Here is a 115,343-nt window from a genome sequence, read left to right on the forward strand (position 1 = left end):
TAATAAAAAGTTATTTCCGTAAAATTTTTTGAGCTCTAAGGGCTCAAAATTTTCCAGAATAACTTTTCAACTTACACAGTTAGTGAGACACTGCCAGTGATACATTTTAAGGACATTTAAAACTATATTTTCTTATTGTCATCTGTAATAACAGGCAATTAATTTTCGGATTATCTCTTTCTTTTTATTCAGATTTTGAAATCTCCGTTCTCTCCGAAACTCCATTCGCGTTGAAAGCTTCAATCTGGAAATAGTAGGCATCGGCTCTATCGGCTCCAGTGAAGAAATATTCATTCTTTCCGTATACCATGATGCTTCCGTATAATTTATCCGGAGATTTTCCCCAATAGATCACGTATCCGTCAGCATCCTGGTTCTGCTGCCACTTCATCCAGATGCTTCTCCTTTCACCGAATTTTTTAGGTTCTGCTCTTAGCGGTACAAATCCTTCTACTTTCTTTGGTTTTTCACCTGCTCCTTTTCCGAACACTCTGAAACCACTTAAGGCAAATTTTCCGGTAGGCATTTTCAGGTTCTCCATTTTTAGAAATCTTACCTTTGCAGGTTTTTCAAGCTCTACATAATCGTGGGGAACATCTTTGGTATTTTTGCTTTTATCCACCACAACATTCCATTTTTTACCGTCATTTGATCCATAGATCTTATACTGGTGCATTTTGCCCAATGTTTTTCCCATGAATTCAGCATCCTGATCTGCATAATTGATCTGAATTGCGTTAATTGTGGAAACTTCTCCAAGGTCGGTCTGAAACCATTCTCCCAAATTTCCGGTTTTTGCACTCCAATATGTCTTGATATCCTCATCTACCGCCAGGTTGGGCTGATAGCCTCCTAAAGTAGAGGAAACCTGAACGGGTTTATTGTAATTCAGTAACATCCAGCCGGCAAAAAGTCCTTTTGAGAAATCTTTTCCCTGAGCAAATTGCGGAAGGAAGGTTGGATAATCACCGTAAGCGGTATTGGTATACATTACATCATCTTTATCAAACCCTGCAGGCCAGATTCCTAGTCTTCTTTCAAAATTATTTTTAGTGGAAATAAAGATGGTTGAAATATGCCACCAGTTTTTGTAATTGTCTTCAAAAGTAGCCCCATGCCCCGCTCCTCTAGCAAAACCACCAGGTTTATAGGAAAACGGATTGTGCTGCTGGTACTCGAACCCTTCGAGAGGATTTTTACTGACGTAGACCCCATCAGAATAGCCGCTGAATTCAGTGGCAGGAGCTCCGTACTGCATATAGTATTTTCCGTTGTGCTTGGTCATCCATGCTCCTTCTACAAAAGGCTGAAGAAAAACATTGTCATTATATTCTCCAAATCTTTCCCAGCCGTGATCTTCCGGTTTTAATCTGATAATGGGTTTTGTAAAACCTTCTGACTGCAAGGTTTTCACTTTCACTTCGGTTCCCAGTAAAGGCCACTCGTTGCTGGATCCCCAGTACAGGTATAATTTGTTTTTATCTTCATCATAATGGAACGCAGGATCCCATGCACCTACTTTTAAAGTATCGACCGCAATTTTCCAGTCGTCTTTGGTAGGATTGGTACTTTTCCAGATGGGAAAATCCTGTTCCCAGGTAGATCCGTACACGTAAAGTGTATCTTTCATGGCCCAGACTGCCGGAGCATTCAGGTCATGGATGTATTTATTGTCTCTCAGGAATTTTCTTTTGACAAATTTCCAGTCCAGCATATCATCACTGTACCAGTATCCTTCCTGATTGGTGGAGAAAAGGAACAATTTATTTTTAAAATTAACGATTACAGGATCAGCTGTTGCCCGGTGTTTCCCCTGTTTTGAGAAAACTTCAAACGGGGTATAACCATAATCGATGTTAATGGGGTTACAGAACGTTTTCTGCTGGGCACCAACGAATATTCCCAAAAGAACAGCGAATGATAAAAGGTACTGTTGCATCTTCATAATTTTTGCTTAAAAAACAAATTTAGGTAACTTTTTTGTCTTTTGTCTCAATTTGAAGAAATGAAACAGATCAAAAAAATCCGGCCTTGAGACAAGGCCGGAAATATAGGGTAAGCAGAATTTTATCAAACTATTTTTTAGGAAGGAAAATCTCAGCAAGCATACATCTTGCGCTTCCCCCGCCATTCACCTCAATCGTATTCAGATCTGAATAAATGATCTCACAGTATTTTTCAATAACTGCAACCTGCTCTGGTAATAAAGACTGGTACGCAGTCTGGCTCATTACCAGGAACTTTTGCCCGTCTTTATTCTGAACCTGTAGCATATTTCCTGCAAACTGCTGCATCTGCTCTTCTGAAATTTCGATGATTTCTTTTCCTGAGTTTTTAATGGTTTCAATCACCTTCTCTCTTTCCAGTTCATCATCAATACAATCTAAACAGATTACGACAAATTTGTCTGCCACACACATCATAACGTTGGTGTGGTAGATAGGAAGCCTTTCTGTTCCTACGGTCTGATAAGAATGGAAAACGATGGGCGTAAATCCATATTTTCCACAGAATTCTCTGAATAGCTTTTCATCAAGCCTTAAAGAAACTGAACCGTAAGCGATCTTATTATCATGATCAAAGATCATACTTCCCGTTCCTTCCAGAAAATGTCCCTGAGTTTCAGAAAATGACCAGTCATCAATTTCTGAGATTTCAAATCCCTGCTCTTTTATGGTTTCAAGAATATCTTCTCTCCTTTCTACTCTTCTGTTGGATGCGAACATTGGATATAGAGCGACTTTTCCGTCTTTATGGAAACTCACCCAGTTATTGGGGAAAATAGAATCCGGTGTATGGGGATCTAATGTATCTTTAATAGTGATCACATTCACGCCTTTGCTTCTCAGTTTCCCAACAAAACTATTGAATTCCGCCAAAGCTTTAGCCTGGATATCAGAACCTTTCTGTTCAACCTGAAAATAATTATTTTTCGCTGTTTCAGCGTTGTAGCCGAATGCGATCGGCTCTATCATTAATACGGTATCTGTTGTTTGCATTGTTTTAGATTTAAAAATTAAAAGATTGAAAGATTAGGAAACCTACCTACTCTCAAACACTCTAACGCTACTACTTAAAATGATTACTCTCTCACCAACGGCATAGTAGAGCAACGTAAAAGGCCTCCCATTTTAGAGATTTCTCTGTAAGGAATTTCTTCTACAGTCATTCCCCACTCGTTTCTCAGGTGGTTGTTCATTCTTGTGAAGGTTTGGTCTGACACTACCACATCAGGAGAAATGGAGAAAATATTCGGGAACATTTCAAACATCTCTTCATCATTAAGATGGAAACAGTTTTCTTCTCCGAAAATATCGATGATCAGGCGGTAATCGCTTTCATCTACAAATCCATTCTTATAAATAAGACATTTATCTTTTCCTACCGGATTGAATGTACAGTCTAAGTGTAAAATCCCCTCGAACGGAATTTTGTCATTTTTCTTCAACTCCAGATCGATGATTCTTTTCTTTGGAAAATATTCTTTTAGAATTTCAATCGCGTATTCGTTGGTTCTTGCGGTTTTATAGTTTCTGTAATCTTCACTGAAACATGTTCCAATAAAAAGGAAATCGTCCCATACAATGACGTCTCCACCTTCGATGTGTGCGGTTTCCGGAAGATTGATAATTTTTCTCCAGGCTACTTTTTCAAAAACTTTTTTGTAGGCCTCCTGCTCATCAGCCCTGTCTGCAATCACATTTGAGATGATCATTTTATCGTCGATCACAAAAGCTACGTCTCTTGAAAAAACCTGGTTGTAATCTTTGATAATGCTTGGTCGAAGTACCTCTACATCATATTTTTTTAATACTGCTTCAAAAGCATTCATTTCGTTGATGATATCCTCTTCTTTAGGATATATATTGTTTTCGATGGAGTAATAGGACTTGGCGTCATAGCTCTCCTCCAATGTGGGAACACCTCCCATTGAATTAGGCTGGCCTAGAACTACTGATTTCAGCCTGCCCGTTTCGTTTTTAATGTTTAGTCTCATAAAGATTTATGCAATACTACAAATATAAGTAAAGGTCTCTATCTGGAAAACTTTTGATTTGTTTTATGCAGCAAATTTGATTTTAATATTGGTTTAGCTTTAATTAATGTCCTCTTTTTTGTGCAAAAATTTCATATCCTAACCTAAATTCAAATTGTAAATTGTATATAAACCATCTACAACGAACTATTTTTCATCTACATAAGAAACGGAAAATTATAAATATTATAAAATAATTTCCTATATTAGTGATATAATTCCTATGGAATTACATTTTTAAAACTTAACGATTAACACCAAAAAATAAAAGTCATGAACAAAAAAAATCCAGTGCTGAAAAACGCACAAAAATTAGGAAGAAACGAGCAAAAATTAATCACAGGAGGAGGCATCAACAGACCTAGATACTGCTGTGAATGGGATGAGAACGGAAAATGTACGATTTGGACGTGCGGTAACTGTGTTTGTCCATAACCAAATTAATAAACCTGCTTGTGATAAGCAGGTTTTCTTTTTATCTGGCCCTGCTTTCTTCTTCTGTCTTCTGCAATTCCTTAGTCTGGTATTTTGAACTTCCAAAACTGTACGCTACTGAAATAATAAGCCGACTGCTATCCCACCAATGAGTTAAACGGTTATCCATAATCTGTTTATGTCTGAATTCCAGCTGCTGATTGTAAGAGTCAAAAATATTATTGTAGCTGATCTTTGTATTAAGTTTGTTATCAAACCATGATTTCTGCAAAGACAGATCTACTGTATATCTGGGCTTGATAATATACAGACTGTTTCCTGTCTTTGATTCATAGTTGGCAAAGAGATTCACTGTATATCCTTTTGGCAGTGAAAAAACCTGATTGACCCTTATTTCATAACTATACACTTTTAAAGCAAATACCTCATCAAGATACGGTCTGTACTCATCATTATAATATCCGGTGATTTGGCTGGTGATATTCCACCATTTTGTCACTTTTAAAGGAAAACTGGTTTCCACAGACACAAATTTCCGGTATGGAAGATTGGTTCCAAGATATTCGAGAACATTGGTTTTCGGATTGTAAAGTGGATAGCGTACCATTACGTCTTTTTCTTTTCCTGCCATCAAACTGGTGACCCAATTCTTATAACGGTAGGTAAGTTTGATCTGGCTGGTGAAAGAAGGTAACAGATAGGGATTTCCAATCCAGTAATTCAAAGGGCTGAAATAAACGCGAAACGGATTGAGCTGCGAAAATACGGGTCTTGTCATTTTTCTGCTGTATGACAGTGATAATTCATTAGCTTTATTAAACGTATAGTTTGTACTGAAAGACGGCAGCCATTCCAGATAATTTCTTGATACCACAGAATCTCTGGTAACCGCATCAGAAATACTTCCTGTATTCTCCAACCTGAGCCCTCCATTGACCTGAAGTTTTCCAAACTTCTGCCTGTATGATATGTAACCTGCCCAAATTTTTTCTTTATATGAAAACATATTGCTCCGTTCAGGATCAAAAACAAAACGGTCATTGACAGACAGGGTGTCGTATCTGATATTATTATGGGTATCGGAGTGACTGTATTTTACTCCGGTTTCAATATCTGCATTACCGATCTTTTGTGAAACATCGATCTGGGCAGTTTGGATATCAATTTTATTAAGCAGATCAGATTTCCAGTAGGACAATAATTCAGTCGTCGGTTGATCACTATTAATAAAATCATCTATCTGCTTATTTTTAACGGAAAGATAATTGCCTAAAAAACTGATTTTAAAGTCTTTGTTTTGAAATGAATAGTCAGCAGTAACTCCGTAGTTTTCCTGTGAATATGCTGTAGGATTTTTACTTTCAGTATTAAAAATCAATTGTGATTCATCTTGATTTGTCGTATACAGTGATCCTGAACGAATCCGGTCGCTGGTTCTGAAGTTCCCTCTCAGGTTAACCCCAAATCTATTTTTGTCATTCAGTCTAAAATCCGCTCCAGTCTGGATACTGTATACATTTCCTTCATCTTCCTGATAGGTATTGGTACGCATCACGTTGGTATTCGCAAGCTTTTGCAATGCATGATAACGATAGGTGGAAATGCCATTATTATAACCGGCCTGTAAACTGTAGACTATTTTTTCTCTGTTATAAGACAGATTTAAAGAATTTTCTCTGTAGCTGAATTTATTGGTAAATATATTTCCATTGTAATTTCCTTTCCAACCGAGATTTCCGTTTCTTTTCAGCCTGATATCGATGATTCCTTTAAATTCCGCATCATATTTTGAGGAAGGATTTGAGTTCACTTCAATAGATTCTACCATTTCTGGTGGAAGTGACCGTAGGTACGACTGCAACTCCTGACTGCTCATGGCAACAGGTTTCCCGTTAATAAATACTGCTGGTGTAATTCTTCCCCCTATAAAAATAGCGCCTTCATCATCTATAGAAACGCCGGGTGTCTTTCTCAGGACTTCCAAAATATTGGCTGATGTTTTAAAGTCTTTATTTCCTGAAACACTCATGACAATGTTTCCATCACTGAGCTTGATATTTCTCGCTGCCGAACGAATCACTACCTCTGAAATATTTCCGACTGCCGGTTTCACTTCAATCAAAGAAAAATCTCCGGTCTTATCCAATTCTTTGGTCTCGTATCCGTGTTTTTGAATGACGACATAGGAATCATCAGCGCTGTTATTCAATTGGAAAAACCCTAAGGAATCTGTAAGAACTTTTTGAATGATTCGTCGGTCTGATACATCGAACAGAGAAATTTCAGCCTGAAAAACCTGTGCTTTTGTCTCAGAATCCAAAATTTTTCCTTTAATTGTTTCCTGAGCTTTTCCAAAACAGGAAAGAAATAAGAGCAGCAGGAAAAGACATAATCTGATATTCATAAATTTAAATTTTATGAAACCAAAAGTAGAGTGATGGAGGAAAAATAAGGTTTTGAAGTTTAAATTCCGCAGTACACAATTATAATTCTGAACTCTGAAACCTAACGTCAGAAGGCATTTGAGACTGCTTATACAAAAGGGGCGTTGTATTTTTAATTTTTTTGAATGTGGAAAAGAATGTAGACTTGGAATTAAAGCCGACCTCATAACCGATCTCTTCAATTTTAAGGAAAGAACCGTTTTCTATTTTTTCACAAGCCTCACTGATCCTGTATTCATTGATGTAGGTTGAAAAGCTTTTACCGAGATTGTCATTCAATAGTTGGGAAAGCTGATGGGCTGACATCTTCATTTGAGTGGCCAGATCACTTAATTTCAGATTTGGGTTTTTGTATAATTCTTCGGAATTCATCAGTTGTTCAAGTTTTGAAACAAAACTGTCTGCCAGTTCTTCTGAAATCTTTTTATTGGTATATCTTGGAACTTCCTTTACCAACTCCTGATCATTTTTTTTGCTGAATATAATTAAAAAATTAGCATACAATACAAATGAGAATACTAGACTTCCACCTGCGCAATAGATCTGTACCCATCCTGTAGAAATTAACTGGTAGGCCAGAAAAATGATTGCATTGCTGATAAGTACCGGAAGAATAAATTGATTGGGATTTCCGGCTTTCTGCTTTGAAAAAATATAATACTGATACACCGAAAGCAAGACAAATACTGACCAGACCGTATAAATAAAGGTTCCGAAATATTGGTCCCAAGTAACCGGAAAGAATAAATAGACCAATCCAACTATTCCAAGTACCAATGTCAGGAAGCCGAAAGATGTTCTGCATTGTTTTAAATCAAACTTTTCCTGCAGAAATGATGATCTGATATAGTAATACAAAGCAGGTCCGGTAAAGAACAATGCCGACATTCCCAGATGGGGAATAATTCTAGGCAAGTCCGGATAGAAATACATACCAACCGAAATTCCGACTCTGCTACTTAATGTCAATAAAATCAGACCTAGAAAGAAATCCGGAATGTATTTTAGTTTTTTAACAGACAGAAGATAAATTCCCAGCAGCAAGCCATTAAAGGCTCCTACCGCACTGAAGAAAAATAACATCTGCTGTCCGAAAGTCATTATATTTGTTTTTTATTTTTGATAAAGATCCCTTATTTTGCTTTTGCTAAAACCAATTAAAATTTATCAACTTATGAAGGTAAATTTAATAAAATTATCGTGTTAGATTTGATATTATGTAATAAAAGATTTCATCTTTACTTTTTTATACTTTAGACAATTCTTAAATCCATGAAAAAATCTGATCAATCTCTTTACAATATATGCATCGCTTCAATAAAAAGAAAAACAATGAAACCTTACGATTTCAGGTGGACTCAGTTTTATGATTCAGATTCCAATCCTAAGTTATTATTTCAAAACTTCCCAATTGATTTTTCGGAAGAAGAACTGATTATTTGTTCTGTCATTATTGATCCTGACCATTACAGTATTTTAACAACAAGAAAATTAATAACAAACAACAAGGGAAATATGGAATCCGGAAATTTGAACCATGCTAAAAACAAATGGTATGGAGAATTTAAAAGCAAAACAGATCTGTATACCTTAGGAGAGGTTGAGTTATCTACAGGGCAGAGATTATGCTATTTTGTAGAAACTGGCAAAGCTTCAATGATTATGATTAATGGTGTAAAAACTTTAGTATTTATCAGCCAGGAAATTTAATTTCAAAACAATGATCTACAATAAAAAATCCCAAAGCAAGCTTTGGGATTTTTATTATGATAAAAACAGGGATTATCTGTTTGTAATATCGATGTAATCTCTTTGTTGAGCTCCTTGGTAAACCTGTCTTGGTCTTCCGATAGGATCTCCTTTCATTCTCATTTCTTTCCACTGAGAAATCCATCCTGGCAGTCTTCCTAATGCAAACATTACCGTAAACATTTCTGTAGGAATTCCTAATGCTCTGTAAATGATACCTGAATAGAAATCTACGTTTGGATATAGTTTTCTTTCTACGAAGTATTCGTCTTCAAGAGCTACTTTTTCCAACTGCATAGCAATGTCAAGGGCTTTATCCTGAATACCTAATGCATTAAGGATATCATCAGCTGCTTTTTTAATAATTTTCGCTCTTGGGTCAAAGTTTTTGTACACTCTGTGTCCAAAGCCCATCAGACGGAAGTTATCATTTTTATCTTTAGCTTTTGCTACCCATTTGTTAACGTCTCCACCATCTTTTTCGATTAGTTCAAGCATTTCGATTACTGCCTGGTTAGCCCCTCCGTGAAGAGGACCCCAAAGAGCAGAAACCCCTGCAGAAATAGAAGCGAAAAGACCTGTGTGAGCAGAACCAACCATTCTTACGGTAGAAGTAGAACAGTTTTGCTCGTGGTCAGCATGAAGGATTAATAATTTATCAAGAGCATCTACAATTACCGGATTTACTTCAAATTCTTCGTTTGGTAATCTGAATGCCATTTTGTAGAAGTTTTCTACGTAGTTCAGGCTGTTGTCTCCGTGGTTAAGTGGAAGACCCTGAGTTTTTCTGTAAGTCCATGCGCAAAGGTGAGAGAATTTAGCAATCATCAATTCTGCAGCGTGGTCCATTTCTTCTTTAGAGTTGACGTTAACGGCTTTAGGATTAAAAGCTGTCAAAGCGGAAGTTAAAGAAGATAAAACTCCCATAGGGTGTGCAGAACGAGGAAAAGCATCGATGATTTTTTTCATCTCCTCTGCGATGAAGTTATATTTTTTAATATTGTTGTTGAAAGAACTGAACTGATCCTGAGTAGGTAATTCACCGTTTAATAAAAGGTACATCACTTCTGTAAAGTTAGATTTCTCAGCAATCTGCTCGATTGGATAACCTCTGTAGAATAATTCTCCTTTATCTCCGTCTAAGTAAGTGATGTCGCTAAGAGTAGCTCCGGTGTTTTTGTAACCTAAATCCAGAGTGATTAAACCTGTCTGGTCTCTTAATTTTGAAATATCAATCCCTCTGTCTCCGATAGTACTATCCACGATTGGATATTCATATGAATTACCGTCGTAATTCAATATTACTTTGTTGTCTGACATTTATTTATTTTTTTTTAAATATACTACTTTCCATAAAATACGGCAAACAAAAATTATCGCTTGCCGTCATTTATAAATTCAATTATCTTTTAATTTTAAATGCTTCTAATCCTGGGAAAATTGCAGTATCGCCTAATGCTTCTTCAATTCTCAACAGCTGGTTGTATTTCGCCATTCTGTCTGATCTTGAAGCAGATCCTGTTTTGATCTGTCCGCAGTTCATGGCTACTGCCAGGTCTGCGATTGTAGAATCTTCAGTTTCTCCTGATCTGTGAGACATCACTGAAGTGAATTTGTTGTTCTGAGCCATCTGTACCGCATCCATTGTTTCAGAAAGAGAACCGATCTGGTTTACTTTTACAAGGATTGAGTTGGCAATACCTTCTTTTACACCTCTTGATAATCTTTCTACATTGGTTACGAATAAATCGTCTCCCACAAGCTGTACTCTGTCTCCGATCTTATCAGTAAGCATTTTCCATCCTTCCCAGTCATTTTCCTGCATCCCGTCTTCGATAGAGATGATTGGATATTTAGCGGCTAGTTCAGCAAGGTAAGAAACCTGCTCGCTGCTTGAGAACTGAGCTGCATCCGGAGTCTGGAATTTTCTGTAATCGTAAATTCCGTCTTTATAGAATTCTGAAGCTGCACAGTCAAGGGCTAACATGATGTCATCACCTGGCTTATAGCCTGCTTTTTCAATAGCCTGAAGCAAGGTATCCAAAGCATCTTCAGTTCCTTTGAAAGTAGGTGCAAAACCTCCTTCGTCTCCTACCGCTGTAGAAAGACCTCTTGAATGAAGAATAGATTTCAGGTGATGGAAAATCTCAGTTCCTTTTCTTAATGCATCAGAGAAAGATTCTGCTTTTACCGGCATTACCATAAATTCCTGGAACGCGATAGGCGCATCAGAGTGAGATCCCCCGTTGATGACATTCATCATTGGAACAGGAAGTGTGTTGGCATTTACGCCTCCCACATATTTATATAACGGAATTCTTAGTTCAGCAGCAGCAGCTTTTGCAACGGCTAGAGAAACTCCTAAAATTGCATTGGCACCAAGGTTTCCTTTGTTGGCTGTTCCGTCAAGATCGATCATGATCTGGTCAATAAAATTCTGCTCAAAAACCGGCTGCCCGATTAAGTTTTCTGCAATTACTTCTTTTACGTTTTCAACAGCTTTCAGTACTCCTTTCCCCATATAAAGTGAACCACCGTCACGTAATTCCACTGCTTCATGTTCACCTGTAGATGCTCCTGAAGGTACCGCAGCACGTCCCATGGCTCCGCTTTCTGTAAATACATCTACTTCAATGGTAGGATTACCTCTGGAATCCAAAATTTGTCTTGCTTCTATGAAAGAAATTGCACTCATATTGTTTAGTTTTAAACCATCCGCAAAAGCTTCAAGTTGTTTTAATATTAATAATTATACTTCTTACAAATTTAATGAAAAAACTAACCTGATGAAAAAAGTAGGCTTTAATATTTGGTAATAATTCAAAAATTCTCCAAAGTTTTTTTCAATTTGGAGAATATAGAAATATAATTAATTACAACTCTAATTTATAATTTAAATTTGCCTAATCCAACCAATAAATTCAATGCAACGATGAGATTTCCTTTTTTCTCGTATTCACCCTCAAAATTTCTTCCAAACGAGAAGGTTAGTCTTTGGTTTTTGGCAACTTCATATTCAAAATTAAGAACATATTTCCAGGATGATTCAAAATCAGATTTATTTAAAATACTTCTGTAGATGCATTCCCCACTCATAAGAAATCTTTCGTTGGCCAATTTAAGAACAAGTCTGGATCCTATATCTAAAGTACTCAGGTTTCCTTTTTTTAGTTCCGGATTAGCTAATGTTGAATCTGGATTATATAAATATCTGGCCATGAAAATTAGTGTTGAAGGATGCTTTTCCCAATTATATCCACCGGTAAGCCAAGCTCCGACTTTGGTAATTTGTGTATTATTAAATTTATTATTTCTAAAATCTAATACCGTTCCCATGGACATATCGAGAAAATAACCGTAGCGCTCTAATTTAATATCCTTGGCTATTTTTGTTATTCCCTCTATTTTTTCCTCCTCATTATTAGTATCCCTTATTTTAAAAAAATTAACCGTCTGAACATCTATTTCTGCAACTTTCTTCTGTAAATCTTTATATTCCTGAGTATCTTCTTTATTGGCATCTTCCAATAGTCTCATTTTGCCCAAAATTAGTTTTTTATCCTTATCAAGTTTTGCTAATTCCTCGCTTGCATTATTTCTATCAATTCTTTGCTGTTGCAAGAATACATGGACTTTGTGAATTGTATCCAGTGATTTTATAGTCTCCTTACTAAAATCCCCTCTTTTAATGGAAAACTTTATCCCAAAACCCAGTCTGGATTTTTCATAAATGTTCAGTTTTTCATCTTCTTGTATCCCTTTAAAAGCAAGTGAAGTAACAAATGTCTGTTTAAAAGTTGTCAAAAAGTTGCTATTGGTTCTTAAATCCTGGTATTTTCCATTCAATTTAAATGGAACCAGATCAATCGCAAATGAGGTTGGCAGGCTGGAAAAGTTACTGGTTCCTTCCCTTAAAGAAACCATGATACTTTTCAGATCCGTAGGTTTTTCAATATCAGAATTCGCAATATCCAAAAGATTGGAGCCCGGTGATGCCTGTGCTCTTAGCACATCCAAATCAATCCCTTTTTCTTCCTGTCCGGAATAAAAATGAGATAGTAATATGAGTATTAGTACAAAACTCAATTTTAGTGCTTTCATGATGCATTTTAATAAAAAGTTATATGATGTGTATAAAATGAAACTCCTCCTTCATTTTTAACTTCAGAAGTGTGAGTATCATGATAAATAGTTTTCCCTGCTTGTCTGATCTTTACATTCAGAATTGTTTTATTACTCTCTTTACTTATATCATGTATCATAGATTCTATACTTAGAACATTCCCGATCAGTTCATTACATGTCCCTATTAAAATATTATCTGTAGATACATTAATAGATTTGCTTGGTTGGTTGGTTCTTAACACTTTAAAAGTAGAAGTTCCTAACTGCCCTTCACCCCCAAAATAGATTGAAACTGTAACCGAGGATTCATCATTTGGCAGTCTTAAATTTTTAACAGCAACATATCTGTTGTCATTATCCTGTACAGCCGATAGAGCGCTACTTGTCTGTAATTCCATAATTTTCAAATTAAGTAATTGGGCCTGAGTATTGCTAATTTTTGCTGATTGGTCTTTTTTAGTTTTCATGGTCATTAGGTTTTTTGTTTTATACATCAAAGTTCTGGTAAAGAAGACGTCATGTCAATTACACAAAAGGGTGATTATACAAACAAAAAAAACATCACTTTTCAGTGATGCTGTCTCTATATATATTTTTCTTTTTACAGTAAAATCCGGAAAAGAACTTCTGTTCCGGAGCCTTCGGATAGAATATGACATTCGCTGTTTTGTTCCTGCATGCGTCGCTTCATATTTCGAAGGCCGTTTGCTTCAGGATAAATATATTTTTACATCCTCAGCTAAATATAAGATTATGGATATAAACTTCCCATATCTAACCATTCAAATAAATCATCAGTAATAGAATTTGACACATCATTAATTTTTATAAAAAAGGATAATTTATCTTGATTTATTTTATAAAATTCAAAATTTGTACTATCATTTTTTATATCTGAAAATTGAAAAAATATAAATTCAAGTAAATTTGCCGTATTGAATGCACCATTGTTTGATAGATTATACTTAATAATCTCTAAAAGTTCACTTCTTTTATGAATTACCATTTCCGTTGCTTCAACTCCTGTAACCAGTTTTACTTGTTTTCCTACATTTTTAATATAATCTTCTCTACACTTTAAAAATTCAAAAAGTGAGAAACTTTCTAACTTATTTGTATGTATTAAAAAAAACTGATCATTTTTATTAAAGCCACTAATGTGAGAAATGCTTAATACAAGTTCCACCTTACTTTTATAATATACAAAGTGAAATATTGCATATTTCTTTGCGCTTTGTTCTAATTTTTCCAAAAAAGCATTTAGACATACATACTTCCTATCAAAATGAGTGATACTATGTTTTGAAATTAGATTTTGAAAATTTTGGGTAAATACTTTTTCATCTTCCTTAGGAAGTGATTTTTTTAATACCAAATTTATTATTTCATCTTCTGAAAGATAAAATTTACTTGCAATATCAATTGACTCATTAGCATTATTCTCTAAAAGAACTGGTGTTTTTTTCATGATGTATTTTTTTTAACTTGTTTAACCTAAAATAGCAAATTATTTAAAACAATGCAAACTTCTAAAAAACAATTGATAATAAATAATTTTTATCTTCTGCCAGAAAAAATCGAGCGACTTTAAAAATTTTATATCTGTATGTGTAAAGAATTCAAATGGAGCTAATTTTGAAAGCATACAGGAATGAATACTTAACAACAAATTAACACCACCTTCAATAATATTATCTCTAGAATTTTTCTTTTAAAGTAAAATCCTGAAAACAGCTTCTGTTCCGGAGCCTTCGGATAGAAAATGACATTCGCCTTTCTGCTCCTGCATGCGCCGTTTCATATTTCGAAGACCGTTGCCTTCGGTTTTTTCATGATGAATTCCGATTCCATTGTCAGAGACCTTCATTATGAATTCTTTATCCTTTTGAATAAATGAAAGCTTTAGCTGATTAGACTGGCTGTGTTTGTAAGCGTTATTCAGAGATTCTTTTAAGCATAAAAACATATTTCTCCTCAGTTCTGTAGAAATCGGAGTATCTGAAATAATGTCCTCGCTTTCTGACCATAATTTGATCTTTGTTTTTTTCAGGAAGTTATCCGCATATTGAATAGCATAATCTATGAAACTTCCCAAAGTATCATTGCCTGAGTTTAAACTCCAAAGCATTTCCCGCATGGAAAGGTTCATTTCTTCGGAGGTTTTCAGAAGTTCGTCAATATCATTCTGCAGATCGTCATCTTCCGCTTTTTGTTTCAAGAATTCTGCCTGCAATTTCAGTGCTGAAATACCGGCTCCCAAGTCATCATGCATATCGTGGGAGATCCGTTCGCGTTCCTGTTCTATAGATTTTTGTTTTTCGAGTTCTTTTTGGAGGAGCTGGTTTTGGTGTTCGGCTTCTTTGAGCTGTTTCTCTTTGATATATAGAAGCTGTTTACGGTTGTACATTAAAACGATGAAAATAATAAAAACAATGAATAGCATCATTACAATTATTGCAATAATGTATGTAATCTTTATTCTATCCAAATAGTTCATTTCCAATTTTAAAAAGCGAATTATTAATTTTTAAAGTATTTTCAATTGAATTCGAATAATTATATTTTACAAAAAATACCTCTTAAGAACAATGTATAACAAAAAATAGTAATTCCCTGATAAAAATGATTTATACCTTGAAAAAAAATCATATCCTTTTCAGCAAAAAATAATGATGGAACAATACGCATCAAAAATATGCTACTCCATAATAGCAGTCCAGCACAAAACCAGAATTTCTGTTTATTATAGATTGAAATTTCATTGGGGTTTTTGATTTGTTGTATCATCCACTCTAAGCTAAGAAAAACATAAACAAAACTTTGTATTACTGGTAGTAAATTTTCGTCTCCAATAACATTTTTTATAAGCAAGCAAGTAATAACTATAAATAAAAGAACATAGCTATTATAGTTTAATTTAAAAAGTTCTTTAAAATAAAATATAAAGAATAAAATATAAAACCCCTTAGTATACTTATAAATACTGCCGTCAAATATCCCTATGAATATTAGAATTTCTGACACGAAAACTACCCCAAAATATAAATACAGAAATCTTTGTCTTGCTGTTTTATGTATAATTGAAAAAGCAAGACAAAGAAAAATTATAATTAGGTATGAAATATACATATTAACAGCCTGGAGGCTTCAGACAAAAGTCATCAGAGAAAACTGTGGGAAGAGTTCTAAGAGCTTTGGTGCGACTTAAATCCATTAAGCACATGATTAAAGTTAAATGGTGCATCTTGCTTTTTTTCTTACTATTAAAAGTATTGTTTGTTACGACTCCAGGCAAAAAAGCTAGAGTATGTTTTGCTGGATCATATTTGTCGAACTCAGCATATGGGATTAGTATTTCAGTAGTATTTCCATAGGTTTTATCACCCGAATGCTCTGAGTCTACCAATTTTATTTTAGTATCTGTCATTTCATTATAAATACCAACTTTGAAGGTACTATCCATTTTTTTGAAGTCCTTATCGTTAATCTGCTTAATAGCAGAGTCTGTTATAATGTATTTATTATTAGCAGAGTCAGCAAAAAGAACATCTAAATGATTATCTCTTGTTGTAAGGATTAAACGTACAGAATCATTCTTTTTTATCATTTTTTTCATTTCCTCTCCTACACTTCTGGATATGTTAATAGAAAATGGATATTTTTTCCCCAGTTCTAAATGAGGTTTATAGTTATCTGAATATTTTTCATAATACTTATCTGCATCTGTATCCGGTATCGTTGTTAATATGGAATGAAAGCTTAAATAATCATATTTTTTAATATATATACTGTCTCCATTGGAATCAATAGGGGCGATATTCGTTTGCTGTTGTTCAGAAGATTCATTTTTGTACTCTCTGTTCCTATCTTTTTTACAGCCTACAAAAAATAACATTAAAGTTATTAGATAAATAATTCTCAAAAATTTAATTGTTCTCATAATCTCTCAGTTTTTAAAATGGTTAAATTTATTTATTGCTTCTACCTTATTGCTGACATGCAGCTTTCGGTAGATGTTTCCTACGTGTTTTTTTACGGTGTCGATGCTAATAAATTTTTGATCGGCAATTTCTTTGTAGAGAAGCCCCTGGGAAAGAAGTTCAAGAATTTCCTTTTCCCGTTCTGTAAGATCATCGAAATCTTTGTTTTGCGGTAGTTTTCTTTCAAAATGCCCCAACACTCTGCGGGCGATAGAAAGACTCATGGGCGCACCTCCATTGTATACATCTCTTATAGAACAAAGAATCTTATCCATGCTTTCCCCTTTGATGAGATAGCCCATAGCACCGGCTTTTAAGGAATTGAAAATCTTTTCGTCATCTTCGAAACTGGTACACATGATGAACTGAGTCTCCGGCATATCTTTTCTGAGTTTTTCAATGATTTCAATCCCCAGCATATCCTGTAGCTGGATATCCATCATGACCACATCCGGAGAAAAAGAAGTAAGATTCTTAAGTGCATCATTACCATCAAAGAACTGGGCAACGACCTTCATGTCATCCTGATAATTGATGACCTTCTTCAACGCATTGTTGTAGTTCTTTTCGTCTTCTACTATGGCGATGGAAATGCTCATTGTTTTTTTGTTTAAGACAAATTTCGGAAGAAAACAAGACGGAATCAATTACACTTTTGTGTAATTTTGAGACTTGAGTTCAGGGTTATTGGTTTGTTTTTTGTTTCTATTAAATTTAGTTAAATTTCTATTACAATAGAAAAACAATTAACCCGATATATTAAAAAATAAATATCATGAGAAAAAGCCTTTTAATAGCTGTTTCAGCCGTAGCATTATTATTAACAAGCTGCAAAAAAAATGAGAGCGGAAACAAAAGTGTCATCAAGATGGACAGTTCAGAAACTGTGATCACAGACCACAACGGAAAAATTGATTCTTTAACCCAAAGTTCTTCAACCATTGAAGTAGATGGTAAGAAGACGGAAAAGACAGATTTTGTTTACAAAGCCACAGACGGTACTTTGGTAAAAGTAGTATTCAAAAATGATCCTAAGGAAAATACAGTGGCCATCACCAGCAATAAAAAGACGTTCACCTTACCTAAAACGGAAACAAAAAACGGTGAAACCATCTATAAAAAAGATGATATGACGGCGAGGGTTAAAGGAGATAGTCTTCACCTTGAACAGGGTAACAATGTCATTGAACTAAAGAGAACCAAAATCTAATTAGGATTTCTATTGCAGATCTAGTTTCGCAATCTGCAGTCATTGGCTTGCTATTTAGAATAACCAGAATAAACAAAAAACACTCACCATTAAACAACAAAAAAACCATCCAGAATCTGGATGGTTTTCTATTTATATCTGAGAATATATTATTCTGCAGTTTTTTCCTCTGTAGAATCTGTTGCTTCAGCCTTAGGCTCTTCAACTTTTTCTTCTACTTTAGGAGCATCAGCAACTACAGCTTCTTTTTTAGCAGTTGTAGCTCTTCTACTTCTTCTAGTAGTCTTTTTCTCTTCAGCATTAGGATTGTAAAGTTCGTTGAAATCAACAAGCTCGATAAGAGCCATATCAGCAGCATCACCTTGTCTGAAACCAGTTTTGATGATTCTTGTATATCCGCCGTTTCTTTCTGCGATTTTAGGAGCTACTGATCTGAAAAGTTCAGTAACTGCTTCTTTACTTTGAAGATATGAAAAAACAATTCTTCTATTGTGTGTAGTATCTTCTTTTGCCTTTGTTAATAGAGGTTCAACATATACTCTTAAAGCTTTTGCTTTAGCTACAGTAGTGTTGATTCTCTTATGCTCAATTAGAGAACAAGCCATATTAGAAAGTAAAGCACTTCTATGAGAAGCTGTTCTTCCTAAGTGATTGAATTTTTTACCGTGTCTCATTATTAATTATTTATCAGCGTCTAACTTATATTTTGCAACGTCGAAACCGAAGTTAAGACCTTTTGAATGCACTAATTCTTCTAGTTCTGTCAAAGATTTTTTACCAAAATTTCTGAATTTCATCAAATCAGACTTACTGTAAGAAACAAGTTCACCAAGAGTTTCTACTTCAGCTGCTTTCAGACAGTTAAGGGCTCTTACAGAAAGATCCATATCTGCTAATTTAGACTTAAGTAATTGTCTTGTATGAAGCGTCTCTTCATCGTATTGGATAGATGCTTTTACAGCTTCAGTTTCAAGGGTGATTCTCTCATCAGAGAACAACATGAAGTGATAAATTAATATCTTAGAAGCTTCAGTTAAAGCATTTTGAGGACTGATAGATCCATCAGTTTCTATATCTAATACAAGTTTTTCGTAGTCTGTTTTTTGCTCTACACGATAATTTTCAATGCTGTATTGTACTTTCTTGATTGGCGTAAAAATAGAGTCAATAGCAATAGTACCTACAGGTGCATTGTTTGACTTATTCTGATCTGAAGGAACATACCCTCTACCTTTTTCAATATTGAAAGTAATTTCGAAAGTTACATCACTGTTTAGGTTGCAAATCAAAAGATCCGGGTTTAGCACCTCAAATCCGTTGACAGACTTTCCTAAATCACCAGCAGTAATAACCGTTTGACCGGAAACTTTAGCAATTACCTGCTCGTTAGCCTGGCCTTCTGCTGAAGCTTTTAATCTTACCTGCTTAAGGTTAAGAATGATTTCGGTAACGTCTTCGATTACTCCTGGAATAGTTGAAAATTCGTGCTCTACACCTTCTATTTTGATAGATGAAATAGCATATCCTTCCAGAGAAGAAAGCAACACTCTTCTCAAAGCATTACCGATTGTAAGCCCGAAACCTGGTTCTAATGGTCTGAATTCGAATTGACCTTTAAATTCATCAGAGTTAAGTAAAATTACTTTATCGGGTTTTATGAATTGTAAAATTGCCATATTATTGGGTTGAGCAAAAATTTGATTAAAAAATTATTTAGAGTAAAGTTCGACGATAAGCTGTTCCTTGATGTCCTCCGGAATCTGGATTCTTTCAGGAGCAGAAACGAAAGTACCTTCTTTCTTCTCATCGTTGAATTGTAACCACTCATAATTAGCTTTAGAAGCTAATGAATCAGTAACAACCTCAAGAGACTTAGATTTCTCTCTTACAGCGATCACATCACCTGCTTTTACGATATAAGAAGGAATGTTAAGGATCTCACCATTCACTGTAATGTGTCTGTGAGAAGTTAACTGTCTAGCAGCAGATCTAGTTTTAGCAAAACCCAATCTGTATACTACGTTATCCAATCTTGATTCGCAAAGCTGTAATAGAACTTCACCTGTTACACCTTTACTTCTGTGTGCTTTTTCGAATAAATTTGCAAACTGTCTTTCTAAAATACCGTAAGTATATTTAGCTTTTTGCTTTTCAGCTAACTGAACTGCATATTCAGATTTTTTAGCACCTCTTCTTTTGTTAGGACCATGTTGTCCTGGCGGTTGGTTTTTTCTTCTTTCGAAGTTTTTGTCGTCTCCGTAGATTGCAGCACCAAACTTTCTAGCAATCTTAGTTTTAGGTCCAATATATCTTGCCATAATGGGTAAATTCTAAAAATTAAACTCTTCTTCTTTTCGGTGGTCTACATCCATTGTGTGGCATAGGAGTAACGTCAATAATTTCGCTAACTTCAATACCTGAATTGTGGATTGTTCTGATAGCAGATTCTCTACCTGCACCAGGACCTTTCACATACACCTTTACTCTTCTTAATCCAGCTTCGTGAGCAACATTAGAGCAATTTTCAGCTGCCATTTGAGCAGCAAATGGAGTATTCTTTTTAGAACCTCTGAAACCCATTTTACCGGCAGATGCCCAAGAGATAACTTCTCCGCTTTTATTTGTTAAAGAAATGATGATGTTATTGAAAGAAGCTTGAATATGTGCCTCACCAATAGCTTCAACTTTTACTTTTCTTTTTTTAACTACTTTACTTTGTTTTGCCATAATTCCTAACGATTATTTACTTGCCTTTTTCTTGTTAGCAACTGTTTTTCTCTTTCCTTTTCGGGTTCTAGAGTTGTTTTTCGTTCTCTGGCCTCTTAAAGGTAATCCTAGTCTGTGACGTATTCCTCGTTGGCATCCTATGTCCATCAATCTCTTGATGTTCAATTGCACTTCAGATCTTAATTCTCCTTCAACTTTTACGTTTTCAGAGATATATGTTCTGATTGCAGCCAATTCATCGTCATTCCATTCGTTGACTTTCTTGTCTTCGCTGATACCGGCAGCTTTAAGGATTTCAGAAGAAGTACTTCTTCCAACTCCGTAGATGTAAGTTAAACCGATAACACCTCTTTTGTTTTTTGGTAAATCAATACCTGCAATTCTCGCCATAATTTAATGTTAGCCTTGTCTTTGTTTAAATTTTGGGTTCTTCTTGTTGATTACGAACAGCACACCTTTTCTGCGTACAATTTTGCAATCAGCGCTTCTTTTTTTAATTGATGCTCTAACTTTCATTTTGATAGTATTTATTTTTCAACAAGAGCCAAACGGAACATACATTCCATTTGGCGTTTGTTTTAATATCTAAATGTGATCCTCCCTTTTGTTAAATCATAGGGAGACATTTCTAGTTTTACCTTGTCTCCAGGTAAAAGTTTAATATAATGCATTCTCATTTTACCGGAAATATGAGCAATAAGTATATGCCCATTCTCCAGCTCTACACGGAACTGGGCGTTCGAAAGTGCTTCCGTAATAACGCCGTCTTGTTCAATATGTTTTTGTTTCGCCATAAATTAATATCCAGTCGTTCTTGATAATTTAGACTGCATTAAGCCATCATAGTGATGATTCAGCAGATAAGTATTAATCTGTTGAACGGTATCTAAAATAACTCCAACCATAATCAATAGTGATGTTCCCCCGAAAAATAGGGCGAACGCATCTGTCTGAACAAAGCTTCCATGCACTATTGCTGGAAGGACTGCAAAGATAGACAAAAATATTGCACCTGGCAAGGTTATTTTTGATAAAATATCATCTAAATAATCAGCTGTCTCTTTACCGGGTCTTACTTTCGGTACTAAACCTCCATTTCTCTTCAAATCATCAGCCATTTGGTTTACCGGAATTGTAATTGCAGTATAGAAAAATGAGAATATAATAATTAATAGCGCGAACAATACGTTGTACTGCCAGCTAAAAACATTCTTGAAACCTGCAAGAAAAGTATTGGACTCATCGAATTTCGTCAATAATCCTGGTACGAACATCAATGCCTGAGCAAAGATAATCGGCATTACACCAGCAGCATTCACTTTCAATGGGATCCATTGTCTTGCTCCCTGCATAAGATTTCTGTTTACACCTCCTCTTGCTTGAGCTCTGCTTACATACTGAATCGGTATTTTTCTCACAGCGACGGATAATACCACCGCTAAAAGAACTACCAGCATCCAGAATATTACTTCAATAAGGATCATGATTGATCCCATTCCTCCTTTTCCGTTCTGCACGGCCATTTCCTGTACGAATGCTTCAGGTAATCTTGACAGGATCCCCACCATAATAAGGATGGAAATACCGTTTCCGATACCTTTGTCGGTGATTTTCTCACCTAACCACATTGCGAACACTGAACCAGCAACCAAGATAACAATACTTGGTAACCAGAACATGATGGAATTCGGCTCTACATAATATGCAGACTGGAACTGAGCATACGGTAGGAATAATTGAGTAATAGAAGTTAAATAAGAAGGGGCCTGTACAAGACAAACTCCAATCGTTAACCATCTAGTAATTTGATTCAATGTATTTCTACCTGACTCTCCATCCTTCTGAAGTTTCTGAAGATAAGGAATAGCCATTCCCATCAACTGAACAATAATAGAAGCAGAAATATAAGGCATGATTCCCAACGCCATTACGGAAGCGTGGCTGAAAGCTCCCCCCGTAAACGACGAAAGCAAGCCAAGGAGACCTGCTCCTTGCTTGTTACCGCCTTGATTTTTATAATGCTCTAAGAGATCTCCCACTTCTGCAAGGTTAATTGCCGGAAGTGAGATATAAGATGCGAATCTATACACAAGGATAATACCTAACGTAAAGAGAATTTTATCTCTTAACTCCTTTAGGCTCCATATATTTTTAAGTGTTTGTATAAATTCTTTCATTAGTAAGTATTATAAGGTAATTGCTTTTCCACCTGCTTTAGCAATAAGCTCTTCAGCAGATTTAGTGAACTTGTCAGCAGAGATTGAAACCGCTGATTTCAATTCTCCTCTACCCATAATTTTCACTAATTCGTTTTTAGAAACGATCCCGTTTTCTACTAAAACTTCTTTCGTGATCTCTCCAGTGATGGATTTGTTCTCGATTAAAGTTTGAATAGTATCAAGATTAACTCCTCTAAACTCTTTTCTGTTTACGTTTTTGAAACCGAATTTAGGTAATCTTCTTTGTAAAGGCATTTGTCCACCTTCGAAACCGATTTTCTGAGAATAACCAGCTCTAGCTTTCTGACCTTTGTGTCCTTTCGTAGAAGTACCTCCTTTTCCTGTACCCTGACCTCTACCAATTCTTTTAGAGTTGTGAGTTGCACCTGCAGCAGGTCTTATGTTGTTTAAATTCATCTTAATTTTTGTTTTAAAATTATTTTTGAACTTCAAGTAAATGACTAACTGCAGCTATCATTCCTAAAATAGAAGGCGTAGCTTCATGTTCTACAACTTGGTGAAGTTTCTTAAATCCTAATGCTTCAAGCGTTCTCTTTTGGGTTTTTGTTCTTCCAATAGCGCTTCTTACTTGCTTTACTTTGATTGTTGCCATTGTTCTAATATTAACCGTTAAACACTTTACTTAGAGAAACTCCTCTCATTCTAGCGATCTCTTCAGGTCTTCTGATATCCAATAACGCTTTGAAAGTAGCTTTCACTACGTTGTGAGGGTTAGAAGATCCTTTAGATTTTGAAAGGATATCGTGAATACCAGCAGACTCTAATACCGCTCTTACCGCACCACCGGCGATAAGTCCTGTACCGTGAGAAGCAGGTCTCATAAAGATATCTGCACCACCGTATCTAGCAGTAGTCTGGTGAGGGATGGTGTGGTTCATTACAGGAACTTTCACAAGGTTTTTCTTAGCATCTTCAACTGCTTTAGCAATTGCAGAAGCAACTTCCTTAGATTTTCCTAAACCGTGACCGATGATTCCATCTTCATTACCTACTACAACAATAGCAGAAAATCCGAAAGCTCTACCTCCTTTGGTTACTTTTGTTACTCTGTTAACAGCTACGAGACGATCTTTTAATTCTAATCCTCCCGGTTTTACTCTTTCTATATTATCTAGTCCTAACATATTTCCGAAATTTTAATGATTAGAATTTAAGTCCTCCTTCTCTCGCCCCATCAGCTAGAGCTTTCACTCTTCCGTGGTATACGAATCCGTTTCTGTCAAATACAATCTTTTCAATTCCTGCAGCGATAGCTTTGGCAGCGATAGCCTTACCAACAGCAGCAGAAACTTCAGTCTTAGTACCATTAGCATCTACTCCTTTCTCTCTGGAAGAAGCAGCGACTAAAGTTGTACCATTTTTATCATCGATTAACTGAGCGTAAATTTCCTTATTACTTTTATATACAGATAATCTTGGCAATTCAGAAGATCCAGAGATTTTTCCTCTTACTCTTCTTTTGATTCTTATTCTTTTTTCTAATTTACTTAATGCCATAATACTTATAATTTATTAAGCAGATTTACCAGCTTTACGTCTAACAATTTCTCCAAGGAATCTTACACCTTTTCCTTTGTAAGGCTCAGGCTTTCTGAAAGAACGGATCTTTGCAGCTACCATTCCTAGAAGTTGATTGTCATGAGACGCTAAAGTAATAATTGGGTTTTTACCTTTTTCAGTCAATGTATCTACTTTTACTTCGTTTGGAAGTTCTAATACGATACCGTGAGAGAATCCTAAAGCCAACTCAAGTTTTTGACCTGTGTGTGAAGCTCTGTATCCTACTCCTACTAGTTCTAGTTTCTTTTCGAAACCTTTTTCAACACCAACAATCATATTGTTGATCAACGCTCTGTATAAACCGTGAAGCGCCTTGTGTTGCTTAGAATCAGATGGTCTGTTTACATTAAGCTCGCCATCTTTTTGTTCTAAAGTAATTCCTGCTGTAAGCTCCTGAGAAAGTTCTCCTTTAGGACCTTTTACCGTTACAACACCGTTATTTTCAGTGACTGTAATTCCAGCTGGAATTGTTATAATTGCTTTACCAATTCTTGACATTTTCCTCTGATTAAAAATTAATAAACATAGCAGATTACTTCACCGCCTACTTTTTCTTCTCTAGCCTTCTTGTCAGTCATTACTCCTTTAGAAGTAGAGATAACAGCTATACCCAAACCGTTCAGTACTCTTGGAAGTTCCGCAGAACCTTTGTACTGTCTTAAACCTGGTCTAGAAGCTCTTTGAATAGACTTGATAGCCGGTTTGTTAGTTTGCTTGTCATACTTTAAAGCGATTTTGATCGTCCCTTGAACAGCGTTATCTTCAAACTTAAAGTTTAAGATATACCCTTGATCAAATAAGATCTTAGTAATCTCCTTTTTGATTTTCGATGCAGGAATTTCCACCACTTTGTGGCCTGCGCTTTGTGCGTTCCTTACTCTTGTTAGGAAATCTGAAATTGGATCTGTTACCATTTTTCTTTTTTAAATTATTGGTTAAAGACAATCAGTATTGAAGGGACTTGAAGATCAAAATATCAGACTTCAGAAAAACTTGGGTCTGATATTTTTATTCTTTAGTATCCAGACAACTTAATTGTCCCGATTAATTAGTAATTATTACCAACTAGCTTTTTTCACTCCCGGGATAAGACCGTTGTTGGCCATTTCACGGAACGTTACTCTAGAAAGACCGAAAGTTCTCATGTACCCTCTTGGTCTACCTGTTAGTTTACATCTGTTGTGTAATCTTACAGGAGAAGCATTTTTAGGTAATTTCTGAAGTCCTTCATAATCACCAGCTTCTTTTAAAGCTTTTCTCTTGTCAGCGTATTTAGCAACTAGTGCTTCTCTTTTGCGCTCACGCGCTTTCATTGATTCTTTAGCCATTTCTTAGTTCTTTTTAAATGGTAAACCGAAGTGAGTTAATAATGCTTTCGCTTCTTTATCTGTTTTCGCAGTTGTTACGAAAGTGATGTCCATCCCTTGGATTTTTTTCACTTTGTCAATTACGATCTCAGGAAAGATAATCTGCTCAGTAATACCTAAGTTGTAGTTACCTCTACCATCGAACCCGTCTGCCTTGATACCAGAGAAATCTCTGATACGTGGTAAAGCAGAAGCAGTAAGTCTGTCTAAGAATTCATACATTTTATGAGCTCTCAATGTTACTTTAGCACCTACAGGCATACCTTTTCTCAATTTGAAAGCAGCTTCGTCTTTCTTAGAGATCGTACCAACCGCTTTCTGACCAGTAATCATTGTTAATTCTTCTACAGCATAATCAATGATTTTCTTGTCTGCAGTGGCATCACCTAATCCTTGAGATAGGATGATTTTTTCCAATTTAGGTACCTGCATTACAGATTTGTAGCCAAATTCTTCCATCATTGCAGGAACAATTTTCTCTCTGTATATATTTTTGGGTCTTGCTATAAATTCCATGTGTTAATTCAAATTATAAAGTTTCACCCGTTTTTTTATCGATTCTTACTTTCTTATCTCCTTCGATTTTGTAACCGATTTTGATAGCTTTTCCGTCTTTACCAACTAAAGCTATGTTTGAGATATGAATAGAAGCTTCCTTTTCAGTGATTCCACCTTGAGGGTTAGAAGCTGAAGGCTTAACGTGTTTTTTAACGATGTTAAGACCTGCAACGATAACTCTAGGATCTTTTCCTTCTTTTTTGATCACTTCAATAACTTCACCTGTCTTACCTTTGATATCTTTCTTACCAGTAGTAATGATGACGTTATCTCCTCTTTTTATTTTTAACTTTGACATTTTCTTTTAAAAATTTTAAAAATTAAAGTACTTCAGGAGCTAATGAAATGATTTTCATATATTCTTTGTCTCTCAACTCACGAGCAACAGGTCCGAAAACACGTGTTCCTCTCATTTCTCCTGCTGCGTTTAGTAATACACAAGCATTGTCTTCGAATTTGATGTATGAACCATCTTTTCTTCTTACTGCTTTTTTAGTTCTTACTACTACAGCTTTAGATACCTGACCTTTTTTAGCATTTCCTGATGGTGTAGAATCCTTGATAGTAACAACGATTTTATCACCAACTGAAGCATATCTTCTTCTGGTTCCTCCCAGAACTCTGATAACTAGTACTTCTTTTGCACCTGTGTTATCAGCAACTTTTAATCTTGATTCTGTTTGTAACATTATTACTTAGCTTTTTCAATGATTCTTACTAATCTCCATCTCTTGCTCTTGCTCAAAGGTCTAGTTTCTTGGATAAGAACTGTATCTCCTTCTGTGCATTCGTTGTTCTCGTCGTGTGCAGTATATTTTTTCGTTTTTAGAACGAATTTACCGTACATCGGGTGTTTCACTCTCGTAGTCTCACTTACAACAATGGTCTTTTCCATTTTATTGCTGGAAACTATTCCGATTCTTTCTTTTCTTAAGTTTCTTTCCATAATGTATGAAAATCTTATTGTTGTTTAGTGGTTAACTCAGTGTTTAGTCTAGCGATCGATCTTCTCAAATCTCTGATTTGAATCGGGTTTTCAATTGGACTGATCTTGTGAGCCAATTTCAGTTTTGAATATTGAGTTGTCAATTCAGCAAGTTTTGCTTGAATATCACCCGCGCTTAAATTTTTAATATCAGCTTGTTTCATTGTATCAAAGATTATAGAGGTTTAACAAAATCGTTAGCCACTACGAATTTAGTAACTACCGGTAATTTTTGAGCAGCAAGTCTTAAAGCTTCCTTAGCAATCTCGTAAGATACACCTCCGATTTCGAACATGATCTTACCTGGTTTCACTACAGCTACCCAATATTCCACAGCACCTTTACCTTTACCCATACGTACTTCAGCTGGTTTCTTAGTAATTGGCTTATCCGGGAATATTTTGATCCATAGCTGGCCTTCTCTCTTCATATATCTTGTCGCAGCGATACGAGCAGCTTCAATTTGTCTTGCAGTGATCCAAGCACCTTCTATAGCTTTGATTCCAAATGTTCCGTATGCAAGTTGATTACCTCTTTGAGCAATCCCCTTCATCTTCATCTTGTGAACTCTACGGAATTTGGTTCTTTTTGGTTGTAACATAATTTCTAAATTTTAGATTTTAGATTTTAGATTTTAGATTTTTTATATTTTAAAAAAGTAACGGTAATTTAAAATTCAAAATTTCTAACCTAAAATTTTTAATTATTATTGTTATTATTGTTATTATTCTTTCTAGGTCTTCTGTTATCTCGGTCTCCACCTCTGTTTCCACCTCCTGAAGGACCTCCTTTCTTCTGTTGTCCCACTAGTGGAGAAAGTTCTCTTTTACCGTAAACTTCTCCTTTCATGATCCAAACTTTCACACCTAGTCTACCGTAAGTAGTGTGAGCTTCAGCCCAGTGATAATCGATATCAGCTCTGAAAGTAGACAAAGGAATTCTTCCGTCTTTGAAAGATTCGCTTCTTGCCATTTCAGCACCGTTCAATCTACCAGAGATCTGAACTTTGATACCTTCAGCACCCATTCTCATTGTACTGGCAATTGCCATTTTAACAGCTCTTCTGTAAGAGATTCTGTTTTCAATTTGCTTAGAGATGCTGTCAGCCACTAATACTGCGTCAAGTTCAGGTCTTTTGATTTCGAAAATATTGATTTGAATATCCTTACCTGTAAGTTTCTTCAATTCTTCTTTTAATTTATCAACTTCCTGACCTCCTTTACCGATGATAAGTCCCGGTCTAGCCGTAGTAATAGTTACTGTAACTAATTTTAAAGTTCTTTCAATATAAATTTTTGAGATACCACCTTTAGATAATCTAGCTTCAAGATATCTTCTGATTTTGTAGTCTTCTGCGATTCTGTCTCCATAATCTTTACCACCAAACCAGTTAGAATCCCATCCTCTGATTATACCTAATCTGTTACCAATTGGATTTGTCTTCTGTCCCATACCTTGATTAATTTTCTTTATTACCTAAGATTAATGTAATGTGGTTTGATCTCTTTCTGATTCTATACCCTCTACCTTGTGGAGCTGGTCTTAGTCTCTTCAATTGTCTTGCACTGTCTACAAAAATTTCTTTAACGATAAGATTAGCTTCTTCGATATCAGCACCTTCGTTTTTAGCTTGCCAGTTGGCCATTGCTGAAAGTAAGACTTTTTCTAACTTGTTAGAAGCGTCTTTTTTAGAATATTTTAGGATGTATAAAGCTTTGTCTACTTCTACGCCTCTGATGATATCAGCTACTAATCTCATCTTTCTTGGAGAAGAAGGGCAATCGTTATGTAATGCTTTTACTACATCTTGATTTGTTAATTTACGTGCTAATGCACTTTCTCTTTTTCTTGATCCCATGATTATCTACTTCCTTTGTTTTTATTACCACCATGACCTCTGAAAGATCTTGTTGGAGAAAATTCGCCTAACTTGTGACCAACCATGTTTTCTGTAACATATACAGGGATAAAAGATTTCCCGTTGTGTACAGCAATAGTTTGTCCTACGAAGTCTGGAGAGATCATAGACGCTCTAGACCAAGTTTTGATAACTGTCTTCTTACCAGACTCTATGTTTGTCTGAACCTTCTTATCTAAAGTATGATGAATGAATGGTCCTTTTTTAAGTGATCTTGCCATAATTATTTACGTTTAGATATGATATGACGGTTAGACGCTTTGTTTTTCTTTCTGGTTTTGTACCCTTTAGCAGGCATACCATTTCTAGATCTTGGGTGACCTCCAGAAGAACGACCTTCACCACCTCCCATTGGGTGATCTACAGGGTTCATTACTACTGGTCTAGTTCTAGGTCTTCTACCTAACCATCTGCTTCTACCAGCCTTACCTGAAACAGTTAACTGATGATCAGAGTTAGAAACAGATCCAATCATTGCATAACATTCAGTAAGGATCATTCTAGATTCTCCTGAAGGCAATTTGATGATGGCATATTTTCCGTCTCTTGAAGTTAATTGAGCTGAAGAACCAGCACTTCTTGCTAAAATTGCCCCTTGTCCAGGTTTCATTTCAACACAAGAAATAACAGTACCCAATGGAATGTTTTTCAATTTCATTGCGTTACCGATGTTCGGTTCTACGCTTTCACCTGAAACTACCTTTTGATCTACTTTGATACCGTTTGGAGCGATGATATATCTCTTCTCTCCGTCTGCGTACTCTAATAAAGCGATAAATGCAGTTCTGTTTGGATCATATTCTACAGTTTTTACCGTTGCTTCAACATCATGCTTGTTTCTTTTGAAGTCGATAATTCTGTATTTCTTTTTGTGTCCACCTCCGGTGTAACGCATGGTCATTTTACCAGTTTGGTTACGTCCACCTGACTTACTAATACCAACGGTTAGAGATTTCTCTGGTTTGTTGGTAGTAATTTCCTCAAAATTGTTTACAATTCTGAATCTCTGTCCTGGGGTGATAGGTTTTAATTTTCTAACAGACATTACTATTATTTATAATTATAATTAATTTACAGCAAAAATATCGATTACTTCCCCTTCAGAAAGAGTGATAACCGCTTTTTTCAATTTGTTTGTCTTTCCTACTTGAAGACCTTTCTTAGTATGCTTTGAAGAAACTTTAGGCGCATAAATCATGGTTCTAACGTCTGCTACTTTCACACCGTAAGCTTGTTCTATCGCTTTTTTAATCTGGATTTTATTCGCCCTAGGATCAACTAAGAAAGAATAAGCACCTCTTAAATCTGTAAGATAGTTTGCTTTCTCTGAAATAACTGGTTTAATAATAAGTGACATGATTTATTTCTTTAAATTTTCCTGGAATTTTTCAACTGCACCTTCTAAGAATACGATTTCACCTGCATTCATTAAGTCATATGAACTAATTTCGTTAAAGTTCATTACTTTAGTTTTAGGTAAGTTTCTTGAAGATAAATACACATTCTTGTTAGCTTCAGGAAGAACGAATAAAGATTTTTTATCGTTCAATGCCAATGCATCTAGGATCGTGATAAAATCTTTAGTTTTAGGAGCGTTTAAGCTCATATCTTCCATTACTCTGATGCTGTTATCTCTCATTTTCTGAGATAAAACAGATTTTTTAGCCAATCTCTTAAGAGCTTTGTTCAATTTGAATCTGTAGTCTCTTGGTTTTGGTCCGAATACTCTACCTCCACCTCTGAAAGTTGGAGATTTGATATCACCATATCTAGCAGAACCAGATCCTTTTTGCTTCTTAAGTTTCTTGGTAGAAGCAGTAATTTCGCTTCTTTCCTTTGATTTATGAGTCCCTTGTCTTTGTGCTGCAAGGTACTGTTTAACTTCTAGGTAAACCGCGTGCTGATTTGGCTCAATTCCGAATACTGATTCGTCTAGAGTTACTTTTCTTCCGGTCTCCTTTCCTGATGTATTTAATACTACTAGTTCCATTTTCTGATAATTACATAAGAATTTTTAGCTCCCGGAACAGCACCTTTTACTACTAAAAGATTTTGTTCTTGATCCACTTTTAATACTTGAAGGTTTTGTACAGTTACCTGCTTACCTCCCATTCTACCCGCCATTCTCATTCCTTTGAATACTCTTGAAGGATCCGATCCAGCACCGATAGAACCTGGAGCTCTAAGTCTGTTGTGCTGACCATGAGTAGCTTGCATTACACCTCCAAAGCCATGTCTTTTAACAACACCCTGGAAACCTTTACCTTTTGAAGTACCTGTTACGTCAACAAATTCACCTTCAGCGAATAAATCAACTTTTACTTCTTCTCCTACTTTTACCTCGTCTACGAATTCTCTGTAGAATTCTACCAACTTAGCTTTTGGAGCAGAACCAGCCTTTTTGAAATGGCCAGCTAACGCTTTACCTACGTTCTTTTCACTCTTGTCATCGAAACCTAACTGAACTGACTTATAGCCGTCCTTTTCAATGGTTCTGACCTGTAAAACCGAGCATGGACCCGCCTGAATAACTGTACAAGGAATATTTTTTCCTTCTTCGTTAAACAAAGACGTCATACCGATTTTTTTACCAATAATACCTGACATTGTTTATGTTATAATAAAATTTATCTTTCTAATTCTACATTTTTAGGAGGTCTGAAGTAATTTCTACTTTTGATATAGGCATACTACGCCCCTAAAATGGAGTGTGCAAATTTATGAATATTTTTAGAACTGACAAATATTTCGAGTAAAATATTTTGATTTTTAATCATTTAGATGTTTTTGAAAAAATCAGGATGAAATTTTCAGTGAAATAATTTTGTTTTTAAAAAAGAAATTAACACGAAGTTTATTTTACAATCACCGAAACCCCTATTTCCTCTAATCCGGCTTTATCTTCATCACAAATACCACTATCCGTAATCAGATAATCTATTTTATCCAGCGGAGCTATTTTTCCGAATCCTTTTTTGTTGAGTTTAGAAGAATCTCCCAGAATGACTACTTTTTCGGAACATTCGATCATCAATTGATTCAAATGAGCTTCCGCAGCATTGGAAGTACTGATCCCAAATTCCAAATCGATTCCATCGACTCCAAGAAAGAGCTTATTGCAGGAAAACTGCCTCAGAATAGTTTCAGAAATAGACCCTACTATAGAAGTAGAGCTCTTTCTCACCTCCCCACCGAGCTGAATGATATTAATATTGGGATTGTTGCAAAGTTCCAATGCAACCCTTAAGGAAGAGGTAAGAACCGTAAGCGGACCAAAGTTCACCAGCATCCTCGCAAGATAATGCATGGTTGTTCCGGAAGCCAGAATGATACAGTCATTTTCCTGAATCAGTTGCAGAGCACCTTTTGCAATATTCTGTTTCGCTTCCACATTGATGTTTTCTTTCTCATCTACATTCCTTTCATAAGCATACCTTACATGCTTGCTTGCTCCTCCATGGTTTCGAAAAAGCAATCCTAAGCTTTCGAGATAGTTCAGATCCTTTCGAACCGTAACCGACGAAACGTTCAACTTCTCACACAGATCCTGTACGAGAACATGCCCCTTTTCATCGAGTTCCTTTAATATATCATCATGCCTTGGTATTAACTTTTCCATTCTTATTCTTTCATCAAAATTACCATTTTTTTCCGAGACCGATAAAATTTCATTTATTTTCTTTTTAGTTTCATTTTAAATTTATACATTTGAAAACGAAACATAAACGAAACATTTATGAAACGAAACGAAGAAATTAGTAAATTGACCAGTGTAGAGGAATGGGACTTTATTGTCATCGGAGGAGGAGCCAGCGGTCTGGGCTCAGCATTAGATGCAGCCAGCAGAGGATTTAAAACTTTGCTCCTTGAGTCCCACGATTTTGCCAAAGCAACATCCAGCCGAAGTACCAAACTGGTACACGGTGGCGTAAGATATCTTGCGCAGGGAGATGTAGGACTTGTAAAAGAAGCCCTGAAAGAAAGAGGACTCCTGGCCCAAAATGCGGCACACGTAGTTAAAAACCAGTCATTTATTATTCCTAATTACACCTGGTGGGGAGGAATCTATTATAAAATAGGATTGTCTATCTACGATTTCCTTGCAGGAAAGCTAAGTCTTGGAAAAACAAAATACATCAGTAAGTCTAAAACTATTGAAAAGCTTCCGACGATTGAGCAACATAACCTTGCAAGTGGCGTGGTGTATCAGGACGGACAGTTTGATGATGCAAGATTAGCGATTAACTTATCCCAGACTCTGATCGAAAAAGGAGGAAGTGCAGTTAATTATATGAAGGTAACCGGGCTTTTGAAAAATAATTCCGGGAAAATAAATGGAGTCAAAGCAGAAGACCAGTTTTCACACCAACAATATGAACTTCGTGCAAAAGCAGTCATCAATGCAACAGGGGTATTCACGAATGACATTCTGAATATGAATAATCCCAAGCACGGTAAATTTGTTGTTCCGAGCCAGGGGATCCATTTGGTATTGGACAAATCGTTCCTGAAAAGTGACGATGCCATCATGATTCCTAAAACATCGGACGGAAGAGTTCTTTTTGTTGTCCCATGGCATGACAGAGCATTGGTAGGAACTACAGATACGCTGCTGGAAAACCCAAGCTTTGAACCTCACGCTCTGGAATCTGAAATCAATTTCGTGTTAAATACAGCCAGACAATATTTAGCAAAGAAACCAACGAGAGAAGATGTAAAATCGATGTTCGCAGGATTACGACCGCTTGCAGCCCCAAAAGAAGGAGGTAAAAGTACAAAAGAAGTTTCCCGAAGTCATAAAGTCATTACTTCAGATACAGGACTGGTTTCCATCATTGGTGGAAAATGGACTACTTATCGTAAAATGGCAGAGGACACCATTGACAAAGCTGTAGAGATTCTTCATTTAAACGGAGGACCTTCTCAAACAGAAAACCTTTCCATCCATGGTAATATGAGAGCGGAACTTGTTGACCGCAGCAGTCATCTCTATGTATACGGATCAGATATTCCTGCCATAAAATCTTTACAGAACAGTAATCCTCAATATGCTCAGAAAATCCATCCGGATCATGGTTTTACCATTGCAGAAGCAGTCTGGGCCTTGAGACATGAAATGGCTGAAACTATAGAAGACATTCTTGCCCGAAGAGTCCGTCTCTTATTTTTAGATGCAAGAGCCGCGATCGACAGTGCTCATACCATTGCGCAGCTTATTGCCAAAGAAAAAGGATATTCTCAGGAATGGGCGAACCAACAGGAAAAAGAATTTATTGAATTAGCACAAGGATATTTATTAACCCCTTACTCTCCCAAAACTATTACTCATAATTAAAACTTTGCAGTATGAAGGAAAAATTGATTCTCGCTCTGGACCAGGGTACAACTTCCTCTAGAGCCATCTTATTCAATCACAGCGGAGCTATTGAATATATCTCCCAGAAAAATTTTGAACAGATCTATCCTACTCCGGGCTGGGTAGAGCATGATCCGAACGAAATATGGTCATCCCAAATATCCGTCGCAGCAGAAATCATTGCCAAAGCCGGAATTTCCGGATTGGAAGTAGCCGCCATTGGCATCACCAACCAGCGTGAAACAACTATTGTTTGGGATAAAGAAACAGGTGAACCTATTTATAATGCTATTGTATGGCAAGACAGAAGGACCTCAAAATACTGTGACGAATTAAAAGAACAGGGCCACGCCGAAATCATCAAAGAGAAAACCGGGCTTGTACTGGATGCCTATTTTTCGGCAACCAAATTAAAATGGATTCTGGATCATGTAGATGGAGCAAGAGAAAAAGCCGCAGAAGGTAAATTATGTTTCGGAACGGTAGATACATGGCTCGTATGGAAACTTACCCGTGGAAAAATGTTCATTACCGATGTTTCCAATGCCAGCAGAACCATGCTTCTGAACATTCATACTTTAGAATGGGATCAGGATCTATTAGATTTGTTTGACATTCCAAGATCTGTTCTTCCTGAAGTGAAACAGAGCAGTGAAATCTATGGAGAGACAGCAACGACTTTATTTTCAACCAAAATTCCTATTGCAGGAATTGCAGGAGATCAGCAGGCTGCTTTATTCGGACAGATGTGCATCACTCCGGGAATGGTCAAGAACACCTACGGAACAGGATGTTTCCTGTTGATGAATACCGGAAAAGAAGCGGTTTCTTCCAAAAATAACCTGTTAACAACGGTAGCATGGAAGATCAACGGAGAGGTGAACTACGCACTGGAAGGAAGTGTATTTGTAGGCGGTGCCGCGATTCAGTGGCTGAGAGATGGTCTGAAATTGATTCGTTCGGCGGAGGAAGTGAATGATCTGGCGGCAAGTGTTGAAGATAACGGAGGTGTTTATTTTGTTCCAGCCCTTACGGGATTGGGAGCGCCCTACTGGGATCAGTATGCAAGAGGAACTATTGTCGGGGTAACCCGCGGAACGACCAACGGACATATCGCCAGAGCTACTTTGGAAGGAATCGCATTCCAGGTTTACGATATTGTGAAATCCATGGAAGCAGATTCCGGAAGACCAAGTCTGGAACTCAGGGTAGACGGAGGAGCTTCTGCAAGTGATCTTCTGATGCAAATCCAGTCTGATCTTTTCGGATTCAAAATTACAAGACCAAAAACGCTTGAGACTACCGCATTAGGAGCTGCTTATCTTGCCGGTTTAGCCGTAGGATACTGGAAAGACCTCAATGAGATTCAATCTCAATGGGTAGTAGATGAAGATTTCAATCCGAAAGTGGATAAAGAAAAAGCAGACAACATGATCCATTTCTGGAACAAAGCCGTGAAGCGTTCTCAAAGCTGGATCGAAGATTAATTCCTCACTAAAAAAAACTACTCATGACCCCATTTACCGCAGAACTTATAGGAACAATGCTTCTTATATTATTAGGCAACGGCGTTGTAGCGAATGTTGTCTTAAAAAATACCAAAGGAAATAATTCAGGATGGATCGTCATTACCACCGCCTGGGCACTGGCCGTTTTCGTAGGGGTTACCGTTGCCGGCCCGGCAAGTGGTGCTCATCTGAATCCGGCCGTAACGATAGGGCTGGCTGTTGCCGGAAAATTCTCTTGGGATCTGGTTCCTTCGTATATTGCCGCACAACTGATCGGCGGAATGCTTGGCGCGTTCCTTGTCTGGCTTTTTAACAAAGACCATTTTGCGATTACGGAAGATGAAGGGGCAAAACTAGCCTGTTTCAGTACCGGGCCAGCCATCAGAAATACTTTTTCCAATCTCATCAGTGAGATCATCGGAACTTTTGTCCTGGTCTTTGTCATCTTTCACTTTTCTGATCCCAGCATTTCTCTGAATACTGATCCAACAGCTAAAGTAGGACTTGGATCTGTCGGAGCACTTCCCGTTACTTTACTGGTTTGGGCCATCGGCTTATCTTTAGGGGGTACCACAGGTTATGCCATCAATCCGGCCAGAGATTTAGCACCCAGAATCATGCACGCTATACTTCCTGTGAAAGGGAGCAGTGACTGGGGATATGCCTGGATTCCGGTTGCGGGTCCTGTTCTGGGAGCTGTCATTGCAGCGGTTCTATATGGATTAATACAATAAAAATTACGCGATGAAAATTTTAATAACTGCATGCCTGATCATTTTAGGCACAGGGAAACTATTCTCTCAGGAGAACGAGGAACCTAAGGAGAACAACAGATTGGATTTTACCGCCAATATTCAGAATAATCACTTGTGGAGAGGTTTGATCATTACAGATAAACCTGTAGTGATGGGGAATCTTTCTTATGCTTTAGATGCTGAAAAGAAATGGAAGATTGGGATCTGGGGAGCTTCGGCATTAGCTGATGATAAGGATGGTACTCATTATAAGGAGATCAATTATTACATTCAATACTCCCATCATCGTTTTTATATTGGGCTTTGGGATCTGTATAACTCAAGAAACATTAATACTGCCATCGCTGCAGACGATATTTTCAGTTATTCACAGAGAAGAACAGCCCATATCATCGATCTTAGAACCAACTATACTTTCGGACCTTCTTTCCCAATTAATGTAGAAGCGGATATTATGTTGTATGGAGGAGCGAATGCCGGAGAAGTTGTTTTGGATTCTGACGGCAGCTACAAAAAGAATAAGTATTCTACCTACATTCAGGCTAGCTATCCCGTCATTGTGGGTAAAAAGGTCAATCTGGACGCTTTCGTGGGTGCCGGATTTGCTCTGAACGACCGATATTTCCTTTACGGAAACGGTAAAAACAGCTTTGATATTGTCAACGTTGGGGTAAAAGCAGGTAAGACGGTCAAAATCACGGAACATTACAGTCTTCCGGTTTCTATGATGGCCATGTGGAATCCTTCGAATAAGTACGCAAGAATTCAACTGGCAGCTACCGTTTTCTAATTTTCATTTAACTCAATTATATAAAGACCATTCCAAAACAGGGTGGCCTTTATATTTTCTATGATAATTAAAATTGAACCACAAAAGTTATTTGTTCTTTTAAACACATAAGAACACTTTAGTTGAAAAAATTTTAACCTTTTGAAAATCGTAAAATCACATCAGCAGAAAATCAAAGATTTTTATAAGACTTAAGTGTACTTCTTTCCATCAGACTTGATACTTCAAATGAACTTAAGTGTTTTTAAAACTTTTGTGACTCTTATCGTTAAAAAAAATAGATTACGGTAATTATCTGAAACAGCCAATCACCGGGTTTTTACGGTTTAATTTTTGCTTAAATATTTTTACTTTTGAAGAAAAATATATGAAAAAGATTTTCAGCTTAGTGATCTTATGCATCAGCATTTTGTCTTTTGCACAAACAAAAACTCCTTTTGTGGGACAAAGAAGTTTTGACATTATTGAAGGATATAGTGGATCGGGAACACCACATTATTATCTGGATGTAAAGAAAAACGGTGATGTCTACTTTGGATTTGTTCAGATCAACCAGGCGGACAGAACTGAAACTACTGAGAAAGTGAATGCCGGAAAATACAACCCCAAGGTAATGAAGGTAGATTTTAAGAAATATGGCGAAAACTTTTTTGTAAAATTTGACAAGGATAATATTTACCTTACAGATAAAGAAGGAAATATCCAGAAATCTGAGGACTGCTGCTCTTCCATGGAAAGTGCTACCAACGACACGTGTACCTGCGAAAGTAAACTGTACAAGGAATGAAAATACTCAAGTTTCTTTTCATCCTCCTTTTTGTAATTTCATGTGGCAGGAAAGAGAGTCATCCTTATACTTTTTATTACTGGAAGACCAACCTTAAACTTGATCGGCAAGAGAAAAAAGTGCTGGATCAGGCTACCGTTCCTTATATATACACAAGATTTTTTGATATCGATAAATCGGCCGGAAAATTTCAGCCGGTTGCTGTTACCACCAAGGATACCAGTTTTCAAACGAATAAACAGATCGTACCAACAGTGTTTATTACCAATCAGTCTATGTACCGTATTTCGGCAGAAGAGATCCGGTTTCTTGCCAAAAACATTCATGATCTGGTTCAGAAAAAAGCGAAGGAATATGGTTTGAAAATGAACAATGAAATCCAGATCGACTGTGACTGGACGGCGGGAACAAGGAATGATTATTTTAAATTTTTAAAAGAACTGAAAAGAGTCTCCGGAAAAGAAATTACCTGCACCCTTCGTCTCCATCAGGTCAAAGATAAAAGCCAAACCGGAATTCCCCCTGTACAAAAGGTTTATCTGATGTGCTACTCTACTTCTTCCCCACTGGAAAACTCCGACAGGAATTCTATCCTTGATGTGGCGATTTTAAAAAGCTACCTCTCCAAACTGGAAGATTATCCCATTAAAAAAATTGAAGTGGCTTTACCGATCTATTCCTGGGGAATTGTCACCAATCACCTTGAAAGGCATAAACTGATTAATGCTTTATCCCGAAAAGATCTGGAAAATCCTGCGTTCAAAAAGATCTCAGATCATGAGGTTGAAATCAGCAAAGACGGTTTCTATTTCGGAAGTTTTTTAAGCAAGGGCTTTCGGATCAAGGTGGAAGAAATATCGGACGACCAATTAACAGAAGTCATTCATTTTCTGGACAAAAAAATCCCGAATTTTAATGTAATTTATTATCAATTAGATAGTAAATTTGTAAGTAACCGAACTTTTTAAAGTTTTACCATCCAATGATTCAACGGATGGTGAAGATTTAAAGTCATCATGAAATTAAATTATAAAAATAAAAAACACTATCAACAATATGAAAAAGTATATTCTTTCACTGGCGGTCCTTTCGCTTTTTTATACTAAATCTGACGCCTGTGCATGGTCAGACCCGGATTATGAATATTTCAATCTGTTTACACAGAGTATCATCAAGGATAAATCTTACCTTCCTTTCCTGCTCACCTATTCGAACAGGTTCTATGGTGATTATAAGAACATGACAATTCCTGATGACAATATTGAGACCTGGAAAAAATTTTTCAATAACCAACTGAACTACGCAGAAACAGAAAATCTGGTGTACAAGATCAGCATGAATGATCTTAATGCTTTGAAAAACGGAACTCCAAACAATCCTTTATTGCAGAAACTGGGGACCGGATTCTACCAAAAGTACAAGGAAGGTATCGATTATTTAATTGAAGCCAAATATCTTGAGCCGTACATGAGCATCAACTATATTGAAAGTCCTGACTCATTTTACAGCAGCCCTTCAAGGTCTCAAAATGCCACGTCTATTGACTACGCAAAAACAGTCAACGCGCTCACTTCTTTATATAATGCTACCAGAAATCCTGAGATCAAACAGCGTTACGGATATCAACTCGTACGTTTCAATCATTATACAAGAAATTATGATGCTGCTCTGGAAGCGTTCAAAACGTATATAGAACCGATCAAGCAAAAAGGGACCGTCTATTTTATGGCTCTTGATCAGCTTGCAGGCGCGCAGAGAGGAAAAGAAATGAACAGCGATGCCAACTGGAATTTTTTTCAGGTTTTCATGAACAGCAGAGACCGCAAAGAATCAGCTTTTGTATCGATGAAACTTTCTGACACGGCTTCTTTCAGTAATATCATGAAAAGAGCAGGAACGAGTGATGAAAAGAATATGGCGTATTTCCTGTTAGGGTATGAGGGGTTCACAGATCCTATTCCGATCATGGAGAAGATGTATGACATCAATCCGGATTCTGAGATCCTGAAAGTCATGGCCGTAAGGAGCATCAATGAGCTTGAAAGAAGCTATCTTCCTATCTACTATTATACTTCGGATGCTACGGACAGCCCGAATGTCATGAGAGGAAATGCCGATGACCACAATAAAACCTCTGCTGACACAAAATCTGAACCCGTAGAGGTAAAGAAAGAAGAAAAACTTTCATTCTGGCAGAAGATTGTAAGATTCTTTAAAAACCTTTTCGGAGGTTCGAAATCCGAAAGTGCGAATGGAGATAAAAATGATCAGAGCGATGATGATCTGTTGAACAATCCGGACAGGATTCCTTTCTATACGAAATCCAGCTACGGCTATGATGAAAAAACGAATGACTATCTGGACAGTCTTGAAAAATTCACAGAAAAAACCAAAAAAGTATCCAAGGATGAATACTGGCAGATCGCAGATGCTTATCTCAAGTTCTTGAAAAAAGATTACAAGGGAAGTTCGGAGGTTCTTGAAGACATCAAAACAACCAATCCTGAATACCTGGAAGAAATAAAAAGAATGAAAGTTCTGAATGACATCGTTTCTCATCCTAAGATTGATGCAGAATTCGAAGATCACCTGATGAAAGACTATGCTGAATATTTCGTAAAAAAAGAAGTGAAAAAGGACAGTACAGCTGTTTCCGATTATGATTACTATGGTGAAACTCCATCTACAGCAGATTTCCTTAAAGATGTTCTTGCCAACCGATATTTCTTACAGGGAGAAGACGGAAAATCTTTCCTGATGAACAATAAACTTTCAGATCTTCAGTATAATCCGAATTCAAGTCTGGTGAAAAGTGTTGAAGATTTTTATAAGAAACCAAATAAGACTCAGTTTGAACAGCAGATCATCGCCAAGAATATGGACAATGTAGGAAATATTGATGCTTTCTTCAGTACGATTTACGGAGACAGAGCCATGAGACAGGCAGACTTTGAAAAGGCTAAATCCTATTATGAAAAAGCTAAGGGCTTTGCAGGAATTCCAAGAATGAATTATGACTGGACAGACAAAGGTGAAAAAATCACACCAAAACAATATACAGCTGATGAGTATAACGGATTCAGAGGAATTTCTGATCTTGTTTTCGGACACAATGTATGGGAGAGTTTCGGTAGTGCTGAAACTGAAAGCATGACCGCTGAAGATTATTCAGCATTCCCTTTCATTAAGAACAATATGAATAAACTGGAACTGGCAGATGCCTTGATCCAGCTTAAAAAGATCAGTAACGGAACAGATGAAAAGGCAGCAAAAGCGAACCAGCTGATCGGAAACTTATTGTACAATACTTCAAGTTTAGGATATTACCGTCAATTGTTTGTGATGGATATCGACAACAGCAACGGCGGAAAATATGATTTCTGGAATACAGACCGAAAGAATCCATACAAGTATTATTACAAGAACTTCCTGTATACGACTTATATTGAACCGGATAATTTTGACCTCGCAATCAATTATTATCAAAAAAGCCTGAAGCTTTCGAAAGATAAGGAACAAAGAGCAAGGGTTCTCTTCCAGATGGCCAGCGCTGAACAAGGAAAATACTACCAGTATGAGGCGAAAAATGCATCGACTGTTAACTATTCAGATCCGAAATATTCCGAAAAGGAACAGGCTCATCAGACTGAACTGGATAATATGAGGAATGAGAAATACAGAACCTATTTTGCCCAGCTGAAATCTCAGTATGCAGATACGGAAACAGCGAAAGGACTGGCAGGAAGCTGCAGCTATTTCGGATATTTTCTGAAAAGATAATTTTAAACTTAGATAAAATAAAAAAGGAATCATTTCGATTCCTTTTTTTGTGTCTGTTTTTGCAGCCATTCTTCGTGTTTTCTTTTGAAAAAATCATGTTTATAATGTTGATTTCTTTTAGCAGCATCTATCGAGTGCGAGGTATGAATATCCTCATCTTCTTCTGCGAAATCGGAGAGTTTTTCATAATAGCAGTGAAGCTGATCCAGTTCTTTTTCGGTAAGATCTTCAATATCCACAATTCTGTTGCTCGCTTTTTCATTAGCGGCCAGAAGCTCATTGAGTTTGATTTGAATAGCCTTTGAATCTTTGTTCTGGGCTTTCTGTATTAAGAATACCATTAAAAAAGTGATAATGGTAGTTCCGGTGTTGATGACAAGCTGCCAGGTTTCAGAATACTTAAAGACAGGACCTGACGCTGCCCATATTACGACTACCAGTACAGCTCCGATAAATGCGTAAGAACTTCCCGTAAATTTAGTGGCCCAGTCGGAAAATTTTTCAAAAAGATTATTGTTTTTATGGCTCATGATGTCAATTCTTTTAATGATTAAATGTATTGAATTAACTTAATTCGGAAGTAAAAAAATCAGTGATATTTGCAGTACTTGAACACGGAAGTCTGGTGATTGAAATACTAATTCCCGGTGAAGCTTCGGTTATCATTTGAAGGAACTTATCCATGTCAAGGTTTAAAACCTTGACATGGATAACAGTAGCTTCTAAAGTTCCTCTTTAAAAGCAGATTTTCTACTTTATTTTTCTAAACCTGTGCCACCAAATCAGAAAGCCTGTCACGGGTAAGGAGCATCCGATTAGTGAAACAATGAAATACAGGATAATGCTTGGTAAGCCCATGATCTCTCCTGTATGGAGTGGTTTTGCAAGAGCTGTGAACTGTTTATTCAATGGTTTGTCGGAGAAAAGTTCTCTGGTCTTAAAAACCCCGGTTTTATCGAAGGTCACTTCATCCGGGAGCATCATACCCAAAAAATTTTGGGTATTGGTCTTCATGACTACATACCTCGGATTTTCTTTATTGGGAAGTTCTATACTGGTAACAGCATGGTACGGAAGCTGCTTATTGGAAAGTTCAAGAATCTTGTCTATAGATATTGCCACTGTATTTTTAAGATTCTTTTTTTCGTCCTGCTTCTGAAGCATATCTTCAAGGAGGCCTCCAAAAGGATCGTCGCCATTGTTCTCTTCAGAGATACGATCAATTGATGAGCCGCCTAAACTTACGATGAGACCGTTTTTCACCCACGGATAGGTCACGTACAAACCGGTAACAGCAATAAAGAAAAGTATAAAAAAGGTATAAAAGCCGAGTGTATTGTGCAGATCATAATTCACGCGCTGGAACTTTGCTTTGAACTTTACCGTCAATCCCTGCTTTAGAAATTTCAGTTTTTTAGGGAGCCATAAAACAAATCCTGAAATAATTAACAGACAGAAGACCAGTACAGATGCACCTACAATATGCCGTCCAGCATTTCCCATCATCAGATTTCTATGAATATCGAGAACGATTTCAAAAAACTGATTGGCTCCTGTATCAGCCTGACCGAGGATCTTACCAGTATACTGATTATAATACGAACTTTTATCCAACTGGTTTTCACGGTAGGAAACAACATAGCTTCTGTTTTTAGATTCAGGAATAAGCAAGGCAGTAAGTTCTTTTCCATTTTTCAACAATCCAGCCTGGATCTGGTCCGGAGTTTTGGCCATCTGTGAGCCGGAAGAGATATACACCTTATCTTTATTATAAAGGTCTATGATCTGGTTTTTGAAAGCATAGAGACATCCGGTAAGGCACATCACCAATACAATGATACTGGACAAAAGTCCGAGCCAGAGGTGGATGATCCACATGAGATATTTAATGAGGGATTCATTTTTTCTACGCTTCCGGTAAAGGCTTTTAAATAATGATTTCATTAAGGCTTAATAGCAAAAACATTAAGACAGGAATAACTGCCTTAATGTTTTCTAATTAAAATTGATATGAATGTTTCTTAATTTGGTACGGAAGTTTGAACCCTGATTATTTTCTTTCTTTGAACTTGATATCTTTTACGATCTCTTCAAATTTCGAATAGTGTTCAGGCGTAAGTGCGGTCTTGATCGCTGCTTTTCTCTGAGCATCAAATTTCTCCCAGTATTCTTTGGCAAGATCATTATTTCCGTGGTATACATCGTGGGCATCGTTAAAAGCTTTTTCAAATGCATCGTTGGCTGCATTCACAACTTTGAACTCATCTTCCGAAAGCTGACCTTCCGTTTTGATTCTTTCCAGCAAGGCATTATCGTATCTGGGTCTTTTTCTTGAATTTTCATCCACGAAGGTATTGAACTTCTCCATCTGTGGTCCGTCCAGAACTTTTGCCATTTCAACAGACTGCTGTGCTCTCAGTTCTTCACTTTTAATCCCAAGTGCCACACGGTCCATATTACCACCTTGTGCTTTGGCAGCCTGGAAGTTCTGCTCCTGAAGATCCTGATATTTTTTAGTGATTTCATCAAAGCTTTTCGTCTGATCAGGAGTAAGCTGAACTTCAGTTTTGAACTGATCATAATCAATGCCTTTCTTTTTATCTCCTGAACACGCCATGGATACTGCGCCAATAACAAGGGCCAAGAATACTGTTTTTATGCTTTTCATAATAAATAATTTTGTTGATTAAAATTTATAGTTTACCTGCACGGCAAAGTTTCGGGGTTGAATCTGATCGATATAACCACCTCGGAAATAAGAATTATATCCTACAGCATCAAAAATATTATTGAAGAAACCTCTCAGTCCCAATCCATTCTTGAAAGTATATCCAATCTGTGCATCTACTGTGGTATAATCAGGCATATTGAAAGGCTTCTCTCCAGGTTGAGTTCCGTTTACATGCCCATTCTCTGCATTGGTATATACCTGCTTAAAATCGTCAACCGGTCTGTTTCCTACATAATAAATTCCTGCCCCTATGTCAAATCCCTGTAGCGTTCCTGTATTAAATTTATAATTTAACCAAGCATTGGCAGAATGTTTAGGTGTATTGATAGGAGCTGATCCATTGACAAATGAAGGACTGTCCTGATATTGTGCATCTACGTAAGCCCATCCTGTCATTATCTGTAGGTTGGGAAGAATTTTTCCGATAAGTTCTACTTCCATTCCCTTTCTTCTCAGCTCACCCGCCATGGCATAGATCCCGGTACTGTTTCCATCCTTTAAAAGTTCATATGATAAGTTATCGGTATTGATGTCAAAGAATGTAACATTAAATCTTAATCTTTCATTAAGCCAGTCTGACTTGATCCCTGCTTCCCATTGTTTTGTAGTGGAAGCACCTACCGTACCGCCTCCAAGTAATGCATTATTGGAGCTTCTCAACGATGTAGTACTTGTGTAAGAACCAAAAACATTCATATTCTCAATAGGAGAAATCATAATCCCTAATGAAGGATTCCATGCGTAGTCTTTTTCCTTTTCAGAACCAATCAATTGGCTGTAACGAATTCCCAGGTGGGCTTTAATATATTTGTTGAAAGTGATCACATCCTGCGCCATTAATCCCATAGTTGGTGCTACTGCCTTCACTATTGGATTCTTGTCTATCAGGCTAAAGGTATTGGGATCAATATTTGAAGGAAGAACATTATTGATATCATTCAGGACATTGATCTGATCTACGGTTTTAGCTTTATAAGAAGTGGTTGTAACGTTAGATTCTTTCCAGTCGAAACCTACCTGAAATGTATGTTTCATAAATCCGGTCATCACATCTGTTCCGATAAAGTCAAACTGAAGAACTTTATTCAAATCTTCTCTGTCTGATCTGGTCAATGTTCTGTTACGGAATTCATTTGGATTCTTATTATTAACCGGGGCAAGTGCTGCTCCCGTAATTTCAGACTGGTAAGAAGAACTCATGAAGGCAGCTCTTAACTTTAACTTTTCAGTCAGCTTTCTGGTTGCCGTTGTAGAGAAATTAAATGTTTCGATTTTTGCTTTATCAGAGGCAAAACCCAAGAATTTTCTTCCCGGCATTCTGTATATGGCTTCAGTATCTCCTTTTGCAAGATTCACGGTTCCTCTATCCGGTGTGGTATTATTGTGCATATAATCCATTTCCACCACAATTTCGGTCTTGTCATCTGGACGAATGGCAATGGAAGGGTTTACGTAGATACGGTCTGTATTAACGAATCGTCTAAAACTGTTGTTATCCTGATACGCTGCATTCAATCTTACGGCAATCTTACCCTGAGAATCCAGTACTCTCTGGAAGTCTACGGTAGGTCTGTAAAAATCCCAACTCCCATATCTGAAACCTACATTGGTTTGGTTGATAAATTTAGGAATCTTGGTCACTACGTTGATTACTCCACCGGCAGAACCAAGTCCATCACCTATTCCCTGTGTAACTGCAGCAGAACCTTTAATTACCTGAATACTTTCTACGCCCTGCATATCCGTGATCATAGCTCCAGTACGAAAATCCGAGTCCATCTGAACCCCATTCTTCAGAACAGGAACTCCTCTATAACCTCTGATTGACATACTTTCTCTGGTCCCTCCATAGCTTCCAAACTGAGTAACCCCAGGAATATTTTTAGCTACATCAGTGACCGTCAGTCCACCTAAATCTTCAATTACCTTATAGGAAATAATAGAAATACTCTGGATCTGGTCTCTTGCTTTCAAAGGAAGTCTCGTAATGGCTTCTAAGCCTTCCGGCTGTTTCTTTCTTTCACCAAATAATTCTACTTCATCAATCTCTTTTGATTTTTTAATAGAATCATTCACTTGCTGTGCGTTCACAAAAACCCCACCCAATACAAGCAGAGAAAAGGATACTACTTTATTCATCTGATAACTTTTTGCAAAATTATTATTTTTAATAATTCTAAATAAATAAAAGCGACTGACATTTCTCACGTCAATTTGACTAATCATTGTCAGATTATAAATGGCCTAACAGATGCTATAAGGATCCATTAAAGATACCACATCATCATTAGAGGTATGGTTCTAAATTGGAGTTATAGGTAGAAATAGCGAAATCAAAAAAAACAAATCTCAATCTATTTCAGAAAGAATAAATACCTTTTCTTTCATTTACTTTTGAAGAGAATGCAAAAAAAATCCGTCCCTTTTCAGGGACGGATTCTATTATCATTGCAAAGTATGCGTTTATCACACTTTAATTTCAACGTCTACACCGCTTGGTAACTCTAATTTCATTAGAGCATCAACAGTTTTAGAAGAAGAAGAGTAGATATCCATCAATCTCTTGTGAGCTGATAACTGGAACTGCTCTCTAGCCTTCTTGTTTACGTGCGGAGATCTCAATACTGTGAAGATTCTCTTATTGGTAGGCAATGGAATTGGTCCGTTTACAACAGCACCAGTAGCCTTTACCGTTTTTACGATTTTCTCAGCAGACTTGTCTACCAAGTTGTAATCGTAAGATTTTAGTTTTATTCTGATTCTTTGTGACATTTTTCTAATTTAAAAAATTAACCTTTTGCTTTAGCTATGATTTCTTCAGCAACGTTTTGTGGAGTAGCCTGATACTTCTCTAATTCCATAGAAGAAGTAGCTCTTCCTGATGAAAGTGTTCTTAGAGTCGTAACATATCCAAACATCTCAGAAAGTGGAACAGAACCTTTGATTACAACAGCTCCGTTTTTCTCTTCCTGACCACTGATTGTCCCTCTTCTCTTGTTAAGGTCACCAATGATGTTACCCATATATTCTTCCGGAGTTACAACTTCCAGTTTCATAATAGGCTCCATAATTACTGGCTTAGCAGCACGTCCCGCTTCTTTAAATCCTAATTTAGCAGCCATTTCAAAGGAAAGAGCATCAGAATCCACCGCGTGGAAAGATCCGTCTTTAAGAACAACTTTAATCCCTTCAACTTCGAAACCAGCCAAAGGACCGTTCTTCATTGCAGCTTTAAAGCCTTTTTCAATAGCAGGAACAAATTCTCTAGGAACGTTACCACCTTTGATCTCATTGATGAATTCTAAACCAATTTTACCTTCGTCAGCAGGTCCTAATTCAAATACGATATCAGCAAATTTACCCTTACCACCAGATTGTTTTTTGTAAACTTCTCTGTGCTGAGCAACTCTTGTAAGATTTTCTTTGTATTCTACCTGAGGTTGACCCTGGTTAACTTCAACTTTGAATTCTCTTCTCATACGATCTACAAGAATATCAAGGTGAAGTTCACCCATTCCTGAGATAATCGTTTGACCGGAAGCTTCGTCAGTTTTAACCTGGAAAGTAGGATCTTCTTCAGCTAATTTAGCCAGAGCGTTACCCATTTTATCCTGGTCAGCCTTAGTTTTAGGCTCAACAGCGATACCAATTACCGGATCAGGGAAAACCATCGATTCAAGAACGATTGGGTGTTTCTCATCACACATAGTATCACCAGTTTTGATAGATTTAAAACCTACCGCTGCACCAATATCTCCTGCTTCAATATATTCTACAGGATTTTGCTTGTTAGCGTGCATCTGATAGATTCTGGAGATTCTTTCTTTATCTCCTGAACGGGTGTTCAAGATATAAGAACCTGCATCTAATCTTCCAGAGTATGCTCTGAAGAATGCTAATCTTCCCACGAACGGGTCAGTAGCAATCTTAAATGCTAGAGCTGCGAACGGCTCATTTACGTCTGGTTTTCTTGTAATATCAAGATCTGTTCTAGGATCAGTACCTTTGATATCGTCTTTATCCAATGGAGAAGGCAAGTATTTACATACTGCATCCAACATAAACTGTACTCCTTTATTCTTAAATGAAGAACCACAAGTCATTGGGATAATAGAAAGATCAATCGTCGCTTTTCTTAGCGCTTCGTTGATTTCTTCTTCAGAGATTGAATCCGGATCTTCGAAGAATTTCTCCATCAAAGTATCATCGTAGTCAGCCACAGCTTCTACCAGTTTCTCTCTGTATTCAAGAACTTCAGCCTTCATGTCTTCAGGAATTGGCACTACTTCGAAAGTAGCTCCTTGTCCTGCTTCATCCCAGATGATCGCTCTGTTTTTAATTAAGTCTACAACACCTTTGAAATCTTCTTCAGCACCGATTGGTAAAACGATTGGAACTGCGTTTGATCCTAACATCGTCTTAACCTGGTTTACCACGTTAAGGAAGTCAGCACCTTGTCTGTCCATTTTGTTTACGAATCCCATTCTTGCAACTTTATAGTTGTCAGCAAGTCTCCAGTTTGTTTCAGACTGAGGCTCTACTCCATCTACTGCAGAGAATAAGAATACCAAACCATCTAATACTCTTAAAGATCTGTTTACTTCTACTGTAAAGTCAACGTGTCCCGGTGTATCAATGATGTTGAAGTGGTAAGGCTTACTTTCAGGTAAAATTTTACCTTGATCTGTTGGGAAATTCCAAGAACAAGTTGTAGCAGCAGAAGTAATGGTAATACCTCTTTCTGCTTCCTGCTCCATCCAGTCCATTGTAGAAGCACCATCGTGAACTTCTCCAATTTTGTGGTTTACACCAGTATAGAATAAGATTCTTTCTGTAGTGGTAGTTTTCCCCGCATCAATGTGGGCAGCGATACCAATATTTCTTGTAAATTTAAGATCTCTACTCATTTCTAATTAGAATTTAAAGTGTGAGAAAGCTTTGTTAGCTTCCGCCATTTTGTGAGTATCAGATTTCTTTTTGTAAGCAGCACCTTCTTCTCTAGAAGCAGCTACTACTTCGTTAGCTAATTTCAAAGCCATTGACTTATCATTTCTCTTTTTAGAGTAAAGGATTAACCATTTCATTGCCATAGAAATTTTTCTGTCAGCTCTGATTGGCATAGGAATTTGGAAGTTAGCTCCACCTACTCTTCTAGAACGTACTTCTACGTGAGGCATAACGTTAGTTAATGCATCTTTCCAGATTTCAAGGGCAGTTTTTTCAGTTTCTCCTTTTTTAGCTTCTACAAGGTCTAATGCATCGTAGAATATTTTGAATGCGATAGACTTCTTACCGTCTAGCATTAAATTGTTTACAAATCTTGTTACCAATTGATCATTAAATTTCGGATCTGGTAACAACGGTCTTTTTTTCGCTTTTGTCTTTCTCATTGTTTCTGTACCTTATTTAATGATTATTTTTTCTTTCCTTTAGCTGGTGCAGCTGGTGCCTGACCTGGTTTTGGTCTCTTAGCTCCATACTTAGATCTTCTCTGCGTTCTTCCACTAACACCTGCAGTGTCTAATGCTCCTCTTACGATATGATAACGTACTCCCGGTAGGTCTTTCACCCTTCCGCCGCGTACCAATACTATCGAGTGCTCTTGAAGATTATGTCCTTCGCCCGGGATGTAGGCGTTGACTTCCTTCCCGTTAGAAAGTCTTACCCTTGCAACTTTTCTAAGTGCAGAGTTAGGTTTCTTAGGAGTGGTAGTATATACTCTCGTACATACACCTCGTCTTTGTGGACAAGAATCAAGGGCAGCCGATTTACTCTTCTTGGTGAGTGCGACTCTTCCTTTTCTTACTAATTGTTGAATAGTAGGCATTTAATTGCTTTTTATTTTAGGGTGCAAAAATAGGAATATTTTTTCAAACTACAATAACTTATATAAAAATTAAAATCAAACACTTACATAAAAAAGCAGTTGCTTCTGATGAGATAATTAACAGACCCCTGATGTGCATTGAGAAAAAGTAAAAAAAAGAAAAGTATTTTTCCTGAGAGACTCTCTATTAAATAATTGTAAAATTTTTATTCTATTATTTTAACTGCCCTATTTTTGAATCGGTATCCCAATTCCTATATAATAAGATATGCTGAAATGATCATTTTGTACAAAACTTACGTACGAATAATGATTGCTAATTAATTGAAGCCCCCAAATTATACTTCCAAACTATTTTAAAAAACTTTCTGATAGTTATCTTCTATCAGCCTTGAAAGCTTTTCGGCACAATATTTTCTAAATTTGTTAGTATAAAAAATAAACATATGAAAAATGCAAGCATTATCGGCCTGAAAGAAGCCGACTGTAAAAACATTTCAGAAAAACTTAACGTCCTTTTAGCCAACTATTCTGTATTCTATCAGAACACAAGAGGTTCTCACTGGAATATTAAAGGGGAACAGTTTTTTACTCTTCACCCGAAATTTGAAGAATTATATAACAGCCTTGTCCTGAAGATTGATGAAATTGCAGAAAGAATTCTGACCTTAGGCGCAACTCCTGCCCACAACTATTCAGACTATTTAAAAGTATCAACGATTAAAGAAAGTAAAGAAGTTACTGATGCCAATAAGAGCGTAGAACTTATCCTGAACTCTTTCAAAGTGGTAATCGACTTACAAAGAGAACTTCTTGACATTACCGATGCAGCAGGAGATGAAGGAACCAATTCTCAGATGAGCGACTACATCACAGAACAGGAAAAAGAAGTATGGATGTACAATTCTTATTTAGGGAAGTAACCTGCAGAAATCAACAGATAAATAAAAAAATCGCCTTACATTTAGGCGGTTTTTTATTTTAAATACCTATATTTGCGTTAAAATTACACATATTATGCACGACGTTCGATTAAAGTCCATTCTGGATAACGATTTCTATAAAATAACCATGCAGAATGCCGTGGTGAAACTATTTCCAGGTTCTATTGTAAAATATGAATTCATCAACAGAGGAAAGCACCAGTTTCCGGAAGGCTTTGATGCCGCTTTAAAAGAAGCCGTCAACAAAATGGCGGAACTGAAACTTACCAAGGATGAAAAAAAATTCATGGCAAGAACCTGTCCTTATATAGACCTGCCCTATCTTGACTTTCTGGAAGGATATCATTATGATCCTTCCGAGGTGAAAATTCATCAGGAAGGCAGTGAGCTTTCTGTAACGGTGGAAGGACTCTGGTACAGAACAATCCTTTGGGAAGTTCCATTATTAGCCTTAATCAGTGAGCTTCATTACGAAATGAACCATATGGAAAGGGATTCTAATGATATCGTGATGAGCAGAACTCTGGAAAAAGCAGATTCCCTGGCAAAACTTGGTGTAAATTTCGCAGAATTCGGGACCAGAAGAAGACATTCCTATAAGGTACAGAATCTGGTGATGGAAGCTTTAACGCAAAACAAGCCCTCCACTTTCATCGGAAGCTCCAATGTACATTTTGCGATGAAATATGGCGTAAAGCCAATAGGCACCCACGCTCACGAATGGTTTATGTTCCACGCAGCAGAATACGGATTCAAAATGGCGAACGAGCTGGCGCTGGAACACTGGGTAGATGTGTACAGAGGTGATCTTGGAGTTGCCCTTTCCGATACTTATACTACGGATGTTTTCTTTCAGCAGTTTGACAAGAAGTTTGCAAAACTGTTTGACGGCGTTCGCCATGACAGCGGTGATCCTCTGGAATTTGCAGACAAAACAATCGCGCATTACCAAAACAACGGAATCAATCCTTTATTTAAATACATTATTTTCTCCGATGCTCTGAACCTTGAAAAAGTGGAGGAAATCACCAATTATTGCCGCGGAAAGATTGGCGTATCTTTCGGAATCGGGACCAACCTTACCAATGACGTAGGCTTAAAACCAATGAATATCGTTATGAAACTGATTGGCGTACAGGCCCAAAACAAAGAATGGATCCCAACCGTAAAACTTTCCGACGAACATGGAAAATACACAGGTGATCCAAAAATGATTGAACTGGCTAAAGAATTCCTGAGAATAAAAGATTAAATTAGATTTCAGATTTCAGAGGATAGACTTATAAAACCAATGCTATGAGATTAAAAATTTATTTACCGCTTAGTGTTTTGATCGCCACCTTATCTTTTGCCCAGGAAAAGAAAAAAGAAAAGGCAAAATTCAATCAGGAACTAGCAACCTCTCTGGGTGCCGATCAGTATGGAATGAAAGCCTACACCATCGTAATGCTGACCACCGGTGCCACAAAAATTGAAGATAAAGCCAAAATGGGAGACCTGATGAAAGGTCACATGACCAATATCGGGAAACTGGCTGACGAAGGAAAAATCGTAGTGGCCGGACCGTTTTTGGAGAAAAACAAAGAAAACTACCGTGGCATGTTCATCTTCAATACACAATCTAAAGGGGAAGCTGAGCAATGGGTAAAAACGGACCCTGCGGTACAGGCCGGCGTTTTCAGTTATGAAATTTTTCCGTGGTACGGATCTGCCGCCTTGCCTTTGTATCTGAAACATCACGACGAAATATCTAAAGGAAATCCATAATATATATTGCAGGAAAAATATCCCGGAAATTTTGAAGGATACAAATAATTTCACAATTTTGTAAAAAGACCGATTATGGAAAAAGAAAAATTACGCAGAGTACGAAAACAAAAAGGCTTCACCCAACAGGAAATCGCCGATTTTATAGCAACAGATGTGTCCAACTACAGCAGAAAAGAAAGCGGAGGTGTAAAGATCACCCGAAATGAATGGGATAAAATTGCGAAATTTTTAGACGTTCCTGTGGAAGAAATCTATGAGGAAGAAGAGATTTCCGTAGTTGTCAATAATGAATACAATACCATTAATGATCAGGCTGGAATTTACAATGTTAATGGAAACAATAGCAATAATTACAATATCCCGAATTCGGTTATAGATAATCTTCAGAAATACATTGTCTTGCTGGAAGAGGAAATTAAAAGACTTAAAGAGGGGAAAAAATAGTGCTTTATTAAAATGAGGGTACTTTCAAATATAGTTTGGGCTTTTAAGAATCATCATTACAGCAAAATTGAAGATTTCAATAAAGAAATTGCGCACTACCAAACTGTTATTTTAAAAGAAAGGGCGATCTGGGATGCAGATCAAATAGTGATCAATACTCCTGAGATAGACGTTTGCTATGAAGCCTGGATCAAAGGAAAAGAGGATATCTCATCCAATGAAACAGTAACAGACGAAGCTAATGCCTTTAACGAAGATAATAGCGACCACAGTCTATTTCAGGTAGAATTTTGTGCAAGACTGAAAGCCAGCAACGGTACCTATTTCACAGCTCTGGATCTGCTCTTTCAGTTAGAAAATCAAGTGGCTAATAAAGATCTTGGTGATCATATATTCTTTGAAGGCCTCACCGCCAACGATACCGAAGAACAAAAGTATGAGACACCGCTCTAATCAATGTACTTAGGAAGTTAATCCAATTTATTAGATATACTATTAAAATCAGTGTATATGAAACTTCAACATAAAAAGCCAGCCTTACTTTTAATTGATATTCAAAAAGGATTTCTTGATGAAAAATATTGGGGAGGAAACAGAAATAACAAAACAGCAGAACAGATCAGTGGAAAATTATTAGAAAAATGGAGAGAGCTCAACCTGCCTGTATTCCACATCAGACACAGCTCATTAAATCCCGATTCAAAACTGCATGAAACCCATACCGGATTTGAATTTAATGATTATGTACTTCCAAAAAACAATGAGCCTGTGATTACAAAACATGTAAACAGCGCTTTCATAGGAACAAATTTAAAAGAACAGCTCGATCAGCAGGATATCAATACTTTAGTGATTATTGGAATAACAACCAATCATTGTGTTTCAACAACCACTAGAATGGCAGGAAATTTCGGGTACGAGACCTACGTAATTTCAGACGCCACTGCTACCTTTGACAGGATAGGAATACATGGAGAAAAATATGATTCAGAATTAATACACTTGACCAGTCTTGCCAATTTAAATGATGAATTTGCAACCGTATGGAACTCAGAAAAACTATTGAATGAATTATAAAAAGCACACAGCATACAAATAGCAATCTTTCACGAAAAGGTTGAATAAAAACCTAAATAAATCACCAAAACGTTACATATTGATTTATTTTTTTACTATCTTAGGCATTCATTTTCAGAATTATACAAATTAAAACCAACAAAAAAATTAATTCCATGAAAAAAACGAACCTATCAAAACTTTCAAGAACAGAACTGAAAGAAGTATTCGGCGGGTATTTATATCCGGCACCATGTCCGGGAGGATGCCCTGGTGAAGCCTTGATCAGATGTCCTGACGGATCTACCACTATGACAAATTTTGTATGCATGGGGGGAGGATGCGCAGCGGCTGCCATTTGCAAACCACTCGTTCTTGAACCTTTTCCAGATCCGATTATCATCACGCCATAATCTGATCCATAAAAATAAAGTGAGCTTTCCGGCTCACTTTTTCATTATTAAAAAGGTCACTTGATTCGCTATCAAAGCTGCACACCAATGATCATTGTTTTTTTTATTATCTTTAAATAAACAAAAACCACCATGAAAACCATTGAAGAAGTTCTGCAAAAACTGGATACCATCATCATTTGGTGCAAAGAAAACCAAAGTCCGGCCGGATATTTTGCCTGCACCTACCGGATTATGACAGCCCAGGTACTAAAAGGAATTCAACAGAAGAAATTTGAAGACAACCCAAGAATGACTTCTTTAGATATTGCTTTTGCCCAAAGATATCTGGAAGCATGGGAAAATTACAGCAAAGGAAAAAAATGCAGCCAATCGTGGTACACCGCCTTTGAAGCCACGAAAAATAAAAATCTTTTGATCTTACAACACATTTTTCTGGGAATGAATGCCCACATTAATCTGGATCTCGGGATTTCTGCAGCCACAGTGATGCCCTATCGTAAAATAAATCCGCTCAAAAAAGATTTTGAAACCATCAATACAGTCATCGCCTCCATCAACCAACAGGTTCAGGACGCTTTGAATAAAATATGCTATCCCGTGGATCTCATCGACAAAATTTCCAACGGAAAAGATAATGCCGTTCTCGATTTTGCGATTTCCAAAGCAAGGGAAACCTCCTGGGCAACAGCCGTTATTGCGTCCAACACACCCAACTTCTTAAGAGAATCATTCATCAACATTGTAGATTATGCTGCGGCAAAAGTCGCCTCACAGATTGTAAATCCCAAAATACTGACGCCTGCATTAACCAAAGAACTGAAAAAATGCGAAAGCACCGATGTAGTAAAGAATATTGAAATTTTATCTTTAACCAAGACCGTTTAAATTCTATCTGTTATAGGATAACTTTCAGCCCTTCTCTCCCATCTTCCGGATCATTATTTTAAATCCCAATTAATTTTTCTTTTTGTAATTTTGAAACATGGAGATGACCTATTTAATTATTGGATGTATTGCCGGCGGAGTTCTGGGAGCCGTGATTTTGTATTTTGCCTTAAAATCATCGATGGTTTCAAGAAGTTCTTATGATGAACTGAATCATCTGCATATCAAAAATCATTCGGATCTGGAAAACCTGAATTTGAAAATACAGGAACTGAATGAAAATATCTACAGAGAAAAAGAACAAAACCAACTGCAAACAGACCTTCTGAACGATCTGAAAAATGAATATGCGAAGATCTCTGCGGAATACACTTCCTTAAACTCCCAGTTTCTGGAACAGAAACAGCTTAATGTAAAGCAAACGTCTCAAATAGAGAATCTGATATCCGAGAAGCAGCATATTTTCGCGAAAAATTCTGAACTTTCTGCCAAAAATGAAAGCCTGCAGCATTCCCTTGACACCCAGAAAGAGGAAATCACAAAAATTCAGGATGAATCAAAGCTGCAGTTTGAAAATCTGGCCAATAAAATTTTAGATGAAAAAACGGAAAAATTCACAACCTTAAACCAAAGTAATTTAAAAAATATCCTTGAGCCTTTCCAGGAAAAGATCACTGATCTGAAAAACAGAGTGAATGAGGCTTACGAAAAGGAAAACAAGGAACGCTTTTCTCTCGCGGAAAAGGTAAAAGAACTGGCAGAACTGAATCAGCAAATCTCTGAAGATGCGAAAAAACTGACCCGGGCATTAAAAGGAGAAAGTAAAACTCAAGGAAACTGGGGAGAAATGATCCTTGAAAGTATCCTTGAAAAATCCGGACTTGTAAAAGGAAGAGAATATTTCTTGGAGCATGAACTTCGTGATGAAGATAGTAAAGCCCTTTTCTCTGAATTTTCCGGCAAAAAAATGCGGCCTGATGCTGTTATAAAATATCCTGATGAAAGAAATGTGATCATTGATTCCAAAGTATCACTTACCGCTTTTACGGAACTGGTAGACGAGACCGATCAGGATGTCTACGCGGTCAAACTGAGCCAGCATTTAGGTTCCATCAAAAATCACATCCTGCAACTGAGTCAGAAAGCGTATGATGATTATGGGAAATCATTGGACTTTGTCATGATGTTTATTCCAAGTGAACCCGCTTATATCGCCGCGATGCAAGCTGACCCGAATCTTTGGAATTTTGCTTATGAAAGAAGGATCCTGCTTTTAAATCCTAGTAACCTGATCACTTCCCTGAAGCTCATCGCAGATCTCTGGAAACGCGAATACCAGAACAGAAATTCTATGGAGATCGCTGAGCGTGGAGCAAAACTGTACGATAAGTTTGTAGGTTTTGTAGACAATCTGGATAAGGTCGGGAAAAATCTCGATCAGGCTAAAAATGTTTACAATGATGCATACAAACAGCTGTATACTGGAAATGACAATCTGGTGATCCAGACTCAGAAACTGAAATCTCTCGGCATCAAAAACAAAAAAGATCTGCCTCAAAGTCTTATTGACAATGGCAACTTTATAGAAACAGACCAATAATCGTATGAAAAAAAGTTACATTATTTTAATTATCAGTATCGTCATTTTCATGATTTCCCTGATTTTGCCAGCAGTTTTTACCAAAAAAGGCAGTGAAGTCTATGGTCTTACCCTTTTCCTGTTTGGTTGGACAGATCTCACGGGAGACGGAACTTCATGGCTGGCCAATCCTATATTGCTTTTTTCATGGGTATTCCTTTTGGTTAAACAACCCAAAATTGCCGCTTTTTTAGGTTTACTTTCTGTAGCCGTAGCTCTCTATTATGTAACAGAAACAGAAATAATCGTTGATGAAGCAGGCCACAAATACCCGATTACGGGCTTTGGTTTAGGATATTATGTTTGGATTGCAAGCTGTGTTACGATGTTTATCGGAAGCTTACTTCTCTTAAAATCTAAGCCGGAAACCCAACCTGTTTCAAAAGATTAATTCAGAAGAAAATACGATTGACCGGCCTTATAAAATCCCTTTTCTCTAAAACGAAACAGGCCTAATCACAAATTTTGCATAATTTTGCAAGATGTTGATAGAAAGCTTTCAAAACGAAAAAGTAAAAAACGTCACCAAACTATTGGCTGACAACAGGTTCCGTAAAAAATCAAAAGTTTTTGTTGTTGAAGGACAGCAGGAGAACGAAAGGGCTTTACAGTATCACTTTGAACCTGTAGAGTTTTTTGTGTGTGAAAACATCTTTAAGGGAAAGCTTCCTGAAAGCAGAATCCATTATGTAAGCGAAAAAGTATACGAAAAAATAGCCTACAGAGGAAGTTCTGAAGGGATTCTCGGAATCTATCAAACCAAAGAAAATCTTCTTTCATCATTTATTCCTCAAGAAAACGCTACCGTTATTATTGTGGAAGGGGTCGAAAAGCCTGGTAATTTAGGAGCAATCCTCAGAAGCTGTGAAGCTTTTGGAATAGATGCCCTGATTGTTGCGGATGGAAAGGCCGACTTTTATAACCCTAATGTTATCCGTTCAAGTGTAGGCTGTCTCTTTGGAATGAAGGTTTATGATGCAGGAAATGATGAAACATTTGAATTTCTTCAGAAAAATAAGTTCAACATCTACACTACGCTTATGGACGAGACCGCTGAAGATCTGTATACAAGAGATTTCAGAGAGCGATCGGCAGTCTTGTTTGGAACGGAGCATTCCGGATTAAGTGATTTCTGGACAGGCAAGGGAAAAAACACTTTGATTCCTATGGCCGGAAGTATTGACTCTTTGAATTTGAGTAATGCTGTGGCAATTACCTGCTATGAATCTTTAAGGCAGAAGAAAGGGTAAGGTCTGAAAAGAATCCTTAAAGCTCGGAGAGGGAAGTTTGTTAATGTCTAAAACTAGTTTTGTCCCTATTAAAGGTTTTTAAAAATTACAGGTGAACCCCTGATTTCCTAAAATATAAAGCATAAAAAAACCGTCTCACAAAGTGAAACGGTTCTTTTATTGTTAAGCTATTGCTAGAATTATTTCTTAGCAGCGTCTTTAACTTCTTTAGCAGCATCTTTAGCAGCACCTTTAGCAGCATCAGCAGCACCTTTAGCAGCGTCAGCAGCAGCTTCAGTTGTAGCTTTAGCAGCGTCAGCACCAGCAGCAGTTGTAGCAGCAGCAGCATCTTTAGTAGCGTCAACAGCAACGTTAGCAGCTGAATCAATTACTTTAGCAGCAGAATCAGAAACTACAGCAGCAGAATCAGCTACGTTAGCAGCAGCAGAATCAGTAGCTCCTTCAGTAGAAGTAGTTTCAGTTTTTTTACAAGCAACTAGAGAGATTGCAGCGATAGCAGCTACGAATAATGACTTTTTCATAATAAATTAAATTTAATTTTGTTAATATTGTTTTATATAAATTTTCTTCTGTTCCGTTATTTGAACAAGACAAAGGTAGACCAGATAGAAAAGTTGTTTATGAAAAATAATTGTAATACATTTGTAAAATAGTTTTACAAAAAAACATTGCTGATAATCAACAATTTAATTATTTTATAAAAATTGACAGATTTAGATCTATTACATTTTGAACAGCTAAAAAAGGATGTTCAGACCGAATTTTTAAAAGAATCGAGCTCTTCCCATGATGATATTTCAAAATGGAAGGGTATAGATATCATATATTTTCAGGAAGACCTTCGCAAAAAGGCAAAAGGCAACATCAGTGAAAAGTCATTTTACACCTATTTCAAAACTTCACCGGTTACCAAATTACCCCGGATCGATATGCTCAATTTATTGAGTATCTATGCGGGATATGATTCATGGTACGACTTCAAGAAACAGCATCTTTTTGCGGGAGAATTGCTGCAGGAAAATGAAGATCTTGAGGAAGAAGAAATAAATGAATTGGAAAAAACAGTCTCTGCAGCCCTGGATTTGCCAAAAACAGAAATTCCAGCGAAAAATATCGAATATTTTCCTCAGGAAAATTTAGATTTACAAAAATCAACTACTGATAATCAATCAACTAAAGAAAAAACAGTTGCATCTACAAATATCGAAATTCCCTCTTCTACACCCAGGAAAAATTTCTTCAAAAAGAATGCCTGGGCCATTATCACCTCGATATTAATTACCATTACCGGAATTCTTGGATTTAAGGATGAAATTTTTTCGAAAACCTACAAATATTGTTTTACGGACAAAGACCGTGGCGTTGCCGCCATCAATACCCTTGAAATAAGAGTGATCAAAGAAAATGAATCACCGCTTTTGTTTAAAATAAAACCGGGAGAGTGTTTTTATTACTCTACCAAGGATAAAAATCTTAAAATGCAGATCAGTGCTCCCTTCTATGAGTATCTGGAGGTCAACAGAAATCTGGAAAATGCTCCGGACGAAGAAATGATAGAACTGAAGCCTGATGATTATAAGATGGCCGCTTATTATTTCTCCATTAAAGATGTCAAAGGCGGTAATCCTGAAGAGCAGGTAGCGCTTATCAAGCAGAAAAGAAACCAACTGGAAAACCTGATCAGCAACAATGCCGTTATTTATCAGGTGTATGATAACAAAACCTACGGTATAGAAAGACTGGATAAGCAAAAATATATCACGCTGGTAACGACACCTACCACCTCTCTTAAGAACCTAAATGTAATAGAGATGAAAAAGGATATCAAAGGAAAAATCGTATCGATCAAATTTAAAATTGCCACCACAGATGAAGAGAATAAATAAATTTTTAATGTTCACCGTTGTTTTTTTAGCATTGGTTTCCTGCAATAATAAAAAGACTGAAGTAAGCGATCTTGATAAACTTAGAAACAGCACGAATGTAAAAAGCTACCCTGCGGTACAGATGGACAGCATGCAGGCCATTAATTCTATTACCAAACAGAAAGTACAGGAACTTCTTGATCTTTCCACGCTTTACTTATCCGGCAACAGAAATACAGAAATAGACACCGTTATTTTTTCACAAATGGAAAGCTATTTCCATAAGCCGGATTCTATGACGTTCAGAAAACTGTTCAGAGAACTGGACAGCCTGAAAGTGAAATCAGTTAAAGTCAATAGTCTGAACGTGTATAAAGAGTTTTATAAAAAAGATACTTTGGATTACGCTAAATTCAATCTGGAATACTTTGACGCCAAAAATAAGTCTCTGGGAACATTTGAGAAAAATGCTCAGTACATTTTGCTGTCAACTCCGATGATCAAAAAAGAATTTAAATTTTATTTCCTGGATTTCTATTCGAGTCCGTTAAAGAAAGACAGCACCTCGGTAGGAGTGACTAAATAATCCAGGGGAATATCATTTTCCCAGACATCATCGATCTGTTCATCCGGACTAAAGTAGTTGATCCCAATTTTTTTTGATGCGGGCGAAATACTTTGGAAAAAGGCATCGTAAAATCCTTTTCCGTAGCCTACTCTATTCCCTTTTTGGTCCCCATAGAGTAAAGGGGTAATTACATAGTCAAAATGATGCTCTCCGGAGTCTTCATTGGAACCAGGTTCTTCAATTCCCCAATTGCTGGTTTCAAATAGCGTATCCTCATTGATCTCGACGGATATCAAATCTTCTGCGATCACTTTGGGAACAAAAACGCGGATATTCTTCTCTAAAAAAGCATGAATAAAGATCTTGGTATCAATCTCATTAAACTTCCTGATTGGGGTGAAAATATGCACCTTCTGCCCTGCAACAGGTTTAAAATAATCTAAAAACGCTTCAAGTATTCTTTCAGATAATGAGAAAGCCTCATCAACTGACAAGGCTTTTCTTTTCTGCATATATTTCTTTCTAAGCTCTGCTTTTATCATGATTGAATCATTTTTATCAGACAAGCTTGTCATTTTTCACAATAGTCATTTTTACATTATGCGTTTTCAGAAGGTGGCAAAATTTTATATAATTTATCGGATAGACGAACTCTGAACGGAAGTTCAAAAGTGATCTGATCTCCAACTTTTGCCGTTTCACAAGGACCTCCGTTTACATGAATCTCTGTAATCGTTACTTCCTGCTCACCGGTTGTCGGACCTGAAATTAATACCTTATCTCCTACTGAAATTTCTTTATTTTCAATCAAAAACTGTGCAATCTTTGATTTTGTATAATAATGTTCTGCCTTTCCAAGCAGTACTTTTTTTACGGTTATTTTCTTGCGGATATTTTTGGTTTGTGCTTTTGCTAAAGGTTGAACTGAAGAGTCACCCGAGGTTTTAAATTTCAAAGCATCAGATTTTCCTTTTCTAAACACTTTATTTCCCACCTGCAGTCCTTCTCTTAATTTTACCTGTTCCGCTAAAGGTAAATGTGTAATATCCAGACATTCGCTAGAACAGCAATTTTCCATTACCGCTTTACACTCGTCACACTGGATAAATAACAAATGACAGGCATCATTAGAACAGTTGGTATGGTTATCACAAGGTTTCCCACACTGATGGCATTTTGAAATAATGTCGTCTGTAATTCGTTCTCCCAAACGGTGATCGAATACGAAGTTCTTACCGATAAATTTACTTTTTATTCCTTCTTCTTTGATCTGACGGGTATATTCAATAATCCCGCCTTCCAGTTGAAATACATTTTTAAAACCCTGATGTTTGAAGTAGGCACTCGCTTTTTCGCAACGAATTCCTCCTGTACAATACATCAAAAGATTTTTATCTTCTTTAAAATCCTGTAATTGTTCGTTGATGATCGGTAAACTTTCTCTGAAATTTTCTACATCCGGAGTAATTGCTCCTTCGAAGTGCCCTACTTCACTTTCGTAGTGATTTCTAAAATCAACCACAATGGTATTGGGGTCTTCCAGTAAATCATTAAATTCCTGTGCTTTCAGGTGAACTCCTTTATTGGTAACATCAAATGTATCATCATTCAGACCGTCAGCAACAATTTTATGTCTTACTTTAATCGTTAATTTCAAGAAGGAATGGTTATCTTGCTCAACCGCAACATTCAAACGAATTCCTCTCATAAATTCATACCCTTCAAGTGTATCGCGAAATGCTTCCAACTGATCTGCAGGAACACTCATCTGAGCATTTATTCCTTCATGAGCAACATAAATACGACCCAATGCATCCAGTGCGTTCCAGGCTATAAATAATTCGTCGCGAAATTTTTTGGGATCTTCAATTTTGGCATACGCATAGAAAGACAATGTAAGACGTTCCTTACCAGCTTCATCAATAAGTTGAGCTCTTTCTTCTGCGCTTAAGGTGTTATACAGTTGCATGCTATAAACGTTTTAAGTGAGAAAAATATTTTTGCAAATATAGTAATTTTTCAATTGAGTTCTTTTTTTTGGGAAAATCATATAGTGTGCAGATGGCCAATGAATACTACATGATACGTATTATTGGTGAACAATTGACAGATATCAGACATCTCAATTAATTGTTGTACCTTAATCTTGACATTTTTTCCTTTTCCTGCTTACAAAATGTCACATTTTTACTTTAATATTTTTTTAAGTTTTGTTAATACATTATTCAACATTATGACATAATGCATAAAATGACATAATAGCCGTTAAATTTTAGTTAAAATTGAAACACAGCATGCTAATTGCTTACTTATTTAGCATTAAATTTGTTTACGGTAAAACAAAAAAATCAATAAATAAAAAAAGAAAGATATACAATGAAGAGTACTTTAAAAAAACTATTACCATTTGCGGTAGTCGGAGTGATCTCCGGAGCTACTACTGTTGGCACCTTACAATATTTCGGTCATCAATCTAATAATGGCGACCAGTCTTACTTTACATCAGCAGCTCCTAATGCATCATTTGTAGGAATGAATACAGGAACTGTGGGCGACGATTTTGTAAAGGCATCAAAAACTACCGTTCCTGCGGTGGTAACCATTAAAAATTACCAAAGCAGATCAACGAGCAGAGCTTCAGAGCAGGATCTGTTTGACTTCTTCTTCGGAGATCCATTCGGAGGAAGAGGAGGACAACAGAGACAGAAGCAGCAGGCTCCGGACAATATGCCGTCGGGAATGGGATCCGGGGTGATCATTTCACCGGACGGATATATCATCTCCAACAACCATGTTGTAGCAGGAGCTAATAAACTGGAGGTCGTATTAAGCAATAAAAAATCTTATATAGCCACGCTTGTAGGAACAGATCCAAACACAGATATCTCTTTATTAAAGATTGAAGAAAAAGGTCTACCCTATTTAAATTTTGCCAATTCGGATAATATTGAAGTCGGACAATGGGTACTTGCAGTAGGTAACCCGCTTGGATTGAACTCTACGGTAACGGCAGGTATTGTTTCTGCGAAAGGCAGAGGAATTGGCATCCTGGGAGGTCAGGGCAAAGCCACAAACCCTATTGAAAGCTTTATCCAGACCGATGCAGCCATCAACCCGGGTAACTCAGGCGGAGCATTGGTTAATGTCAATGGTGATCTTATCGGAATCAACTCTGCGATCCAGTCTACTACAGGTTATTATCAGGGATATGGATTTGCAGTTCCGGCTAACTTAGCAAGAAAGATTGTTGAGGACATCAAGAAATTCGGAATTGTACAAAGAGGATTCTTAGGGGTGTCATCATTAGACCTTTCCAATGATCAGCAGGTAGCGGCATACAACAAGCAGTTCAAAACCAATATTAAATCCGGTGCGGGAGTTTATGTAACAGGATTCGGAGATAGCAGCGGTGCAGAAGATGCAGGTCTGAAAAAAGGGGATATCATCACGAAGATCGACAGCTATGATATTACCGACTTTGCGGATCTTTCCATGTCTATCGGAAGCAAACGTCCTGGTGATAAAGTTCAGGTAACTTATGCCAGAAACGGGAAAGAAAGTACGACTACGGTAACGCTTAAAGACCAGAAGGGAGGTACGACTACCAGAACAAAAGCTGACCTGAGCGTCACTGAAAAAATTGGAGCAGACTTTGATCCGCTTACTGAAAAATTCAAAACAGAATACGGATTAAACAGTGGAGTGGTTGCTAAAAATGTAAGTGAAGGAAGCGAAATGGCTAAGATCGGAATCGTAGATAATTATATCATTATTGAGATCAACGGGAAGCCGGTGAATTCACAGAAAGATGTAGAAAAGGTTCTTGAGAAATACCAGGGTAATGTACAGGTGAAATTTGTAGATGACTACGGTAGAATCTATACAAAAGGATTCAAAATGCCTTAACAAACAAAGACAATTGTCTTTTTCATATCAACGAAAAACGCTGCAAATTTGCAGCGTTTTTTTTATTTTGTTTTATTCATTTTCTCAGCAATCCTTTTCTTCTTGTTCCGCTCATAAATAACTTCTACGATCTTTCCCCCTATCCACGAAAACGGGAAAAACGTAAGGAAAATAGAAATCTTATAAAACGTAGGATGGTATGGAAATATAATAACATCCAGCATGGCAATAAAAAGCATAATAAAGCCGATAAGAATAGCATAGGCTACCTTAGCATACTTCACAATAAGTGCAGTAGCCACTCCCCCTATGGTAGAACCCAGCCCGGAAATAAACAGCAGAAATCCGAAAAATGCATTATCATCTTTCATGCTGAAAAGGAATCTCTGCCAATGCTCGAAAGGAGCAAAAGCTTCGAAAGTGATCCATTGCGGAAAAACCCTTATGCCAAGGGTGATCATAAGCCCCGCTATACCAAGGCCTACCAGAACCGCAATTGTATTTCTAATAAAATTCATTAATCCTGATGTGCAATCATAGAAATTTCAATATCAACATTCTTAGGCAGACATGAAACCTGTACAGTCTCACGAGCCGGATAGCTGTCTGCATCAAGATATGAAGCATAAATATCATTCATTACTGCAAAGTCATCCATGCTCTTAAGGAAGATGGTCGCTTTCACAACATTTTTAAAGGTCATTCCTGCTTCTGTAAGAATAGCCTCAAGGTTTTTCATTACCTGATGCGTTTCCTTTTCAATTCCCTCTACCAATTTACCAGTTGCCGGATCTACAGGAATCTGTCCGGAAATATATAAAATTCCGTTTGCCATATTAGCTTGTGAATAAGGCCCGATTGCTGCAGGTGCATTAACTGTGTTGATTATTTGTTTCATATGTATATTTATTTTTCCAAGGTCATCAATCCCTATCTCCTGTAATCGCTTTTGGGGCAATTCCGTCGACAGTGATTTCACTAGAATTTATTTTGGTTGCAAATATAAAATTTATATTGACAATTCTCAATTTGATATTAGAAAGGTGCATTAGGCTGTGTAAAACTTCTGTCCTTGTATTTCAGCGCATCGCTTAAGATGTTGGCTTTGATACCGATAAAGAAGTCATATACCTTATATTGTCCGAAGGGAACCCAGTTAAAGTTGATCGTGAAACTTCGCTGATCTCTGGAGAATCCTATTCTTGTATACGCCAAATCCTTCGTTACAAGGTCAAAATGCGTGCTCCCATTGATATTCCAGTAAGGAGTAAGCTTAATACTACCGTCAAGACCTACAGAAGCAATTTTATTGCCAAGTGCTGAAAGTCCTTTTGAATAGGCATAGTTCGCATTGATATTTAAAGTCCATGCCTGATCGAAATGGGCATAATTATCATTATCAAAATAATAGTTTTCATTTCTCACTTCTCCCTTTGAAGGATACTTTTTGGCATAATCTGTTTTCTCTCCAAAAATCTCACTGCTCAAAGGATAGGACAGCTGTACGTTGAATCCCTGCACACTGAAGTGACCGAACTCTTCTGTTCTGATTCCCTGAGTAGCACCCGGAGCAAAATAGATTTTATACGGTTCCAGCGCAAGACTTGTGTTAACACTCAGTTTATTATTAAAGAAAGAAGATTGCCCATTGATACTGAATACAGACCACGGGTGATCTTTTGCTGCAAAATTGTAATTTCCTGAAAGGTTAAGAGATTCGAAGATCTTTATTTTCTTTACACCGGTAGAGTCACTTTTAGATTTTACTTTCATTTCGATATTGTTTCCAATATTAAAACCTAAAGCTCCTACAACACCACTTGAAGGACTTCCAACAATTCCTTTTTCAAAAATAGAATAAGGCGTTAAAGCACCCTGTGCATTATAGTAATTTTTATAGTAGCCAAAGCCAGGACTTGAGAAATCCGGTGAATAGGTAAAACTAAGACTCGGTGTCATCATGTGTCTTACTGCTTCCACAACAGATCCTTTCTTAAACTTCAGCATTCCGTACAGCGTGGTCTGTAGACTGGCTGATGAAGAGAATGTAGAATAACCTGCCACATTCTTCTGGATCTCTTCTACATCCACAGCTTTTACAGGATCATAGAATTTGTTAAGCGTTTTTGTTGTTAAGGCATTATCAATATTCGCACTTAAACTGAAGGTAAAATATTTGGCTAATGTTGTATTGGTTCCTAAAGCAATATTATTTTTAAGTCCTGTCTGCATTTTGTCCCACATTGCCTTGGTAAAAAGCTCATTCTCCTGGGTGCTGACATAATTTGTCAGGTTAAAACCGGTATTCACTGTAATATTTTCAAGGAGTCCCTGTCTTACTCCTGTTTTTGATTTAAACAGATAGAACTGGTTGATCGCCACATTCATCTGGGGAAGACGAAGATCTGCCAGTCCGGTTGCAAAGTTTTGAGAGTATGATGCCGATCCGGTGATGGTGGCAGGCAGCTTCAAAAATCTTTTGGTCACCGTTACGGCTGAACTCTGCTGCGTATTCAGAACATTCTGGTTGAAAATATAGTTGTTGTTAAGCGGATTGTTATAAAACTTGGTACTCACAATATCAACTGAAGCACTAAAAGTCAGGAAAGGGTTCGCTTTTGAATCCTGAGTATGCGTCCATGCAATTCTGTATGTACTGTTTTTCGTGTAATCATCCAGACCTTTAATTCCCCTTACCATCGTTCCTACATCTGCCGTAAAGGTTCCGGAATACCGGTATTTCTTCAGATAATTCATCTGTGGTCTTAAATTCCAGCTCCCTTTGGTATAGATATCAGCGAGAACTTTAAGGTCAAAATGCTCCCCTATCGGCTGATAGTATCCAAGTCCGTTCAGGAAAAACCCGACATCTTCCCTTTCCCCGAAACTCGGGATCAGGATACCTGCTGCTCTTTTTTCTGAAAACGGAAGGATCGCAAATGGAAGAATAAGAGGAGTGGGAACCTTTTCGATGTACATCTGAATAGGTCCGGTAACAATCTGTGATTTATTCTTGGTTTTGATCAGCTTAATGTTCGAGGCACGCATAAAATAATCCGATGCAGTATCTTTTTTCTTGATATAATATTCGTCGGTAGTATAATCTGCATTCCTCATGGCAAAGACAGAATCACTATATTTTTTAGTTTTCTGGGCGGTGATCACCCCACCACTTTCTTCTGTTCTTGCATTAAAGGCAATGGCCTGTCTGGTTTTTGTATTGTAGCTGAACTCGTTGGTTTCATACTTTTTCCCTGCCTGAGTAGTAATTACAGGTTCAATAATTTTTCCCAGAGAATCCAATTTTCCACGGGCATAGATGAGATTTTTATTATCGTCGATCGAAATATAATCTGCATCAATCTGCATGTCCTGGTATTTTACCTGGGCATTTTTATTCAGGAATGTCATTTTTTTAGGAACATCTCTTCGCTGATCGTCCGCTTTTGTACGGAGAATATCATCTAATGCTTCCTTTTTTACAACAATGGTATCCTTTTTGGAAATAGTATCATTAACCACATTTTTAGGCAATTTTTCAGGGTTTTTCTGTGCTAAAAAATTGTTAAAAATTAGGATAATTAAAATTTGTAATATATTTTTGAGGACGGTTTTGGCCAATTTTGTTATATATAATTAAGGCTCAAAATTAGTATAATTTTTAAAACTGTAAGATGTACAAACAAAAATTTAAAATAATTTTATCATTTTTCCTTATTCTTTCAAGCACTTTATTTTTTTCGCAAAAGAAATTTACGATCGTTTTAGATGCCGGACATGGGGGAAGTGATCACGGAGCGAACAGGTCTTATGCGGATATTGGAAGGGTGGCAGAAAAAGACGTTACGCTTGCTGTTACCTTAAAGGTAGGGGCAATGTTGGAGAAAAACAGAGATTTTAAAGTAATATATACCCGTAAGTTTGATGAATATCCTTCACTTTCGGACAGAACAAATCTGGCCAACAGAAGTAAGGCTGACCTTTTTGTTTCGATCCACTGTAATTCTTCGCAACGACCTACAGCCTACGGAACAGAAACGTATGTACAGGGCCCGAATCAGAATGATGAAAACCTGGAAGTGGCAAAAAGAGAGAATGACGTGATCTTTCTTGATGAAAAGGATAAGCAAACCTTTGGTTCTTACAATCCAAGTTCTCCGGAATCTCTTATTGCGCTGAAACTGCAGCAGAATAAATATCTGGAGTCAAGTTTACTGCTTGGCGGACTGGTGGAAGGTAATTTCGTGAATAAAGATAAAAGATTCTCGAGAGGTGTTTTCCAGAAAAACCTTCACGTACTTCGTATGAACGCCATGCCATCTGTACTGATAGAAACGGGTTTCATCAATCACCCTGAAGAAAGTCACTATCTGGCGTCTGAAAAAGGTCAGCAAGAAATTTCTGAAAGCATCTATAATGCCATTATCGATTATAAAAAAGCGATTGACAGAAAAACAGGAGGTTCTTCTATTGCTACCAGAAAACCTGAACCTGAGAAGCCGGCAGAAACTCCACTGAAAAATGATTTCAGAATTTTATTGCTGAGTTCACCTACCAAATACAATGACGGAGATCCAGCTTTGAAAGGATTAAATTATATTCTCCCTCTCAAAGACAATGGACAATACAAGTACTATTATGGGGTAACGAACATGGCCTCTGTAAAAGATATCAATTTAAAAACGGCTAAAGATGCAGGTTTCAGAAATGCCTATGCGGTAGGATTTATGCCGAATCAAAAACTATTGACGGGTTACTATACCATCGAGGTTTATGTAGGCGAAAAGCTGAATGGGAACTCATTTATCCTTCAGACACTTAAGGATGTGGAGAGGAATAAAGACAATGGTATTTTTTACTACACGTACGGCAAAGTTTACACTTTGGAAGATGCTGTAAAGCTTCAAAAAGACCTTGAATCCAAGGGAATCAAGAACACGATTATTCAAAAAGTTTTTAAATAATTTATAAAATAATTTTGAAGTTAAAAAGTTAATCATTACTTTTGCAACCTCAAAATTTGGCCTATTCGTCTAGTGGTTAGGACTCAAGGTTTTCATCCTTGCAACAGGAGTTCGATTCTCCTATAGGCTACCAAATTTGATATCATGCCGGATTTAAAAATACAAGAAGCAAAACTTCTTTTTAAGAAAATCCACTCTAACCCAAAAAGTTACGATTTACAAATCAATGAAGACGGGATTACAGGCAGGGATGATAAAATAAGTTTCAGACTTTACAGGACTGGAGAAAGGGTCGCCTTTGAAGTAACAATTGATGGACTTACCTTCACCAACACTACTGGAGAATGGAACAACGCAATGATTATGCTAAGTAGCACAATCAAGAAAATAGAACGAGAACAAGAGAATTTAAAAATAGAACAAGCAATAGATAAACTCAGAAAATACCTGTCAGAAGAAAATTAAAAATTTTTAAAAATAAATTTGGCAGATTAAAAAAAAGTTTATAGTTTTGCACTCACATTTGAACGATATGGCAAATCATAAATCAGCATTAAAGAGAATTAGACAAAACGAAGTTAGAAAAGTTCGTAACAGATATTATCACAAGACTGCAAGAACAGCTCTTAAAGTTTTGAGAAATGAAGAAAATAAAGCTGCTGCTACAGAGCAACTGCCAAAAGTTATCGCTTTGTTGGATAAATTAGCTAAGAAAAATATTATCCACAAGAACAAAGCTTCTAACTTGAAAAGCAAATTAACTAAGCACGTTAATAAATTAGCGTAAAAGTATAGTAGGCCCGTTCGTCTATCGGTTAGGACCTCAGATTTTCATTCTGGTAAGAGGGGTTCGATTCCCCTACGGGCTACAAAACTTAATCACTACTAACCGGGTGATTATAAAATAAGAGTTGAAACTTATAAAAACAAAAAACTAGCCCTGCAGATTATATTTGCAGTTTGGTAGATGGCCCGTTCGTCTATCGGTTAGGACCTCAGATTTTCATTCTGGTAAGAGGGGTTCGATTCCCCTACGGGCTACTTAAAGAGAGATTCTATTTTTTAGAATCTCTCTTTTTATTTGGGTCATATTCCCTATTTGGGATTTCCTGTCCTATCTTTCTCTCTCTCTACCTCTCTCCTCCTTATCTAAACTGGTACAAAAAGAATTAAAATCATTATAGAATCTATTTAAAAATACTTACCTTTGCATTCATCAGATGATAAGATGTATATGCAGATTCAAAGAAAATCATTAGCTCAGGAAGTCGCAGAAAGATTAATTCAGGGAATTACCAATGAAGAGTATGTTGTTGGTGATAGGCTTCCGATTGAACCGGAATTGATGAAAATGTATGGTGTCGGCAGGTCCACAATCCGTGAAGCGATAAAAATTTTATCGATAAAAGGAGTTCTGAGTGTGCAACAGGGTGTTGGTACTTTTGTGACTTCTAAAAACATTCAGGAATCACTGGAAGATCAAATCAATAATGCCGAATTCAACGAAGTATATGAGGTGCGCGCACTTCTAGATTCAAAAATTGCCGCGAAAGCAGCTGCTAACCGAAGTGAAAATGAATTAGAGACTATTAAAATGTATCTGGATCTAAGAAATCAGTTTGCAAAAGAAAACCAGGCATTGGAGTGCTATCAGGCAGATATCAATTTTCATATCTCTATTGCCGAAGCGTGTGGTAATAGTCTTTTGAAAGAAATTTACAGAATTGCCAGTAAGCATATTCTCAGAACTTTTGAGAGCAGTCATGATAACAACACTGCTTCATTTCAACTTTCTCAAAAAATACATACTGAACTTTATAATGCTATCGAAAATAAAGATTCCGACACTGCAGCGCGCATTGCACAGCTTATTGTTGAAAAAGTATATTAAAAACTAAATTTATAATAAAATTCATCAGATGACCAGATGAATTTAAGATTTCAATATTATGGACAAGGTACAGACACAAACCATTGACACTTCCAAAATAGTGTATCCGATCTTATTTATGATCAGTTTTTCTCATTTGCTTAATGACCTGATCCAATCTACAATTCCTTCTTTATATCCCATTTTAAAAGGTGAATTCAGCTTATCGTTTTCCCAGATTGGGATCATCACTTTAGTCTTCCAGCTTACGGCCTCTATTTTACAGCCTTTTGTAGGAATCTACACTGATAAAAAGCCTAATCCAAGGTCTCTGGCTATAGGAATGGGATTATCCATGGCGGGTTTATTACTTTTAGCCGCTGCCCATCAGTATTATGTGATTCTCATAGCAGTTGCATTAATTGGGATGGGCTCATCCATCTTTCATCCTGAAGCTTCCAGAGTTGCCCAACTGGCATCCGGTGGTCAAAAAGGACTCGCCCAATCCATTTTTCAGGTAGGAGGAAACTCTGGAAGTGCGATCGGTCCTTTACTGGTTGCTTTAATTATACTTCCTTTAGGTCAGGGTTATGTTGCCCTTTTCGCCATTGCTGCTTTTATAGGCATTATCGTATTATGGAGAATCGGAAACTGGTATGCGGAAAGACTATCATTTAAGAAATCAGCGATACATCCGGATAATATCATTGAGGTACAGCTATCCCGTAAAAAGGTTATCTTCTCCATCAGTGTTTTACTGGCTTTGGTATTTTCGAAATACATCTATCTGGCTTCAATGACGAATTATTTTACGTTCTTTCTCATTGATAAGTTTCATATTTCTGTAAAAGATTCACAGCTTTATTTATTCATGTTTCTGGCAGCCGTTGCCATAGGAACCATTTTAGGAGGAAAGTTAGGAGATAAATATGGCCGTAAGAAAATTATCTGGGTTTCTATTCTGGGAGCCGCGCCTTTTACTCTTTGCCTTCCCTATCTTCCTCTGGCATGGACAATCATATTTGCTGTTTTAATCGGCTTAATTATCGCCTCTGCCTTTTCAGCCATTCTGGTCTATGCTACAGACCTTATGCCCAATAAAATTGGATTGGTAGCGGGATTGTTTTTTGGATTTATGTTTGGAATGGGCGGAATTGGTTCTGCAGTACTGGGAGCTGTAGCTGATGATACAGGAATAGAATATGTATTTAAAATCTGTGCTTTTCTGCCTCTTATCGGTATTATCACTGCTTTTCTACCCAACATTAAAGGAAGGAAAAAATAGATTCAAAATCTGAAGAATCATATATAACCGGAAATTCTGGTTCTTCCCTCATATCTGAAACTATAAAATGTAAGTAGTTCAACTCAAGATTACATAATCATTACATAATTCACATTTGATAGAGATAATATTGCATACATATACTTTTATGCTTAAATTTGGTTAAAACATTAACCCTAAATCTCTATAGTATGAAATCTATTCTACTTTCAAAGAGCCGCCTTTTTCAGGCCACTTTATTGTCAGCATTCTTGTTTCAGTCAGCCAATATACAGGCACAAAGCAGAATCTATGCGAACGATCAGTATTCGAATGTGTATGGTGTATGTCTGGGATGTGCTGTACAGAATCCTCTGAATGCAGTGGGAGATAACGAAGATAACTATTCTACCTTGGTAATGGGCACCGTTTTACTGGGAGGTGTTGAACAAACCTTGAGATTTCCTGAAGTGAGAACGAATACTAAATTAGTCATTGGTATCGGTACCAATAATATTCCCCTGACCGTTCAGCTGTTAAGCGGTGTATATATAGAAACAATGAGCGGAGCTACCGCTAATAACGACAGCCAAATGATTACCGCCAGTTTACTAAAGCTTGCAGACAGTCCTAACAGAGCCACAATTGAATTTATTCCTGTCAGTTCATATAACGCAGTTAAAATCAGACTGAGCGGAGGTGTACTAAGTCTGGGAGGAGGATTCAGAGTGTATTATGCTTACCAGGATCCTCTTGCTACGATCATGGCGTACAGCAAAGCCGGACAGATTACTTTGGGGGGTACCGTTCCATTAGAAGGTGCCGAAGTTACCCTAAGAAACACTTCAGGAAAAGAAGTACACCGTTCTACCCTGAAATCAAATACTTTTGAACTGTCTACTCCACAACCAGAAGGTGTTTACATCCTGACGGTGGAAGCAAAAGACAAAAAAACTTATACCCGTAAGATCAGAATTACGAACTAAATGATAGTACTTATTAAGAACTCGGGCAGGCTTTCAGCCTGCCCGAGTTCTTTTGTGCCTTTACTTAATAAGCTAAAAAAATCGGCGGCCCTGCGGGCCGCCGATTCATTGAAATAAAATAGACTGTGAAAACTATTTTTTGAATACTTTCTGCTGATATACTGCTTTATCAGTAACAGCCTTCAGAATATATACTCCTTTTGGAAGCATGCTTACATTGATCTGACCATTGCTAAGCTGTGTGTTAACAACTTTTCCATTTGAATTAAAGTAATTTTAATATCAGCAGTTCCTGAAGCAATCGGGGTCTGAAAAAGTTCGTCATTTCTATTGATCACAGCAGAAACAGCGGCCGGATTTGAATTGGATTTAATTGATTTTACAATGGCAGATGAAAGGTTATCTTCATCAGAAACAATTGTTTTAAGATCAATCACGGATGCAGTGTTTACATTAACCTTTGAAGGGAATGAATTGCTTACTGTAAAAAACCTTATAGATTTTAAAAATCTATAAGGTTCATTAATAGTAAATAATTGTCAATAATGACAACTGCTGGCTTCGGAATCCTGCATCACCAAGATTTCAACAATATTTACATCAAATTCCAAAATTGATAAAAACACTGAATCTGGATTTTGCTTCAATGTCACCCCCTGCCAGATTAGAATAAGCAGGAAGCATCACTTCTCCCCCTAAGCTGAATTTTTTATAGGAAGCCTCAAAACCTAGTTTTCCATATAAGGCACTACCTGCAGTGTTAGGCAATACTTCATCAAACTGTTTGTTTTTATCATAGACTTCGCCCTGAAGTCCTGCCTTTGCCGAAAAAATAGTCTTTTCATTTCCTGCGAGCTGATAAAAACCTGTTGCTGCATAATTCCACTGGTTTCCGAAACGGTAATTCTTTTTATTTTCGGTTTTTACGGTGTAATCTGTATTGACCAGTACAGCCAGTTTGTTCTTTTGAAATTTATAGTTTAAAGCGGCCTGATAATCCCAGCTTCCCGTTCCCAGCTGGAAACTGGGGTTGACACCGGAAGCTCCTTTTTCATCAAACTTACCCAAAGGAATTTTTACGCCCAGCCCTCCGTTGAGCTGGTGAAAATTATCCTTAGAATTGATGATCCGGTAAATTCCCATCAGGTTCAAATCTCCGATACCATTAATTTTGATATCGCCCTGCATTGTTTTCTTCTCATGAAAATGAAATGGCAGGCTGGCGTATACACTCAGCTTTTGTGTCAATGGAATTTTCCCCCATATCTGAAGGGTATTGAAGTACTGATCCTGCGTGAGATCTTTGACAAAAAGGTTTTCTTTGGCTTTATAATGCTGGGCAAAATATTTGATTCCTATAAACTGGGGATTCAGCAAAGATTCAAAACCTGAAGAACCGTTTCCTGCGGCACAGCCACAGGCATCGCAGTCATCCAGAACGATTCTGTTAATTGGGGCTGCAATATAAAGACTATCGTTGATTGTTTTAGCATGACAAACCAACGATAATGTCAGGCTGAGGATAAAAATTATTTTATTCATGTTCATCATGATCATTCTGCAAATTTTGGATTAGAAATGAAGGTTTTATCTGACAAGGTTTTCAAAAAGGCGATGATGAATTGTTTTTCCTGAGTATTCATCGCAATTCCGACATGTCCGTTCTGCTTAAGCTGTGGATCAAGATTGGGATTATCTTCTACATTATCCGAGTAGAAATTCAGAACTGCCTCCAGGGTGTAAAATCTTCCATCATGCATATACGGTGCGGTATATTCTACATTTCTCAGACTCGGGACACGAAATTTCATCCAATCCACCTGATCAAGAGTAACGCGATAACGTCCGGCATCTTTGAACTGTGCATTGTAATACATTCCGGTATTTCTAAAACTTTCATCTGTAAATAATTCTCCACTGTGACAGGTCGTACATTTCTGCTTAAAAAGCGCAAATCCCTGGGCTTCCTCAGAAGTAAATACTTCTTTGCCTTGTTTTACTCTGTCATATTTTGAATCTCCAGAGATCATACTCGCCATAAACTGTGAAAGAGCTTTTAATATTCTTTCGCCCGTCATATTTTCGTCACCATAGGCTGCCATGAAAAGTTTTTTATATTTCTGATCGTCTTTTAACTTAGCGAGCACCTCCGGCATGGAGCTGTCCATTTCATTCACATCTGTAATCGGGATGATGGGCTGTTCATTAAGATTATGAATCACGCCGTCCCACATATACCTTTTGAGAAATGCCATATTTTGAATAGGTGGCGCATTTCTGATCCCTATTCTGTCATCGACACCATGGCTTACGGTATGGCCGTGATGAGTAAAAGCATTTTCCTGGATATGACAGAAACCACATGATATCGTGTTATTTCTTGACAGTCTCCCTTCATAAAATAATTTTCTGCCCAGCTCTACTCCATTTTTTGTAACGGGGTTGCCGGATGCATCGAAAGTCATATCAGGAAAATAAGACGGAAACTGCAGTGAATAGGCTTCATCCTTATCCAGCGGCTGCATGACCTCATCTGAACAGGACAGACAGCTTAAAAAAGTAATGACAAGCAGTATTGTTTTCAGTAAAATCCTAATCATTGTGAACATGATCTACTTTAAACATGGCTGTCAGGTTATTGGTAACATCCACCAAATGCTGACTGGAGCCCATCATCATATTATTTTCTGTAGTAAGAGAAAGGGTCTTGCTTCCACTCAGAAACTGATTGAGATCGGCAAGGATGTGAATGGATGGTTTTATCTGTGAAGTTACTCTGGCTGTTGTCGGAAGATTCAACGTAATTTCCCGGTAAAGATCGGGTGTAGTATTAGCTGTTACATTTCCCATGTTTCCGGTATGATTCATAAATTCGGTGTCGGCTGTACCACTTCCATATTTCCCTTCAAGCTTTACAAAAATATAACCGGCAGCCCATGACCATGACATTCCTTTCTGTTTCGCTTTTGTCCAGAATTCTGCCTGACCATCCTGTCCCAAGAGATAAGCTTTCTGACTGATTCCAAGGCCGAATTTTACTTTTTTATAATTATTTTTAGGAATATTATTGAGATCAATATATACGACACCCGCCACGGCATCTGCCTGGTCTATGATAAAAGCCCCTTTATCAGGATTGTTTTCGTTGTATTTGAATTCGTTTCCACCTTCGTCGATCAGTGTGATATTGCTGATGACATATTTTAGCGCTGAGAAGTTATGCTTCTGACCGGCAGCAGAAGTCTGTACCGTTTGGTTGAGCACAATATTCCCAAGATTATTGAATCCATTTTCAAATTTGATCTGAAGGTTTCCGGTTGAAGTATCCTGCGGATCGTCATCATCGCTGTTCTGACATGAGATTAAAGTGAATACGCTAAAGGCAATACATAATAATGATAAAAATTTATAAATTTTCATTTTGATTTTTTAAGTTGAATTTTATGAATAGAAATGCTTTTGAATGCGTGAACATTCATTTTTTAACCACAAAAGGCGCAAAAGTTTTTTGACACTTAAGTTATTTGAAGATGAAAGGCTTTTGGATAAGAAGTTCACTTAAGTTTTTTAAAAAAATCAAAGATTTTTATCCCGAATAACAGGCATAAACATCTGTGAAAATCTGTGCAATTTGTGGTGAAAAATATCACATCAAAGGCACAAAAGCTTTTGACACTTCAGTTATGTAAAGTGTATTGAAAACTATATAGGAGAATACTGAATTTTCAGCGAACCTTATATGCGTTCTGTAGTTTTGTAATGATTAAAATTGAACTAAAAAAACAGGTGGTTTGAAAATGTGTTTCAGAAACAGAAAAGAATAGGCTGTTTCGTAGAGAAAATTGAAATTTACAGAAAGAAATTTTTCTGCTTTTTGGATGGATATAATTTCAGGAAGTGTACAGATATCAATAATTTTCTGTCCTGAACTTTTGGTTTTATTCAGAGGCGAAGAGTCAGAATCATTCGTCTTTGCTAATTCTTTGCTTACGTAGCATTTTCCATTACAGTGAAGTTCCGGTTTGCTTTTGTTGATACAAAGAACGGTGGAAATATAATTATAATTTACAGCATACTCCACCAGTGGGATCAGAGGTCTGAACACCATATAGAAAGTAAGGAATATGCTGCAAATTAAATTCATGTGTTATTTTTTGCTTACCGCTTCATCATATCTTCTGCTCACTTCTTTCCAGTTAAGCACATTCCAGATAGCATTTAAATAATCTGCTCTTTTATTCTGGTATTTCAGATAATAAGCATGTTCCCAAACATCAATTCCTAAGATCGGTGTTCCTTTTTCTTCCACTGCATCCATCAGAGGGTTATCCTGGTTAGGTGTAGAAGACACGAATAATTTTCCGCTCTTGTCTACAGCAAGCCATGCCCATCCTGAACCAAAACGATCTGCCCCTGCTTTGCTGATCTTTGCTTTAAAAGCATCCATGCTTCCGAAAGTTTCCGTAATTGCTTTAGTCAATTTTTCAGAAGGCTGTGTATTTTTTACCGGAGTAAGAACGGTCCAGAAAAGTTCGTGGTTATAATGTCCACCGGCATTGTTTCTTACTGCCGGAGTCAGTTTAGAAACATTTGAAAGGATCTGGAAAAGGGTCTGTTTTTCCTGTGGTGTTCCCGCGATCGCTTTATTCAAATTCGCAACATACGCTGCCGCATGTTTTGAATAGTGAATTTCCATAGTCTGAGCATCCACTGAACCTTCCAGTGCATTGTATGCATAAGGAAGGGGAGTCTGCTTAAACTGCGCAAAAGCGAACTGTGCGGCAAATACGGCACTTAAAGCTGCTATTTTAAAAATCTTCATAACGTTTTGTTTTTATGGTTTAACAATATTTTTTTACTCATAGAAGGAAGATGGAAGCACGAAGTTATGCATACCTTTAGATGATTCTGCTCCATTGATCTTTCTTCATCTCATCATTTTACGCTCTCAATCTAATGACTGCCATCAATCATTATTTTCTTCATTAACTTCCATCTTCGTTTCTTTACTCTATTTCAATAATTTTTGAATATCCTCGACCAATATCTCCCTGTCGGGGTGGTATTTCCCATTAAGCTTTGGGGTCTTCCCTTCCGGATCTTCATAATTCAATCCCGAATAATACAGGATCGGCATATGGTCTTTATTGTACCTGCAGCGGATATTTCCTTCTTTATCTACCAGAGCGATCATTCCGCTATGATTAAGGCTTTCTCCTTCATCTTCTTTATCCCCGACATAGATATTGAACTGGTCTGCCAGCTTTCCTATATACTCTCTGTTTCCCGTAAGAAAATGCCAGTCCGGAGATTTTGCGCCTACACTTTTAGCATGTTCTTTTAATGCTGCCGGCGTATCGTTATCAGGATCAATGCTTATTGAAATAATCCCAAAATCAGGACTGTTTACCTCATCTTCAATAAACCTCATATTACGGTTCATCACCGGACATATGGTAGGACATTTGCTAAAGAAGAATTCTACCAGATATACTTTTCCAAGCATCTCTTTATTGGTGATTTTCTTATTGTTCTGATCGGTGAGTTCAAAATCGGGAACCTTCATTACCGTGTACAGGTTCTTCTTGAAATATTCCATTCCTACGCCAATTCCCAGAAACAACAAAGCAAAAATTGCAATTGGAATAATTACCTTTTTCTTTGCACCCGTTTGGGTCTTGTTATTTTTGGACATACTTTTCAGGATTTTTTTTGAACTCGTCCTTACATAAGCTACTGCAAAAACCGTACGTTTTATTTTTATAGACTGCGGTATCTTTCATATCATCCTCCGTTTTCATGTGACAGATAGGATCTTCTGCATTGGCAAATTTCACTTTGCTACCAGTGGATTTTGAAGATGCTGTGCTCTTTTTATGCTTTACCTTAGGGGTTTCCTGGCCACAGGCGAATAATGAAACTGACAATAATGCAGTCAAAATAATTTTTGATTTCATTTTAATTTTAAATTGAAATTAATAGTATGATAAATGTGTAAACTAATTCTCAACGCAAAGATAATCATGGGTTTTATTGCGGGATGCCATTAAAAGCAACACTCATGCGTACCACACGAAGACATTTTTGAGAAAAAAACTAAAAGAATAGTTGAAATTAAGCTAAAGGAGGATGGAATATCCTGGAAAAATATTCTGAAGTATGATCAACAATATAATCCGAATGTATAGCCTTAGCTTCAGCATCAGATTCTCTCTGACCTAAAAATGAAAGGGTATCATGAGAAACAAAAACATCCAGCACAGATATTTTAATGACCTGAGAATTATTGGACTGCTTTTCTGTTTTTGCCAGTTCTTTGCTGACATAGCATTTCCCTTTACACGTTGACTGAGGAACATTTCTATTCTCACAGAGGTTTTTTACAATATAATCATAGTTCACGGCATAGTTCACCAATGGCAAAACAGGGCGTAATGCAATGGTAAAAATGATGAATATGGAAATAAAAAATCTCAATGATCTGTTCTGTTGTACAAATATACTACTCAAATTGGGTTTATGGATTATTTATGATGAATGTCATTGATTATTTTTGGTGGGGAATATTTCGTTACGGAGTTTTGAGTTATTCTTTTTCTCGCGGATTGTGGTGATTTTGCAGATTCTTTTTTGGATATAAAAAAACCTTATAGATTTTGACCATCTATAAGGTTTGGGTGTTTCATATTTTTTAATGAATACAGGGGTTTTAATCGCAAAGGCGAGAAAGGGATTACCCCCTACTCTCTAACTAAACTTCATCCTTTGTATTCTCACCGCATTTAAAATGGCCAGCATTGCTACTCCCACATCTGCGAATACCGCTTCCCACATGGTTGCCAGACCTCCGGCTCCCAGAGCTAAAACAACTGCTTTTACCGCGAAGGCTAAAACAATATTCTGCCAAACGATCTTCTTGGTCTGTTTACCGATATTGATCGCCATTGGAATTTTGCTCGGTTTATCATCCTGTATCACGACATCTGCTGTTTCAATTGTGGCATCGCTTCCGAGCCCGCCCATGGCAATTCCTACGTCGCTAAGTGCTACTACCGGAGCATCATTCACGCCATCACCGACAAAGGCTACGGTTTGATTTTTGGCTTTGATCTCTTTTACTTTATTCACTTTGTCTTCCGGTAAGAGATCTCCAAAAGCATTATCGATACCCAACTGGTCTGCCACATATTTGACAACGGTACTTTTATCCCCGCTGAGCATAGTGGCTTTTACACCCATCCTGTGAAGGTTTTCAACGGTTTCTTTAGCATCACTTTTTATACTGTCTGCAATGGTAATATAGCCAGCAAATTTTTGATCATAAGCTATGGCAATAAGCGTGTACACAATATTCGAGTGATTGGTATCGTAGCTGATCTTGAATTTATCCATCAGCTTAAAATTACCTACCAACAGTTCTTTTCCATTGACTGAGGCTTTTAAGCCATGTCCTGCAATTTCTTCTACCTTTTCAAGAGGAATAGCATGATCTATTTCGCCTGCATAATTGTGGATTGCCGTTGCTACAGGGTGAGTACTTTTGCTTTCGAGAGTATTGACCAGTTTCAGGATCTCATCTTTATTGAATTCAGGTTTGATGTTAACTTCCTGTACTTTGAATACTCCTTCTGTCATGGTTCCTGTTTTATCCATCACCACATTCTGAATTTCTGCGATACTGTCAAGAAAATTACTTCCTTTAAAAAGAATTCCATTTCTGCTGGCTGCTCCAATTCCTCCGAAATATCCAAGTGGAATAGAGATCACCAATGCACACGGACATGAAATAACAAGGAAGATTAAGGCTCTGTATAACCAATCTCTGAACTGATAATCACTGACAAAGAAGTAAGGCAGAAGACAGATTCCGATGGCCAAAAATACGACAATCGGGGTGTATACTTTTGCAAATTTTCTGATGAATAATTCGGTCGGGGCTTTCTGCGCGGTAGCGTTTTGAACCAGTTCCAGAATTTTACTCAGCTTGCTGTCTTCGTAAGCGGTATTTACTTTTACGAGAGCAATGCTGTTCATATTAATCATCCCCGCCAGTACGGCCTCCCCTTTTATTTTAGTATCCGGTTTGCTTTCTCCTGTAAGAGCAGCCGTATTAAATGAAGCTGATTCTGTCATAAGTTCACCGTCAAGAGCCAGTTTTTCTCCAGGTTTCAGCTGGATGATATCGCCTATTTTTGTTTCTTTTGCTTTAATAGTTTTAGGCTGACTGCCTTCAATGACTGTTACCTCATCAGGACGCTGATCCAGCAATGCTTTGATGTTTCCTTTTGCCCTTGAAACGGCCATTCCCTGAAATACCTCTCCTACGGAGTAGAACAGCATTACAGCAACACCTTCGGGATATTCACCAATTGCAAATGCTCCTACTGTCGCAATTCCCATCAGGAAAAACTCGGAAAAGACATCCCCGTGAATGATACTTTCGTAGGCTTCCTTTAATACGGGAAATCCTACCGGAATATAGGCAGCCAGATACCATACTAAGCGTACCCAGCCTGTAAACCATTCTGTTTTTATATAATTATCTAATGCGATTCCTATCAGCAACAGCAGAAAAGAGATGATGGCAGGAAGAAACATCTGAAAAGGTGTTTTGTCTCCTGTATCGTGAGAGTGATCATGTCCGTCTCCTTCGGAATGATCGTGGGCATGCTGTTCTTTCTTTTTGGGTTTTGTACTGCAACATTCTTCCATAAATACTATTTTGATGTAAAATTAAGGGTATACTCAATGCAATACTATTGCAAACTTTCAAGGCAGTTTTCGCAGATTCCTTTGGCAAAAAGTCTTATTTCATCGATTCGAAAGTTGGCCTGAACATTTTGAGGAAATGAAATATCTTCTCTGCAGGTGGTCTGTTTACATATTTTGCAGTAAAAATGCAGATGCCAGTCTTTGTGGGTTTTTTCATCGCAGCCGTCATCACATAATTTATACTTTGTGGTGGTATTTTCCTGTATGCTGTGAACAATTCCCTTTTCTTCAAAAGTTTTCAATGTCCGGTAAATCGTAGTCCGATCTGCATTGTCAAAATGATTTTCTACTTCAGAAAGAGACAACGCAGCTTCCTGTGTACTCAAAAAATCATAGACGAGAATCCTCATGCTGGTAGGCTTGGTATTTTTATCAATGAGTTTGGTTTCTATATCTTTTTTCATTTGTACGATTAATTTTTATAGATGCATTTCCTGTTCTTCATAGCCTTCCTCTTCAATCTGAAAAGTAGTATGGCTGATTTTAAAATTTCCGGTGGTCACTTCCGCCAATGTTTTCAGCAATGGATTCTGAGCCGTTCCGTTATCTCTGACAATGTGCACGCTCATCGCATTTACGCTTGAGGTCAATGACCATACATGAAGATCGTGAACTTCTTTCACTCCCGGAACACCTTCCAGTGATTGACGCAGCTGGTGAATATCTACATCTTTGGGGGTTCCTTCCAATAATACATTAACTGCTTCTTTCAACAAACGCCAGGTTCTCGGAAAGATCAAAAGTCCAATAGCGGCGGAAATGATTGGATCTGCATAATACCAACCCGTTGTCAGCATAACAACTCCGGCGATCATGACTCCGATGGAGGTAAGCATATCGGAAAGTACTTCAAAATAAGCTCCTTTCATATTCAGGCTTCCTTCTGAATCTTTTCTGAGGATCATCATTCCAATAATATTGACGACAAGTCCTATTCCCGCTACAATCAGCATTGTTTTACTCTGGACCGCGGGAGGATTCTGAAATCTTTGGTACGCTTCGTACAGTACGTACAGGGAAATACCGAGTAATACCACTGCATTGATTACTGCTGCCAATATCTCTGTCCGGTAATACCCGAATGTCTTAGAAGCATCTGCTTTCCGCTCTCCTATTTTGATGGCGATAAATGCCAAAAATAAACCGACCACATCAGTCAGCATATGTGCAGCATCTGCCATCAGGGCAAGACTTTGGGTGACAAGGCCCCCGATCACCTCAGCGATCATATAGGTTCCGCTCAGCAGCAGGACAAAAAGCAGATTCTTTTTATGTCTGCTCGCCGGTGAACCTGTCTGTGTTTTTATTTCTTCCATGTTTTTCTGAAATTTTATTGATCACATTTCGTAATACAAAGAATTATCTTTTTTAGCAGGAATGTTCTGATCTCCTGTCATCTGTTTAATATTAATTTCAATGGTCTGTGCCAGCGCGGTCACAGGCGTATCTACAGGCCCGTTTTCAAAAGGATCCTGCATGATAATGGATGTTTTCTCGATCGCAAGAAACATCACCGGAATCAGGAACGTAATGATAATCTCTACAGCCAGCTGTCCATCATCCAGTCCAAAAGGAAGGATCGCGGCAAAGACATAGATCAGCGTATGCAGGAGAATACTGTAAGACCTTGGAAAAACCGTATTTTTCAGTCTTTCACATTTCCCCATGCTGTCGCAGAGTCTGGTGATGATATCGTTAAGCTGCATCTGCTGAAAGTCTGTTAAACCTTTCGAAAAAGCAATTTCTCTGAGCTGTTGGGAATGTCTATCCAGAAGGGCATTCGGAATATTTGCTGCTTTGATCTGATGTTCATCCAGATAGTTCTGAACCCGGTCTGAAAAAGGCTGTCTTCTCAGGGATTCACCAAGTGCATACGTCCAGATGATTTGTCTTTCTGCAAATTCCTTTATGATCTTATGTTCTCCCGCCGGGAAAAACTGAGTGACCAACCTCATCAGCGTCCTTGAATCATTCACTATCGCGCCCCAGACTGTTCTGGCTTCCCACCATCTTTCGTAGGATTGGGAAGTCCGGAATGCGAGCAGCAATGAAACAGCCGTTCCCAAAAGAGCCGGAATATTAAGGGGAAGTGAGATTTTCCGGAACCATGGGAGAAGGTCTAATAATCCTATGGATACAGCAAATATTCCCATATACAGGATCTGGTTTTTTATTTCACGGATAAAATACCAGATGGATATTTTCTTGTTTAACAGCATAACTGAAGATGTATTAAAATGTTTCTTGTCTGTCTGACTCTGAAAAATCTACCGTAACCTCCTCTAATTTAGGCATAAAAATCGGTAGTTCTTCCGGTCTGTTCCTGTAAATCAATGATCATTTCCTTATTTTAATGCTCATGTCCCCCGGAATTGGAAAGTTTAGCATTAACGAAAAAAGCTCCTTTAACTACAATTCTCGAATCGGCAGGAATTCCCTTTACAGGCGTAATGGCTGTATATCCCATATCTGATGTTCCTTTTATCACTTCTATTTTTTCAAAATTCAAGGTTTTTTGATGTTGTGCAGGTTGTCCTTTTTCTTCTTTGTGATCATCTCCGGATTCTTCTTCATGTTCCTCCGGTTTTTTATCGGTACGGATGAAAACATAGTATTTTCCGTCTGCTTCTACGATAGATTCATTAGGAATGGCTGGAGTTGTATTTTTATCAAGACTTACAATTCCGGTGATATTCATGCCGTCGATGAGGCCTGCCTTATTTCCGGTCACTGTTCCGTGTACAGAAACGGTCTTGCTTTCGTTTTCAAACGAAGATCCTACACTGTAAACCATGGCATCATATTCCGTTTCAGGATTATTGGTCAGCTTAAAATGCACGATCTGTCCTACTCTCATTTTAGGAAGATCTTTTTCAAAAACCTGCAGATCAAGGTGAATCGAATTGTTATCAATAATCTCCGCCACAGGCGACGAAACGTCTACATAGCTTCCAATCTGTGCGGAGATACTGCTAACGGTTCCGCTGATTGGTGCCGTAATGACGAGCCCTGATCTCATATTGGAATTATTTACTTTCCCCGGACTTATTCCCATCATCTGAAGCTGTCTTAAAAGAGAGGCTTTCTTTGTTCTCAGGGTTTTAAGTTCTGCATCTGAGCTCTGAAGATTTTTCTTTGCCCCTGCATCATTATCAAAAAGCTCCCGCTGTCTTCTGTATTCCTGCTCTGCATAGGTAATTCTGCTGTTCGTGGTCAGGTATTCTTCCTGCAGCTGGATAAATTCTGGGTTGGCGATAGTTGCAATCACCTGTCCTTTTTTCACGATGCTTCCTACCTGCACATTCAGAGTTTTGATCACTCCGCCGTACAAGGAAGTGATCGTCGCCTTATTATTGTTTGGAACTCTCAGAAGGCCGTTTGCCTTGATGGTGGAAGTAAGTTCTTTCATTTCTATGGGGCCTAAAGATATTCCTACAGATTTGATTTGATCTTCTGTTAACGAAGCAATAGTCTGAGGTGCTTCTTCGTGGCCAGTTTCAGCCTTTTCAGTTTTCACTTCAGTTTTTTCTATTGTCGCTTCTTTTTTTCCGCAGCTTATAAGTAAAAATGCCGTGACGGTCAGATATATGATATTGTGCTTTATTTTCATGTTATTTATTGATGATTGAATTAATGGTAACTACAGATTGATTGACCTGCTGAATGGATTCTAAATATTTTAGCTGAATATTCGTGGCAGTCTGCAGGGCAAAAAGATATTCTACGTAAGAGATTTCTCCAGTTTTGTAGCCTAATTGGGCTGCTTTGACAATTTTTTCTGCATTCGGGATTGCCTGACTTACATAATATTCATACTGCTGTATATCCTGCTGATATTGTGCAAAAGCATTTTCAAGCTGTGTCGAAAGCTGATTCTGTTTCATCTTTGCATTGGTTTCAGCCGCTAGTTTTTCATATTCCAAAGATTGCATTCTTGCTTTTGTTGCTCCAAACGTCAACGGAATCGCAACCCCCAAAGAGAAGGAATTGAAACGGTCGCCGGCATTATAGAATTTTTCCTGCCCGTTTTTGGTATGGAAACCTATCAGCGACTGACTTGTCAATCCAAGGCTGAATTCTGGAAGTCCCTGTGATTTTTCCACATTTTTATTTTTTTCAGCAATTTTCATTTCGTGATAAAAAGCCTTAACCGTAGGATTATTAGCTATGGATGAACTGTCGAGGATATTTTCTGTTCTTAAAGGTTCATAATCCTTTTTGACGGGAACTTCGAAATCTTCGGAAGTGTTCAATAATGTCTTTAAATTTTTATAGGCATTGTTTAAATAAACTTCATTTTGTTTCAGCAGGAGGCTGATTTCACCCTTTTGGGTTTCTGCGGTGTTAATCTCAATCTTCTTTATGTCTCCTGCTTTAAATCTCACAGTGGCAATTCTGATAAAATCCTGATAAAGGCTGTCCAGATCTTTCAGTTTGAATTTGTTGTACTGAAGGTATTCGATCTGATAATAATAATTCCTAACCTGTTTGGTCAGTTCGTTCGCCGAAACTTCTTTATCAATCTGTCTGCTTCTGATGTTTTCGGAGATCAATTCTCTTCTTGCTTTGAACAGTGTCGGGAAAGGAATGTTTTGCGAAATGGCAAATGACTGGTCGAATTTCGGACTGTTGTACTGTCCCAACTGTGCTTCAAAATTTAATTTGGGAAGTTCTTTTGCCGTCCCTTTCAGCACTTCTGCAGATTTTATATTGAGATCTTTTGATTTTAAAACCAAATTGTTTTCAGTGGCCATTTCTACTGCCTGATCTACGGAAATCTGTTTGGTCTGCGCATTAAACGTCTGTCCGAACATCAGCAACCCAAGAACAATAACTGTTGTGAATGGTTTAATTCTATTCATCTTCGATGGAATCTTTGAATTAAAAATAATATAGAGCATCGGCAGAACAAATAAAGTAAGAAATGTAGCGGTTACCAATCCTCCGATAACTACGGTTGCCAATGGTTTCTGTACCTCAGCTCCGGCTCCTGTAGAAATCGCCATCGGCAGAAATCCCAGTGAAGCTACTGTTGCGGTCATCAGAACGGGTCTTAGTCTGGTTTTCGTTCCTTCATATACTCTCTTCAATACATTCGTCTCGCCCTCTTTTTCAAGTTGGTTAAAGGTTCCGATCAAAACAATTCCATTAAGAACTGCGACTCCGAAAAGTGCGATAAATCCGATTCCGGCACTGATACTGAAAGGCATATCTCTTAAAAGAAGGGCAAATACCCCACCAATGGCACTCATGGGAATGGCCGTAAAGATCAATGCAGCCTGCTTAAATGAGTGAAAGGTGAAATAAAGTAACATAAAGATCAGAAACAATGAAACCGGAACGGCAATCATCAGACGCTTGCTGGCTTCCTGTAAATTTTCAAATTGTCCACCATAGGTAAAATAATATCCGGAAGGTAACTTGATCTGTTGATCCAGTTTGGTCTGAATATCTTTCACGACGCTTTGTACATCACGGTCTTTTACATTGAAACCGATCACGATTCTTCTTTTTCCCTCTTCACGGCTGATCTGTGCAGGACCCAGTTTATAGCTGACATTAGCCACCTGGGAAAGGGGAATCTGAGCTCCTGTACCCGTGGCAATCATTAAGTTATTCACATCATCGATATTGGTTCTATGAAGGCTGTCGAGACGGACGACAAGATCAAAACGTCTTTCGTTTTCAAACACCTGTCCGGCTGCTTTACCGGCAAAGGCTGTACTTACTGCGTTGTTTACATCTTCTATATTTAAACCATAATTAGCCATTCTCGTTCTGTCGTATTCTACATTGATCTGGGGAAGTCCGCTTATTCTTTCAATCTGCGGAGGCGTGGCTCCGTCAACGGTCTGGATGATCTTTCCTACTTTATCTGCATAAATAGACAGTGAATCCAGGTTTTCCCCAAAAATCTTAACGGCAACATCCTGCCTGATCCCCGTCATCAGCTCATTGAAACGCATCTGGATTGGCTGGTTTTTTTCAAAAAACACCCCGGGAATGGTTTCTAATTTCTCACTGATCTCATCGGCGAGTTCTGTGTATGATTTTTTTGATTTCCATTCGCTTTGTGGTTTTAAAACGACAATCAAATCGGTGGCTTCGGGAGGCATCGGATCGGTAGGAACCTCCGCGGACCCGGTTTTTCCAACGACCATTTTCACCTCATCAAACTGTTTGATAATTCTGGAAGCCTGCATGGAAGTTTCGATACTCTGGCTGAGCGAACTTCCCTGCGGCAGGATACAGTGGAATGCATAATCGCCTTCCTGCAATTGCGGAATAAATTCACCTCCCATATTTTTGAAAATAAAAGCACTGATGACAAAAATGAAAACCGTTGCTGACACGATGATATATTTTACTTTAATTGCTTTGTGCAACATCGGCTGATAGATCTTCTGCAGGAAATTCATCATCTTATCTGAAAAAGTTTCTTTATGCGATACTTTTTTAGACAAGAACAAGGCACTCATCATCGGGATGTAGGTCAATGAAAGGATCAGAGCTCCTAAAATGGCAAATCCTACTGTTTTGGCCATCGGAGTAAACATTTTTCCTTCAACTCCTGCCAGTGTAAGAATGGGAATGTAAACGATAAGGATAATGATCTCTCCGAAAGCGGCACTGCTTCTGATCTTGGATGCGGAGAGGAAAACTTCTTCGTCCATTTCGTTCTGAGTAAGATTCCGTACAGACTTCCTTAAGCCTAAATGATGTAAAGTAGCTTCAACGATGATCACGGCACCATCTACGATTAATCCGAAATCTATGGCTCCAAGGCTCATCAAATTGGCACTGACTCCAAAAACATTCATCATTCCCAAAGCAAACAGCAATGATAATGGAATCGCTGAAGCTACAATAAGTCCTGCTCTCAGGTTTCCAAGGAAAACCACCAATACGAAAATAACGATCAGGGCACCTTCAATAAGGTTTTTCTCTACGGTATTGATTGCTCTTCCGACAAGATCTGTTCTATCCAAGAATGGTTCTATGACCACATCATCGGGAAGCGATTTCTGAATGGTTGGGATTTTAGCTTTAATAAGACTTACAACATCGTTACTGTTGGCTCCTTTCAGCATCATGACCACACCTCCTACTGCATCTACTTTTCCATTATAGGTCAATGCTCCGTAACGAACAGCACTTCCGAAACGTACGTCTGCAACATCTTTTATAAAAATCGGAACGCTTCCTGTTTCATTTTTAACGGAAATATTCTTAATGTCCTCCAAAGAGGTAACAAAACCAATTCCCCGGATGAAATAGGCATTCGGTTTTTTGTCTATATAAGCTCCACCAGTATTCTGATTGTTTTTTTCTAAAGCGGTAAAAATATCTGTAATACTTACGCCCATTGCTTTAAGGCGGTCAGGATTCACCCCTACTTCATATTGTTTCAATTCTCCTCCGAAACTGTTGATTTCAGCTACTCCCGGAGTACCGTTCAGTTGTCTGCGGACGATCCAATCCTGCATGGTACGGAGATCTTTGGCTGAATATTTTTTTTCACTGCCTTTTTTGGGATGGAGAATATACTGATACACTTCCCCAAGACCTGTACTTACAGGGGCAAGTTCGGGAGTTCCCACTCCTTTGGGAATTTCTTCAACGGCCAGCTTCAACTGTTCATTGATCAGCTGTCTGGCAAAATAAACGTCTACATTTTCTTTGAAGACTACGGTGATCACGGAAAGCCCAAATCTTGAGATACTTCTGGTTTCCTCGATATCCGGTACATTGGCAATACTCTGTTCTATGGGAAAGGTAACAAGCTGCTCTACTTCCTGACCTGCGAGTGTAGGACATGCGGTAATAATCTGCACCTGATTATTGGTAATATCGGGAACGGCATCTATGGGAAGTTTTGTAGCACTCCATACACCCCAGATAATCAGAAGCAGGGTCATAATACCAACAATCACCTTGTTTTTGATACTGAATTTTATGATTTTATCTAACACGATCTGTATTTAATTTTTATTGGAAATAACTGCATACGGCAATAATGCCGCTGCAAAAATATCACGAAGACCTCTGCAATGGTATTGCAAAGTTCAATAGATAGAAAGCCAGACTTTCTAATAATCAATAAAAATTAAATCTTAGGAGGTTGCCAGATATGATCGTACATCTGGTACGCGAAATTGTTTTTCTGAAAAAGAATTTTCTTTGAAAAGTAAGCCTTAACCTGGTCAGGAATTTCGAATAAAGGATCCATTTTAAAAGAAGACACCGTCATTTGACAGCAACTGCAGGTACAAAGCGGCGAACAGATATCTCCTTTATCTTTTGAATGGGAGTCATTAATGCTGAAGGATAATCTTGTATCTGTTGGTCCTGAAGGACGGTGCACATCTTCGCAAGGCATCAGTGACAATGCCATGAAATAGAATGCTAGTATCCATCTTAACAGGTTCATACGGACAAAGGTAAAGTTTTTTTCTAAAATGGAAAGGCTACATGATATACCTAATATATTCCTCACATTGCAGTATTTATTGAAAAGGCAGTATATTTTCTTTATTTTTGAATATAAGATGTGCCTGATAGCTTATGAAAAAACTGATTTTAATCCCTTTATTTTTTGTCCTAATATCGTGTGTCGGTTCTGATACCGAATTTTTACCCCAAACTATTTCAGAATCTAAAAGTAAAAATCTCTTCATCAAGGAATATAAACCTACGGAAAATAAGGTGACCATCAATCAGGGAGACTATGAGATTGTGGAAGCGTTTACTACTTTCAAATTGAACTCGAAAAATGATCAAACGATCAATAAAAATTTCTTTGCCTTCAGTGTAAGGATTAAAAATCTTAAGACAAGTAAGGCAGGCCTTTCCGTTGAAGACAGTGATCATAGTCAATTCCTCAATTTCTATTGTGATTTCTGCGGAGGGATTAACAATGATAATGTTGTGCTGTATTATGATGACATCAATAAGAGAGAAAGCCTAGACAGCATCAAGATCGGTTTTAAAGACGGAAATAAAAATGAGAAGGTTGTTTATTTTCTTCATAAGAGATAATATATAGAGGTTTTAAACTGGTAAAAAGCAATTGAAGATTGAATAAAAAAACCTTCCTTAATTTTCATCCATTTTTTTTCAATCAATCTGTTCAAAACTATTTTCTTCTCTCTTTTCCAACAATAAATGGTACCGCATTAGACGATGGAAAAAAAATACATCTAGATAATTACAAATTCGTATTATTATCAATCTCCTTCTGCAGGATACGCCGATACACACAAGACTTACAACCCGCTTTTTTCCTATTTAATATTTTTCATCCATTCAGAAAATTTAATTAAATATTTTCTTTTTTTCGTCGTTTTAAAACCGAATAAATCTCTTTTATATGATATGTATCAAGGTTAGATGGATTTACTTCAGATATTATTTACTTTTGCAAAAAAATAAATCTCATCAGTAAGTGAAAAAAAGTCTATTCCTTTAGTTATTTCACCTACAACATACTTCCATTAAACATTTTTTGATAAACTACTTATATACTGATAGAAATTATGAAACAGTCTTTATTGTTTATTCTAAGCCTTTCGGCCTCTTCACTTTTTGCACAAACCTGGAATACTACAGGGAATTCCGGAACCAACCCTTCGAATAACTTTCTGGGAACAACTGATAATCAGCCTTTGGTATTTAAAGCCAACAATACAGAAGCTATGCGTATATTTCCAAATGGAAAGGTAAAAATAGGGGCCAATGATCCTGTCAATAATGATTCAGCGTTCAGTATTTACCAAGCTGAAAATCCAATTTTAGAAGTTGCCAGTTCACTTAGTTCATTTCAGATTGCAAAATCCACCTGTGACGGATGCTTTGGAGCTCAGACTGGAGATACTGTCTTTAGAAACTTAGGCAAAACCCATAACATGATTTTTGCGATGCCTAGCAATTATAATGACGGGAGGTATTACATTGGAATTCAAGATGGCGCTAATGGCACCTGGGTAAAATTCTTCAATAATGCCACTGCACGATTTGACGGAAAAATTTTTGCTAAGGAAGTTGAAGTAAAAACAAACGTATGGGCGGATTATGTATTTAAAAAAGATTACAAGCTAAACAGTTTGGAAGAGGTAGAAAAACACATTCAGGAGAAAGGTCATCTTCCGAATATTCCATCATCAGAAAAGGTTTTACAAGATGGTATCAACGTAGCAGAAATGAACGTAAAGCTTCTTGAAAAAATTGAGGAACTTACCCTGTATTCCATTGAGCAGAATAAAAAGTTAAAGATTCAATCTGAAAAGGTAGAGAAGATGGAGAAACAATTGGAAAAACTTCTTTCTGAAAAAAAATAAAATACACATGAAAACAAAATTACTTTCGATATTCTCTTTGTTTATAGGCTTTTTAGGCTTTTCCCAAACTGAAGTCTATTTCAAATATGATGAAGCCGGAAACCAGAGATACAGAGGACCAAATCCGGCAGCAAAAAATGCACCTGCTGAAGAAGTCGCAAAAAAAGAGGTTAAAACAGTAGCCGCCCTGCAACAAACTCCTCCTGCAATGGATGAAAAAACTTTCTGGAAACAGATAAGATTATATCCAGTGCCCGTAAATGATGTTCTTACCATAGACTGGACTGAAGAAGCAGACAATCTTATAGAATCTGTTTCGCTGTACCAGCATAGTACAGTACACTGGAAATTCCAACAACAGAATCTTCCAGGCTTGAATCGTCAGCTGAAGATCAATATGACCGGATATGACTGGGGAGTTTATATTCTACGATTTACTCTGAAAGACGGAAGAGTCTTTGGTAGAAATGTTACCAAAAGATAGATTTTTTTTGGATTAAAAGATTGAGCATTGAAAGATTTAAAAATTTTCCGATGCTACTATTTTTTCTTTATCGATCGACAATTATCACTTATAATTATATTATAGAAATGAAATTTATTTTATCATTTATACTGTCCTTGTGTTCAGTACTGGGCTTTTCACAGACCATACTTTACCAGGCGGAAAATACATCACGGACGGTTCAGGATCCACAGACCGTGGTGCTTGCACAGGGATTCCACGCAACATCTAATGTATCCAATCCTTTTGTTGCTAAAATAGGACCCAATACAGGAAATCCGGGAGGAGGACCTGTGGATTCCAATGCAGGAACGAACAATCCAAGTGGAACCACTGTTTTTGGTAACCAAAAATTCCATGATACAAAGGGAAATATTGAAGTTGCAGGTGGAGGCCAGTTGCAATTTACTTTACCCATTGCCTTACCTCCGGGAGTAAAAAGTGTCGCTCCTCAAATTAACCTTGTCTATTCCAGTGATTCAGGAAATGGAATTGCCGGTTATGGCTGGAATTTATCTGGTATAACTTCTATTTCCAGAACTGGAAAAAACATAGAAAAAGATGGTGAGGTAAAAAGTATCCAGATTGATTATTCAGACTACTACAGTTTTAATGGACAACGGCTTATTTTAAAGTCAGGCGAATATGGTAAAGATGGTGCAGAGTATGTTACAGAGAAGTATTCCAACATCAAAATTAAGTCCCTCGGAAATATGCCTAACTGGAAACAGCCCGAATATTGGGAGGTAACCTTTGAAGATGGCTCTCAGGCTTGGTATGGCGGAACAGCTCCTGGCTGGAGTAATGCTACCAATCGCTTAGGATTCAGTATCGTAAAATGGAAAGATTCCCAAGGAAATGTTATCAATTATAGCTATGATCAGGAAGAGAATGTCAACGTCATTAAATCGATAACTTGGGGAGGAAACGAGAAGCTAGGAACTGCTTCTTTCAACGAAATTATATTTGATTATAAAAATAGAAATATTCCGGAAAGTGCATATATCAACGGTTCCGGAACTTTGTTTACCCAAACAAAGATTCTAAAAGATATTACAGTAAAAACAAATGGACTAGTCTTCAAGAAATATGAACCAAAATATGCAACCGACTATACAGGTTATCAGTACGTTAAAAATATTACTGAATCTAACTCAACAGGCCAGTCGGCGAATCCAATTGAATTTAATTATCCGACTGTAAGTCCAACCTCTATTAGTGGCTGGAATCTAGACAGTCAGGCCTTGTTTGATAAAATTCAACTTACCGGAGATTTTAATGGTGATGCTTATCTGGATTTTGTAATGACCGATGGGACTATTAAGTTGGGGGTTTTTAATGATGATTTTAATGTTATTCAGACTAATAAAATCTTTAATTCAAATTCTGTAGTTGTTAACACATTTCTGGATGAAACAAAAAAGGTGGTTAATGGTAATGGGATTGCAGAGTATGAAGGCGGTAAGATTTATGTATATGCTTTTAGAAATAATACCTTTGTCAAGGTATTCGAAAAACTGGTTTCTGAAACAACATGTACAACATGTACAGCTATACTAAATGAAGGGGATCTCAATGGTGATGGCATATCTAATGTCTTTCTTACTTTATCAGGATCAGGGTCTGTACAAAGATATATCATAGATTTGAGCAATTCAAGGAATTCTGTTTCTACTTATACTTTGGATAATGGGATTAATGAAAGTTTATATACGGATCAAAAATATATGGATATTGACAGTGATGGAAAGGTGGACATCATTAATGTATCCAACACTGCATACACTATATTTGAATTTGTAGAGATAGCACCCAATGAGTACATAAAAAAGATTAAGTTTTCCGGAAATTTAGAAGAAACCAAAGGGAATGAGTTTCCTGTACTATTTGGAGATTTCAATGGGGATGGAAAGCTTGACTTTACTCTTCCTCTTACAGAAGGAAAGGTGGGTAAAGATGACTGGAAATTTTATATAGGAACAGGAAAAAGCTTTAATACAGCTTTCAAACCTAATTTCTTAATGTATAAAAATGAATCCACACAAAATAATGGGGCTTGGCTAAGATTTAGCCGAACGATGTATTCCATTTCGGATCTTAATGCAGATGGAAAATCAGATATTGTTCAGGTGCATTCGTATTCCAACTCATTAACTTCAAATACGAGAACAATAGGGGTTGTTGTGAATGGGCTGATTTCGAAAGGAACTCCCACGTTCGGGGCCATAGATTTTGTAACCCAGAATATTTATACTTTTCCTACCCCACCTCAGTATACTATAGTTCAGCCGTATGACGATCTTTCCATCTATCAGCCGATAACCAATGTGATAAGATCCAATAATAACTATTATAATGTTTTCTTATTCAGGAAAAATAATGTCCTTAAAATTAAAGCACCTACAGGGGTAGATGAATTAAAAAGAATACAGTCTGTTACTCAAGGGGGAATTACCACATCTGCTACCTATTTGGAAATTGTTCCTGATAATGTGATTACGCCTAATTTTTATAAAAATACAAAAAGTGAACTGTATCCCTATTTCTCCTTAAATAGAATAGACAGAGGATATGCTGTCTCTCAACTTCAACAGGAAGGCAGAAAACAGGACTTCCGATACAGAGGGATGACTGTACATATGCAGGGAAAAGGAGTGATAGGATATTATCAGACCGCACGTTCTTCCTGGTATGCTGATGGCTTGGAGAATACAAAAATATGGTCCGGAACAGAAATAGACCTTCTGAATGAAGGCGTTCCAGTAAAAGAATGGAGTATTAGAACTAATGATGAATCGAAAATTTTCCCAACAGACATTTCGGAAAGCAACAGCCAATTATTAAGTTTAAAATCAACCATTTATAAAACAAACAGTCTATTAAACGGTCAGATTGTAGACATTTATTCGATCTATACTACCGACAAACCGAAAATTGTTACCGCCATTGTTCCGGAAAGCACAAGGACAAAAGATTTTTTAACAAATACCATAACAAGTAACACAGTATCCTATAATCGTTACTATCTTCCGGTACAAACCGTATTAAATGTTAATAATGGTTACGCTACAACAATTTCCACATTCAATTACATCCATAATACAGCAGGTTCCGGATCAGATTATTATATTGGCCGCCCGGAATCTAAAACTGATATCGTTCAGGCTTATGGAGATACGAAATCTGCCAAAGAGGAATATACTTATGACAATAACCTTTTAAAAACGCTCAAAAGTTGGAACAGAGACAATACTGGTTATCTTTTAGAAACATATAATTATGATGGTTTTGGAAACATCACTCAAAAAACAATCAATAATAGTATAGATTCTCAGGTATTAACTAACAAAGCGGTATATGAACCTAAAGGAAGATTTGTAGAAAAGAAAACCGATAATTTAGGTCTGGAAACTCATTTTATTTACAATAATTGGGGGCAGATTGAAAAGCAAACCGATCCGCTTGGCAATATACTCATCAATAAATATGACGAATGGGGCAAACTTCTATCTTCCAAAACCAATGTGGAAGGTACAACCACTTATCAGTATGTAAGAGATGCCATTTCCAGCATAACAATTATACAATATGCCCCTAATGGTGATGTAACAAAAACATACACCAACAAACTGGGACAGAAATCTGAAGTTTTAACCAAAGCATTCACACAGGGGAAATTTGTTTCAAAACAAACCAAATATGATATACTGGGAAGAAAAACTGCAGAAAGTGAGCCCTTCTTCGAAGGAAGTAATCCTACCCAATGGAATACAATCACTTATGATGATACTGTTTTCCCAACAAAAATAAATGCAAAATCATTCAATGGAAAAGAGGTTGTGACTTCTGTTTCAGGCTTAACAAAGACGGTAAAAGAACTCAATGGATACGAAAGAACAAACTCCCAAACTACAGATGTATTAGGTAATGTTCTGTCTTCAAATGATCCGGGAGGTACTATCCAATTCTCCTACAATGCTGCCGGAGAACAGATAAAGGCTCAGTATGCCGAAAATATTGTTACTACAAAATACGATTCTTGGGGTAGAAAATCTGAGTTCAATGATCCTTCCAACGGATTGTACAAATACGAATATGACGGATTCGGACAGCCTAAAAAAATAATAAGCCCTAAAGGTACTAAAGAGTACACTTACAATGCTTTGGGCCAGCTCATTTCCCAGAAAGAGCTCTCTACAACAGATGGCGGTCAGGCTACCAATAAGATGATTTCCTATTCATATGATGATAAAGGAAGGATAATTACCAAATCGGGGACATCAAAAGGAAAAGCATACAGTTCTAATATTTCTTACGATCCTCAGGGAAGAATATTGTCTTCATCCGAAAATAGTAATGGAAAATACTTTATCCAAAAAGGAATTACTTATGATGATAAGGCAAGAGTAATTTCCTACGAAAAACAATTATATTCTTCGGGAACTTTGACTAAAGTAGAAGTTGAAAACGTATACAGTGCATGGAATGGGGAATTGTATCAGGTTAAGGATAAAAATTCAGGGAAAATTCTTTGGGAACTTAAGGAGATCAATTCAAAAGGTCAGGTTCTTAAAGCTCAATTGGGAGCGGCTGAAATTAATCAAAGCTATGAGAATGATGGAACTTTGAGCCAAGTCAATCACTCTTCAGCTGTTAAACCAAGCATTCTGCAACTTTCGTATAATTTCAATGCTATTAAAAATGAATTAGAGGTTAGAACAACCGGAGGAGATTTTAATATTGTAGAATCATTTGATTATGATGACAATAACAGACTGATCAACTGGACGAATCCCGTAACAGGCATTAAACCTTCCACTAACAGAAATGTCTATGACATTAAAGGTAGGATCATGGAAAATGATCAGGTAGGAACAATGAAGTATGAAAATTCAACTAAGATCTACCAACCTACCGGGATGACCCTGAACGCGGAAGGAACTCAAAATTATAACAATGACCTCATCCAGAGCATTGCTTATAACGAAAATAATGATCCTGTCTTCATTGACGGTGAAAAAGGGGATGTAGCGTTTCAGTACGGGCTTACCAGCATGAGACAGAAAGTAAGCTATGGAGGGAACTTTGATCCTAATTTGGAAGGAAAATTCACCAAGTACTACAGTGAAGATGGAAGCTTTGAAGTTCTCAAGGATAATATAACCGGAAAGGAAAAACATATTCTTTATATTGGTGGAAGTCCTTATGACAGCAATATTATTTATCTTAAGAATTTTGATGAAACAGCTGGTTCTTATAAATTCTTGCATAAAGATTATATAGGAAGTATCTTAGCTATTACCGATGAAGCAGGAAATAAGCTGGAACAGAGACATTTTGATGCGTGGGGTAATTTCACCCATCTGCAAATAGGAAACGGAGCCATTGTCACTGATAAAAATATAATTGATACTACTTCGTTATTAGTAGAAAGAGGATATACCAGCCATGAGCATTTTGCAGAAGTGGGAATTATTCACATGAATGGTAGGCTATATGATCCGCTCTTAAGAAGGTTCTTAAATGCTGATGAAAATATACAGGATCCTACCAATACCCAGAATTATAATAAGTATGGATATGTCCTGAATAATCCCCTGATGTATAATGACCCAAGCGGGGAGTTTGCATTTGCTGTTTTGGTGGCGGTAATGGCTAAAGCAGCTTTTGCTGCAGTCGCAATAACTGCCGCAACCTATACTGCTACAGCATTAATAAAAGGTAATTGGACGGTTAGCGGATTTTTTAGATCTATCTCTTCGTCAGCGATTACCGGAATGGTAAGCGGGGCATTGTCTTTTGGGATAGGAACACTGTTTCAGGTCGCAACTATTGCCAATTCTCTGGGTACTACGGGTGTTGTATTGGCAAGAGCAGGATTACATGCCGTAAGTATGGGTGTTCTTTCTTCCGTTACAGGAGGTAGTTTTTGGAGCGGTGCAGCAAGTGGTGCATTTGCAAGTTTAGCAGGAGACTTCTTGAAAGCTCCCAGCGATGGTATTTTTGACTTTAACCCACTTAGAAGCAATACAGGAATGTTAATCACTGGTATTATATCGGGTGGTGTAGGCTCTGTACTGGCCGGAGGAAACTTCTGGCAGGGAGCGATGAGTGGATTTTTTGTTACGGCTTTCAACCATTTGGAGCATCAGATAGACTCTCCTTTAGCTGATGATGATGAATTTAGGAGAAATGCAGATGGTACTATTACAGCAACAGGAGGAAAAAAGGGAGGTGATACAACCGATTATTTGTATGATGCAAAAGGAAAATTAATTGGTAGTAAATCTGTAACTGTTCTTGAAGCTGGTGATAATATGTCTGCTGATTATTCTACCTACGGATTAAGACTTCATACCGAGGGAACTGGTCTTTCAGTGAGTGAAGGTTTGGGTGCAGCTGCTCTTGAATTTTCTGGAGCGGGATTCTTTAGATTTGTATCTGGTGCAAAATTTTTTTATAAAACAAAGATAGCAGGACAATTTAGTTATGGATACCTTGACAAGCCTACAAAATTTATGATTAGATTTGAGAAACATAGTCTTCCAAAAATTGGTGGAGGAAGAGGATATCCAATACATTTTAATATTGAAAAAATAGGAAAATTTAATAAACATATTTTTCCAAATCCTAAAGACTGGGGTAAATATAAGGTTAGATAATATGGAGGATATAGAAAAAATACGTCAACAACTTATCTCATCGAAATATAGCCTGGGCAAAGATGATATCCTAAATGAGAAGTTAATTCATTTAGAAAATGAAATTAGTGAGGATTTAGTTGTAGTAGATTTAGAAAAAGAGTCGATCAAAATTCAATTTAATTTGAATGAAAATTATTATTTTGAAAATGTTAAAGATATTTTTTTAAATTTTTTCAAGGGCGATTATACAATAAAATATTATTTTAATAATGAAAGTTTGTTATATTCCAAATTCATATGGAAAAATAAAGAACTAAAAAAATTCAATTTCAAGACAAAATATGGTTTTTTACGCTGTAAGAAGATCAATAAAATAGAACAAGTTCAAGGTATAGCTTGGGAATAAAAATAATCACTCCCCCGAAAATCTTCGGGGGATATTTTTTACAGTGCGACGTTCTGCTGAACGAATTCTTTAATTTTTTTCTTTTTCTTCCAGTTGTTGGATAAGTTCCACTTGCTCCAGAACCGCTAATTAAACTAAATTAGATGACAATTTATATTTCATTTGGGACTGCAGGCCTGCTTTTTTTATTATACACCATCTGTAATCTCCATAACAAAAAAAAGCCACCGCACTACACGATGGCTAAAAAAAATCAAATCTAAATAAAATTACAGGTTCGGATTATTATCAATTTCCTTCTGCGGAATACTGAAAATATAGTATCTGCTGTTAGGAGCAAACTGGCTTTGATCCGGGAAATTAAAGACCGAATGTCCTCTTCCATTCACTGTTTTCACGGTTCCGTTAGGTGTGGTAATCTGAACTTTTATAGGCTGTCCGCTGGTATCTACAAATGGTTTTCTTACAACCGTCCCCTGCGTTCTGATAATATCTGAAAGGGAGAATCCTTCCCCGAAAAGTTCTTTTCTTCTTTCAAGCAGAATTTCTGTGATGACATCATTCTGAGCAAGAGATCCTGTGTAAGGATTGGCATTTCTGGCCGTTTTTAATTGGTTTAAAACCGCCACCGCATTGGTACTGTTTCCAATTCTGACTTCTGCCTCCGCTTCGATCAGGTACATTTCTGCTGCTCTCATCAATACAATATCGGCAATAAGTCCTGTCTTAAATTTAAACTTGGAATACCTCAACAGACCTTCTCTGCCAGGCAGACCATCCCATTGAAACAGCTGAGATCGGATGTCATTGGTGTCAAACAGATTTTTGAAAAACGGATCCGCCATAAAACTGTAGTAATAACTTCCCGAAGAAGACACATCCAGATAATGAAAAGCATAGCTTGCTCCCGATTGCTCCTGAGTCTGCCCATGGCCCCAGATCCATTCTCCGTTGCTGATATCATTGAATCCTTCCTTATATTTTTCCGGAGTCATTAACGGATAACCTGCTCTGGCTATTTTAGCCGCTGCTGCTGCCTTACTCCACTCACCGGTATTCAGATACGTTCTTGCTAAAAGTCCGTTCACTACCGATTTGTTGATCTTATCTTTATTATTCCTTGTATAATTCGTCAAAAGATTATCCGCTTCCGTCAGATCACTTTTAATCAATGTGTAAATTTCTTCGAGGCTAGCTCTTTTCTTTGGAACAGAACTGATCGTTGAGGGTTCCGTATAAATAGGAGCCGTTAAAGCTGTTTTGTCTTTCAGATAACTAAACTGGTAAAAGCTGGCTAAATTCAGATAACAGAAAGCACGCAATGCTTTAGCCTGTCCTTTTACCTGATCTTTCTTTGCCTGACTTCCCTCGGTCTGATCAATACGGGCGATCACATTATTCATATTATTAATGGTTGCATACAATGTAGACCAAATAAATTGTGGCCTTGAGATGGTATTATTCACCATTTCTGTAAATGCATAAGCTGAAGGAAAACCATATTTATTGGTAAGGATAGCCGCATCACTTCCCATGGCATCACTGGTTCTCAACACCGTTGAATAGCCAATATTCGCATAGGTAGGTCCGTCATCATTAAATTTCGCCCATGCTCCATTAATAACGGTTTCAGCACTTTCTGCCGTTTTGAAAACCTCCGCTCCATTCGCCTGATCTGTAGGAGCTGTTTCCAGCTCGTTTTCACAACTCGTCAACGACCAGAAAGCAATCAAAGCAAAAGCGATATATTTTAATTTTTTCATTGTTTCAAATTTTAAAAGTTTAAAGAGTTGCCTGAAGACCAAAAGTGATCGTTCTCATCGCAGGATATCTGTAATACGTAGTTCCATCCAGTGACTGCTCCGGATCCATTCCTTTATGTTTGTAGAAAGTCAGAAGGTTTTCAGCCTGAACATAAATTCTAAACTTCTTCAGTCCCAGTTTTTCAAAATAATCAGAAGGAAGCGTATATCCCAGACTTACATTTTTAAGTCGGGCATAAGTCCCTGAATATAAAAACCTTGAAGAAGAAGAATTCCAGTTATTGGTTGTTGTGCTCAATGCAGGAACATCTGTGTTAGGATTTTCCGGAGTCCATCTGTTCAGCATTTCTGCACTCCAGGCACGTCCGCCAGAATTTCCGTTAGACATTAATGAGGTATAATCCGTATCCAGGATCTTTCCCCCAATCCTGAATGTTAACAATCCTGACAGATCAAAGTTTTTATACGCAATACTTGTGGAAAGTCCCCCTGTTAATTTAGGCAGTGCAGATCCCTGAAACGTTCGGGTCGCTTTTGCATATTCTGAGGTGGTTCCGTCTACTGTATTTCCGTTGGCATCCTGATAAATATATCTCCATAAAGGTTTTCCGTTGGAAGGATCTACGCCTTTCCATTCCTGAATATAAAAATCATAAATAGAGCCTCCCACATCCAAACGCTTGGTTCCGGTGATAACTGCTCCTTTGGGAAGCTTCGTAATTTTATTGTTTAAAGTGCTCAGGTTTAGGTCTACATTCCATTGGAAATTATCATTTTTAATTGGAGTAGTAAATAGTGAGAATTCAAAACCTGTATTTTGTATCGTTCCGACATTAAAAGGAAAATCACTGATTCCCAGGGAAGGAGCAACTGGCATATTAAATAAAAGATCCTGACTTTTTCTTTTAAAATATTCGATATTCCCTTTCACTCTGTTGTTAAGAATGGCAAACTCTAAACCTACATTTAAATTAAGATTGGTTTCCCACTTCACATCATTGGTCTGTACTTTTTCAAGAACCGTTCCCGGCTCTCCCAAGTTATTATAAAATTTGTATAATTCCTGATAAGCGTAATAAAGAGAAGATCCGTTGGGTCTTAAGAGTTTATCATTTCCCTGACCTCCATAACTTGCCCGCAAGGTTAATTGATCAAAGATGTTCAAATCCTTGATGAAATCTTCATTTGAAGCTTTCCATGAACCTCCCACAGACCAGAATTTCCCCCATCTGTTATCCGCATAGAACCTTGAAGACCCATCTGCTCTTCCTGAAACAGATAAAAAGTAGGTATTGTTAAAATCATATTCTGCTCTTCCCAGGAAACTTAAGAGTGAAAATTGATTGCTGTTTCCACTGAAGCTTCCCAATAATGCTGCTGCATCCGGCTCATAATAATAAGGAAGGGAAAACTGGCTTCTGGAACCGGAAATCGTCTGATAATCGTATTTATAAAATTCCTGCCCTCCTAAAACATTGATATGATGCTTCCCGAATTTCTTGTCATAAGTCAGAATATTACTGGTAGTATAAGAAAGTGTTCTGGTGTTTGATCTTGTGACAGAACCCCCAATTTCACTTCCCTCACCGATCAGCGGGTTTGAGTAATAATGTCCGTTGTAATTCACTAAATCAACAGAAAAACTGGTTTTAAATTTAAGTTCCGGAAGGAAAGTAAATTCTAAAAATCCTTTTCCTGAAAAGTTATCTTCTTTATTTTCATTTTTATCCAAAGGCAACGTTGCTGCTGCATTCTGATTCTGCAATGCACTGGTAGGTCTGTACTTTCCAAAATCATAGATTCTGTTTCCATCTGCATTCAGCCTGTAGCTTCCGTCATCATTTCTTTCGTAATACGGATAGAATGAAGGAACCACTCTTGCGGCCTGGATGATATTATCCTGTCTGGAATCTGAAGACGGCGGTGCGTTCTGAATACTGTTGGTGTAGCTTAAATTCACACCGGCATTCAGCCATTTTTTAACTTCTGAATTGATCTTTAATCGGGTTCCGAACTTCTGAAACCCTGATTCAATTGCAATCCCTTTATCATCCAGATAACCTAGTGAAAAGAAGTAATTGCTCTTCTCACTCCCTCCGCTGATATCAAAATCTACCTGGCTTCTGGAAGCGGTCCTTTGAAGAATATCTCTCCAGTCATCGTTCCATAAAGGTTTTGCTCCGGGAAGAAGTTTTCCGTCTGCTCCTACAGGTTTTGGATAGGCAGCTCCGTAAGGATTGATCCCAAGTGCCGAAACAAGATTATCACTTGCCATCTGCCCTGCCTTCTGAGAAGATATCTGAGTGGATTGGTAACCGTTTCTCAGTGCTTCCCAATACAATTGAAAATACTGATCTGTCGTTACCTGCTTATAATCCTTTACTGCCCTGCCGGAAAATCCCTGGCTGATATTAAAATTAACCCTTGATTCTCCTTTTTTGCCGGATTTTGTGGTGATGATAATGATTCCGTTAGCTCCCCTTGAACCGTATAATGAACTTGCCGTTGCATCTTTCAGAACACTGATGGATTCAATATCATTTGGACTGATAGAATTGATATTTCCATCAAAAGGAATTCCGTCTACCACGTAAAGAGGATCACTTGAAGCACTTATTGATCCTACTCCTCTTATTCTGATGGAAGCAGTAGATCCCGGTTGGCCGGAAGCACTTACAGCCTGGATTCCTGCCACCTGCCCTTCCAGAGCTTTTGTAATATTGGTAACCGCTCTGTTATTGATCTTATCACTGGAGATGGTAGCCACCGAACCGGTATAGCTTGTTCTTTTCGCTTTACCATAGGCTATCACAACCACTTCATCGATTTCTTTTTCTTGTATGGTATCTTTTTTCGGCTTGACTTGCTGCGCCTGTACACTGATCATCCCCAGGAAAAATACAGCGACTGGCGGAAGCCAAACCCTAGCATTAACTAAATTTTTGCTAATCATAATCAATTTTATTTATCATATATTAAAAATTAACCCTTTGCAGAAAAGTCAGCAAAGGGCATCGATAGATACGATTAACCAAATGCTTATTTTCCCTTTAAAGGCTGAATGTAACACCTTGCGCAGGGGCAGGTTGTCAAGATATCACAGGGTCAGTTCCCTCCATCTTTCTTTATAAGCCGATCGAAATAGGTCTGCAAAGCTAAAAACAATTAGTCTACAAAACAAGTAGACTTTAAAATATTTTATGATAGATTTTCAAAAATTAACGTAATTAAATTGTAAAAACCACAAAAATAGAGGCTTAAAAGCATTGCCAATTTCTTCAAATATGATAAATATCAGTAAAATATCACAAAGCGAATAGATGAGGAAATTTTAAAACAAAAAATGACGTCAATGACGCCATTCTCAAATTTGTTTGATTATTTATTAAAGTTTTAAATTAAAATTTATCTTATCATCATTACTTGCTAAATATCTTTTTCCATTTTGCTACTGAGTTTCTGCTTAATCTAAACTCATCAGCAACCTGTTTATTAGTATATCCATTTTTCTTCTGATAGTCTAAAATTTCCAAAATCGTATCCTTATCGTAAGACTTGTGTTTTTGATTGAATAGTGAAGTCTCCAGATCCTCAAAAGAAAAAATAAGTTGATTGAGTTTAATTACATCCAATACAGATAAAACTTTCTTTTGCAAAATAGAAGAACACAAAGCATATTTCCCGGGATGCTTTTTTAAAATAATATCGGTATATATTTTTTTATAATCAGGTCCTGACTTTTCCATACATTTTTCTGATTTCTATTGTAGACACATTTTCACTTTCGAAAAATATAAACATTCCTGTTTTTCTGTAAAACCCTCCGGTTTCACGAATATAAGTCCAACTATTGCTGGTATAGAAATTAAACTTTTCTCTCATCAGTTTTAAAACCGGCACATTAGTTTTAGTGAAGAGATCATCATGTTCATCTTTCATTTCATTCCATCTCACTATACTTACTTATCCACTTATACAGTGTTGTTTTGGGAATTCTGTATTCTTCTATAATTTGAAGTTTTGTTTTCTGCCTTGTATTTATTAATTCTAAAATAAAGTCTATCACTTGTCTGGTATACAGTTTTTTTCTGAACTCAGGGAGACTAGTTCCTTTGATTGGTTCCAGAGTATCTGACTTATTTTCTGGTGAGAATAAAATAAGGTGCTGACAGTAAATTCTGAAAAAATCATACTCCAAAAGCTTGCACCATCGAAGAAGAACTTCGGTATCCATACTTTTCTGTTTATACATTGTATCTATCTCATCTTCTGTAGCTTGATGGAAATTACAGATCCGGACCATTGAGATCCCCGTATCTTCTACCCTTTTTCTTATACATTCTCCTATGTAAATCTCTTTAAAATTAAACTTCATCAGGCTTATAATACTGTACTTTATTACGTCTCATCTTTACTTTTAATCTTTTGAAAAAGGAAAGAAGAACCTTTTACAGTTCCCCTTCCCTATTATTTAATGAATTCTATAAATCAAATTAATACAGTCTCTGGATAGATACATAAACTTCCAATGTATTATCTGAATTATTAGAGTCTGAAGTGACATTACCATTACCTGAACTAGTAAAAGATTTATTATCAACACGTAAGGCATAATACACCCTGTACCATTTGTTATCCGGAGTCGTAATATCAAAAGTAACGGTTTCATTCCTTCCATAAGTAAGATATACACCATCATCAAACTGTGCATAATTATTAGGGAAGATCAATAGATTGGCTCCATGTGAATCTCCTGTATGCGTGGATACCTCCGAAACCCATACTTTCGCGTTTGCGGCAGTAATATTGTAAAGACGAGGATCAAAATTAGTAGAAGCATTATTTGAATCAAATGCGTTGGGAGAGGTTATAAAAGCATCAACTCTGAAAGTATTATTAATGATTGGAAGGTCATTAAGATACTGGCTTAAAAGAAATGATGTTGTCTTACGTGGAATTGAAGAATGATAATAAACCAATTCTCCCGGAGCTATAACGGCTCCAGCTCCTACTGTTGCGCTACAGGTTTGCCCACCGATATTTATTGGAAAAGTAGTAAGCGTAGGACTGGAAACAGTAGGTGATCCCGATACGGTATAGGTAAGAATTCCGGATCCAACATTAAAATTCCCGGCAGCAAGTGTTGCCACAAGCCCATTTACAGGTCCTATAGACTGAGCAGCATAAACACCTCCGTTTCCTCCTGTATAAGGTACACTCATTGTTCCTGTATAAGGGGTTCCCGAAGTATAGGTACCTGGAGAAAGAGTAACTCCATTACAAGTAATGGTCCCTAAAGTTCCCGGAGCAAGAGAACCATTGCTGAACGTTCTCCACTCTGTTCCGTTCCAGAATACATAGCCTACATAATCAAGCCCGCCTGTTCCCAGATTATACACAAGCAGTCCAGCCACAGGCGAAGGTATCGTAGTCTGATCAGTCTGAGAGGTTAATGCGACTTTAGGACCAAGAAGTCCTTTTTTGCTTCCAACAGCAAGACCATCAACATTGACGTCTAAAATAGCAGATGCATTAGGGGTAGTAGTACCAATCCCTACGCTACCATCAGCAACTACTGTAAAATCATTAGCTCCCTGTAACGCAGTTGGCGCTCCGGTTGCAGGATTATCTTTTCTACCATCCACATGGAAAATACCACGAGGGTTTGATGTATTGATTCCAACCTGGGAATATATAAGTCCGGAAGAAATAACGGCTAGAAATAATATCGTTTTTTTCATTGTTCGAATTGTTTTTTTTAAATTAAAATAAAATGGTAAAAGCTGTTTTGGGAATACTTTTACCATAGTAGCATCATTGGTGTAATTTTTATAGAAGCATTTATGTTTTATGTAATATTTTATAGTAAGCAGCAGATCCTGGAGGAGGCCTGATACAACTGTACTCATCCGGTAAAAATGTTTTCGCGGAAACTTTTAAAAAATTAATCTTTGTTTTTTCAGAAGGAAGCCTTAAAAATAAAAGCCGGATAAAAAAGGAAAAGTCAGAGGTATGCTGACCGTTTTCCTTTATGGCCTGAAGTTCATTAAAAATCCAGGATTTATATTTTTTGTCCTGATCCTGATTGGATATTTCTATTCTATAACAAGATAAGTCTCCAGCTTTTCTTTTATCAGCTACGCTTTTTTCCTTTTTTGCTATCTGGGATTTTCGCAAAGGACGTTTTACAATAGTTTTGTCAACTACAATATCCTTTTTTATCGTTTTGATTTCCGAATTGTACAATTGATCAGCTCCTGAAATAACGGTTCCTTCAAGAATATATATTTCAGTTGGTCGTTCAAAATTTTTACGCTCAGCCGAATTCTTCTTATTTCCTGCCTGTAAAAAAGAACACAAAATAACCATCGCCCCAAAAAACATTTTTTTTAGAGGCAAAAGGATGGTTACCTGATGAATTTTAACTTTCGGAACAAACATTTCGCAAAATTACGTTTGCTGCTAAATCAAAAAAGAACACAACAAATGAAAAACAGGAAAATCACTTAAATTTTTCAAATAAATGAAAATCAAATTATTAGATCAATGATTTTCAATAAAACACTGACATAACTCTACTTTTTCACAACAAATAAAAAATTCAATGTAAAAACAAATACAACAGGATGCTAAAAGATGGATTACGATAAGATTTTTTACTACAACTTCTTATTGTTTATATTCTAAATTTTAAAAAGACATTAGATATGATCAGAAAAGATCTACGCTCATTACATAAGGAAGGAAGAAATAACTATTCAGGATAAACCTGTAGGAGCATCTGCAAAGTAATCTTAACCAAGATGTATAGAAATTATTTATCTTTGGATAAATTTTTCACATGAGAATACTTATCATTAACGGTCCAAATCTTAATCTATTAGGTACAAGAGAACCGGAAATCTACGGTACTGTATCGATGGCAGATTATCTGGAAAAACTGGAAACTGAATTCTCAGATGATGAGATCAGCTATTACCAGTCCAATATTGAGGGGGAAATCATTAACAGACTTCAGGAAGATAATTTCGATGCTTTGATTATTAACCCCGGAGCATATACCCATTATTCCTATGCTATTGCGGACTGTTTAAAAAACATCCCTCAACCCAAGGTGGAAGTTCACATCAGTAATATCTATAAAAGAGAGGAATTTAGACAGAAGTCTGTAACAGCAGCTAACACCGATGCTGTTCTATCAGGTTTTGGAATGAATGGATACAAACTGGCCTTATTAAGCCTAAAACTTTGATACTATTGCCGCTGATTCTGATTTCCAAAGAGAATTTCTAGGGATAAAAATAAAAAAGCCTCATCGTTGATGAGGCTTTTATTATATTAAATAGTCTGTTGCTGAAGCTGAGGTCCTGAAGAAATTAATTTCTTCCCTTCTTCCGTGTCACAGTACTGTTCAAAGTTTTTGATATATCTAGCAGCAAGGTCTTTTGCTTTTTCTTCCCATTCTGAAGCATTGCTGTATGTTTCTCTAGGATCAAGGATCCCTTCAGAAACATTGGGAAGTTGTGTTGGAATTTCAAGATTCATGATTGGAACATGAGCTTTAGGAGCATTTTCAATAGAACCATCAATGATGGCATCGATAATTGCTCTTGTATCTTTCAGAGAAATTCTTTTTCCAGTTCCGTTCCATCCTGTATTCACCAAATAAGCTTTAGCGCCATGTTCCTTCATTTTACCAATCAATGTCTTAGAATACATGGTAGGATGAAGGGTAAGGAATGCTTCTCCGAATGCAGGAGAGAAAGATGGTTCCGGTTCAGTGATTCCTCTTTCCGTACCTGCTAATTTAGAAGTATATCCACAAAGGAAGTGGTATTGTGCCTGGTTTTCATCTAGGATAGAAACCGGAGGCAATACTCCAAATGCATCAGCAGAAAGGTAGACGATCTTTTTAGCATGTCCTGCCTTGGATGGAAGAACAATCTTATTGATATGATAAATTGGGTAAGATACTCTTGTATTTTCGGTGATAGATCCGTCTTTATAATCAGCAATTCCGTTGTTTACCACAACATTTTCAAGAAGCGCATCTCTTTTGATTGCTCTGAAAATATCCGGTTCTTTTTCTTCAGAAAGATCGATTACTTTGGCATAACATCCGCCTTCATAGTTGAATACGCCGTTTGTGTCCCAACCATGCTCATCGTCACCAATAAGGAATCTTTTCGGATCTGCAGACAAAGTTGTTTTTCCCGTTCCTGAAAGACCGAAGAAAAGAGCTACATCTCCTTCTTCACCTACATTTGCAGAACAGTGCATAGAAGCCATTCCTTTCAATGGAAGATAGTAGTTCATCATTGCAAACATCCCTTTTTTCATTTCACCGCCGTACCAAGTACCTCCGATGATCTGTATTTTTTGGGTAAGGTTGAACATAATGAAGTTCTCAGAATTCAATTCCTGAGCTTCCCAGTTCGGGTTGGTCGTTTTGGAACCGTTGATCACTGTGAAATCCGGCTCTCCAAAGTTTTCCAGCTCATAGTGAGACGGACGGATAAACATATTAGTAACGAAATGCGCCTGCCACGCTACTTCAACGATGAACCTTACTTTTAGCCTTGTATCTGTATTGGTACCACAAAAAGCATCCACTACATAAATTTTCTTAGCTTCAGAAAGCTGGTTCAGCACTAATCCTTTACAAGCATCAAAAGTTTCTGCAGTGGTAGGAAGGTTTACTTTTCCATCCCAGAAAATTGTGTCTCTTGTAACATCATCCTGAACTATATATCTGTCTTTAGGTGAACGACCTGTGAAAATTCCAGTTTTTACTGATACTGCACCAGATTCTGTAAGTTCAGCTTCCTCAAAGCCTTGATTTTCAGGAGACACTTCAGCCTGATATAACTCTTCGTAAGATGGGTTATAGACCAATTCGTAATTTCCTTTAATCCCTAATTTTTCTAAATCCTGGATGATTTTAGCGTGTTTCATTTTACTTATATTTTCTATTTCTTTATTGGGTTCAACAAAATTAATATTAATTATTTGTTAAAGGTGGTTTAAATATAATGATATAAGTCAGAATGACAAATAAAAAAAAAGGATTGTAAATTACTGATTATAAATTAATTATATCAGACCATTGAAAAACGGTATTAAAACCTTTTCCCCAAAAATAGTCCTTGTAGCCGTCAAATTTAGCACTCATCACAAAATCTCCCCCCCAGGCTCCTAAACTTTTAACAAAAACAGGGCAGTCTGTGAAAAACTTCTCTTTAACTGTGGGAATTTCAAGGAAATCTGAAATTTTATGCTCATGAATCATCATCAGTTCAGAAAAACATTCCAATTCATTGCATAATAAAACTTTCTTTGTGATATCCGAAAATTCATCCACGAGTATTTGGGACTTTGGTTTCGACTTATAAAAATTGATTCCTTCTCTGCTATCCTGCTTCTGATTTAAATGAATAAATATCAGCTCATTTTTGAATGCAGGACTGAAATTTGTCTTTTCATAGCTGATCTCCGGTTGGCTTCGGAAAAGGATCGCCGATTTTTCTTTGGCAACAGCAATATCGTAACCGCTTCCACCCAAACTGATACTATTAAGCTGAAAGGGATTGATTTCAGACCATTCCGCAAGATTATTCATTAAAGTGGAACTGCTTCCGAGTCCGTAATCTGAAGGGAACTGAAGGTTGGTCTTTAAATGATAGGTAAGATTACCTTTGAATTTAATCTGAGAAAGCTGCTGAACATTTTTTAAGGTTTTGAGAATAAATTCAGCGGCGGAAGGAAGATTGGTCTTCAGGATCTGCCAGTTTTTATAATCGATGACAGTCTTGAGCCACAATTTGTTCTGATGATAGGCTTCCCAAAATATCAGGGATTTTTCATCCTCTTTTTCTTCAAAAAAAAACTCTTGTCCAAGCTTGGTAGGTACCGCCAGGACAAGAGCTCCGTCTATTGCGAAATATTCTGAAGTAAGCATAAGCTTTCCCGGTGAAAATATTCCGCTCATATTTTTTTAATTAGATTGCTGAAGCAACATCTACAGAACTGTCAATTTTCTTGATCAGACCTTGAAGTGTTTTTCCGGGACCTACTTCTACAAATTTAGAGGCACCGTCTTTGATCATATTCTGAACAGACTGCGTCCACTTTACAGGCCCTGTAAGCTGAGCGATCAGATTTTGTTTGATCTCCTCAGGATTGGTCACTGCTGTAGTCGTGATATTCTGGTATACCGGAATTGTTGCTTTTCTGAATTTCGTTTTTTCGATGGCCGCTGCCAGCCTTTCTTGCGCCGGCTGCATCAATGGCGAATGGAACGCTCCGTTTACCGGAAGTAGCACTGCTCTTTTTGCGCCTGCTTCTTTAAGTTTTATACAAGCTTCCTCCACTGCTGAAGTTTCTCCTGAAATTACCAATTGTCCAGGACAGTTATAGTTAGCCGGTACCACAATACCACTGATCTGTGCACAGATCTCTTCAACTTTAGCATCTTCAAGGCCCAAAATCGCAGCCATAGAGCTTGGATTGGCATCACAGGCAGCCTGCATTGCTTTTGCTCTTTCGAATACTAATTTTAAACCGTCGTCAAAGGATAAAACTCCATTGGCAACTAAAGCTGAAAATTCTCCTAAAGAATGTCCTGCAACCATTTCGGCTCCAAGACCGTTCACTGCTTTCAAAGCAGCTACTGAGTGTATAAATATTGAAGGCTGGGTAACCTCTGTTTTCTTAAGATCTGCATCCGTCCCGTTGAACATCAACGTGAGGATATCAAAACCTAAAATTTCATTGGCAGATTCCATCAAGTCCTTAATGTCTTTTCTAGAATCGTACAATTCTTTTCCCATTCCTACGAACTGAGAACCCTGCCCAGGAAATACAAGTGCTTTCATGTAATGAATTAAATATTATGCAAATATAAAGATAATGTTAAAAATATTCCTTTAAAAAGGCATAAATCGGTTAAGGAACTAATCTAATCACTCGGTAGCCGGTATTTACATATGCTCCGTTGGCCTTAGATTTTACAAACTCAAACTTTGTAGCAAGCTGAGTCTGAACTTTATTCATCTGTTTAAAGATTTCTCCTTTTTTATTTTCTCTCGTCAGCATGTCATTTACAACATCAAAACCAACGATCGCATATTTTGGAGGGGTCTTACAGTATTTACTTTTATAAGCGGCCAGGATCTCTTTTTCAAAATTACCTTCTGCATTAATTTTTCTGTCCATCAGATACACAAAGCTAGCCTGGCTCAGATCATCTACTTTTTTCTCAAAAACAGGAGAATAGTACATACTGAAACCCTTTACTCCCTGTACTTCTTTAGACAAAGCAATAATTTTATTGGCAAATGCTTCTCCGGCGGCATCATTGTCACTGGCCAGTATAGCAATAACGGGAGCAGATTGCCCTGTCATCATGTTCTGATCCAGCTGGATTTCAGCGGGAGAGTTGACCATAATGATATTTGGATTTTTAACGGCTTTTTCAAGACCTCCTTTAATATAGTTGGCAATCTCTTTTTTGCTGTCTGCCACTACGTATATTTTCTGATCTGAATACACTGATCTTACTTCTTCTACGATTTTATCTGCATAGGTCTGGTCATTGGTTTCAACAATGATCAGGTTGCTGTAATTGTAAAGTTCCGGAGAGTTAGCAAATGGTGCTACAACCGGTATTTTCTGGTTTTTGGTAAAATCCAGAACATCAATAACATTTGATTTGAAGAATGGACCAATGATCAAATCTGTATTATCAGGATTGATTTGTGCCATTGAATTTTTAAATGACGCTTCGTTTCCTGAATCTACAATTTTAATATCAAGTTTCTGTCCTCCTCTGGCATTTCTTTCAATAGCAAGTTTAGCTCCTGTAAGGAAGTCTAATGCCATTCCTCTATATTGAGTTTCGTTGGTACTGTATCCGAAAGGAAGCATTAAAACAACGCTTAATGCATCACCGTTTTTCTTCACATAAGCCGGATCCTGCTTCTTAATTTTTAAGACCATTCCAGTTTTCAGTCCGTTTGAAAGATCCGGGTTGAGCGCGATTAATTCATCAATTGAGACTCCAAATTTATTAACAATAGAGAACACCGTATCTCCCTGTTGAACAGTATAAGTTACATAATCATCAGCCGTTGCAACAGGAGTTGCCGTTGCTGTGGATCTTTCGTTTCCTGAATCTATTTTTGTTTTCGGATTCACCGGCTCAGAGACTGAAGTGGTATCCG

At 37.3% G+C, this 115,343-nt stretch carries 119 protein-coding genes, 3 tRNA genes and 1 riboswitch (1 of these 123 running past the window's edge); of the genes, 38 read left to right on the plus strand and 84 right to left on the minus strand.

Features of this window, described 5'->3' with window-relative positions; all coding sequences use genetic code 11:
• Positions 1-184: 184 nt before the first annotated feature.
• The 5 genes from BUC06_RS03825 to BUC06_RS03845 all read right to left on the minus strand — a co-directional run bounded on the left by BUC06_RS03825 (position 185) and on the right by BUC06_RS03845 (position 8,016).
• Complete coding sequence (locus BUC06_RS03825; protein WP_073330760.1) at positions 185-1,939, minus strand: discoidin domain-containing protein; 1,755 nt, start codon at positions 1,937-1,939, stop codon at positions 185-187.
• Between the two features lie 136 nt (positions 1,940-2,075).
• Positions 2,076-2,999 carry a citrulline utilization hydrolase CtlX gene (ctlX, locus tag BUC06_RS03830; protein ID WP_073329987.1) on the minus strand — a complete coding sequence of 308 codons (924 nt, stop codon included), beginning with the start codon at positions 2,997-2,999 and terminating at the stop codon, positions 2,076-2,078.
• Between the two features lie 83 nt (positions 3,000-3,082).
• A complete protein-coding gene (locus tag BUC06_RS03835; RefSeq protein WP_073329989.1) occupies positions 3,083-3,997 on the minus strand; it encodes a dimethylarginine dimethylaminohydrolase family protein in 915 nt (304 codons plus the stop codon).
• Between the two features lie 514 nt (positions 3,998-4,511).
• Positions 4,512-6,875 carry a TonB-dependent receptor domain-containing protein gene (locus tag BUC06_RS03840; RefSeq protein ID WP_083563952.1) on the minus strand — a complete coding sequence of 788 codons (2,364 nt, stop codon included), beginning with the start codon at positions 6,873-6,875 and terminating at the stop codon, positions 4,512-4,514.
• 79 nt (positions 6,876-6,954) lie between these two features.
• The gene (locus BUC06_RS03845) at positions 6,955-8,016 is read right to left on the minus strand and encodes a helix-turn-helix domain-containing protein (protein ID WP_073329992.1); all 1,062 of its coding nucleotides are present in this window, start codon (positions 8,014-8,016) and stop codon (positions 6,955-6,957) included.
• Between the two features lie 231 nt (positions 8,017-8,247).
• Here BUC06_RS03845 and BUC06_RS03850 point away from each other — a divergent pair, with 231 nt between their 5' ends.
• Positions 8,248-8,625 carry a hypothetical protein gene (locus BUC06_RS03850; RefSeq protein ID WP_123877035.1) on the plus strand — a complete coding sequence of 126 codons (378 nt, stop codon included), beginning with the start codon at positions 8,248-8,250 and terminating at the stop codon, positions 8,623-8,625.
• 72 nt (positions 8,626-8,697) lie between these two features.
• Here BUC06_RS03850 and BUC06_RS03855 read toward each other — a convergent pair whose 3' ends face one another.
• The 8 genes from BUC06_RS03855 to BUC06_RS03895 form a co-directional block, all read right to left on the minus strand.
• Entirely contained in the window at positions 8,698-9,984 is a 1,287-nt protein-coding gene (locus BUC06_RS03855) for a citrate synthase (protein ID WP_073329998.1), read from the minus strand.
• 82 nt (positions 9,985-10,066) lie between these two features.
• Positions 10,067-11,359 carry a phosphopyruvate hydratase gene (eno, locus tag BUC06_RS03860; RefSeq protein WP_073330001.1) on the minus strand — a complete coding sequence of 431 codons (1,293 nt, stop codon included), beginning with the start codon at positions 11,357-11,359 and terminating at the stop codon, positions 10,067-10,069.
• A 191-nt stretch (positions 11,360-11,550) separates the two neighbouring features.
• Positions 11,551-12,765, minus strand: coding sequence for a hypothetical protein (locus BUC06_RS03865; RefSeq protein ID WP_073330004.1), 1,215 nt, complete (start codon positions 12,763-12,765; stop codon positions 11,551-11,553).
• Between the two features lie 8 nt (positions 12,766-12,773).
• A complete protein-coding gene (locus BUC06_RS03870) occupies positions 12,774-13,256 on the minus strand; it encodes a hypothetical protein (RefSeq protein ID WP_139263286.1) in 483 nt (160 codons plus the stop codon).
• 284 nt (positions 13,257-13,540) lie between these two features.
• A complete protein-coding gene (locus BUC06_RS03875; protein WP_073330011.1) occupies positions 13,541-14,257 on the minus strand; it encodes a hypothetical protein in 717 nt (238 codons plus the stop codon).
• 243 nt (positions 14,258-14,500) lie between these two features.
• Positions 14,501-15,235 carry a sensor histidine kinase gene (locus BUC06_RS03880; protein ID WP_228423612.1) on the minus strand — a complete coding sequence of 245 codons (735 nt, stop codon included), beginning with the start codon at positions 15,233-15,235 and terminating at the stop codon, positions 14,501-14,503.
• 684 nt (positions 15,236-15,919) lie between these two features.
• The gene (locus BUC06_RS03890; protein WP_139263288.1) at positions 15,920-16,729 is read right to left on the minus strand and encodes a hypothetical protein; all 810 of its coding nucleotides are present in this window, start codon (positions 16,727-16,729) and stop codon (positions 15,920-15,922) included.
• A 6-nt stretch (positions 16,730-16,735) separates the two neighbouring features.
• On the minus strand, positions 16,736-17,368 hold the full coding sequence (locus BUC06_RS03895; RefSeq protein WP_073330023.1) for a response regulator: 633 nt from the start codon (positions 17,366-17,368) through the stop codon (positions 16,736-16,738).
• A 176-nt stretch (positions 17,369-17,544) separates the two neighbouring features.
• Here BUC06_RS03895 and BUC06_RS03900 point away from each other — a divergent pair, with 176 nt between their 5' ends.
• Positions 17,545-17,979 carry a hypothetical protein gene (locus tag BUC06_RS03900; RefSeq protein ID WP_073330026.1) on the plus strand — a complete coding sequence of 145 codons (435 nt, stop codon included), beginning with the start codon at positions 17,545-17,547 and terminating at the stop codon, positions 17,977-17,979.
• Between the two features lie 149 nt (positions 17,980-18,128).
• Here the strand turns inward: BUC06_RS03900 and rplQ are convergent, their stop codons facing one another.
• The 29 genes from rplQ to BUC06_RS04045 form a co-directional block, all read right to left on the minus strand.
• Complete coding sequence (gene rplQ, locus BUC06_RS03905) at positions 18,129-18,653, minus strand: 50S ribosomal protein L17 (RefSeq protein WP_073330029.1); 525 nt, start codon at positions 18,651-18,653, stop codon at positions 18,129-18,131.
• 6 nt (positions 18,654-18,659) lie between these two features.
• Positions 18,660-19,655 (minus strand): DNA-directed RNA polymerase subunit alpha, encoded by a 996-nt coding sequence (locus BUC06_RS03910; RefSeq protein WP_073330032.1) that lies wholly within the window; start codon positions 19,653-19,655, stop codon positions 18,660-18,662.
• Between the two features lie 33 nt (positions 19,656-19,688).
• Positions 19,689-20,297, minus strand: coding sequence for a 30S ribosomal protein S4 (gene rpsD / locus BUC06_RS03915; RefSeq protein ID WP_073330035.1), 609 nt, complete (start codon positions 20,295-20,297; stop codon positions 19,689-19,691).
• 19 nt (positions 20,298-20,316) lie between these two features.
• Positions 20,317-20,706 (minus strand): 30S ribosomal protein S11, encoded by a 390-nt coding sequence (gene rpsK, locus BUC06_RS03920; protein WP_034702879.1) that lies wholly within the window; start codon positions 20,704-20,706, stop codon positions 20,317-20,319.
• A 12-nt stretch (positions 20,707-20,718) separates the two neighbouring features.
• The gene (gene rpsM / locus BUC06_RS03925) at positions 20,719-21,096 is read right to left on the minus strand and encodes a 30S ribosomal protein S13 (protein WP_002983260.1); all 378 of its coding nucleotides are present in this window, start codon (positions 21,094-21,096) and stop codon (positions 20,719-20,721) included.
• A 9-nt stretch (positions 21,097-21,105) separates the two neighbouring features.
• Positions 21,106-21,222: a 50S ribosomal protein L36 gene (gene rpmJ, locus BUC06_RS03930; RefSeq protein ID WP_007839480.1), complete on the minus strand. Its 117-nt coding sequence runs from the start codon at positions 21,220-21,222 to the stop codon at positions 21,106-21,108.
• Between the two features lie 62 nt (positions 21,223-21,284).
• Positions 21,285-21,500, minus strand: coding sequence for a translation initiation factor IF-1 (infA, locus tag BUC06_RS03935; RefSeq protein WP_034684855.1), 216 nt, complete (start codon positions 21,498-21,500; stop codon positions 21,285-21,287).
• Positions 21,501-21,503: 3 nt separating this feature from the next.
• Positions 21,504-22,883, minus strand: a complete 1,380-nt coding sequence (gene secY / locus BUC06_RS03940; RefSeq protein WP_034702876.1) for a preprotein translocase subunit SecY — start codon at positions 22,881-22,883, stop codon at positions 21,504-21,506.
• A gap of 9 nt (positions 22,884-22,892) precedes the next feature.
• A complete protein-coding gene (rplO, locus tag BUC06_RS03945) occupies positions 22,893-23,342 on the minus strand; it encodes a 50S ribosomal protein L15 (protein WP_073330767.1) in 450 nt (149 codons plus the stop codon).
• 19 nt (positions 23,343-23,361) lie between these two features.
• Positions 23,362-23,538: a 50S ribosomal protein L30 gene (gene rpmD, locus BUC06_RS03950; RefSeq protein WP_007839493.1), complete on the minus strand. Its 177-nt coding sequence runs from the start codon at positions 23,536-23,538 to the stop codon at positions 23,362-23,364.
• A 10-nt stretch (positions 23,539-23,548) separates the two neighbouring features.
• Positions 23,549-24,070: a 30S ribosomal protein S5 gene (gene rpsE / locus BUC06_RS03955; protein WP_073330039.1), complete on the minus strand. Its 522-nt coding sequence runs from the start codon at positions 24,068-24,070 to the stop codon at positions 23,549-23,551.
• Between the two features lie 19 nt (positions 24,071-24,089).
• Entirely contained in the window at positions 24,090-24,443 is a 354-nt protein-coding gene (gene rplR / locus BUC06_RS03960; protein WP_073330042.1) for a 50S ribosomal protein L18, read from the minus strand.
• 15 nt (positions 24,444-24,458) lie between these two features.
• Positions 24,459-25,004 carry a 50S ribosomal protein L6 gene (gene rplF / locus BUC06_RS03965; RefSeq protein ID WP_034725977.1) on the minus strand — a complete coding sequence of 182 codons (546 nt, stop codon included), beginning with the start codon at positions 25,002-25,004 and terminating at the stop codon, positions 24,459-24,461.
• Between the two features lie 17 nt (positions 25,005-25,021).
• Complete coding sequence (rpsH, locus tag BUC06_RS03970; protein ID WP_073330044.1) at positions 25,022-25,420, minus strand: 30S ribosomal protein S8; 399 nt, start codon at positions 25,418-25,420, stop codon at positions 25,022-25,024.
• Positions 25,421-25,564: 144 nt separating this feature from the next.
• Positions 25,565-25,834 (minus strand): 30S ribosomal protein S14, encoded by a 270-nt coding sequence (gene rpsN / locus BUC06_RS03975; protein WP_034702868.1) that lies wholly within the window; start codon positions 25,832-25,834, stop codon positions 25,565-25,567.
• Positions 25,835-25,837: 3 nt separating this feature from the next.
• Positions 25,838-26,389 (minus strand): 50S ribosomal protein L5, encoded by a 552-nt coding sequence (gene rplE, locus BUC06_RS03980; protein WP_073330047.1) that lies wholly within the window; start codon positions 26,387-26,389, stop codon positions 25,838-25,840.
• A gap of 13 nt (positions 26,390-26,402) precedes the next feature.
• Positions 26,403-26,729, minus strand: coding sequence for a 50S ribosomal protein L24 (rplX, locus tag BUC06_RS03985; RefSeq protein ID WP_034738772.1), 327 nt, complete (start codon positions 26,727-26,729; stop codon positions 26,403-26,405).
• A 22-nt stretch (positions 26,730-26,751) separates the two neighbouring features.
• Positions 26,752-27,120, minus strand: a complete 369-nt coding sequence (gene rplN, locus BUC06_RS03990) for a 50S ribosomal protein L14 (protein WP_007839504.1) — start codon at positions 27,118-27,120, stop codon at positions 26,752-26,754.
• Positions 27,121-27,122: 2 nt separating this feature from the next.
• The gene (gene rpsQ / locus BUC06_RS03995) at positions 27,123-27,380 is read right to left on the minus strand and encodes a 30S ribosomal protein S17 (RefSeq protein ID WP_053073319.1); all 258 of its coding nucleotides are present in this window, start codon (positions 27,378-27,380) and stop codon (positions 27,123-27,125) included.
• 11 nt (positions 27,381-27,391) lie between these two features.
• Positions 27,392-27,580, minus strand: a complete 189-nt coding sequence (gene rpmC, locus BUC06_RS04000) for a 50S ribosomal protein L29 (RefSeq protein ID WP_034738775.1) — start codon at positions 27,578-27,580, stop codon at positions 27,392-27,394.
• Between the two features lie 11 nt (positions 27,581-27,591).
• A complete protein-coding gene (gene rplP, locus BUC06_RS04005; protein ID WP_034738777.1) occupies positions 27,592-28,017 on the minus strand; it encodes a 50S ribosomal protein L16 in 426 nt (141 codons plus the stop codon).
• A 98-nt stretch (positions 28,018-28,115) separates the two neighbouring features.
• Positions 28,116-28,868: a 30S ribosomal protein S3 gene (gene rpsC / locus BUC06_RS04010; RefSeq protein WP_073330050.1), complete on the minus strand. Its 753-nt coding sequence runs from the start codon at positions 28,866-28,868 to the stop codon at positions 28,116-28,118.
• 7 nt (positions 28,869-28,875) lie between these two features.
• Complete coding sequence (rplV, locus tag BUC06_RS04015; protein ID WP_034702853.1) at positions 28,876-29,274, minus strand: 50S ribosomal protein L22; 399 nt, start codon at positions 29,272-29,274, stop codon at positions 28,876-28,878.
• Positions 29,275-29,276: 2 nt separating this feature from the next.
• Positions 29,277-29,555: a 30S ribosomal protein S19 gene (gene rpsS, locus BUC06_RS04020; protein ID WP_034702850.1), complete on the minus strand. Its 279-nt coding sequence runs from the start codon at positions 29,553-29,555 to the stop codon at positions 29,277-29,279.
• 2 nt (positions 29,556-29,557) lie between these two features.
• Positions 29,558-30,379, minus strand: a complete 822-nt coding sequence (rplB, locus tag BUC06_RS04025; protein WP_034702846.1) for a 50S ribosomal protein L2 — start codon at positions 30,377-30,379, stop codon at positions 29,558-29,560.
• A gap of 21 nt (positions 30,380-30,400) precedes the next feature.
• A complete protein-coding gene (gene rplW / locus BUC06_RS04030) occupies positions 30,401-30,691 on the minus strand; it encodes a 50S ribosomal protein L23 (RefSeq protein WP_073330053.1) in 291 nt (96 codons plus the stop codon).
• Positions 30,692-30,694: 3 nt separating this feature from the next.
• Positions 30,695-31,324 carry a 50S ribosomal protein L4 gene (gene rplD / locus BUC06_RS04035; protein ID WP_073330055.1) on the minus strand — a complete coding sequence of 210 codons (630 nt, stop codon included), beginning with the start codon at positions 31,322-31,324 and terminating at the stop codon, positions 30,695-30,697.
• Positions 31,315-31,941, minus strand: coding sequence for a 50S ribosomal protein L3 (gene rplC / locus BUC06_RS04040; RefSeq protein WP_034738787.1), 627 nt, complete (start codon positions 31,939-31,941; stop codon positions 31,315-31,317). Before rplC ends, rplD begins: the two co-directional genes overlap by 10 nt.
• 247 nt (positions 31,942-32,188) lie before the next feature.
• Positions 32,189-32,953 carry a DeoR/GlpR family DNA-binding transcription regulator gene (locus BUC06_RS04045; RefSeq protein WP_073330058.1) on the minus strand — a complete coding sequence of 255 codons (765 nt, stop codon included), beginning with the start codon at positions 32,951-32,953 and terminating at the stop codon, positions 32,189-32,191.
• Positions 32,954-33,070: 117 nt separating this feature from the next.
• Here BUC06_RS04045 and BUC06_RS04050 point away from each other — a divergent pair, with 117 nt between their 5' ends.
• The 7 genes from BUC06_RS04050 (at position 33,071) to BUC06_RS04080 (ending at position 42,310) form a co-directional block, all read left to right on the plus strand.
• Complete coding sequence (locus BUC06_RS04050) at positions 33,071-34,669, plus strand: glycerol-3-phosphate dehydrogenase/oxidase (RefSeq protein ID WP_073330060.1); 1,599 nt, start codon at positions 33,071-33,073, stop codon at positions 34,667-34,669.
• Between the two features lie 11 nt (positions 34,670-34,680).
• Positions 34,681-36,177, plus strand: coding sequence for a glycerol kinase GlpK (gene glpK / locus BUC06_RS04055; protein ID WP_073330063.1), 1,497 nt, complete (start codon positions 34,681-34,683; stop codon positions 36,175-36,177).
• A 23-nt stretch (positions 36,178-36,200) separates the two neighbouring features.
• On the plus strand, positions 36,201-36,932 hold the full coding sequence (locus tag BUC06_RS04060; RefSeq protein WP_073330066.1) for an MIP/aquaporin family protein: 732 nt from the start codon (positions 36,201-36,203) through the stop codon (positions 36,930-36,932).
• 10 nt (positions 36,933-36,942) lie between these two features.
• Positions 36,943-37,743: a hypothetical protein gene (locus BUC06_RS04065; RefSeq protein ID WP_073330069.1), complete on the plus strand. Its 801-nt coding sequence runs from the start codon at positions 36,943-36,945 to the stop codon at positions 37,741-37,743.
• 367 nt (positions 37,744-38,110) lie between these two features.
• Positions 38,111-38,530 (plus strand): hypothetical protein, encoded by a 420-nt coding sequence (locus tag BUC06_RS04070; RefSeq protein WP_073330072.1) that lies wholly within the window; start codon positions 38,111-38,113, stop codon positions 38,528-38,530.
• Positions 38,527-39,498 carry a hypothetical protein gene (locus BUC06_RS04075; RefSeq protein WP_073330075.1) on the plus strand — a complete coding sequence of 324 codons (972 nt, stop codon included), beginning with the start codon at positions 38,527-38,529 and terminating at the stop codon, positions 39,496-39,498. The genes BUC06_RS04070 and BUC06_RS04075 overlap by 4 nt, the downstream gene beginning before the upstream one ends.
• An 88-nt stretch (positions 39,499-39,586) precedes the next feature.
• Positions 39,587-42,310: a hypothetical protein gene (locus tag BUC06_RS04080; protein WP_073330078.1), complete on the plus strand. Its 2,724-nt coding sequence runs from the start codon at positions 39,587-39,589 to the stop codon at positions 42,308-42,310.
• Between the two features lie 29 nt (positions 42,311-42,339).
• Here the strand turns inward: BUC06_RS04080 and BUC06_RS04085 are convergent, their stop codons facing one another.
• The 8 genes from BUC06_RS04085 to rpsL form a co-directional block, all read right to left on the minus strand.
• Positions 42,340-42,840: a low affinity iron permease family protein gene (locus BUC06_RS04085; RefSeq protein WP_073330081.1), complete on the minus strand. Its 501-nt coding sequence runs from the start codon at positions 42,838-42,840 to the stop codon at positions 42,340-42,342.
• Between the two features lie 220 nt (positions 42,841-43,060).
• On the minus strand, positions 43,061-44,254 hold the full coding sequence (locus BUC06_RS04090) for a PepSY-associated TM helix domain-containing protein (RefSeq protein ID WP_073330084.1): 1,194 nt from the start codon (positions 44,252-44,254) through the stop codon (positions 43,061-43,063).
• 106 nt (positions 44,255-44,360) lie between these two features.
• Positions 44,361-44,978, minus strand: coding sequence for a hypothetical protein (locus BUC06_RS04095; protein WP_073330087.1), 618 nt, complete (start codon positions 44,976-44,978; stop codon positions 44,361-44,363).
• An 18-nt stretch (positions 44,979-44,996) separates the two neighbouring features.
• A complete protein-coding gene (locus tag BUC06_RS04100; protein ID WP_073330090.1) occupies positions 44,997-47,180 on the minus strand; it encodes a TonB-dependent siderophore receptor in 2,184 nt (727 codons plus the stop codon).
• A 327-nt stretch (positions 47,181-47,507) separates the two neighbouring features.
• The gene (gene rpsJ / locus BUC06_RS04105) at positions 47,508-47,813 is read right to left on the minus strand and encodes a 30S ribosomal protein S10 (RefSeq protein WP_002661363.1); all 306 of its coding nucleotides are present in this window, start codon (positions 47,811-47,813) and stop codon (positions 47,508-47,510) included.
• Positions 47,814-47,830: 17 nt separating this feature from the next.
• Entirely contained in the window at positions 47,831-49,948 is a 2,118-nt protein-coding gene (gene fusA / locus BUC06_RS04110; protein ID WP_073330093.1) for an elongation factor G, read from the minus strand.
• Between the two features lie 6 nt (positions 49,949-49,954).
• Positions 49,955-50,431, minus strand: a complete 477-nt coding sequence (gene rpsG, locus BUC06_RS04115) for a 30S ribosomal protein S7 (RefSeq protein ID WP_028122161.1) — start codon at positions 50,429-50,431, stop codon at positions 49,955-49,957.
• A 23-nt stretch (positions 50,432-50,454) separates the two neighbouring features.
• On the minus strand, positions 50,455-50,868 hold the full coding sequence (rpsL, locus tag BUC06_RS04120; protein ID WP_073330096.1) for a 30S ribosomal protein S12: 414 nt from the start codon (positions 50,866-50,868) through the stop codon (positions 50,455-50,457).
• Between the two features lie 446 nt (positions 50,869-51,314).
• Here rpsL and BUC06_RS04125 point away from each other — a divergent pair, with 446 nt between their 5' ends.
• The 11 genes from BUC06_RS04125 (at position 51,315) to BUC06_RS04175 (ending at position 59,272) form a co-directional block, all read left to right on the plus strand.
• Positions 51,315-51,791 (plus strand): Dps family protein, encoded by a 477-nt coding sequence (locus tag BUC06_RS04125; protein WP_073330098.1) that lies wholly within the window; start codon positions 51,315-51,317, stop codon positions 51,789-51,791.
• 94 nt (positions 51,792-51,885) lie between these two features.
• Positions 51,886-53,064 carry a nicotinate phosphoribosyltransferase gene (gene pncB, locus BUC06_RS04130; protein WP_073330102.1) on the plus strand — a complete coding sequence of 393 codons (1,179 nt, stop codon included), beginning with the start codon at positions 51,886-51,888 and terminating at the stop codon, positions 53,062-53,064.
• A gap of 44 nt (positions 53,065-53,108) precedes the next feature.
• Complete coding sequence (locus BUC06_RS04135; RefSeq protein WP_073330105.1) at positions 53,109-53,579, plus strand: YciI family protein; 471 nt, start codon at positions 53,109-53,111, stop codon at positions 53,577-53,579.
• 75 nt (positions 53,580-53,654) lie between these two features.
• Entirely contained in the window at positions 53,655-54,026 is a 372-nt protein-coding gene (locus BUC06_RS04140) for a helix-turn-helix domain-containing protein (RefSeq protein ID WP_073330108.1), read from the plus strand.
• 12 nt (positions 54,027-54,038) lie between these two features.
• A complete protein-coding gene (locus BUC06_RS04145; protein ID WP_073330111.1) occupies positions 54,039-54,479 on the plus strand; it encodes a hypothetical protein in 441 nt (146 codons plus the stop codon).
• A gap of 57 nt (positions 54,480-54,536) precedes the next feature.
• Complete coding sequence (locus tag BUC06_RS04150; RefSeq protein WP_073330114.1) at positions 54,537-55,103, plus strand: cysteine hydrolase family protein; 567 nt, start codon at positions 54,537-54,539, stop codon at positions 55,101-55,103.
• A gap of 155 nt (positions 55,104-55,258) precedes the next feature.
• Entirely contained in the window at positions 55,259-55,495 is a 237-nt protein-coding gene (locus tag BUC06_RS23485; protein WP_123877059.1) for a hypothetical protein, read from the plus strand.
• Positions 55,496-55,627: 132 nt separating this feature from the next.
• Positions 55,628-56,383: a DUF5995 family protein gene (locus tag BUC06_RS04160; RefSeq protein WP_073330119.1), complete on the plus strand. Its 756-nt coding sequence runs from the start codon at positions 55,628-55,630 to the stop codon at positions 56,381-56,383.
• Between the two features lie 97 nt (positions 56,384-56,480).
• Positions 56,481-57,983, plus strand: coding sequence for a DNA recombination protein RmuC (rmuC, locus tag BUC06_RS04165; protein ID WP_394363673.1), 1,503 nt, complete (start codon positions 56,481-56,483; stop codon positions 57,981-57,983).
• Between the two features lie 4 nt (positions 57,984-57,987).
• On the plus strand, positions 57,988-58,413 hold the full coding sequence (locus tag BUC06_RS04170) for a hypothetical protein (RefSeq protein ID WP_073330122.1): 426 nt from the start codon (positions 57,988-57,990) through the stop codon (positions 58,411-58,413).
• Positions 58,414-58,504: 91 nt separating this feature from the next.
• Complete coding sequence (locus BUC06_RS04175; protein WP_073330125.1) at positions 58,505-59,272, plus strand: TrmH family RNA methyltransferase; 768 nt, start codon at positions 58,505-58,507, stop codon at positions 59,270-59,272.
• Between the two features lie 179 nt (positions 59,273-59,451).
• On the opposite strand, the gene BUC06_RS04180 is transcribed toward BUC06_RS04175, so the two are convergent.
• Positions 59,452-59,793: a hypothetical protein gene (locus BUC06_RS04180; protein WP_073330127.1), complete on the minus strand. Its 342-nt coding sequence runs from the start codon at positions 59,791-59,793 to the stop codon at positions 59,452-59,454.
• A gap of 183 nt (positions 59,794-59,976) precedes the next feature.
• Between BUC06_RS04180 and BUC06_RS04185 the strand changes: the two genes are divergently transcribed.
• Together BUC06_RS04185 and BUC06_RS04190 are read left to right on the plus strand one after the other, a co-directional pair.
• The gene (locus tag BUC06_RS04185) at positions 59,977-61,158 is read left to right on the plus strand and encodes a hypothetical protein (RefSeq protein WP_073330130.1); all 1,182 of its coding nucleotides are present in this window, start codon (positions 59,977-59,979) and stop codon (positions 61,156-61,158) included.
• Positions 61,142-61,723 (plus strand): hypothetical protein, encoded by a 582-nt coding sequence (locus BUC06_RS04190; protein ID WP_083563955.1) that lies wholly within the window; start codon positions 61,142-61,144, stop codon positions 61,721-61,723. Before BUC06_RS04185 ends, BUC06_RS04190 begins: the two co-directional genes overlap by 17 nt.
• Here BUC06_RS04190 and BUC06_RS04195 read toward each other — a convergent pair.
• Together BUC06_RS04195 and trhO are read right to left on the minus strand one after the other, a co-directional pair.
• Positions 61,672-62,247 carry a 5-formyltetrahydrofolate cyclo-ligase gene (locus BUC06_RS04195; protein ID WP_073330774.1) on the minus strand — a complete coding sequence of 192 codons (576 nt, stop codon included), beginning with the start codon at positions 62,245-62,247 and terminating at the stop codon, positions 61,672-61,674. The genes BUC06_RS04190 and BUC06_RS04195 overlap by 52 nt on opposite strands.
• Before the next feature lie 56 nt (positions 62,248-62,303).
• Positions 62,304-63,674 carry an oxygen-dependent tRNA uridine(34) hydroxylase TrhO gene (gene trhO / locus BUC06_RS04200; protein WP_073330133.1) on the minus strand — a complete coding sequence of 457 codons (1,371 nt, stop codon included), beginning with the start codon at positions 63,672-63,674 and terminating at the stop codon, positions 62,304-62,306.
• A 407-nt stretch (positions 63,675-64,081) separates the two neighbouring features.
• Here trhO and BUC06_RS04205 point away from each other — a divergent pair, with 407 nt between their 5' ends.
• Entirely contained in the window at positions 64,082-65,611 is a 1,530-nt protein-coding gene (locus BUC06_RS04205; RefSeq protein WP_073330136.1) for a trypsin-like peptidase domain-containing protein, read from the plus strand.
• A gap of 62 nt (positions 65,612-65,673) precedes the next feature.
• Here BUC06_RS04205 and BUC06_RS04210 read toward each other — a convergent pair whose 3' ends face one another.
• The 3 genes from BUC06_RS04210 to BUC06_RS04220 all read right to left on the minus strand — a co-directional run bounded on the left by BUC06_RS04210 (position 65,674) and on the right by BUC06_RS04220 (position 69,232).
• Positions 65,674-66,129, minus strand: coding sequence for a hypothetical protein (locus BUC06_RS04210; RefSeq protein ID WP_073330139.1), 456 nt, complete (start codon positions 66,127-66,129; stop codon positions 65,674-65,676).
• The gene (locus BUC06_RS04215; RefSeq protein ID WP_034738882.1) at positions 66,129-66,509 is read right to left on the minus strand and encodes a RidA family protein; all 381 of its coding nucleotides are present in this window, start codon (positions 66,507-66,509) and stop codon (positions 66,129-66,131) included. The genes BUC06_RS04210 and BUC06_RS04215 overlap by 1 nt, the downstream gene beginning before the upstream one ends.
• 137 nt (positions 66,510-66,646) lie before the next feature.
• Positions 66,647-69,232 carry a putative LPS assembly protein LptD gene (locus tag BUC06_RS04220; protein WP_073330142.1) on the minus strand — a complete coding sequence of 862 codons (2,586 nt, stop codon included), beginning with the start codon at positions 69,230-69,232 and terminating at the stop codon, positions 66,647-66,649.
• A 53-nt stretch (positions 69,233-69,285) separates the two neighbouring features.
• Here BUC06_RS04220 and BUC06_RS04225 point away from each other — a divergent pair, with 53 nt between their 5' ends.
• From BUC06_RS04225 to BUC06_RS04265, 9 genes are all read left to right on the plus strand, one after another.
• Entirely contained in the window at positions 69,286-70,575 is a 1,290-nt protein-coding gene (locus BUC06_RS04225; RefSeq protein ID WP_073330145.1) for an N-acetylmuramoyl-L-alanine amidase family protein, read from the plus strand.
• 58 nt (positions 70,576-70,633) lie between these two features.
• A tRNA-Glu gene (locus BUC06_RS04230) sits at positions 70,634-70,708 on the plus strand.
• Positions 70,709-70,719: 11 nt separating this feature from the next.
• Positions 70,720-71,040 carry a hypothetical protein gene (locus BUC06_RS04235; RefSeq protein ID WP_047454243.1) on the plus strand — a complete coding sequence of 107 codons (321 nt, stop codon included), beginning with the start codon at positions 70,720-70,722 and terminating at the stop codon, positions 71,038-71,040.
• 67 nt (positions 71,041-71,107) lie between these two features.
• Positions 71,108-71,362, plus strand: coding sequence for a 30S ribosomal protein S20 (gene rpsT, locus BUC06_RS04240; RefSeq protein ID WP_073330148.1), 255 nt, complete (start codon positions 71,108-71,110; stop codon positions 71,360-71,362).
• Between the two features lie 10 nt (positions 71,363-71,372).
• Positions 71,373-71,444, plus strand: a tRNA-Glu gene (locus tag BUC06_RS04245).
• A gap of 100 nt (positions 71,445-71,544) precedes the next feature.
• Positions 71,545-71,616, plus strand: a tRNA-Glu gene (locus BUC06_RS04250).
• 166 nt (positions 71,617-71,782) lie between these two features.
• On the plus strand, positions 71,783-72,466 hold the full coding sequence (locus BUC06_RS04255) for a FadR/GntR family transcriptional regulator (RefSeq protein WP_139263290.1): 684 nt from the start codon (positions 71,783-71,785) through the stop codon (positions 72,464-72,466).
• A gap of 58 nt (positions 72,467-72,524) precedes the next feature.
• The gene (locus BUC06_RS04260) at positions 72,525-73,730 is read left to right on the plus strand and encodes an MFS transporter (RefSeq protein ID WP_073330151.1); all 1,206 of its coding nucleotides are present in this window, start codon (positions 72,525-72,527) and stop codon (positions 73,728-73,730) included.
• 191 nt (positions 73,731-73,921) lie between these two features.
• Complete coding sequence (locus BUC06_RS04265) at positions 73,922-74,695, plus strand: T9SS type A sorting domain-containing protein (RefSeq protein WP_073330154.1); 774 nt, start codon at positions 73,922-73,924, stop codon at positions 74,693-74,695.
• Between the two features lie 132 nt (positions 74,696-74,827).
• Here the strand turns inward: BUC06_RS04265 and BUC06_RS24275 are convergent, their stop codons facing one another.
• The 17 genes from BUC06_RS24275 to BUC06_RS04350 all read right to left on the minus strand — a co-directional run bounded on the left by BUC06_RS24275 (position 74,828) and on the right by BUC06_RS04350 (position 91,898).
• Positions 74,828-74,917 (minus strand): T9SS type A sorting domain-containing protein, encoded by a 90-nt coding sequence (locus tag BUC06_RS24275; RefSeq protein WP_338076020.1) that lies wholly within the window; start codon positions 74,915-74,917, stop codon positions 74,828-74,830.
• On the minus strand, positions 74,908-75,132 hold the full coding sequence (locus BUC06_RS24060; protein ID WP_073330157.1) for a hypothetical protein: 225 nt from the start codon (positions 75,130-75,132) through the stop codon (positions 74,908-74,910). The genes BUC06_RS24275 and BUC06_RS24060 overlap by 10 nt, the downstream gene beginning before the upstream one ends.
• 163 nt (positions 75,133-75,295) lie before the next feature.
• Entirely contained in the window at positions 75,296-76,237 is a 942-nt protein-coding gene (locus tag BUC06_RS04280) for a transporter (protein WP_073330783.1), read from the minus strand.
• 11 nt (positions 76,238-76,248) lie between these two features.
• On the minus strand, positions 76,249-77,295 hold the full coding sequence (locus tag BUC06_RS04285; protein ID WP_073330160.1) for a cytochrome-c peroxidase: 1,047 nt from the start codon (positions 77,293-77,295) through the stop codon (positions 76,249-76,251).
• Complete coding sequence (locus BUC06_RS04290) at positions 77,288-78,115, minus strand: MbnP family protein (protein ID WP_073330163.1); 828 nt, start codon at positions 78,113-78,115, stop codon at positions 77,288-77,290. Before BUC06_RS04290 ends, BUC06_RS04285 begins: the two co-directional genes overlap by 8 nt.
• Before the next feature lie 343 nt (positions 78,116-78,458).
• Entirely contained in the window at positions 78,459-78,839 is a 381-nt protein-coding gene (locus BUC06_RS04295; RefSeq protein ID WP_073330167.1) for a hypothetical protein, read from the minus strand.
• Positions 78,840-78,842: 3 nt separating this feature from the next.
• Positions 78,843-79,517 carry a superoxide dismutase gene (locus tag BUC06_RS04300; RefSeq protein WP_073330170.1) on the minus strand — a complete coding sequence of 225 codons (675 nt, stop codon included), beginning with the start codon at positions 79,515-79,517 and terminating at the stop codon, positions 78,843-78,845.
• A 189-nt stretch (positions 79,518-79,706) separates the two neighbouring features.
• Entirely contained in the window at positions 79,707-80,390 is a 684-nt protein-coding gene (locus BUC06_RS04305; RefSeq protein WP_394363674.1) for an SCO family protein, read from the minus strand.
• On the minus strand, positions 80,377-80,652 hold the full coding sequence (locus BUC06_RS04310; protein ID WP_073330176.1) for a YHS domain-containing protein: 276 nt from the start codon (positions 80,650-80,652) through the stop codon (positions 80,377-80,379). The genes BUC06_RS04305 and BUC06_RS04310 overlap by 14 nt, the downstream gene beginning before the upstream one ends.
• 157 nt (positions 80,653-80,809) lie before the next feature.
• Entirely contained in the window at positions 80,810-81,205 is a 396-nt protein-coding gene (locus tag BUC06_RS04315) for a hypothetical protein (RefSeq protein ID WP_228423613.1), read from the minus strand.
• A 237-nt stretch (positions 81,206-81,442) separates the two neighbouring features.
• Entirely contained in the window at positions 81,443-83,407 is a 1,965-nt protein-coding gene (locus BUC06_RS04320; protein WP_073330181.1) for a heavy metal translocating P-type ATPase, read from the minus strand.
• A 44-nt stretch (positions 83,408-83,451) separates the two neighbouring features.
• Positions 83,452-83,871, minus strand: coding sequence for a Fur family transcriptional regulator (locus tag BUC06_RS04325; RefSeq protein ID WP_073330184.1), 420 nt, complete (start codon positions 83,869-83,871; stop codon positions 83,452-83,454).
• Between the two features lie 15 nt (positions 83,872-83,886).
• On the minus strand, positions 83,887-84,783 hold the full coding sequence (locus BUC06_RS04330) for a cation diffusion facilitator family transporter (RefSeq protein ID WP_073330187.1): 897 nt from the start codon (positions 84,781-84,783) through the stop codon (positions 83,887-83,889).
• A 21-nt stretch (positions 84,784-84,804) separates the two neighbouring features.
• A complete protein-coding gene (locus BUC06_RS04335) occupies positions 84,805-85,686 on the minus strand; it encodes a bestrophin family protein (protein WP_073330190.1) in 882 nt (293 codons plus the stop codon).
• Positions 85,687-85,817: 131 nt separating this feature from the next.
• Positions 85,818-87,077 (minus strand): efflux RND transporter periplasmic adaptor subunit, encoded by a 1,260-nt coding sequence (locus BUC06_RS04340; protein ID WP_073330193.1) that lies wholly within the window; start codon positions 87,075-87,077, stop codon positions 85,818-85,820.
• A gap of 1 nt (position 87,078) precedes the next feature.
• Complete coding sequence (locus BUC06_RS04345; protein WP_073330196.1) at positions 87,079-91,440, minus strand: CusA/CzcA family heavy metal efflux RND transporter; 4,362 nt, start codon at positions 91,438-91,440, stop codon at positions 87,079-87,081.
• Between the two features lie 134 nt (positions 91,441-91,574).
• A complete protein-coding gene (locus BUC06_RS04350) occupies positions 91,575-91,898 on the minus strand; it encodes a DUF6660 family protein (protein ID WP_073330200.1) in 324 nt (107 codons plus the stop codon).
• 134 nt (positions 91,899-92,032) lie between these two features.
• On the opposite strand from BUC06_RS04350, the gene BUC06_RS04355 reads away from it, so the two are divergent.
• From BUC06_RS04355 to BUC06_RS04375, 5 genes are all read left to right on the plus strand, one after another.
• A complete protein-coding gene (locus BUC06_RS04355) occupies positions 92,033-92,506 on the plus strand; it encodes a hypothetical protein (protein ID WP_073330203.1) in 474 nt (157 codons plus the stop codon).
• Positions 92,507-93,003: 497 nt separating this feature from the next.
• Positions 93,004-93,804, plus strand: coding sequence for a cell wall anchor protein (locus tag BUC06_RS04360; RefSeq protein ID WP_073330206.1), 801 nt, complete (start codon positions 93,004-93,006; stop codon positions 93,802-93,804).
• A gap of 7 nt (positions 93,805-93,811) precedes the next feature.
• Positions 93,812-94,288 carry a hypothetical protein gene (locus tag BUC06_RS04365; protein ID WP_073330209.1) on the plus strand — a complete coding sequence of 159 codons (477 nt, stop codon included), beginning with the start codon at positions 93,812-93,814 and terminating at the stop codon, positions 94,286-94,288.
• A gap of 107 nt (positions 94,289-94,395) precedes the next feature.
• Positions 94,396-100,971 (plus strand): RHS repeat-associated core domain-containing protein, encoded by a 6,576-nt coding sequence (locus BUC06_RS04370; protein ID WP_228423614.1) that lies wholly within the window; start codon positions 94,396-94,398, stop codon positions 100,969-100,971.
• Between the two features lies 1 nt (position 100,972).
• Positions 100,973-101,359, plus strand: coding sequence for a hypothetical protein (locus tag BUC06_RS04375; RefSeq protein ID WP_073330215.1), 387 nt, complete (start codon positions 100,973-100,975; stop codon positions 101,357-101,359).
• Positions 101,360-101,628: 269 nt separating this feature from the next.
• Here BUC06_RS04375 and BUC06_RS04380 read toward each other — a convergent pair whose 3' ends face one another.
• From BUC06_RS04380 to BUC06_RS04410, 7 genes are all read right to left on the minus strand, one after another.
• A complete protein-coding gene (locus BUC06_RS04380; RefSeq protein ID WP_073330218.1) occupies positions 101,629-103,122 on the minus strand; it encodes a RagB/SusD family nutrient uptake outer membrane protein in 1,494 nt (497 codons plus the stop codon).
• A 19-nt stretch (positions 103,123-103,141) separates the two neighbouring features.
• Complete coding sequence (locus BUC06_RS04385; protein ID WP_073330220.1) at positions 103,142-106,075, minus strand: SusC/RagA family TonB-linked outer membrane protein; 2,934 nt, start codon at positions 106,073-106,075, stop codon at positions 103,142-103,144.
• An 83-nt stretch (positions 106,076-106,158) separates the two neighbouring features.
• Positions 106,159-106,256, minus strand: a riboswitch (SAM riboswitch).
• A gap of 285 nt (positions 106,257-106,541) precedes the next feature.
• On the minus strand, positions 106,542-106,868 hold the full coding sequence (locus BUC06_RS04390; protein ID WP_073330223.1) for a helix-turn-helix domain-containing protein: 327 nt from the start codon (positions 106,866-106,868) through the stop codon (positions 106,542-106,544).
• Entirely contained in the window at positions 106,849-107,061 is a 213-nt protein-coding gene (locus tag BUC06_RS04395; protein WP_073330225.1) for a hypothetical protein, read from the minus strand. Before BUC06_RS04395 ends, BUC06_RS04390 begins: the two co-directional genes overlap by 20 nt.
• A 1-nt stretch (position 107,062) precedes the next feature.
• The gene (locus BUC06_RS04400; protein ID WP_073330228.1) at positions 107,063-107,497 is read right to left on the minus strand and encodes a transposase; all 435 of its coding nucleotides are present in this window, start codon (positions 107,495-107,497) and stop codon (positions 107,063-107,065) included.
• Positions 107,498-107,615: 118 nt separating this feature from the next.
• Entirely contained in the window at positions 107,616-108,863 is a 1,248-nt protein-coding gene (locus BUC06_RS04405; RefSeq protein WP_073330231.1) for a hypothetical protein, read from the minus strand.
• 100 nt (positions 108,864-108,963) lie between these two features.
• A complete protein-coding gene (locus BUC06_RS04410; RefSeq protein WP_073330234.1) occupies positions 108,964-109,563 on the minus strand; it encodes a hypothetical protein in 600 nt (199 codons plus the stop codon).
• Between the two features lie 400 nt (positions 109,564-109,963).
• Between BUC06_RS04410 and BUC06_RS04415 the strand changes: the two genes are divergently transcribed.
• Positions 109,964-110,374: a type II 3-dehydroquinate dehydratase gene (locus tag BUC06_RS04415; RefSeq protein WP_073330237.1), complete on the plus strand. Its 411-nt coding sequence runs from the start codon at positions 109,964-109,966 to the stop codon at positions 110,372-110,374.
• Between the two features lie 86 nt (positions 110,375-110,460).
• Here the strand turns inward: BUC06_RS04415 and pckA are convergent, their stop codons facing one another.
• The 4 genes from pckA to BUC06_RS04435 form a co-directional block, all read right to left on the minus strand.
• Positions 110,461-112,077 (minus strand): phosphoenolpyruvate carboxykinase (ATP), encoded by a 1,617-nt coding sequence (pckA, locus tag BUC06_RS04420; protein WP_073330240.1) that lies wholly within the window; start codon positions 112,075-112,077, stop codon positions 110,461-110,463.
• 127 nt (positions 112,078-112,204) lie between these two features.
• Complete coding sequence (locus tag BUC06_RS04425; protein WP_073330243.1) at positions 112,205-113,110, minus strand: GYDIA family GHMP kinase; 906 nt, start codon at positions 113,108-113,110, stop codon at positions 112,205-112,207.
• A 10-nt stretch (positions 113,111-113,120) separates the two neighbouring features.
• Positions 113,121-113,996, minus strand: a complete 876-nt coding sequence (fabD, locus tag BUC06_RS04430; RefSeq protein ID WP_073330246.1) for an ACP S-malonyltransferase — start codon at positions 113,994-113,996, stop codon at positions 113,121-113,123.
• 70 nt (positions 113,997-114,066) lie between these two features.
• Positions 114,067-115,343 carry the 3' portion of a LysM peptidoglycan-binding domain-containing protein gene (locus BUC06_RS04435; RefSeq protein ID WP_073330249.1) on the minus strand. It continues 661 nt past the right edge of the window, so 1,277 of the gene's 1,938 nt are visible here — the last part of the coding sequence; its start codon lies off the right edge, out of view; it ends in the stop codon at positions 114,067-114,069.

It is taken from the genome of Chryseobacterium carnipullorum (genome assembly GCF_900142785.1).
GTDB classification, from domain to species: domain Bacteria; phylum Bacteroidota; class Bacteroidia; order Flavobacteriales; family Weeksellaceae; genus Chryseobacterium; species Chryseobacterium carnipullorum.

Excerpts from the sequence above, each read along its gene's own strand:
- rpsN (WP_034702868.1), bottom strand. The coding sequence starts at position 25,834 with ATGGCTAAAGAATCAATGAAAGCGCGTGAGCGCAAAAGAGAAGCACTA.
- BUC06_RS04190 (WP_083563955.1), top strand. The coding sequence starts at position 61,142 with ATGAAGAGAATAAATAAATTTTTAATGTTCACCGTTGTTTTTTTAGCA.
- rpsC (WP_073330050.1), bottom strand. The coding sequence starts at position 28,868 with ATGGGACAGAAGACAAATCCAATTGGTAACAGATTAGGTATAATCAGA.
- BUC06_RS03835 (WP_073329989.1), bottom strand. The coding sequence starts at position 3,997 with ATGAGACTAAACATTAAAAACGAAACGGGCAGGCTGAAATCAGTAGTT.
- BUC06_RS04370 (WP_228423614.1), top strand. The coding sequence starts at position 94,396 with ATGAAATTTATTTTATCATTTATACTGTCCTTGTGTTCAGTACTGGGC.
- BUC06_RS04180 (WP_073330127.1), bottom strand. The coding sequence starts at position 59,793 with ATGAAAAAGTCATTATTCGTAGCTGCTATCGCTGCAATCTCTCTAGTT.
- BUC06_RS04150 (WP_073330114.1), top strand. The coding sequence starts at position 54,537 with ATGAAACTTCAACATAAAAAGCCAGCCTTACTTTTAATTGATATTCAA.
- BUC06_RS04340 (WP_073330193.1), bottom strand. The coding sequence starts at position 87,077 with ATGAAAATAAAGCACAATATCATATATCTGACCGTCACGGCATTTTTA.
- rpsS (WP_034702850.1), bottom strand. The coding sequence starts at position 29,555 with ATGGCAAGATCACTTAAAAAAGGACCATTCATTCATCATACTTTAGAT.
- BUC06_RS04375 (WP_073330215.1), top strand. The coding sequence starts at position 100,973 with ATGGAGGATATAGAAAAAATACGTCAACAACTTATCTCATCGAAATAT.
- BUC06_RS03875 (WP_073330011.1), bottom strand. The coding sequence starts at position 14,257 with ATGAAAAAAACACCAGTTCTTTTAGAGAATAATGCTAATGAGTCAATT.
- rpmC (WP_034738775.1), bottom strand. The coding sequence starts at position 27,580 with ATGAAACAAGCTGATATTAAAAATTTAAGCGCGGGTGATATTCAAGCA.
- rpsD (WP_073330035.1), bottom strand. The coding sequence starts at position 20,297 with ATGGCAAGATATATTGGACCTAAAACTAAGATTGCTAGAAAGTTTGGT.
- BUC06_RS03840 (WP_083563952.1), bottom strand. The coding sequence starts at position 6,875 with ATGAATATCAGATTATGTCTTTTCCTGCTGCTCTTATTTCTTTCCTGT.
- BUC06_RS04280 (WP_073330783.1), bottom strand. The coding sequence starts at position 76,237 with ATGAATAAAATAATTTTTATCCTCAGCCTGACATTATCGTTGGTTTGT.
- BUC06_RS04195 (WP_073330774.1), bottom strand. The coding sequence starts at position 62,247 with ATGATAAAAGCAGAGCTTAGAAAGAAATATATGCAGAAAAGAAAAGCC.
- rplP (WP_034738777.1), bottom strand. The coding sequence starts at position 28,017 with ATGTTACAACCAAAAAGAACCAAATTCCGTAGAGTTCACAAGATGAAG.
- BUC06_RS03845 (WP_073329992.1), bottom strand. The coding sequence starts at position 8,016 with ATGACTTTCGGACAGCAGATGTTATTTTTCTTCAGTGCGGTAGGAGCC.
- BUC06_RS04125 (WP_073330098.1), top strand. The coding sequence starts at position 51,315 with ATGAAAAATGCAAGCATTATCGGCCTGAAAGAAGCCGACTGTAAAAAC.
- rpmJ (WP_007839480.1), bottom strand. The coding sequence starts at position 21,222 with ATGAAAGTTAGAGCATCAATTAAAAAAAGAAGCGCTGATTGCAAAATT.
- eno (WP_073330001.1), bottom strand. The coding sequence starts at position 11,359 with ATGAGTGCAATTTCTTTCATAGAAGCAAGACAAATTTTGGATTCCAGA.
- rpsJ (WP_002661363.1), bottom strand. The coding sequence starts at position 47,813 with ATGTCACAAAGAATCAGAATAAAACTAAAATCTTACGATTACAACTTG.
- BUC06_RS04090 (WP_073330084.1), bottom strand. The coding sequence starts at position 44,254 with ATGAAATCATTATTTAAAAGCCTTTACCGGAAGCGTAGAAAAAATGAA.
- BUC06_RS03900 (WP_073330026.1), top strand. The coding sequence starts at position 17,545 with ATGAGAAAAAGCCTTTTAATAGCTGTTTCAGCCGTAGCATTATTATTA.
- BUC06_RS04145 (WP_073330111.1), top strand. The coding sequence starts at position 54,039 with ATGAGGGTACTTTCAAATATAGTTTGGGCTTTTAAGAATCATCATTAC.
- BUC06_RS04410 (WP_073330234.1), bottom strand. The coding sequence starts at position 109,563 with ATGTTTGTTCCGAAAGTTAAAATTCATCAGGTAACCATCCTTTTGCCT.
- BUC06_RS04070 (WP_073330072.1), top strand. The coding sequence starts at position 38,111 with ATGAAAAAGATTTTCAGCTTAGTGATCTTATGCATCAGCATTTTGTCT.
- rplC (WP_034738787.1), bottom strand. The coding sequence starts at position 31,941 with ATGTCAGGTATTATTGGTAAAAAAATCGGTATGACGTCTTTGTTTAAC.
- BUC06_RS04295 (WP_073330167.1), bottom strand. The coding sequence starts at position 78,839 with ATGAATTTAATTTGCAGCATATTCCTTACTTTCTATATGGTGTTCAGA.
- BUC06_RS03865 (WP_073330004.1), bottom strand. The coding sequence starts at position 12,765 with ATGAAAGCACTAAAATTGAGTTTTGTACTAATACTCATATTACTATCT.
- BUC06_RS04300 (WP_073330170.1), bottom strand. The coding sequence starts at position 79,517 with ATGAAGATTTTTAAAATAGCAGCTTTAAGTGCCGTATTTGCCGCACAG.
- glpK (WP_073330063.1), top strand. The coding sequence starts at position 34,681 with ATGAAGGAAAAATTGATTCTCGCTCTGGACCAGGGTACAACTTCCTCT.
- BUC06_RS04050 (WP_073330060.1), top strand. The coding sequence starts at position 33,071 with ATGAAACGAAACGAAGAAATTAGTAAATTGACCAGTGTAGAGGAATGG.
- fabD (WP_073330246.1), bottom strand. The coding sequence starts at position 113,996 with ATGAAAGCACTTGTATTTCCTGGGCAGGGTTCTCAGTTCGTAGGAATG.
- BUC06_RS04215 (WP_034738882.1), bottom strand. The coding sequence starts at position 66,509 with ATGAAACAAATAATCAACACAGTTAATGCACCTGCAGCAATCGGGCCT.
- BUC06_RS04265 (WP_073330154.1), top strand. The coding sequence starts at position 73,922 with ATGAAATCTATTCTACTTTCAAAGAGCCGCCTTTTTCAGGCCACTTTA.
- BUC06_RS04080 (WP_073330078.1), top strand. The coding sequence starts at position 39,587 with ATGAAAAAGTATATTCTTTCACTGGCGGTCCTTTCGCTTTTTTATACT.
- rplF (WP_034725977.1), bottom strand. The coding sequence starts at position 25,004 with ATGTCAAGAATTGGTAAAGCAATTATAACAATTCCAGCTGGAATTACA.
- pncB (WP_073330102.1), top strand. The coding sequence starts at position 51,886 with ATGCACGACGTTCGATTAAAGTCCATTCTGGATAACGATTTCTATAAA.
- BUC06_RS04305 (WP_394363674.1), bottom strand. The coding sequence starts at position 80,390 with ATGTCCAAAAATAACAAGACCCAAACGGGTGCAAAGAAAAAGGTAATT.
- BUC06_RS03895 (WP_073330023.1), bottom strand. The coding sequence starts at position 17,368 with ATGAGCATTTCCATCGCCATAGTAGAAGACGAAAAGAACTACAACAAT.
- BUC06_RS03870 (WP_139263286.1), bottom strand. The coding sequence starts at position 13,256 with ATGAAAACTAAAAAAGACCAATCAGCAAAAATTAGCAATACTCAGGCC.
- BUC06_RS23485 (WP_123877059.1), top strand. The coding sequence starts at position 55,259 with ATGAAAAAAACGAACCTATCAAAACTTTCAAGAACAGAACTGAAAGAA.
- BUC06_RS04325 (WP_073330184.1), bottom strand. The coding sequence starts at position 83,871 with ATGAAAAAAGATATAGAAACCAAACTCATTGATAAAAATACCAAGCCT.
- rplV (WP_034702853.1), bottom strand. The coding sequence starts at position 29,274 with ATGGGATCAAGAAAAAGAGAAAGTGCATTAGCACGTAAATTAACAAAT.
- BUC06_RS04380 (WP_073330218.1), bottom strand. The coding sequence starts at position 103,122 with ATGAAAAAATTAAAATATATCGCTTTTGCTTTGATTGCTTTCTGGTCG.
- BUC06_RS04085 (WP_073330081.1), bottom strand. The coding sequence starts at position 42,840 with ATGAGCCATAAAAACAATAATCTTTTTGAAAAATTTTCCGACTGGGCC.
- BUC06_RS04415 (WP_073330237.1), top strand. The coding sequence starts at position 109,964 with ATGAGAATACTTATCATTAACGGTCCAAATCTTAATCTATTAGGTACA.
- rpmD (WP_007839493.1), bottom strand. The coding sequence starts at position 23,538 with ATGGCAACAATCAAAGTAAAGCAAGTAAGAAGCGCTATTGGAAGAACA.
- secY (WP_034702876.1), bottom strand. The coding sequence starts at position 22,883 with ATGAAAGAATTTATACAAACACTTAAAAATATATGGAGCCTAAAGGAG.
- BUC06_RS04400 (WP_073330228.1), bottom strand. The coding sequence starts at position 107,497 with ATGAAGTTTAATTTTAAAGAGATTTACATAGGAGAATGTATAAGAAAA.
- rpsL (WP_073330096.1), bottom strand. The coding sequence starts at position 50,868 with ATGCCTACTATTCAACAATTAGTAAGAAAAGGAAGAGTCGCACTCACC.
- BUC06_RS04100 (WP_073330090.1), bottom strand. The coding sequence starts at position 47,180 with ATGAATAAAGTAGTATCCTTTTCTCTGCTTGTATTGGGTGGGGTTTTT.
- BUC06_RS04175 (WP_073330125.1), top strand. The coding sequence starts at position 58,505 with ATGTTGATAGAAAGCTTTCAAAACGAAAAAGTAAAAAACGTCACCAAA.
- BUC06_RS04320 (WP_073330181.1), bottom strand. The coding sequence starts at position 83,407 with ATGGAAGAATGTTGCAGTACAAAACCCAAAAAGAAAGAACAGCATGCC.
- rplE (WP_073330047.1), bottom strand. The coding sequence starts at position 26,389 with ATGGAATTTATAGCAAGACCCAAAAATATATACAGAGAGAAAATTGTT.
- ctlX (WP_073329987.1), bottom strand. The coding sequence starts at position 2,999 with ATGCAAACAACAGATACCGTATTAATGATAGAGCCGATCGCATTCGGC.
- BUC06_RS03850 (WP_123877035.1), top strand. The coding sequence starts at position 8,248 with ATGAAACCTTACGATTTCAGGTGGACTCAGTTTTATGATTCAGATTCC.
- BUC06_RS04350 (WP_073330200.1), bottom strand. The coding sequence starts at position 91,898 with ATGAACCTGTTAAGATGGATACTAGCATTCTATTTCATGGCATTGTCA.
- BUC06_RS04135 (WP_073330105.1), top strand. The coding sequence starts at position 53,109 with ATGAGATTAAAAATTTATTTACCGCTTAGTGTTTTGATCGCCACCTTA.
- infA (WP_034684855.1), bottom strand. The coding sequence starts at position 21,500 with ATGGCGAAACAAAAACATATTGAACAAGACGGCGTTATTACGGAAGCA.
- rpsE (WP_073330039.1), bottom strand. The coding sequence starts at position 24,070 with ATGTTAGGACTAGATAATATAGAAAGAGTAAAACCGGGAGGATTAGAA.
- rplR (WP_073330042.1), bottom strand. The coding sequence starts at position 24,443 with ATGGCATTAAGTAAATTAGAAAAAAGAATAAGAATCAAAAGAAGAGTA.
- BUC06_RS04285 (WP_073330160.1), bottom strand. The coding sequence starts at position 77,295 with ATGATTAGGATTTTACTGAAAACAATACTGCTTGTCATTACTTTTTTA.
- BUC06_RS03880 (WP_228423612.1), bottom strand. The coding sequence starts at position 15,235 with ATGATGCTATTCATTGTTTTTATTATTTTCATCGTTTTAATGTACAAC.
- rplN (WP_007839504.1), bottom strand. The coding sequence starts at position 27,120 with ATGTTACAAACAGAATCAAGATTAAAAGTTGCTGATAACACAGGTGCA.
- BUC06_RS04140 (WP_073330108.1), top strand. The coding sequence starts at position 53,655 with ATGGAAAAAGAAAAATTACGCAGAGTACGAAAACAAAAAGGCTTCACC.
- BUC06_RS04160 (WP_073330119.1), top strand. The coding sequence starts at position 55,628 with ATGAAAACCATTGAAGAAGTTCTGCAAAAACTGGATACCATCATCATT.
- BUC06_RS04045 (WP_073330058.1), bottom strand. The coding sequence starts at position 32,953 with ATGGAAAAGTTAATACCAAGGCATGATGATATATTAAAGGAACTCGAT.
- BUC06_RS04225 (WP_073330145.1), top strand. The coding sequence starts at position 69,286 with ATGTACAAACAAAAATTTAAAATAATTTTATCATTTTTCCTTATTCTT.
- BUC06_RS04075 (WP_073330075.1), top strand. The coding sequence starts at position 38,527 with ATGAAAATACTCAAGTTTCTTTTCATCCTCCTTTTTGTAATTTCATGT.
- BUC06_RS04365 (WP_073330209.1), top strand. The coding sequence starts at position 93,812 with ATGAAAACAAAATTACTTTCGATATTCTCTTTGTTTATAGGCTTTTTA.
- rpsG (WP_028122161.1), bottom strand. The coding sequence starts at position 50,431 with ATGAGAAAGACAAAAGCGAAAAAAAGACCGTTGTTACCAGATCCGAAA.
- BUC06_RS04260 (WP_073330151.1), top strand. The coding sequence starts at position 72,525 with ATGGACAAGGTACAGACACAAACCATTGACACTTCCAAAATAGTGTAT.
- BUC06_RS04335 (WP_073330190.1), bottom strand. The coding sequence starts at position 85,686 with ATGCTGTTAAACAAGAAAATATCCATCTGGTATTTTATCCGTGAAATA.
- trhO (WP_073330133.1), bottom strand. The coding sequence starts at position 63,674 with ATGCAACTGTATAACACCTTAAGCGCAGAAGAAAGAGCTCAACTTATT.
- BUC06_RS04210 (WP_073330139.1), bottom strand. The coding sequence starts at position 66,129 with ATGAATTTTATTAGAAATACAATTGCGGTTCTGGTAGGCCTTGGTATA.
- BUC06_RS04360 (WP_073330206.1), top strand. The coding sequence starts at position 93,004 with ATGAAACAGTCTTTATTGTTTATTCTAAGCCTTTCGGCCTCTTCACTT.
- rplD (WP_073330055.1), bottom strand. The coding sequence starts at position 31,324 with ATGGAACTAGTAGTATTAAATACATCAGGAAAGGAGACCGGAAGAAAA.
- BUC06_RS04405 (WP_073330231.1), bottom strand. The coding sequence starts at position 108,863 with ATGAAAAAAACGATATTATTTCTAGCCGTTATTTCTTCCGGACTTATA.
- rpsH (WP_073330044.1), bottom strand. The coding sequence starts at position 25,420 with ATGGTAACAGATCCAATTTCAGATTTCCTAACAAGAGTAAGGAACGCA.
- BUC06_RS04385 (WP_073330220.1), bottom strand. The coding sequence starts at position 106,075 with ATGATTAGCAAAAATTTAGTTAATGCTAGGGTTTGGCTTCCGCCAGTC.
- rpsK (WP_034702879.1), bottom strand. The coding sequence starts at position 20,706 with ATGGCAAAACAAAGTAAAGTAGTTAAAAAAAGAAAAGTAAAAGTTGAA.
- BUC06_RS04205 (WP_073330136.1), top strand. The coding sequence starts at position 64,082 with ATGAAGAGTACTTTAAAAAAACTATTACCATTTGCGGTAGTCGGAGTG.
- BUC06_RS04095 (WP_073330087.1), bottom strand. The coding sequence starts at position 44,978 with ATGAAAAGCATAAAAACAGTATTCTTGGCCCTTGTTATTGGCGCAGTA.
- BUC06_RS04060 (WP_073330066.1), top strand. The coding sequence starts at position 36,201 with ATGACCCCATTTACCGCAGAACTTATAGGAACAATGCTTCTTATATTA.
- BUC06_RS04290 (WP_073330163.1), bottom strand. The coding sequence starts at position 78,115 with ATGAAAATTTATAAATTTTTATCATTATTATGTATTGCCTTTAGCGTA.
- BUC06_RS03890 (WP_139263288.1), bottom strand. The coding sequence starts at position 16,729 with ATGAGAACAATTAAATTTTTGAGAATTATTTATCTAATAACTTTAATG.
- BUC06_RS03910 (WP_073330032.1), bottom strand. The coding sequence starts at position 19,655 with ATGGCAATTTTACAATTCATAAAACCCGATAAAGTAATTTTACTTAAC.
- BUC06_RS04390 (WP_073330223.1), bottom strand. The coding sequence starts at position 106,868 with ATGGAAAAGTCAGGACCTGATTATAAAAAAATATATACCGATATTATT.
- rpsM (WP_002983260.1), bottom strand. The coding sequence starts at position 21,096 with ATGGCGAGAATTGCAGGTATTGATTTACCAAAAAACAAAAGAGGTGTT.
- BUC06_RS03825 (WP_073330760.1), bottom strand. The coding sequence starts at position 1,939 with ATGCAACAGTACCTTTTATCATTCGCTGTTCTTTTGGGAATATTCGTT.
- BUC06_RS04425 (WP_073330243.1), bottom strand. The coding sequence starts at position 113,110 with ATGAGCGGAATATTTTCACCGGGAAAGCTTATGCTTACTTCAGAATAT.
- BUC06_RS03855 (WP_073329998.1), bottom strand. The coding sequence starts at position 9,984 with ATGTCAGACAACAAAGTAATATTGAATTACGACGGTAATTCATATGAA.
- rmuC (WP_394363673.1), top strand. The coding sequence starts at position 56,481 with ATGGAGATGACCTATTTAATTATTGGATGTATTGCCGGCGGAGTTCTG.
- rplW (WP_073330053.1), bottom strand. The coding sequence starts at position 30,691 with ATGTCACTTATTATTAAACCAGTTATTTCAGAGAAAGCAAACTATCTT.
- BUC06_RS04355 (WP_073330203.1), top strand. The coding sequence starts at position 92,033 with ATGAAAAAACTGATTTTAATCCCTTTATTTTTTGTCCTAATATCGTGT.
- rplQ (WP_073330029.1), bottom strand. The coding sequence starts at position 18,653 with ATGAGACACGGTAAAAAATTCAATCACTTAGGAAGAACAGCTTCTCAT.
- BUC06_RS04065 (WP_073330069.1), top strand. The coding sequence starts at position 36,943 with ATGAAAATTTTAATAACTGCATGCCTGATCATTTTAGGCACAGGGAAA.
- rplO (WP_073330767.1), bottom strand. The coding sequence starts at position 23,342 with ATGAATTTAAACAACATAAGACCTGCTGCAGGTGCAACTCACAACTCT.
- fusA (WP_073330093.1), bottom strand. The coding sequence starts at position 49,948 with ATGAGTAGAGATCTTAAATTTACAAGAAATATTGGTATCGCTGCCCAC.
- BUC06_RS04330 (WP_073330187.1), bottom strand. The coding sequence starts at position 84,783 with ATGGAAGAAATAAAAACACAGACAGGTTCACCGGCGAGCAGACATAAA.
- rpsT (WP_073330148.1), top strand. The coding sequence starts at position 71,108 with ATGGCAAATCATAAATCAGCATTAAAGAGAATTAGACAAAACGAAGTT.
- pckA (WP_073330240.1), bottom strand. The coding sequence starts at position 112,077 with ATGAAACACGCTAAAATCATCCAGGATTTAGAAAAATTAGGGATTAAA.
- rplB (WP_034702846.1), bottom strand. The coding sequence starts at position 30,379 with ATGTCTGTTAGAAAATTAAAACCTATCACCCCAGGACAGAGATTCAGA.
- BUC06_RS04170 (WP_073330122.1), top strand. The coding sequence starts at position 57,988 with ATGAAAAAAAGTTACATTATTTTAATTATCAGTATCGTCATTTTCATG.
- BUC06_RS04235 (WP_047454243.1), top strand. The coding sequence starts at position 70,720 with ATGCCGGATTTAAAAATACAAGAAGCAAAACTTCTTTTTAAGAAAATC.
- BUC06_RS04395 (WP_073330225.1), bottom strand. The coding sequence starts at position 107,061 with ATGAAAGATGAACATGATGATCTCTTCACTAAAACTAATGTGCCGGTT.
- BUC06_RS04310 (WP_073330176.1), bottom strand. The coding sequence starts at position 80,652 with ATGAAATCAAAAATTATTTTGACTGCATTATTGTCAGTTTCATTATTC.
- rplX (WP_034738772.1), bottom strand. The coding sequence starts at position 26,729 with ATGTCAAAGTTAAAAATAAAAAGAGGAGATAACGTCATCATTACTACT.